At 62.1% G+C, this 109,131-nt stretch carries 117 protein-coding genes and 1 tRNA gene (1 of these 118 only partly in view); 56 read left to right on the forward strand and 62 right to left on the reverse strand.

From position 1 onward, the window contains the following. The first annotated feature begins 549 nt into the window (after positions 1-549). Genes leuD through ACXYMS_RS13395 form a run of 4 tightly spaced genes read left to right on the forward strand, consistent with a single transcriptional unit; the run spans position 550 to position 2,638 of the window. A complete protein-coding gene (gene leuD, locus ACXYMS_RS13380) occupies positions 550-1,155 on the forward strand; it encodes a 3-isopropylmalate dehydratase small subunit (RefSeq protein WP_458907031.1) in 606 nt (201 codons plus the stop codon). 14 nt (positions 1,156-1,169) lie between these two features. Beyond that, positions 1,170-1,559, forward strand: a complete 390-nt coding sequence (locus ACXYMS_RS13385) for a RidA family protein (protein ID WP_458907033.1) — start codon at positions 1,170-1,172, stop codon at positions 1,557-1,559. Further along, positions 1,556-1,984: a GNAT family N-acetyltransferase gene (locus ACXYMS_RS13390; protein ID WP_458907035.1), complete on the forward strand. Its 429-nt coding sequence runs from the start codon at positions 1,556-1,558 to the stop codon at positions 1,982-1,984. Before ACXYMS_RS13385 ends, ACXYMS_RS13390 begins: the two co-directional genes overlap by 4 nt. A gap of 9 nt (positions 1,985-1,993) precedes the next feature. Beyond that, positions 1,994-2,638 (forward strand): CPBP family glutamic-type intramembrane protease, encoded by a 645-nt coding sequence (locus ACXYMS_RS13395; protein WP_458907037.1) that lies wholly within the window; start codon positions 1,994-1,996, stop codon positions 2,636-2,638. An 80-nt stretch (positions 2,639-2,718) separates the two neighbouring features. Here the strand turns inward: ACXYMS_RS13395 and ACXYMS_RS13400 are convergent, their stop codons facing one another. After that, complete coding sequence (locus ACXYMS_RS13400; protein WP_458907038.1) at positions 2,719-3,177, reverse strand: homocysteine S-methyltransferase family protein; 459 nt, start codon at positions 3,175-3,177, stop codon at positions 2,719-2,721. A 59-nt stretch (positions 3,178-3,236) separates the two neighbouring features. Here ACXYMS_RS13400 and leuB point away from each other — a divergent pair, with 59 nt between their 5' ends. Then, positions 3,237-4,337, forward strand: coding sequence for a 3-isopropylmalate dehydrogenase (gene leuB / locus ACXYMS_RS13405; protein WP_458907040.1), 1,101 nt, complete (start codon positions 3,237-3,239; stop codon positions 4,335-4,337). A 68-nt stretch (positions 4,338-4,405) separates the two neighbouring features. Here the strand turns inward: leuB and rpsP are convergent, their stop codons facing one another. The 6 genes from rpsP to ACXYMS_RS13435 form a co-directional block, all read right to left on the reverse strand. Beyond that, a complete protein-coding gene (gene rpsP / locus ACXYMS_RS13410) occupies positions 4,406-4,837 on the reverse strand; it encodes a 30S ribosomal protein S16 (protein WP_458907041.1) in 432 nt (143 codons plus the stop codon). Between the two features lie 39 nt (positions 4,838-4,876). Then, on the reverse strand, positions 4,877-6,460 hold the full coding sequence (gene ffh / locus ACXYMS_RS13415; RefSeq protein WP_458907043.1) for a signal recognition particle protein: 1,584 nt from the start codon (positions 6,458-6,460) through the stop codon (positions 4,877-4,879). Positions 6,461-6,657: 197 nt separating this feature from the next. Then, complete coding sequence (locus ACXYMS_RS13420) at positions 6,658-7,095, reverse strand: class I SAM-dependent methyltransferase (protein ID WP_458907044.1); 438 nt, start codon at positions 7,093-7,095, stop codon at positions 6,658-6,660. A 42-nt stretch (positions 7,096-7,137) separates the two neighbouring features. After that, positions 7,138-8,571 (reverse strand): methyl-accepting chemotaxis protein, encoded by a 1,434-nt coding sequence (locus ACXYMS_RS13425; protein WP_458907046.1) that lies wholly within the window; start codon positions 8,569-8,571, stop codon positions 7,138-7,140. A gap of 56 nt (positions 8,572-8,627) precedes the next feature. Next, the gene (locus tag ACXYMS_RS13430) at positions 8,628-9,857 is read right to left on the reverse strand and encodes a GNAT family N-acetyltransferase (RefSeq protein WP_458907048.1); all 1,230 of its coding nucleotides are present in this window, start codon (positions 9,855-9,857) and stop codon (positions 8,628-8,630) included. After that, the gene (locus tag ACXYMS_RS13435) at positions 9,854-10,813 is read right to left on the reverse strand and encodes a hypothetical protein (protein WP_458907049.1); all 960 of its coding nucleotides are present in this window, start codon (positions 10,811-10,813) and stop codon (positions 9,854-9,856) included. The genes ACXYMS_RS13430 and ACXYMS_RS13435 overlap by 4 nt, the downstream gene beginning before the upstream one ends. 294 nt (positions 10,814-11,107) lie before the next feature. Between ACXYMS_RS13435 and dapF the strand changes: the two genes are divergently transcribed. The 3 genes from dapF to ftsY are packed head-to-tail and all read left to right on the forward strand — an operon-like array spanning position 11,108 to position 14,471. Beyond that, positions 11,108-11,956: a diaminopimelate epimerase gene (gene dapF, locus ACXYMS_RS13440; RefSeq protein WP_458907800.1), complete on the forward strand. Its 849-nt coding sequence runs from the start codon at positions 11,108-11,110 to the stop codon at positions 11,954-11,956. Further along, the gene (gene mtaB / locus ACXYMS_RS13445; protein WP_458907051.1) at positions 11,956-13,218 is read left to right on the forward strand and encodes a tRNA (N(6)-L-threonylcarbamoyladenosine(37)-C(2))-methylthiotransferase MtaB; all 1,263 of its coding nucleotides are present in this window, start codon (positions 11,956-11,958) and stop codon (positions 13,216-13,218) included. Before dapF ends, mtaB begins: the two co-directional genes overlap by 1 nt. A 38-nt stretch (positions 13,219-13,256) precedes the next feature. Then, on the forward strand, positions 13,257-14,471 hold the full coding sequence (ftsY, locus tag ACXYMS_RS13450) for a signal recognition particle-docking protein FtsY (RefSeq protein ID WP_458907052.1): 1,215 nt from the start codon (positions 13,257-13,259) through the stop codon (positions 14,469-14,471). A gap of 142 nt (positions 14,472-14,613) precedes the next feature. Here ftsY and ACXYMS_RS13455 read toward each other — a convergent pair whose 3' ends face one another. Next, a complete protein-coding gene (locus ACXYMS_RS13455; protein ID WP_458907053.1) occupies positions 14,614-15,618 on the reverse strand; it encodes an alpha/beta hydrolase in 1,005 nt (334 codons plus the stop codon). Positions 15,619-15,676: 58 nt separating this feature from the next. Next, the gene (locus ACXYMS_RS13460; protein ID WP_458907054.1) at positions 15,677-16,195 is read right to left on the reverse strand and encodes a DUF805 domain-containing protein; all 519 of its coding nucleotides are present in this window, start codon (positions 16,193-16,195) and stop codon (positions 15,677-15,679) included. Positions 16,196-16,494: 299 nt separating this feature from the next. Here ACXYMS_RS13460 and ACXYMS_RS13465 point away from each other — a divergent pair, with 299 nt between their 5' ends. Further along, a complete protein-coding gene (locus ACXYMS_RS13465) occupies positions 16,495-17,112 on the forward strand; it encodes a septation protein A (protein ID WP_458907056.1) in 618 nt (205 codons plus the stop codon). Here the strand turns inward: ACXYMS_RS13465 and ACXYMS_RS13470 are convergent. The 5 genes from ACXYMS_RS13470 to tsaD all read right to left on the reverse strand — a co-directional run bounded on the left by ACXYMS_RS13470 (position 17,109) and on the right by tsaD (position 20,797). Then, positions 17,109-17,510, reverse strand: coding sequence for a DUF1761 domain-containing protein (locus tag ACXYMS_RS13470; RefSeq protein WP_458907057.1), 402 nt, complete (start codon positions 17,508-17,510; stop codon positions 17,109-17,111). The two genes, ACXYMS_RS13465 and ACXYMS_RS13470, sit on opposite strands and share 4 nt — an antisense overlap. Positions 17,511-18,007: 497 nt before the next feature. After that, positions 18,008-18,442, reverse strand: coding sequence for an EVE domain-containing protein (locus ACXYMS_RS13475; RefSeq protein ID WP_458907059.1), 435 nt, complete (start codon positions 18,440-18,442; stop codon positions 18,008-18,010). 3 nt (positions 18,443-18,445) lie between these two features. Beyond that, complete coding sequence (locus ACXYMS_RS13480) at positions 18,446-18,739, reverse strand: YciI family protein (protein ID WP_458907061.1); 294 nt, start codon at positions 18,737-18,739, stop codon at positions 18,446-18,448. A gap of 2 nt (positions 18,740-18,741) precedes the next feature. Then, the gene (locus ACXYMS_RS13485; RefSeq protein WP_458907063.1) at positions 18,742-19,728 is read right to left on the reverse strand and encodes an NAD(P)H-dependent glycerol-3-phosphate dehydrogenase; all 987 of its coding nucleotides are present in this window, start codon (positions 19,726-19,728) and stop codon (positions 18,742-18,744) included. After that, the gene (tsaD, locus tag ACXYMS_RS13490; protein WP_458907064.1) at positions 19,718-20,797 is read right to left on the reverse strand and encodes a tRNA (adenosine(37)-N6)-threonylcarbamoyltransferase complex transferase subunit TsaD; all 1,080 of its coding nucleotides are present in this window, start codon (positions 20,795-20,797) and stop codon (positions 19,718-19,720) included. Before tsaD ends, ACXYMS_RS13485 begins: the two co-directional genes overlap by 11 nt. 55 nt (positions 20,798-20,852) lie before the next feature. On the opposite strand from tsaD, the gene hemC reads away from it, so the two are divergent. From hemC to ACXYMS_RS13515, 5 genes are all read left to right on the forward strand, one after another. Beyond that, positions 20,853-21,791: a hydroxymethylbilane synthase gene (gene hemC, locus ACXYMS_RS13495; protein WP_458907066.1), complete on the forward strand. Its 939-nt coding sequence runs from the start codon at positions 20,853-20,855 to the stop codon at positions 21,789-21,791. Next, the gene (locus ACXYMS_RS13500) at positions 21,791-22,522 is read left to right on the forward strand and encodes a uroporphyrinogen-III synthase (protein ID WP_458907068.1); all 732 of its coding nucleotides are present in this window, start codon (positions 21,791-21,793) and stop codon (positions 22,520-22,522) included. The genes hemC and ACXYMS_RS13500 overlap by 1 nt, the downstream gene beginning before the upstream one ends. 24 nt (positions 22,523-22,546) lie before the next feature. Then, positions 22,547-23,782, forward strand: a complete 1,236-nt coding sequence (locus ACXYMS_RS13505) for a COG4223 family protein (RefSeq protein WP_458907070.1) — start codon at positions 22,547-22,549, stop codon at positions 23,780-23,782. Further along, entirely contained in the window at positions 23,779-25,164 is a 1,386-nt protein-coding gene (locus ACXYMS_RS13510; protein WP_458907072.1) for a heme biosynthesis HemY N-terminal domain-containing protein, read from the forward strand. The genes ACXYMS_RS13505 and ACXYMS_RS13510 overlap by 4 nt, the downstream gene beginning before the upstream one ends. Before the next feature lie 38 nt (positions 25,165-25,202). Continuing rightward, positions 25,203-25,278 (forward strand) — tRNA-Thr (locus ACXYMS_RS13515). Positions 25,279-25,301: 23 nt separating this feature from the next. Here the strand turns inward: ACXYMS_RS13515 and ACXYMS_RS13520 are convergent. Continuing rightward, positions 25,302-26,051 (reverse strand): N-acyl amino acid synthase FeeM domain-containing protein, encoded by a 750-nt coding sequence (locus tag ACXYMS_RS13520; RefSeq protein WP_458907073.1) that lies wholly within the window; start codon positions 26,049-26,051, stop codon positions 25,302-25,304. Between the two features lie 134 nt (positions 26,052-26,185). Continuing rightward, entirely contained in the window at positions 26,186-28,465 is a 2,280-nt protein-coding gene (locus ACXYMS_RS13525) for a putative bifunctional diguanylate cyclase/phosphodiesterase (protein WP_458907075.1), read from the reverse strand. 223 nt (positions 28,466-28,688) lie between these two features. Between ACXYMS_RS13525 and ACXYMS_RS13530 the strand changes: the two genes are divergently transcribed. Beyond that, positions 28,689-28,979, forward strand: coding sequence for a 4a-hydroxytetrahydrobiopterin dehydratase (locus ACXYMS_RS13530; protein ID WP_458907076.1), 291 nt, complete (start codon positions 28,689-28,691; stop codon positions 28,977-28,979). Positions 28,980-28,982: 3 nt separating this feature from the next. Here ACXYMS_RS13530 and ACXYMS_RS13535 read toward each other — a convergent pair whose 3' ends face one another. From ACXYMS_RS13535 to ACXYMS_RS13545, 3 genes are read right to left on the reverse strand one after another with little or no spacing between them, the layout of a single operon-like run. Beyond that, entirely contained in the window at positions 28,983-32,432 is a 3,450-nt protein-coding gene (locus tag ACXYMS_RS13535; RefSeq protein ID WP_458907078.1) for an error-prone DNA polymerase, read from the reverse strand. Beyond that, complete coding sequence (locus ACXYMS_RS13540) at positions 32,429-34,105, reverse strand: Y-family DNA polymerase (RefSeq protein WP_458907080.1); 1,677 nt, start codon at positions 34,103-34,105, stop codon at positions 32,429-32,431. Before ACXYMS_RS13540 ends, ACXYMS_RS13535 begins: the two co-directional genes overlap by 4 nt. Beyond that, positions 33,990-34,799 carry an ImuA family protein gene (locus tag ACXYMS_RS13545; protein ID WP_458907082.1) on the reverse strand — a complete coding sequence of 270 codons (810 nt, stop codon included), beginning with the start codon at positions 34,797-34,799 and terminating at the stop codon, positions 33,990-33,992. Before ACXYMS_RS13545 ends, ACXYMS_RS13540 begins: the two co-directional genes overlap by 116 nt. A 227-nt stretch (positions 34,800-35,026) precedes the next feature. Here ACXYMS_RS13545 and ACXYMS_RS13550 point away from each other — a divergent pair, with 227 nt between their 5' ends. Beyond that, complete coding sequence (locus tag ACXYMS_RS13550) at positions 35,027-35,497, forward strand: tellurite resistance TerB family protein (protein ID WP_458907084.1); 471 nt, start codon at positions 35,027-35,029, stop codon at positions 35,495-35,497. Here the strand turns inward: ACXYMS_RS13550 and ACXYMS_RS13555 are convergent. Further along, positions 35,491-36,063 (reverse strand): hypothetical protein, encoded by a 573-nt coding sequence (locus ACXYMS_RS13555; RefSeq protein ID WP_458907086.1) that lies wholly within the window; start codon positions 36,061-36,063, stop codon positions 35,491-35,493. The genes ACXYMS_RS13550 and ACXYMS_RS13555 overlap by 7 nt on opposite strands. Positions 36,064-36,158: 95 nt before the next feature. On the opposite strand from ACXYMS_RS13555, the gene ACXYMS_RS13560 reads away from it, so the two are divergent. The 3 genes from ACXYMS_RS13560 (at position 36,159) to ACXYMS_RS13570 (ending at position 38,673) form a co-directional block, all read left to right on the forward strand. Then, complete coding sequence (locus ACXYMS_RS13560; protein WP_458907087.1) at positions 36,159-36,608, forward strand: universal stress protein; 450 nt, start codon at positions 36,159-36,161, stop codon at positions 36,606-36,608. A 99-nt stretch (positions 36,609-36,707) separates the two neighbouring features. Continuing rightward, positions 36,708-37,238: an inorganic diphosphatase gene (gene ppa, locus ACXYMS_RS13565; protein ID WP_458907089.1), complete on the forward strand. Its 531-nt coding sequence runs from the start codon at positions 36,708-36,710 to the stop codon at positions 37,236-37,238. Positions 37,239-37,290: 52 nt separating this feature from the next. Then, entirely contained in the window at positions 37,291-38,673 is a 1,383-nt protein-coding gene (locus ACXYMS_RS13570; protein WP_458907091.1) for a serine hydrolase, read from the forward strand. A 1-nt stretch (position 38,674) separates the two neighbouring features. Here the strand turns inward: ACXYMS_RS13570 and ACXYMS_RS13575 are convergent, their stop codons facing one another. Further along, on the reverse strand, positions 38,675-39,193 hold the full coding sequence (locus ACXYMS_RS13575; protein ID WP_458907092.1) for a cytochrome b: 519 nt from the start codon (positions 39,191-39,193) through the stop codon (positions 38,675-38,677). Between the two features lie 76 nt (positions 39,194-39,269). Between ACXYMS_RS13575 and ACXYMS_RS13580 the strand changes: the two genes are divergently transcribed. Further along, positions 39,270-39,713: a MarR family winged helix-turn-helix transcriptional regulator gene (locus tag ACXYMS_RS13580; protein ID WP_458907094.1), complete on the forward strand. Its 444-nt coding sequence runs from the start codon at positions 39,270-39,272 to the stop codon at positions 39,711-39,713. Here ACXYMS_RS13580 and ACXYMS_RS13585 read toward each other — a convergent pair whose 3' ends face one another. The 14 genes from ACXYMS_RS13585 to ACXYMS_RS13650 all read right to left on the reverse strand — a co-directional run bounded on the left by ACXYMS_RS13585 (position 39,714) and on the right by ACXYMS_RS13650 (position 54,709). After that, on the reverse strand, positions 39,714-40,508 hold the full coding sequence (locus ACXYMS_RS13585) for an ion transporter (RefSeq protein WP_458907096.1): 795 nt from the start codon (positions 40,506-40,508) through the stop codon (positions 39,714-39,716). It abuts the gene before it with no gap. A 423-nt stretch (positions 40,509-40,931) separates the two neighbouring features. Further along, positions 40,932-41,489: a dihydrofolate reductase family protein gene (locus ACXYMS_RS13590; protein WP_458907098.1), complete on the reverse strand. Its 558-nt coding sequence runs from the start codon at positions 41,487-41,489 to the stop codon at positions 40,932-40,934. A gap of 97 nt (positions 41,490-41,586) precedes the next feature. Next, positions 41,587-42,306, reverse strand: a complete 720-nt coding sequence (locus tag ACXYMS_RS13595) for a hypothetical protein (RefSeq protein WP_458907099.1) — start codon at positions 42,304-42,306, stop codon at positions 41,587-41,589. An 81-nt stretch (positions 42,307-42,387) separates the two neighbouring features. Next, the gene (locus ACXYMS_RS13600; RefSeq protein WP_458907101.1) at positions 42,388-44,529 is read right to left on the reverse strand and encodes a sodium-translocating pyrophosphatase; all 2,142 of its coding nucleotides are present in this window, start codon (positions 44,527-44,529) and stop codon (positions 42,388-42,390) included. Positions 44,530-44,700: 171 nt separating this feature from the next. After that, the gene (locus tag ACXYMS_RS13605; RefSeq protein ID WP_458907103.1) at positions 44,701-45,132 is read right to left on the reverse strand and encodes a GNAT family N-acetyltransferase; all 432 of its coding nucleotides are present in this window, start codon (positions 45,130-45,132) and stop codon (positions 44,701-44,703) included. A gap of 9 nt (positions 45,133-45,141) precedes the next feature. Then, positions 45,142-45,444 carry a YggT family protein gene (locus ACXYMS_RS13610; protein ID WP_458907105.1) on the reverse strand — a complete coding sequence of 101 codons (303 nt, stop codon included), beginning with the start codon at positions 45,442-45,444 and terminating at the stop codon, positions 45,142-45,144. A 297-nt stretch (positions 45,445-45,741) separates the two neighbouring features. After that, on the reverse strand, positions 45,742-46,350 hold the full coding sequence (locus ACXYMS_RS13615) for a DedA family protein (RefSeq protein WP_458907107.1): 609 nt from the start codon (positions 46,348-46,350) through the stop codon (positions 45,742-45,744). A 143-nt stretch (positions 46,351-46,493) separates the two neighbouring features. After that, positions 46,494-48,308: a translational GTPase TypA gene (gene typA, locus ACXYMS_RS13620; RefSeq protein WP_458907108.1), complete on the reverse strand. Its 1,815-nt coding sequence runs from the start codon at positions 48,306-48,308 to the stop codon at positions 46,494-46,496. A gap of 249 nt (positions 48,309-48,557) precedes the next feature. After that, the gene (locus tag ACXYMS_RS13625) at positions 48,558-49,223 is read right to left on the reverse strand and encodes a ferritin-like domain-containing protein (protein WP_458907110.1); all 666 of its coding nucleotides are present in this window, start codon (positions 49,221-49,223) and stop codon (positions 48,558-48,560) included. Positions 49,224-49,234: 11 nt separating this feature from the next. Then, positions 49,235-49,891, reverse strand: coding sequence for a ferritin-like domain-containing protein (locus tag ACXYMS_RS13630; protein WP_458907111.1), 657 nt, complete (start codon positions 49,889-49,891; stop codon positions 49,235-49,237). A 269-nt stretch (positions 49,892-50,160) separates the two neighbouring features. Next, positions 50,161-50,544 (reverse strand): VOC family protein, encoded by a 384-nt coding sequence (locus ACXYMS_RS13635; protein WP_458907113.1) that lies wholly within the window; start codon positions 50,542-50,544, stop codon positions 50,161-50,163. 28 nt (positions 50,545-50,572) lie between these two features. Next, entirely contained in the window at positions 50,573-51,175 is a 603-nt protein-coding gene (locus ACXYMS_RS13640; protein WP_458907115.1) for an RNA polymerase sigma factor, read from the reverse strand. Between the two features lie 43 nt (positions 51,176-51,218). Continuing rightward, a complete protein-coding gene (locus ACXYMS_RS13645; RefSeq protein WP_458907116.1) occupies positions 51,219-53,345 on the reverse strand; it encodes a putative bifunctional diguanylate cyclase/phosphodiesterase in 2,127 nt (708 codons plus the stop codon). A 140-nt stretch (positions 53,346-53,485) separates the two neighbouring features. Then, positions 53,486-54,709, reverse strand: a complete 1,224-nt coding sequence (locus ACXYMS_RS13650) for an argininosuccinate synthase (protein WP_458907117.1) — start codon at positions 54,707-54,709, stop codon at positions 53,486-53,488. A 126-nt stretch (positions 54,710-54,835) separates the two neighbouring features. On the opposite strand from ACXYMS_RS13650, the gene ACXYMS_RS13655 reads away from it, so the two are divergent. The 4 genes from ACXYMS_RS13655 to ACXYMS_RS13670 all read left to right on the forward strand — a co-directional run bounded on the left by ACXYMS_RS13655 (position 54,836) and on the right by ACXYMS_RS13670 (position 57,809). After that, positions 54,836-55,300, forward strand: coding sequence for an Lrp/AsnC family transcriptional regulator (locus ACXYMS_RS13655; protein WP_458907119.1), 465 nt, complete (start codon positions 54,836-54,838; stop codon positions 55,298-55,300). A 91-nt stretch (positions 55,301-55,391) separates the two neighbouring features. Beyond that, complete coding sequence (locus tag ACXYMS_RS13660; RefSeq protein WP_458907120.1) at positions 55,392-56,039, forward strand: LysE family translocator; 648 nt, start codon at positions 55,392-55,394, stop codon at positions 56,037-56,039. A 17-nt stretch (positions 56,040-56,056) separates the two neighbouring features. Beyond that, on the forward strand, positions 56,057-56,905 hold the full coding sequence (locus ACXYMS_RS13665) for a 23S rRNA (adenine(2030)-N(6))-methyltransferase RlmJ (RefSeq protein WP_458907122.1): 849 nt from the start codon (positions 56,057-56,059) through the stop codon (positions 56,903-56,905). A 4-nt stretch (positions 56,906-56,909) separates the two neighbouring features. Then, positions 56,910-57,809 carry a hypothetical protein gene (locus ACXYMS_RS13670; RefSeq protein ID WP_458907123.1) on the forward strand — a complete coding sequence of 300 codons (900 nt, stop codon included), beginning with the start codon at positions 56,910-56,912 and terminating at the stop codon, positions 57,807-57,809. Positions 57,810-57,842: 33 nt separating this feature from the next. On the opposite strand, the gene rlmN is transcribed toward ACXYMS_RS13670, so the two are convergent. From rlmN to thpR, 4 genes are all read right to left on the reverse strand, one after another. Beyond that, positions 57,843-59,051, reverse strand: a complete 1,209-nt coding sequence (rlmN, locus tag ACXYMS_RS13675) for a 23S rRNA (adenine(2503)-C(2))-methyltransferase RlmN (protein ID WP_458907125.1) — start codon at positions 59,049-59,051, stop codon at positions 57,843-57,845. A gap of 125 nt (positions 59,052-59,176) precedes the next feature. Further along, positions 59,177-59,683: an invasion associated locus B family protein gene (locus ACXYMS_RS13680; protein WP_458907127.1), complete on the reverse strand. Its 507-nt coding sequence runs from the start codon at positions 59,681-59,683 to the stop codon at positions 59,177-59,179. Positions 59,684-59,766: 83 nt separating this feature from the next. Beyond that, a complete protein-coding gene (locus ACXYMS_RS13685; protein WP_458907128.1) occupies positions 59,767-60,288 on the reverse strand; it encodes an invasion associated locus B family protein in 522 nt (173 codons plus the stop codon). 234 nt (positions 60,289-60,522) lie between these two features. Further along, on the reverse strand, positions 60,523-61,062 hold the full coding sequence (thpR, locus tag ACXYMS_RS13690; protein ID WP_458907130.1) for an RNA 2',3'-cyclic phosphodiesterase: 540 nt from the start codon (positions 61,060-61,062) through the stop codon (positions 60,523-60,525). Between the two features lie 214 nt (positions 61,063-61,276). Here thpR and ACXYMS_RS13695 point away from each other — a divergent pair, with 214 nt between their 5' ends. Both ACXYMS_RS13695 and ACXYMS_RS13700 read left to right on the forward strand, forming a co-directional pair. Then, positions 61,277-62,002: a Bax inhibitor-1/YccA family protein gene (locus ACXYMS_RS13695; RefSeq protein ID WP_458907131.1), complete on the forward strand. Its 726-nt coding sequence runs from the start codon at positions 61,277-61,279 to the stop codon at positions 62,000-62,002. A gap of 101 nt (positions 62,003-62,103) precedes the next feature. Next, entirely contained in the window at positions 62,104-62,601 is a 498-nt protein-coding gene (locus ACXYMS_RS13700) for a GNAT family N-acetyltransferase (protein ID WP_458907132.1), read from the forward strand. Between the two features lie 21 nt (positions 62,602-62,622). Here the strand turns inward: ACXYMS_RS13700 and ACXYMS_RS13705 are convergent, their stop codons facing one another. The 4 genes from ACXYMS_RS13705 to acnA all read right to left on the reverse strand — a co-directional run bounded on the left by ACXYMS_RS13705 (position 62,623) and on the right by acnA (position 67,473). Then, positions 62,623-63,048 carry a GNAT family N-acetyltransferase gene (locus ACXYMS_RS13705; protein ID WP_458907134.1) on the reverse strand — a complete coding sequence of 142 codons (426 nt, stop codon included), beginning with the start codon at positions 63,046-63,048 and terminating at the stop codon, positions 62,623-62,625. Between the two features lie 41 nt (positions 63,049-63,089). Further along, on the reverse strand, positions 63,090-63,473 hold the full coding sequence (locus ACXYMS_RS13710; RefSeq protein WP_458907135.1) for a DUF2794 domain-containing protein: 384 nt from the start codon (positions 63,471-63,473) through the stop codon (positions 63,090-63,092). 331 nt (positions 63,474-63,804) lie between these two features. After that, positions 63,805-64,542 (reverse strand): DUF1223 domain-containing protein, encoded by a 738-nt coding sequence (locus ACXYMS_RS13715; RefSeq protein WP_458907137.1) that lies wholly within the window; start codon positions 64,540-64,542, stop codon positions 63,805-63,807. Positions 64,543-64,719: 177 nt separating this feature from the next. Continuing rightward, complete coding sequence (gene acnA / locus ACXYMS_RS13720) at positions 64,720-67,473, reverse strand: aconitate hydratase AcnA (protein WP_458907139.1); 2,754 nt, start codon at positions 67,471-67,473, stop codon at positions 64,720-64,722. 156 nt (positions 67,474-67,629) lie between these two features. Between acnA and ccmA the strand changes: the two genes are divergently transcribed. The 6 genes from ccmA to ACXYMS_RS13750 all read left to right on the forward strand — a co-directional run bounded on the left by ccmA (position 67,630) and on the right by ACXYMS_RS13750 (position 70,593). Further along, the gene (gene ccmA, locus ACXYMS_RS13725; protein ID WP_458907140.1) at positions 67,630-68,256 is read left to right on the forward strand and encodes a heme ABC exporter ATP-binding protein CcmA; all 627 of its coding nucleotides are present in this window, start codon (positions 67,630-67,632) and stop codon (positions 68,254-68,256) included. Then, on the forward strand, positions 68,253-68,918 hold the full coding sequence (gene ccmB, locus ACXYMS_RS13730) for a heme exporter protein CcmB (RefSeq protein WP_458907142.1): 666 nt from the start codon (positions 68,253-68,255) through the stop codon (positions 68,916-68,918). Before ccmA ends, ccmB begins: the two co-directional genes overlap by 4 nt. A gap of 9 nt (positions 68,919-68,927) precedes the next feature. After that, positions 68,928-69,698, forward strand: coding sequence for a heme ABC transporter permease (locus tag ACXYMS_RS13735; RefSeq protein WP_458907144.1), 771 nt, complete (start codon positions 68,928-68,930; stop codon positions 69,696-69,698). Continuing rightward, positions 69,695-69,841, forward strand: coding sequence for a heme exporter protein CcmD (ccmD, locus tag ACXYMS_RS13740; RefSeq protein WP_458907146.1), 147 nt, complete (start codon positions 69,695-69,697; stop codon positions 69,839-69,841). The genes ACXYMS_RS13735 and ccmD overlap by 4 nt, the downstream gene beginning before the upstream one ends. Then, positions 69,841-70,374 carry a DsbE family thiol:disulfide interchange protein gene (locus ACXYMS_RS13745; protein WP_458907148.1) on the forward strand — a complete coding sequence of 178 codons (534 nt, stop codon included), beginning with the start codon at positions 69,841-69,843 and terminating at the stop codon, positions 70,372-70,374. Before ccmD ends, ACXYMS_RS13745 begins: the two co-directional genes overlap by 1 nt. Positions 70,375-70,446: 72 nt before the next feature. Next, positions 70,447-70,593 carry a Flp family type IVb pilin gene (locus ACXYMS_RS13750; RefSeq protein ID WP_458907150.1) on the forward strand — a complete coding sequence of 49 codons (147 nt, stop codon included), beginning with the start codon at positions 70,447-70,449 and terminating at the stop codon, positions 70,591-70,593. Positions 70,594-70,652: 59 nt separating this feature from the next. Here the strand turns inward: ACXYMS_RS13750 and ACXYMS_RS13755 are convergent, their stop codons facing one another. Continuing rightward, positions 70,653-70,880 (reverse strand): DUF1674 domain-containing protein, encoded by a 228-nt coding sequence (locus ACXYMS_RS13755; protein WP_458907152.1) that lies wholly within the window; start codon positions 70,878-70,880, stop codon positions 70,653-70,655. An 80-nt stretch (positions 70,881-70,960) separates the two neighbouring features. Here ACXYMS_RS13755 and htpX point away from each other — a divergent pair, with 80 nt between their 5' ends. The 6 genes from htpX to ACXYMS_RS13785 all read left to right on the forward strand — a co-directional run bounded on the left by htpX (position 70,961) and on the right by ACXYMS_RS13785 (position 78,704). Beyond that, positions 70,961-71,944 carry a zinc metalloprotease HtpX gene (htpX, locus tag ACXYMS_RS13760; protein ID WP_458907154.1) on the forward strand — a complete coding sequence of 328 codons (984 nt, stop codon included), beginning with the start codon at positions 70,961-70,963 and terminating at the stop codon, positions 71,942-71,944. Between the two features lie 71 nt (positions 71,945-72,015). Then, positions 72,016-73,290 (forward strand): RsmB/NOP family class I SAM-dependent RNA methyltransferase, encoded by a 1,275-nt coding sequence (locus ACXYMS_RS13765; RefSeq protein ID WP_458907156.1) that lies wholly within the window; start codon positions 72,016-72,018, stop codon positions 73,288-73,290. A 109-nt stretch (positions 73,291-73,399) separates the two neighbouring features. Then, positions 73,400-75,013 carry a heparinase II/III family protein gene (locus ACXYMS_RS13770; RefSeq protein ID WP_458907158.1) on the forward strand — a complete coding sequence of 538 codons (1,614 nt, stop codon included), beginning with the start codon at positions 73,400-73,402 and terminating at the stop codon, positions 75,011-75,013. 104 nt (positions 75,014-75,117) lie between these two features. Next, positions 75,118-76,701 carry a bifunctional phosphoribosylaminoimidazolecarboxamide formyltransferase/IMP cyclohydrolase gene (gene purH, locus ACXYMS_RS13775; protein ID WP_458907159.1) on the forward strand — a complete coding sequence of 528 codons (1,584 nt, stop codon included), beginning with the start codon at positions 75,118-75,120 and terminating at the stop codon, positions 76,699-76,701. 177 nt (positions 76,702-76,878) lie between these two features. Further along, on the forward strand, positions 76,879-78,285 hold the full coding sequence (leuC, locus tag ACXYMS_RS13780; protein ID WP_458907161.1) for a 3-isopropylmalate dehydratase large subunit: 1,407 nt from the start codon (positions 76,879-76,881) through the stop codon (positions 78,283-78,285). Continuing rightward, a complete protein-coding gene (locus ACXYMS_RS13785) occupies positions 78,276-78,704 on the forward strand; it encodes a metallopeptidase family protein (protein WP_458907163.1) in 429 nt (142 codons plus the stop codon). The genes leuC and ACXYMS_RS13785 overlap by 10 nt, the downstream gene beginning before the upstream one ends. Here ACXYMS_RS13785 and ACXYMS_RS13790 read toward each other — a convergent pair. Next, on the reverse strand, positions 78,701-79,081 hold the full coding sequence (locus ACXYMS_RS13790) for a hypothetical protein (protein WP_458907164.1): 381 nt from the start codon (positions 79,079-79,081) through the stop codon (positions 78,701-78,703). The two genes, ACXYMS_RS13785 and ACXYMS_RS13790, sit on opposite strands and share 4 nt — an antisense overlap. An 81-nt stretch (positions 79,082-79,162) precedes the next feature. On the opposite strand from ACXYMS_RS13790, the gene ACXYMS_RS13795 reads away from it, so the two are divergent. The 5 genes from ACXYMS_RS13795 to ACXYMS_RS13815 all read left to right on the forward strand — a co-directional run bounded on the left by ACXYMS_RS13795 (position 79,163) and on the right by ACXYMS_RS13815 (position 83,041). Continuing rightward, positions 79,163-79,762: a DUF4893 domain-containing protein gene (locus ACXYMS_RS13795; RefSeq protein WP_458907166.1), complete on the forward strand. Its 600-nt coding sequence runs from the start codon at positions 79,163-79,165 to the stop codon at positions 79,760-79,762. Between the two features lie 39 nt (positions 79,763-79,801). Next, complete coding sequence (gene rimM / locus ACXYMS_RS13800) at positions 79,802-80,338, forward strand: ribosome maturation factor RimM (RefSeq protein WP_458907168.1); 537 nt, start codon at positions 79,802-79,804, stop codon at positions 80,336-80,338. Beyond that, positions 80,338-81,027, forward strand: a complete 690-nt coding sequence (gene trmD, locus ACXYMS_RS13805; protein ID WP_458907170.1) for a tRNA (guanosine(37)-N1)-methyltransferase TrmD — start codon at positions 80,338-80,340, stop codon at positions 81,025-81,027. Before rimM ends, trmD begins: the two co-directional genes overlap by 1 nt. A gap of 305 nt (positions 81,028-81,332) precedes the next feature. Next, a complete protein-coding gene (gene rplS, locus ACXYMS_RS13810) occupies positions 81,333-81,893 on the forward strand; it encodes a 50S ribosomal protein L19 (protein ID WP_458907172.1) in 561 nt (186 codons plus the stop codon). Between the two features lie 335 nt (positions 81,894-82,228). After that, on the forward strand, positions 82,229-83,041 hold the full coding sequence (locus tag ACXYMS_RS13815) for an exodeoxyribonuclease III (RefSeq protein WP_458907173.1): 813 nt from the start codon (positions 82,229-82,231) through the stop codon (positions 83,039-83,041). Here ACXYMS_RS13815 and ACXYMS_RS13820 read toward each other — a convergent pair. The 3 genes from ACXYMS_RS13820 to ACXYMS_RS13830 all read right to left on the reverse strand — a co-directional run bounded on the left by ACXYMS_RS13820 (position 83,038) and on the right by ACXYMS_RS13830 (position 85,108). Further along, positions 83,038-83,490 carry a Crp/Fnr family transcriptional regulator gene (locus tag ACXYMS_RS13820; protein WP_458907175.1) on the reverse strand — a complete coding sequence of 151 codons (453 nt, stop codon included), beginning with the start codon at positions 83,488-83,490 and terminating at the stop codon, positions 83,038-83,040. The two genes, ACXYMS_RS13815 and ACXYMS_RS13820, sit on opposite strands and share 4 nt — an antisense overlap. 110 nt (positions 83,491-83,600) lie before the next feature. Then, the gene (locus ACXYMS_RS13825) at positions 83,601-84,284 is read right to left on the reverse strand and encodes a response regulator transcription factor (RefSeq protein WP_458907177.1); all 684 of its coding nucleotides are present in this window, start codon (positions 84,282-84,284) and stop codon (positions 83,601-83,603) included. A gap of 149 nt (positions 84,285-84,433) precedes the next feature. Then, positions 84,434-85,108, reverse strand: a complete 675-nt coding sequence (locus ACXYMS_RS13830) for a YggS family pyridoxal phosphate-dependent enzyme (protein WP_458907178.1) — start codon at positions 85,106-85,108, stop codon at positions 84,434-84,436. Positions 85,109-85,243: 135 nt separating this feature from the next. On the opposite strand from ACXYMS_RS13830, the gene leuS reads away from it, so the two are divergent. Continuing rightward, a complete protein-coding gene (gene leuS, locus ACXYMS_RS13835) occupies positions 85,244-87,853 on the forward strand; it encodes a leucine--tRNA ligase (protein WP_458907180.1) in 2,610 nt (869 codons plus the stop codon). A 3-nt stretch (positions 87,854-87,856) separates the two neighbouring features. Continuing rightward, positions 87,857-88,879 (forward strand): DNA polymerase III subunit delta, encoded by a 1,023-nt coding sequence (gene holA, locus ACXYMS_RS13840; protein ID WP_458907182.1) that lies wholly within the window; start codon positions 87,857-87,859, stop codon positions 88,877-88,879. A gap of 91 nt (positions 88,880-88,970) precedes the next feature. On the opposite strand, the gene ACXYMS_RS13845 is transcribed toward holA, so the two are convergent. The 8 genes from ACXYMS_RS13845 to hemE all read right to left on the reverse strand — a co-directional run bounded on the left by ACXYMS_RS13845 (position 88,971) and on the right by hemE (position 97,625). Further along, entirely contained in the window at positions 88,971-89,846 is an 876-nt protein-coding gene (locus ACXYMS_RS13845) for a ParB/RepB/Spo0J family partition protein (RefSeq protein ID WP_458907184.1), read from the reverse strand. Positions 89,847-89,855: 9 nt separating this feature from the next. Further along, positions 89,856-90,656: a ParA family protein gene (locus tag ACXYMS_RS13850; RefSeq protein ID WP_458907186.1), complete on the reverse strand. Its 801-nt coding sequence runs from the start codon at positions 90,654-90,656 to the stop codon at positions 89,856-89,858. 18 nt (positions 90,657-90,674) lie between these two features. Next, positions 90,675-91,322, reverse strand: a complete 648-nt coding sequence (gene rsmG, locus ACXYMS_RS13855; protein WP_458907188.1) for a 16S rRNA (guanine(527)-N(7))-methyltransferase RsmG — start codon at positions 91,320-91,322, stop codon at positions 90,675-90,677. After that, positions 91,322-93,184 carry a tRNA uridine-5-carboxymethylaminomethyl(34) synthesis enzyme MnmG gene (gene mnmG, locus ACXYMS_RS13860; RefSeq protein WP_458907190.1) on the reverse strand — a complete coding sequence of 621 codons (1,863 nt, stop codon included), beginning with the start codon at positions 93,182-93,184 and terminating at the stop codon, positions 91,322-91,324. The genes rsmG and mnmG overlap by 1 nt, the downstream gene beginning before the upstream one ends. A 117-nt stretch (positions 93,185-93,301) precedes the next feature. Continuing rightward, the gene (mnmE, locus tag ACXYMS_RS13865; protein ID WP_458907192.1) at positions 93,302-94,594 is read right to left on the reverse strand and encodes a tRNA uridine-5-carboxymethylaminomethyl(34) synthesis GTPase MnmE; all 1,293 of its coding nucleotides are present in this window, start codon (positions 94,592-94,594) and stop codon (positions 93,302-93,304) included. Between the two features lie 22 nt (positions 94,595-94,616). After that, entirely contained in the window at positions 94,617-95,882 is a 1,266-nt protein-coding gene (gene rho / locus ACXYMS_RS13870) for a transcription termination factor Rho (protein ID WP_458907194.1), read from the reverse strand. A 250-nt stretch (positions 95,883-96,132) separates the two neighbouring features. Continuing rightward, positions 96,133-96,561: a protoporphyrinogen oxidase HemJ gene (hemJ, locus tag ACXYMS_RS13875; protein WP_458907195.1), complete on the reverse strand. Its 429-nt coding sequence runs from the start codon at positions 96,559-96,561 to the stop codon at positions 96,133-96,135. 29 nt (positions 96,562-96,590) lie between these two features. Further along, on the reverse strand, positions 96,591-97,625 hold the full coding sequence (gene hemE / locus ACXYMS_RS13880) for a uroporphyrinogen decarboxylase (RefSeq protein ID WP_458907197.1): 1,035 nt from the start codon (positions 97,623-97,625) through the stop codon (positions 96,591-96,593). A 441-nt stretch (positions 97,626-98,066) separates the two neighbouring features. Here hemE and ACXYMS_RS13885 point away from each other — a divergent pair, with 441 nt between their 5' ends. From ACXYMS_RS13885 to dnaQ, 4 genes are read left to right on the forward strand one after another with little or no spacing between them, the layout of a single operon-like run. Next, the gene (locus ACXYMS_RS13885) at positions 98,067-98,669 is read left to right on the forward strand and encodes a Maf family protein (RefSeq protein ID WP_458907199.1); all 603 of its coding nucleotides are present in this window, start codon (positions 98,067-98,069) and stop codon (positions 98,667-98,669) included. 3 nt (positions 98,670-98,672) lie between these two features. Beyond that, positions 98,673-99,503 (forward strand): shikimate dehydrogenase, encoded by an 831-nt coding sequence (locus tag ACXYMS_RS13890; protein ID WP_458907200.1) that lies wholly within the window; start codon positions 98,673-98,675, stop codon positions 99,501-99,503. Between the two features lie 2 nt (positions 99,504-99,505). Continuing rightward, positions 99,506-100,099 carry a dephospho-CoA kinase gene (gene coaE / locus ACXYMS_RS13895; RefSeq protein ID WP_458907201.1) on the forward strand — a complete coding sequence of 198 codons (594 nt, stop codon included), beginning with the start codon at positions 99,506-99,508 and terminating at the stop codon, positions 100,097-100,099. Then, entirely contained in the window at positions 100,099-100,809 is a 711-nt protein-coding gene (gene dnaQ, locus ACXYMS_RS13900) for a DNA polymerase III subunit epsilon (protein WP_458907202.1), read from the forward strand. Before coaE ends, dnaQ begins: the two co-directional genes overlap by 1 nt. Positions 100,810-100,875: 66 nt before the next feature. Here the strand turns inward: dnaQ and secB are convergent, their stop codons facing one another. Next, a complete protein-coding gene (gene secB, locus ACXYMS_RS13905; protein ID WP_458907204.1) occupies positions 100,876-101,394 on the reverse strand; it encodes a protein-export chaperone SecB in 519 nt (172 codons plus the stop codon). 84 nt (positions 101,395-101,478) lie between these two features. Then, positions 101,479-101,943, reverse strand: a complete 465-nt coding sequence (locus ACXYMS_RS13910) for an FxsA family protein (RefSeq protein ID WP_458907205.1) — start codon at positions 101,941-101,943, stop codon at positions 101,479-101,481. 167 nt (positions 101,944-102,110) lie between these two features. Between ACXYMS_RS13910 and ACXYMS_RS13915 the strand changes: the two genes are divergently transcribed. The 3 genes from ACXYMS_RS13915 to ACXYMS_RS13925 are packed head-to-tail and all read left to right on the forward strand — an operon-like array spanning position 102,111 to position 103,804. Continuing rightward, complete coding sequence (locus tag ACXYMS_RS13915; protein ID WP_458907207.1) at positions 102,111-102,833, forward strand: Tim44/TimA family putative adaptor protein; 723 nt, start codon at positions 102,111-102,113, stop codon at positions 102,831-102,833. 21 nt (positions 102,834-102,854) lie between these two features. Then, positions 102,855-103,439, forward strand: a complete 585-nt coding sequence (locus ACXYMS_RS13920) for a Smr/MutS family protein (protein WP_458907208.1) — start codon at positions 102,855-102,857, stop codon at positions 103,437-103,439. Next, positions 103,436-103,804: a helix-turn-helix domain-containing protein gene (locus ACXYMS_RS13925; RefSeq protein WP_458907210.1), complete on the forward strand. Its 369-nt coding sequence runs from the start codon at positions 103,436-103,438 to the stop codon at positions 103,802-103,804. Before ACXYMS_RS13920 ends, ACXYMS_RS13925 begins: the two co-directional genes overlap by 4 nt. Positions 103,805-103,871: 67 nt before the next feature. On the opposite strand, the gene hslU is transcribed toward ACXYMS_RS13925, so the two are convergent. The 4 genes from hslU to ACXYMS_RS13945 form a co-directional block, all read right to left on the reverse strand. Then, positions 103,872-105,182 (reverse strand): ATP-dependent protease ATPase subunit HslU, encoded by a 1,311-nt coding sequence (gene hslU, locus ACXYMS_RS13930; RefSeq protein WP_458907212.1) that lies wholly within the window; start codon positions 105,180-105,182, stop codon positions 103,872-103,874. A 6-nt stretch (positions 105,183-105,188) separates the two neighbouring features. Beyond that, positions 105,189-105,722, reverse strand: a complete 534-nt coding sequence (locus ACXYMS_RS13935) for a GNAT family N-acetyltransferase (RefSeq protein WP_458907214.1) — start codon at positions 105,720-105,722, stop codon at positions 105,189-105,191. Continuing rightward, positions 105,719-106,279 (reverse strand): ATP-dependent protease subunit HslV, encoded by a 561-nt coding sequence (hslV, locus tag ACXYMS_RS13940; protein ID WP_458907215.1) that lies wholly within the window; start codon positions 106,277-106,279, stop codon positions 105,719-105,721. Before hslV ends, ACXYMS_RS13935 begins: the two co-directional genes overlap by 4 nt. Before the next feature lie 75 nt (positions 106,280-106,354). Continuing rightward, on the reverse strand, positions 106,355-106,708 hold the full coding sequence (locus tag ACXYMS_RS13945) for a cupin domain-containing protein (protein WP_458907217.1): 354 nt from the start codon (positions 106,706-106,708) through the stop codon (positions 106,355-106,357). 137 nt (positions 106,709-106,845) lie between these two features. Between ACXYMS_RS13945 and hisB the strand changes: the two genes are divergently transcribed. The 4 genes from hisB to hisA all read left to right on the forward strand — a co-directional run. Further along, positions 106,846-107,433 carry an imidazoleglycerol-phosphate dehydratase HisB gene (gene hisB / locus ACXYMS_RS13950; RefSeq protein WP_458907218.1) on the forward strand — a complete coding sequence of 196 codons (588 nt, stop codon included), beginning with the start codon at positions 106,846-106,848 and terminating at the stop codon, positions 107,431-107,433. Positions 107,434-107,569: 136 nt separating this feature from the next. Further along, positions 107,570-107,926, forward strand: coding sequence for a DUF2628 domain-containing protein (locus ACXYMS_RS13955; RefSeq protein ID WP_458907220.1), 357 nt, complete (start codon positions 107,570-107,572; stop codon positions 107,924-107,926). Beyond that, positions 107,923-108,576: an imidazole glycerol phosphate synthase subunit HisH gene (gene hisH / locus ACXYMS_RS13960; protein WP_458907222.1), complete on the forward strand. Its 654-nt coding sequence runs from the start codon at positions 107,923-107,925 to the stop codon at positions 108,574-108,576. The genes ACXYMS_RS13955 and hisH overlap by 4 nt, the downstream gene beginning before the upstream one ends. Beyond that, positions 108,573-109,131: the 5' portion of a 1-(5-phosphoribosyl)-5-[(5-phosphoribosylamino)methylideneamino]imidazole-4-carboxamide isomerase gene (hisA, locus tag ACXYMS_RS13965; RefSeq protein ID WP_458907224.1), read on the forward strand. It continues 170 nt past the right edge of the window; only the first 559 of its 729 coding nucleotides appear in the window; its start codon is at positions 108,573-108,575; its stop codon lies beyond the right edge, outside the window. The genes hisH and hisA overlap by 4 nt, the downstream gene beginning before the upstream one ends.

Below are 109,131 nucleotides of genomic sequence, written 5' to 3' on the forward strand. Positions count from 1 at the left end.
CGAGTGCCCTGCCGTCATTCCCAACCATCTCCCCGTGTTCCGACCAGCACGGGATGTTTGCTCGGTACCGGCAGCTATCGGGAACGAACTTCGCGCTTGGCAACGGCCGCAATGGGGTCGAAACCGGCCGTCATCGAAAAATAATCCCCACCCCCAAAATCTCCAGCATACTCCCTCCCATCACTCCCGCGCGGACGGACTGCAGCGAACTTTGCGGGGGGAGCCGGGCGGAACTGGGTCGCTCCAGTTGCGCGATTAGGAAGCGGTCACCCTGCGACGAGCGTTCAATGGGGTCCAAGACCTATGCGAAAAACCGGTGTCCCGAGGCGGCGACGTCTCTATATTCATTAGATTTACTGAGACGCACGCGCCTCGGGACACGTCCATTTTAACCGGAGGCGGCAGGGCTGGCCGGCGCGCCTTCATGCGCAAATTCTGGACAAAGGCAGGGCGCCTCGGCGCCAACCGTACGCTTCGGTACGGTTTGGCCTTGACCGAAACCCCGCTTTCGCGCGATGACCGTGCCCAATAGCGAGGTTCCTAAGCCCCATGGACAAGTTCACCACCCTGACCGGTGTCGCAGCGCCCCTGCCGATCATCAATATCGACACCGACATGATCATCCCCAAGCAATACCTCAAGACCATCAAGCGCACGGGCCTGGGCACCGCCCTGTTCTCGGAAATGCGGTATAATGAGGATGGCTCGGAAAACCCCGATTTCGTGCTCAACAAGCCCGCCTATCGCGGGGCGCAGATCATCATTGCCGGGGACAATTTCGGCTGCGGCTCGTCGCGCGAGCATGCCCCCTGGGCCCTGCTCGATTTCGGCATCCGCTGCGTGATCTCCACCAGCTTCGCCGACATTTTTTACAATAACTGCTTCAAGAACGGCATCCTGCCGCTTGTCGTGTCGCCCGAACAGCTCAAACTCCTGCTTGATGATGCCGAGCGCGGCGCCAACGCCACCCTCACAGTCGACCTCGAAACCCAGACCGTCAAGGGACCGGATGGCGGCACGCTGCATTTCGACATCGACCCGTCCCGCAAGCAGATCCTGCTCGAAGGGCTCGACGATATCGCCGGTACGCTCAAATCCGATCCCTCCATCTCGGCCTTTGAAGGCAAGATGGCGGCTGATCGCCCCTGGCTCTAAAGCACGAGAAAAAATTGGTCCAACGCGTTTCCACCGGCTCCCCCTTCGAAGCCACCTTCGGATATTCCCGCGCCGTGCGCCACGAGGACACCATCTATGTGTCCGGCACCACCGGCTATGACTATGCCACCATGAAAATGCCCGAGAGCGTTGGCGCGCAGGCGAAAAACGCCCTGGCCACCATCGACAAGGCATTGCAGGAAGCCGGTTCGTCAATCGCCGACACCGTCCGCGTGGTCTATTATGTCGGCGACCGGTCGATGGTCGACGCGGTGGTCGCCGCCGTCGGCCCGGTATTCAAAGACATCCGCCCGGCTGCCTCCATGCTCATCGTCCAGATGATCGAAGAGGGCATGAAGATCGAGATCGAAGTCACCGCCCGCATCGGCGCGTCGCGGTCATGACCACAGGTCCCAACATCGAATTTGTCGAGGAGCCGAGCGGCGAGCAGGTCGAGGCGGTGCTGGCTATCCTGTCGGAAGCAGCCGAGGGGCAGCGGCCCGGCGGCGATTATCGCGATTATGGGTTCATGCTCCGCGATGACAGCGGAGCCATTGTCGGCGGCATGACCGGCTATGTTCTCTACGATTGGATGTTCGTGCAATTCTTGTCTGTCGCAGAGCAATTGCGCGGACAGGGACTCGGCGAAAAGCTCATCGACGCGGGCACGCAATGGGGGCGCAAGCAGGGCCTTCGCGGGATGTGGCTCGATACTTTTGCATTTCAATCTCCAGACTTTTACCGAAAGCTGGGCTTCAGCCAATTTGGCGCAATCGAAGATCACCCCACCGGATCCCGGCGAATTTTTTTTCAGAAACGCTTCGACTGAGGCCGGGCAATGACGCGGCCACAACTTGCTCTGACGATCCATGCAGCGCTCCTGATCGGGGCGCTGTTTTTCATCGTGCCCTGGCTGACCACCTGGGACAGTCGCGCCGGTTACCTGTTTTCGCTGGCCTTCTACTGGCTGTTCTTCTGCCTGCCGGTCATTGGCTGGCATGCCCTGGCCGGCAATGACGGGCGCCTGTTTTCCGAAAAACTGCCCTGGCGGGACTGGTGGATCATTCCGCTGCTGCTGGTTCAGGCCGGTCTGGTCGCGCTGGTCAATTTCGTGCCCAACACCTCAATTCTCACCAGCGGCGGCATGTATCTGGCCCTGCTCCTGGCCACCATCAACGGCCCCCTGGAAGAAATCGCCTGGCGCGGCGGTTTCCTCGCCACCTTCCGCGACAAGCCGCGCCTGGGCTTCTGGCTGGGTTGGGCCCTGTTCTCTGCCTGGCATGTGCCGTTGGCCCTTAGTGCCGGCATCATCTTTGATGGCGGCGCGCTCACGCTCATCGGTGGGGCCGCAGCGTTGGGCCTGTTGTGGAACTGGGTCGCGTGGCGCACCGGCTCGGTCTTTTATGTGAGCCTGGCCCATGGGCTGACCAACCTCTTCGCCTTCTGGGTGTTGTTCGACCGAAACGGCTTTGCGGGCGCCTGAGGGCGCCCGCATGGTCGTTCAACCCCTGCGCATCGGGTCGATCGCCGGCGGGATCACACGCCCCCGGCGCACCGCCTCGATCAGGGCAGCAGCGGCAGGATGCGCTGGTAGCGTTGCGCCAGGTCCAGCCAGTCCCCGATATCGAGGGACTCACTCTCGTCAAGTTCGGCATGGCATTTCATCGAGGCATTGACCTGTAGCCCGTCGATCCGGTCCACCCACGGCCCGGCATGCCTTATGGTGCTGGCAAAATGGATCGGATGCACGCAATTGATCATGTAATAGGCCGGTGACCCGCCGGTTGCCGCCTCGACTTCGCCAATGGCGTGGCCCAGCGCCTTGCCGCCGGGCAGGCGCCCATCGGTTTCGAGCGTCAATGACAGCACGCAGCGCAAGTCTGCTGCCTCGGCCAGCTTTGCAATGCCGATGGCTTCGGGTGTGTTGGTCAAAGTATAGGCCGTCACCAGATCCGCCTCGGCTTCGGCAAAGGCGGCCGCCTGGCACTGGACGGGTTCCACCATTGTCGTCCTTGCGCTCACCGGCATTTTCCCGCTATGTGCCAGCCAGGGCGTAACCACCAGTACGGCAAGGATCCATCATGGCCACCCATTCCCTTTTCCTTCTGCCCGGCGACGGCATTGGCACCGAGATCATGGTCGAGGTGGAAAAGCTCATCGCCTGGACCAATGCCGAGGGTCTGACCGATTTCTCGACCGACACAGGTCTTGCCGGCGGCGCCGCCTATGACGCGCATGGCGTCGCCATTACCGACGAGGACGTCGCCAAGGCCAAGGCCGCCGACGCCGTCATCTTCGCCGCCGTGGGTGGCCCCAAATGGGACGATGTCCCCTATGAGCACCGCCCGGAAGCCGCCCTGCTGCGCCTCAGGAAAGAACTGGCTGTCTTCGCCAATCTGCGCCCCGCCATCTGCTACCCGGCGCTGGCCGAAGCGTCATCGCTCAAGCGAGAACTGGTGGAAGGCCTCGATATCCTCATCGTGCGCGAACTGACCGGCGGGGTCTATTTCGGCGAGCCGAAGACCATCACCGATCTCGGCGACGGCCAGAAGCGCGCGATCGACACCCAGGTCTATGAAACCTACGAGATCGACCGCATCGCCCGCGTCGCCTTCGACCTCGCCCGTACCCGCGGCGGCAAGGTGCACTCCGCCGACAAGAAGAATGTCATGAAATCCGGCGTGCTCTGGGACGAAGTGGTCAAGGGCGTCGCCAGAGACTATCCCGATGTGGAACTGCACCACATCCTGGCCGATAACGCCGCCATGCAGCTTGTGCGCACACCCAAGCAGTTCGACGTCATGGTCACCGACAATCTCTTCGGCGATATCCTCTCCGACGTCGCCGCCATGCTGACCGGCTCGCTGGGCATGCTGCCCTCGGCCTCGCTCGGCGCGCCCGACCCGGTCACCGGCAAGCGCAAGGCCTTCTACGAACCCGTGCATGGCTCGGCTCCCGACATTGCCGGCAAGGGCATTGCCAACCCCATCGCCATGATCGCTTCGTTCGCCATGGCCCTGCGCTACAGCTTCGGCATGATCGAGCTTGCCACCCGCATCGAAGACGCCATCTCCGCCGTCCTCAGCGATGGCCTGCGCACCGGCGACATCGCTCAGGACAACCGCAAGACGGTCGGCACCGAAGACATGGGCGCTGCGATCCTGGCCAAGCTCAAGGCCTAAGAACCCCAGCCCAATAAAAAGCCCCGGTGTCACCACCGGGGCTTTTTTCATTCCAGCAAGCGCCGGACTTATTCGGTAGCGGCTTCCTCAGCAGCAGGAGCTTCTTCGGCAGGCGCTTCTTCGACAGGAGCGGCCTTCGGCGCGTTCTTGGCTTCTTCGATGGCAGCGGCCTTGGCGGCCTTTTCCTCGGCGCGTGCCTTTGCCTTCTCGCCCGGAACGCCGGCCTCGGGATTGTTGCGCGCATCGCGCTTGGCAAGGCCGGCAGCGTCGAGGAAGCGCAGCACGCGGTCGGTCGGCTGGGCCCCATGCGACAGCCAGTGCTTGGCGCGCTCGGTGTCGAGCACGACGCGAGCTTCATTGTCCTTGGCCAGCAGCGGGTTGAAGGTGCCCAGCTTTTCGATGAAGCGGCCATCGCGCGGCGAACGGGCGTCGGCAATGACGATGTGGTAGAAGGGGCGCTTCTTGGTGCCAGCGCGGGCAAGGCGGATCTTGAGAGCCATTTTGCAGTCCTGTTGAGTAAGTTCGGTTGAGTTTTCGGATTATTTCTTCTTGCCCAGGCCGGGAAGGCCGGGGAAACGCGGCGCTCCGCCAAGACCGGGCAATGCCGGTCCTCCGGAGGATTTCAGAAGCGCATTGACGTCGCTGGGCAGCGCCTTTTGCGCAGGAAGGTCGGCCGAAGGCAGGCCCTTCAATTGCTCGGGACTGATGCCGGCCTGGCGGGCCATCTGCTCGAGCTGCTTGGGATCCATCTTGGAGAGGTCCGGCATGCCGCCCATCATCGAGCCCATCTTGCCGCCGAACATCCCGCCCAGCGCGCCCATGCCGCCCTTGCTAACCTTCTTCATCATGTCCGCCATCTGGCGGTGCTGCTTGCTCAGCTTGTTGATTTCGCTGACTTCGACACCGGCGCCGGCAGCGATGCGCTTGCGGCGGCTGGCATTGAGCAGGTCCGGGTTCTCCCGTTCCTTCCTGGTCATCGAATTGATGATGGCGATCTGCCGGTCGAACACCCTTTCGTCGACATTGGCGCCGGCCATGGCTTTCTTGATCTGGCCCGCGCCGGGCAGCATGCCCATCAGCCCGCCCATGCCGCCCATCTTCTTCATCTGGACCAGCTGGGATTTCAGGTCCTCGAGGTCGAAAGATCCCTTCTTGAGCTTTTTCGCCATCTTCTGGGCGTCTTCGGCGGAGACGTGTTCGGCGGCCTTTTCGACCAGCGACACGATGTCGCCCATGCCCAGGATGCGGTCGGCGATGCGCGAGGGATGGAAATCCTCGAGCGCATCCATTTTTTCGCCCACCCCGATCAGCTTGATCGGCTTGCCGGTGGCCGCGCGCATCGACAGCGCCGCGCCGCCACGCCCGTCACCATCGACGCGGGTGAGGACAATTCCGGTGACGTCGAGACGCCCATCGAACGAGCGCGCCACATTGATGGCGTCCTGCCCGGTCAGTGCATCGACCACGAGCAGGATTTCATGCGGCTTGGCGATGTCCTTGATGGCAACCGTCTCGGCCATCAACTCGTCGTCGATATGGGTGCGGCCCGCCGTATCGAGAATGAGCACGTCATAGCCGCCGAGACGGCCTTCGCGCTCGGCGCGGCGGGCGATCTCGACCGGGGTTTCGCTCGAAACGATGGGCAGCGTCTCGACGCCCACCTGTTCGCCCAGCACCCGAAGCTGCTCCATCGCGGCCGGACGGCGCGTATCGAGCGAGGCAAGGAGGACCTTCTTCCTTTGCCGGTCCTTGAGGCGCTTGGCGATCTTGGCCGTGGTCGTGGTCTTGCCCGAGCCCTGCAGGCCGACCATCAGCAACGTGACAGGTGACGGGGCGTTGAGGTCGATGGTGACGGCATCGGAACCCAGCACCTGGACCAGCTCGTCATTGACGATCTTGACCACCTGCTGGCCCGGCGTTACCGAGCGGGTGACCTCGGCGCCGACAGCGCGTTCGCGCACCTGCTCGACAAAGGCGCGCACCACTTCGAGCGAAACGTCGGCCTCGATCAGCGCCCGGCGGATTTCGCGCATGGCCGCATCGACATCGGCAGCGTTGAGCGCGCCGCGTCCGCGAAGTCCATCGAAAATCTTGCCAAGCCGGTCGCTTAAGCTCTCAAACATTGTCTGTCCTTTTCGCTCACGGGCCAATCCCGCAAGAGATAGGGTTCAAAAGGCCAAATGCAAAACCCACCCGCGGGCGCAACGCGCTGGCGGATGTTGGCCTCCGGGATCGGTTTATACCTCGAGGGGTCCCGGTCGGCTGGTCAGGAGCAAATGCCTGATGAACGCGCTGGCTTTAGGGGAAAGCGGTGGTGGAGTCAAGGAAAGAGGGCAAAATCTGGCGCTAGAACAGGTGCTCGATCGTCGATGCAAAGCAGGCCATCGGGCCTGAGCGCCGCCTTGAGACGCGCCATGGCCTCTTTCTGCAGTTTTGGATGCCGCCCGTCCAGCGCCCCGACCCGCATGGCAAAGGCAAGGTCGAATAAGGGTTCGTCTGCCTCCAGCACAAAGTCCTCGATGGCGCAGTGCCGATACTCCAGCTGTCCAGCCGCCAGTTCCTCTGCTGACCCTGCCTGCGCCAGCGCAATCGCTTTGGCCGAGCGATCGATCGCCACGATCTTGCCGGTGGTCAGCATGCGGCTGATGGCCCGTGCCGCCACGCCCGGCCCGCAGCCGATTTCAATGATGCGCATGTCGGATCGAATCGGCAATGCGGCGATGGCCTGGACTATTCGCGGTGAAATGGTCTTGCTCATGACCTGATGGTCCGCCCGGTCCGTGCCAATTCCTGTCAGCAGCTAGACCTTGAACGCCACGCGCACGCCGCCCCAGTGTCGGCCATTGACCATGATCGGCGCCGAACAGTCCTTCATCAGCGCAAACTGCCCGCCGCCCATGTCGCGCCGATAGGTCTGCAAGAGGAACGGCTTGGTCGAGCGCCCGGCCGACAGGCCCGTGCGATCATTGAAAATGCGCCGGTTCCGGCAATTGGCGGCGTTCCACACCGGATCGTCGCCCTGCGGCTGGGAATAGACCTTGTTGTGGGTCGGCAGATAGCCATTGCGGTCCACTGCGGCGCAAAAGGCGATGCGCTTGTCGAAAGCCAGCACTGGCTCCTGCACGGCCGGCAGCACCTTGTCAGTAAAGGCGGTAAAGCGCGTCGTGACTTGGCCGGGATTGCTGTGCGGCACGGCACGATAATTCTCGTCGAACAGGTCGCTCATGCCGATTTCGCCGCGCTTGACCGCCCCCTCGAACAGCGCGGAAATCTCCTCGGCCTTCGCCCGCGCCAGTTCGATAAAGCGCGCATCGGCGGTTTCCACCCCGGCCTCGACCAGGAACAGCATGAAATCCTCGGATATGCCCAATATCGTCTGGGTCCGCGCCTCTGCTTTTTCGAGATAGGTCCGGCATTCGGCGACGCCATCTGCCAGCGCCGAGAGTTCGCTCTGCATGGTCTCGAAGCCAGCAATCGATTGCTCTACCGGCTGGGCCATGGTGTCGATATCGGTCACCAGCCGCCCCACCGAATCGACCAGTTCCTCCAGCGTCGCCGTAGCCTCGCCGGCCGCACGGGAATCGGTCATGGCCTGTTGCGCCGCCTCCGCATTGCCCTCGGCCTGGCTCCGCAGGCCCCGGAGGGCCTCGGTCAACTCGCCCAGATGAGAGACAGTCTGGCCGGAAAATTGCTGGATCTGGTCGGCCAGCCCCTTGACCGCATTGGCAATGATGGCAAAGCCGCGCCCGGCATCGCCGGCCCGCGCTGCCTCGACCGACGCGTTGAGCGCCAGCAGCTTGGTCTCACGCGCAATCTGGGCAATGGCCATGCTGGCCTTTTCCACGCCCTTGACTGTGTCCGAAACCGTGTCGAGCCGCGAGCGGAAGCCCAGCGCACTTTCCGAGAGCACTGTCATAGTCTGGGTGGTGCGAGTTACCACGTCCGAGATTTGTCCCGCGCTCTGGTCGAGCACCCGCCGCGCATCGGCGGCGGCCTCGCGCGTGACGCCCATGGACTGGCCCAGTCGCGTCGTCGCCGACCCCATTTCCTGGGCTGAACTGCGCGCCGCTTCCGCCTGCAAGGCCTGGCTCTGGCTGATGGAAGACAGGTCGCCGATCAATCCGGCGACGTCGGCAATCTCCACCCCAAGCCGTCCGGCCCGATCGCCTATATCGCCCAGGCGCGTACCGTATCCCAACGGCGCACTGGCCCGAGCAGGTGCACTGGCTGGCATGGTCCCCTCCAACTGTCAGCTAAGGGGACACTACGGATCAATGTGGTAAGAAAGGCTTAACCTTGTGACCCGAGGGCCTCATCGTGATGACCGAGGCCAACGCCGCGCATCAATCTTGCCCGAAGCCCTGCCGGCATGGCCAGAACCAACCGTTTCAGGCCTGGACGCAGCCACCTGTCCCAGAGCCGGATCATTACCCAGCCGCGTGGTGTTATGGGCAACGCATAGTCATGCAGCGCCACCGTCTCGGTGGCAAAGGTAAGCTTGTAGGGCATCACCGGCACGCCCAGATCGCAGCCCTTGAGCCCGCGCTCAGCGCAGGCCTGGATGATTTCGCCGAGGTGCAGCTTGCCCGGGCTTTCGTCGGAATGGGAAAAATCGCGGCTTGCCACAAAGGCATAATAGCGCTCGCCATGCACGAAGCCCCATTGCTCGGCCAGCGGCTTCTCATTGTGGGTGAGCGAAAAGGCCAGCACATTGAGATCGCTGCGCCCCACCAGGCTCTTGCAGAAGGCGGTGAAATCGCCATCGCGGAAGGCGCGCGAGGTCAGCCCCTGTTCCTTGAGGCGATCAGCGCGGCCGCCCAGCGTCCGCTCGATCAGCGCGACCTGCTCGGATGGCCGCACCACGACCTGATGGTGTACCGGGCCGTCGCGCTCCAGCCGATTGCGGGCATTGCGCATGTTCTTGCGCGTCTTGGGGCGCACGGTGGAAAAGTAGCTGGCAAAATCGGGAAAGGCGTCGAGCGCCACATAGGGCGCGCCAAGCGCTTCGCCGGTCCGCACGCGGGTCTTCGGTAGGCCCAGTGCCAGCGCCGAGCCGTCACGAACCTTGAGCAGGCTCACCCCGTCGCTGGGCGCCTTGGCAATGGCAATGCGCAGGAGCCGCGTCACCGCTGCCGCCGGATCGGTATCGGGGTCGAGCAGGACATCGGCTATCTGGGCATAGGCATGGCCCAGCGGCACCAGTAGCGTCCGCGCGCCGGTATTGACCCGCTCGAGCGGCAGGATGCCGACCAGCCGCTGCCCGTCCTCGATCATGGCGATGACCGGGTCGAAATCCTCGTTCTCGCGGGCGGCCTCGAAATCGAAAATGGCCTGCGCCCAACCCAGGCTCTGGAACAGGTTAGAGCCATTGCCGTAGCGCTCCAGCCCCTGCCAGCGATGCGCAATTGCCGCCAGTTCGTCACGCCTCCGCACAACCGAGCCCCGGAGGCCATAGCTGACCGCATCCGCGCTGCGGGCGCGGCGGTCCTCGGGTCCGGCAAGGGTGTCGATAGCATTCATTTTTCGAAGGTTTTCGCTTCTACGTCCCGCACCCCTTCGGGCGCAGCGGGATCGACCTGGAAATCGACGGTATAGACTTTCTTTTTCTGCGGGTTGAGCGGGGAGAATTTCACCGCCCCGGCAATGCCCAGCTTGGTGAGATAGGAGAGACCCGTCACCTGCTGGCTGAGCTTTTTCATCCCCAGCTTGTTGCGCAGCACACCATTGGCATAGTTGACCGCGTAATGCTTGCGCAGGTCGTCGGTCCAGTGCTCGGTGGTGAAGCTGACATTGAGCATGCCGTGATTGACCACGCGATGCGGCCCGTTGAGAGGCCAGTGCAGCATCTGCCCTTCCTCCAGGTCATAGACCTGCGCGAAATCGTCGAACCAGGGTTCGAACGGCATGTCTGTCTCGCGCAATTGCCCCAGGATCAGCTTTTCCAGTGCCGGCTGCGAAATGAACGGCGCCTGGGCTGGATAGACATAGACCTTCTTGGTGCCGCGCACCTGCCACAGGCTCTGCCCCGGCACGTCCGAATGGTATTTCACCGAAACATTGGGCGAGGAGATGAGGATGGTGAGGTTCCGCTTGTAACTCGCAAAGCCCGGCACCCTTTCCTCGAACTCGTCATAGAGGCTGTCGAGCAGTTCGCCATAAGCCGGATTGACCTTGGCAGGCGCGGTCAGGTTCACCCAGATATTGCCGTTCTTGACCGTCTCGATCACCTCAGCGCCCGAGAGGTCCTTGATCTCGCCTTCGCGGCGCTTGGGCGGATTGCCCGGTGTCTTCTGCGAATAATTGACGTGATAGGCCTCGCGCGGGCTTTGCTCGATCAGCGCCGCCAATGCCGCATCGGTAAAGAGCGGTGAATTTGCAAGGCCATGCTGCAGCCGCAGCGCCTGGTTGCCCCAGAGTTTAGGATAGTGAGGCTGCCAGTCGGTGATGATCTGGTCGGAGATGAGTGGCATGTTCATGGACGGACTCCCGCAAAGTCGCACGGACAAGATTTCTTCGCGTCCTAGACTAGCCAATCGCGGGCTGAATGCACATTAAAGCTGCCGCTCTGGTTAAGAGCAAGCCTAGCGCAAGTGGTTAAGATTAAAAGAAAATTGGATGCGTGCCGCCGCCCCTGCGTACAAGCGGATCGCCCCCATGCGTGCGCCCGGACTGGCATTTGCGCACCAATTCCGCCATATAGGTCGCCAATAGGGCCCTTGGCGGCATAGTCAGCTTGGAAAACCGGCGTGAGCGACGTCCCCTTTTTGAAGATGAACGGGCTGGGCAACCAGATTATCGTGGCCGATCTGCGCGGCACCAGCGCACGCGTCACGCCCGACGCCGCCATCGCCATCAATGCGCGTCCAGAAACCCGCTTTGACCAGGTCATGTCGATCCATGATCCCCGCACCCCCGGCACCGTAAATTACATCGAGATCATCAATTCTGATGGCTCCCGCGCCCAGGCCTGCGGCAATGGCATGCGCTGCGTAGTGCAAATGCTCTCGATCGAGCAGGGTCGGCAGCGCTTCACCTTCGAGACATTGGCCGGCATCCTGTTTGGCGAAGAGGCCGGGGACGGCTTGATCACCGTTGACATGGGCACGCCCAAATTCGCCTGGTATGAAATTCCCCTCAACGAGGAATTTGCCGATACCCGCGCCGTCGAACTGCAGATCGGCCCCATCGACGCGCCGGTGCTCCATTCGCCCTCCGTCGCCTCCATGGGCAATCCGCACGCCACCTTCTGGGTCAAGAACGATGTGTGGGATTACGCACTGGACCGCTTCGGGCCGCTCCTGGAAAATCATCCGCTCTTTCCCGAACGGGCCAATATCTCCGTCGCCCAAGTGCTGACGCCCGACCGCGTCATCCTCAGGACCTGGGAGCGCGGTGCGGGCCTGACCGAAGCCTGCGGCACCGCTGCCTGCGCGGCGCTGGTCAATGGCGCCCGCACCCGCCGCACCAATCGCAAGGCGACGATCACCGTTCCCGGCGGTGACCTGGTCGTGGAATGGCTGCCCGATGACCACGTGACCCTGACCGGCCCCGCCGAGTTTGAATGGCGCGGCATGCTCGACCCGTTGACCGGCGCCTGGACGCGCAGCGAGGCCGCCTGATGGGCGTCCAAACGCTGACCTTCGGCTGCCGCCTTAACGCCTATGAGGGCGAGATCATGAAGGCCGAGGCCGCAAAGGCGGGCCTCGACAATGCCGTGATCATCAATACCTGCGCCGTCACCGCCGAGGCGGTCAAGCAGGCCCGGCAGGCCGTGCGCAGGGCGCGCCGCGACAATCCGACGGCGCGCATCATTGTCACCGGCTGCGCCGCCCAGACCGAGGGGCGCTCCTTTGGCGACATGACCGAAGTCGATCTCGTCCTCGGCAATGATGACAAGCTCAAGGCTGAAAGCTACGCGTCCATGACCTTCGGCACGCCCCTCAATGACAAGGTGCAAGTCAATGACATCATGGCCGTGCGCGAAACCGCCTTGCACCTCATCGAGGGCATGGACGGGCGCACCCGTGCCTTCGTTCAGGTGCAGAACGGCTGCGACCATCGCTGCACCTTCTGCATCATTCCCTTTGGCCGCGGCCCTTCGCGCTCCGTACCCATGGGCCTCGTTGTTGAGCAGGTGAAAAAGCTTGTCGCCAATGGCGTTTCCGAAGTGGTGCTCACTGGCGTCGACATCACCTCCTACGGTCCCGACCTGCCCGGCGAGCCCACTTTGGGCACGCTTACTCAGTCCATCCTGCGCCACGTCCCTGACCTGCCGCGCCTCCGCATCTCCTCCATCGACAGCATCGAGGCCGACCCGGCCCTCTATGAGGCCGTCACCGATCCCCGCCTGATGCCGCATCTGCATCTGTCCCTGCAATCGGGCGACGACCTGATCCTCAAACGCATGAAGCGCCGGCATCTGCGCGACGACGCGCTGGCGGTGATCGAAAAGTTGCGTACCTTCCGCCCCGACATGGTCTTTGGCGCCGATGTCATCGCCGGCTTCCCCACCGAAACCGACGCCATGTTTGGCAATTCCCTGCGCTTCATCACCGAGGCCGGCCTCACTTTTATCCATGCCTTCCCCTATTCGCCGCGCCCCGGCACCCCCGCCGCCCGCATGCCGCGGGTGGACAAAGCCATTGCCCGCCAGCGCGCTGCGCTGCTGCGTGCCGAGGGCGAGCGCCAGGTTGCGGCGCTCTGCGCTACGCGGATCGGCCGAATAGAAAACGTGCTGGTCGAGCGCGGCGGAATGGGGCGGACTGAACATTTCATTCCCGTCCGCGTTGACGCGCGTGAAGCAGGCAGGTTGCTGAGCATGCGCATTACGGGCATGGATGGCGACAGCCTTATGGGCGAAGTCCTGCGCGCGGCGGCGTGATCGCTTAGCGCCTCCTGGCACCGATGTGAAGGCAGACTATGACCGATAAAAAGCCCGGCTTTTTCCAGCGCCTCTTCGGCACCCAGCCCGAGCCGGCCGCGCCGCCCGAGACCCTGCCCGAAACCCCGATCACGCCCGACGCCGTGCCGCCCGTGCCGGAACCCGAGCCAGAGCCGGAGCAAGATCCAGAGCCCACGCCGGCCCCAATCGAACCCGATCATCCGCCCCCGCCCGGCCCGCCCGAAACCACGCCCGACTATATCGAGGACGTCGAGGAGCAGGCCGCCTTGACGCCTGTTTCGACGCCGATCATTCCCGCCCCGGCAACGGCAGAACCAAAGGGCTGGTTTTCGCGCCTCGCCTCCGGCCTCCGGCGCTCCTCCGACAATCTCACCACCTCGATCACCTCGGTCTTCACCAAGCGCAAGCTCGATGCTTCCATGCTCGACGAACTCGAAGACGTGCTGATTCAGGCCGATCTCGGTATCGATACCGCCATGGCCATCACCGAGACGCTGCGCCGCGACCGTTTCGACAGGGACATTTCGGGCGAGGATGTGCGCGCCGTGCTCGGCGCCGAGGTCGAGAAAGTCCTTGCCCCGGTTGCCCTGCCGCTCCGCGTTGATGCGAGCAAAAAACCCTTCATCATCCTGATGATCGGGGTCAACGGCTCAGGCAAAACCACCACGATCGGCAAGCTGGCACAGAAATTTGCCGCTGAGGGCAAGTCCGTCATGCTGGCAGCCGGCGACACCTTCCGCGCCGCCGCCATCGAGCAATTGCAGGTCTGGGGCCAGCGCACCGGCGCCCCGGTCATCGCCCGCCCCGCCGGCTCTGATGCCTCGGGCCTCGCGTTTGATGCGGTCACGGAAGCAAAAGCCGAAGCCCGCGACGTCCTCATCATCGATACTGCCGGGCGCCTGCAGAACCGCGAGGAACTGATGGGGGAACTGGAAAAGGTCATCCGCGTCATTAAGAAGGTCGACCCCTCTGCGCCCCACGCGACCCTTCTCACCCTCGACGCCACCACCGGCCAGAATGCCCTCAAGCAGGTGGAAATCTTCGGCGCCCGGGCCGGCGTCACCGGCCTCGTCATGACCAAGCTCGACGGCACCGCCCGCGGCGGCATCCTCGTCGCCATCGCCAAAAAATTCGGCCTTCCAGTGCATTTCATCGGGGTGGGTGAAGGGGTGGCCGACCTCGAACCGTTCGAGGCACGGGATTTTGCGCGGGCAATCGCCGGACGGGAATAGACTGAAAACGCGCTAGCTTGGGTCAACGACCGCAACCGACCCCATTGCGGTCGCTGGTGACCGTTTCAAGAGGTCCCGAAAGCAGCCTTTAGCTGCTCTCCAAAACAACTATGTCCATTGCCTCGCCAGCTACGGCAGCAAATTACCTGCTGGTGGGGACTACAGCTTCGAGAAATGCCAAGATGCGATCAAGGGCTACGATCCCGGCCGGATCATCAAGATTGAATTGATATTCGTGCTGCAGGGGCGGGTGGTTCTCAGGGAAAAACAGGCCCTCAACATGAACGCCCAGGTTGTCGAGCCGCTGCGCCAAAGCAACTGCTTGAGGCTCAAGTGGATCGGCGTTGCCGCTGGTGATGAAGGCCGGCGGGAAATCCGGAGTAACGTATCTGGTTACCGAAGCGAGAGCGAACTGCTCGTCATCGATAAAATTGCGTACGCCAGAGTAAGACCAAAGGACTGTTCGGATGAACCAGCCATAGGGGCCATCCATGCTTACTGAACTCATGTCGAAGGCCCCCGAGACCAGAACCACGCCACGCAGTTGCTCAGAACTTAGAGCCGGAGATATGCCGACGGCTTTTGCATAGGCAGGATCAGAAACGATGTTGGCGAGTTGAGCGGCGATTTGCGCCCCAGCCGAGTCCCCCGCCAGCACGATGCCGCCTGCGTCGATCCCCAAATCGATCGCGTTGTGCAAGAGGTAGTTGATCGCATCATTGGCTTGCCTGACTGGCGTTGGGTAATGCGCGCCAGGTGCCGTGGAATAGTCAATAGCGACGGTGACGTAGCCGTGGTCAGCAAGGATCTTCAGGTAGTTGGCGACCCCATCCTTACTGCCGCCAATCCAACCGCCGCCATGCACCCAGAGCACCAAAGGTAAGGCACCAGTCCTGTTGAAAGGGTGATTGATATCAAACCGTTCCTCAACACCAGTACCATAAGCCATGTTGCGAACGGTGACGACATTCGGCGGCACAAATTTTTCCAGAGCCGCTTCTGAAGCTGCATCATTGCCCGCGAAAGCGAGGGAAAGAATAAGTACGGACGGCCACGGGCTCACCACGAAGGCTACGGTTATAAGGCACAAGGACAAAACAACGATGGCGAACGTCCATGTCAGCATTCGACGCAGATTGCGCATCATCTGACATGTCCTTCGCGCCTACCTACAGTATCAAATGTGGCGACACCCGCGAGCGAGATCATTTGACAGATGCGGGCCCATACTGGTTAGAGCCGGACTGAGATGGCCGGGTCAACCACCACAACATGAGTATGGCTAGAGCAAGTTGTACGACGGCCGCAAGCGCCACCCCTAAGCCCCCCAGCCACGCTGCCGGGGCTATCAAGACGCCTGGGTCATCCAACTGTGTCTCAACCGCCGCGAAAGTCACCACGCCGGCCAGCGCAGCGAATAGGAAGGTGAATGATAGCAACATGGGCAGCAGAACGTACCAGCCGGGGCGTCCTGTATCATGCATCCGACGCCACGCGACAGCGAGCATCGGGAGCAGTATCGCTAGTTGAAACAGTCCACCGAGAACGCGGGGGGTCTGACCAGTTTCCGCATCAACACCGAAGATGGCCGCATCTACAACCGCGAAAAGTGCGGACAAGACCACTGCGAACAAAAAGAACCACCAATACTCCGGTCTGCTGGCCCGACCGGAAAAAACAGCGTACTTCCGGAAGCACGTTTTAACCGCGTTCAAAAACCCCATTCTGTCCCCTAGGCACTTATCCTTTGGTAACCTACCACGTTGGCACCAATGGGCAAAACTACCCGTCTGCCAAGCTTACCTACGGAATTGATCGGCCCTCCCAGTGCCTCGTATCTCACGGAATCGGGTGGATAAAGTTGGCAGCTTCAGGTCTATTTAATCCAGAAGCAGCCAGTCCGCTCACCACCCCTTAGCGGCCCCCGAGCTAAACCTGACAAATTCTGACCACTCTTGTCCGCTAAGCGCTTGCATCAGGCCACAGCTGCCATCACATTGGCTGCAACGCTACGGAACCACGCATGACTGAAAAAGCCGAACCCGAACTCAATTGGGATGAAACCCGGCCCCAGCTGATCAAGCTGGCGCTGGAACTGGGCCCGCTGGTGGTCTTTTTCATCATGAATGGCCGCGCCGACATCTTCGTCGCTACGGCTTGGTTCATGGCGGCCATGGTCATCTCGCTGGCGCTGAGCTGGCTGATCCTGAAAAGGGTTGCCGTCATGCCGCTGGTCACTGGCGTCGTGGTGCTGGTCTTTGGCGGCCTGACGCTATGGCTCCAGGACGATACCTTCATCAAGATCAAGCCCACCATCACCAATACGCTCTTCGCCGCGGTGCTGCTCGGCGGCCTGCTGTTCGGCCAGTCACTGCTCAAATATGTTTTTGGCGATGTCTATAAGCTCAGGCCCGAGGGCTGGTGGAAGCTCACCCTCAACTGGGGCCTGTTCTTCGTCGTGTTGGCGGTGCTCAATGAGGTCGTCTGGCGCTCCACCACCACTGATTTCTGGGTGGCCTTCAAGGTCTGGGGCATCATGCCACTCACCGTCATCTTTTCGATGACCCAGCTGCCGCTGCTCAACAAATATGCCCCACCGGCGGAGCCCGCCAAGGCCCCGCCGATCGTGGTCGAAAGCTAACCGAACAGACCAATTACTACGCCCTGGATCACCAGCACGCCCAGGATGTGCAGGCCATCAATAATGGTCAGCGACCACTTCATGCCTTCATAGCGGTGGTTCATGATCAGCGTGGTGATCACAAAGCCCAGCCAGAGATGCACGGCCACCAGCACGGCATTGGCGATCGTGACCTCGCTCATCAGCCCGATGGTGAACAAGGCCAGGAAAAAGGCCATGACCAGCTCGACCAGTGCTGACCAGATAAAGGGCGTATTGCCGACCTGGAGCTGGTCCTTGGTCTTGCCCAAAGCGTTCAACCACTGCTTGGACAAGCCCATGTACCAGACCGCCCCAAACGCGAAGCTGGCGACGGTGGCCAGCACGATGGCCAGCCAGTTGATACCCATATAATTCATCAGAAGTCCCCCTCGCAAAGGATTGCGCAACAGAATCTAAGCCGATTTTGAGGGAGACAACAGGGGCCTGAGGCCAATTTATCCCCGCCACCAATTCGTCCCGCGTACTCCCGCCCATTCCTCTCGCGAAAGGGCGGACTGCAGCGAACGGTTGCGGGAGGGAATGCCGGGCATTGGGCAGTCGCTTGCGGCCATGGTCTGGTGGGCGGTGGATGAGAGTTCGGCCTCTGTCGATGCAAATCGACAGCGACAGCGCGTGCCTTGGGTGGGCGTGTCGGACAGCTAACCAAGGTCCTGCCTAACGAGAAACTTCGATCCGTCCCGTAGGGCAAATCTCTCCGGTGGAGAGATTTGAGGGGAGAAGGCCATAAGCGCTACGCGCGAATGGCTAGCTCGTTTCGTTTACTTTACCTTGGGACGCGAGCCGTGTCGGGACTCTGCTCTACTCAGTCTCCGCGACGCACTCGGGCCGGGCGGCGCTTACCCATGTGGCAAAGCTAGAGGCCGGCCATCTTGCACAGCAGCGCCCATTCACTATCGCTGACCTTGGATACCGAGAGCCGTGAGAGCTTGACCAACTCAAGCTCTGCCAGTTCTGGCGTCGCCTTGATCTCGGCCAGCGTGACGGGGCGCTTGACTGGCTTGACCGATTGCACATCGACGCAGTCCCACACCACCTCACCCTTCGCATTGAGCTCGCCTGTGCTGTCGGGATGGGCCGGGGTCACCACTTTCATGATGCCCACGATCTCCTTGCCGATATTGGAATGGTAGAAGAAGGCTTCGTCGCCCACCTTCATCTCGCGCATATTGTTGCGCGCCGCATAATTGCGCACCCCATGCCATTCCTCAGCCTCGCCCTTGGCGGTCTTGGCAATGAGATCATCGAAGGAGAACACGTCGGGCTCCGACTTCATCAGCCAATAGGCCATGGTTCAGATCTCCGCGCCCGAATTGTTGATGGCAATCCGCCAGCGCTTGACCTCGTAGCTGGCAAAGACCCCGGCGGGGACGAAGGGATCGGCCGCCGCCATGGCTTCGGCCTCGGCCAGCGTTTCGGCCTCGAACACCACGATCGAGCCTTCCGGCTGTTCCTCGGCATTGAGCAGCGCCCCGGCAAAGACCAGCTTCTTGCCCAGCGAATTGAGATGGTCCAGATGCGCGGGGCGGGTATCGAGCCGCTTCTGCAGCGCACCGGGCGCGTCCTTGGCAATCATGGCATAGAGCATTTTCAGGCTTCCCTTTTGAGCGGACGGGACATCAGCCCCGCGACGATACTGGCAATATCGGCCTCGCCGGCAACGACGGCGTCAACCGCATCGATCAGCGGCGCATCGACATCGAGGCTTTTGGCCAGCGCCGCCGCGACCGGCGCGGTAGCGACGCCTTCAGCGAGCTTGGCCCCCGTTGCCAGGATATCGACCGTCGTGCGGCCAGCGCCCAGCGCCATGCCGAACTGATAGTTGCGCGACTGCACCGAGGTGCAGGTCAGCGTCAGGTCGCCCAGCCCCGCAAGGCCGGTCAGCGTATGGGCCGACCCACCCATGGCGGTCACCATGCGGGCCATCTCGGCAAAGCCCCGCGCGATCAGCGCGGCCCGCGCCGAAGCGCCGAGATTGGCCCCCTCCACCGCGCCGCAGGCCAACGCATAAACATTTTTCAGCGCCCCGGCGATCTCGACCCCGATGCGGTCATCAGCGGCATAGGGTCGGAAACTCGGGCCCGCCAACGCCAGCGCCAGGTCCGAAGTTTCACTGGCATCATCCCCCGCCAGCGTCACCGCCGTCGGCCGTCCTGCCGCCACATCGGCGGCAAAGCTCGGGCCCGACAAAACGAAAGGAATGGAATTGGGCGCCATGTCGAGGAGGATTTCGCTCTGCCGCGCCAATGTCCCGGTTTCCAGCCCCTTGGCCGACAGCACCACTGGCTTTCCCGCCAGCAGCTCCGGATCAAGGCTGGTCAGCAGCGTCCGGGTCGACTGCGCCGGCACGGCAAGGATGACAATATCAGCCTCGACAAGCGCGGCCACAGCCCCGATCCCCGGCAACAGGGCCTGCCCCGGCAGCGCCGCGTCATTCTTGCGCGTCCGGGTGATCGCCTCGGCCTGGTCCTTGTTCCGCACCACCAGCGACACCTGCCGCCCCGCCATGGCGGAGGCCTGCGCCAGGGCCGTGCCCCAGGCGCCCCCGCCGATCACCGCTACGCTTTCATGCCTCATCGCCAGCGACCCTCATATCCGGAGTGTCGAGTGGCCAGCGCGGTCGCGCCACCACGTCCAGCTGGTCATTGGCGCCCAGGGCCAGCCGCTCGGCCCCGGCCCAGGCCACCATAGCCCCGTTGTCAGTGCAAAGAGCAATCGGCGGCACCACGAGGAGCGCACCAGCCGCCTCGCTCACCGCCTGCAAGGACGTCGCAATTGCCCGATTGGCGGCCACGCCGCCGGCCACCACCAATTGCGGCTGCGCATCCGGCAATTCCGCCCGGAACCGCTCCAGCGCCTGCCGCGAGCGGGTCGCCACGATTTCGGTCACCGCCGCCTGGAAGCCCGCTGCAATGTCGGCCACGTCCTGATTGGTGAGGGGTGCCAGGGCCTCGGCCTGCAACCGCACCGCCGTCTTGAGCCCGGAAAAGGAAAAGTCCAGCCGCGCTTCGCGCAGCAGCGGCCGGGGAAACTTGAAGCGCTTGGGGTCGCCCGCCTTGGCGATTCTCTCCACCGCCGGTCCGCCGGGATGGCCGAGCGAGAGAAGCTTGGCCACCTTGTCGAAGGCCTCGCCCAGCGCATCGTCGATGGTGCCGCCCCAGCGCTCGTAATGGCCCACGCCGCGCACCAGCACGAACTGGCTGTGCCCGCCCGACACCAGCAGCATCAGATAGGGAAATTGCACATTGTCGGTCAGCCGCGCCGTCAGCGCATGGCCCTCAAGATGATTGACCGCAATCAGCGTCTTGCCCAGCGAAGCGGCCAGCGCCTTGGCCGTGGTGAGGCCCACCAGCACCCCGCCGATCAGCCCCGGTCCCGCTGTCGCGGCAATGGCGTCGACATCGGAAAGGGAAATGCCCGCCTCGTCCACGGCCTGGGCAATGATATGGTCGAGCCATTCCACATGGGCGCGCGCCGCCAGTTCCGGCACCACGCCGCCAAAGGCGGCATGCTCATCAAGCTGGGAGCGGACCACATTGGAACTTATCGTCCCCCGGCCCGATTGATCCCGCACCACCACGGCCGCGGCGGTTTCGTCGCAGCTGGTTTCAATACCCAGAATGATGGCTTGCGCTTGCCCGGTCACGACGAACTGGTCTACTCCCAACTGAGCCTATCGCCTACTATAGGACCCCTAGCCAATGCAATCGCCCACCCCCTTCGCCCGGATCGGAACACGCGGCAGCCCGCTGGCGCTGGCCCAGGCCAGACTGGTGCGCGAATTGCTGGCAAAGGCCCATGGCGTGGTTGAGGACCGGATCGAGATCGAGGTCTTCTCGACCGGCGGCGACCGCAGCCAGGCCGAGAACACCACCCTTTCCGATATTGGCGGCAAAGGCGTCTTCACCAAGGAAATCGACGAGGCGCTGCTGTCCGGCCGCATCGATATCGGCGTGCATTCTAGCAAGGATGTCGCCACGGGCCTGCCGCCCGGCATTACTCTTGCGGCCTTTCTCGAACGCGAGGACGTGCGCGACGCCTTCATCTCGGTCGCGGTCAAGGGCATCGACAACCTGCCCGAGGGGGCCCGCTTCGGCACTTCCTCCATCCGCCGCGCCGCCCAGGCCCTGCGTTTGCGGCCCGATCTGCGCATCGTGCCCTTCCGCGGCAATGTCCATACGCGCCTGCAAAAGCTGCTCGATGGCGTTGCCGACGCGACCCTTCTGGCCATGGCCGGCCTCAACCGGCTCGACGAGGGCCACCGCGCCACCGCCATTCTCGATCCCGTCCAGTTTATGCCCGCCCCGGCCCAGGGCGCTATTGGCCTGGCCATCCGCACGGATGATAACCGGTTGGCCGACATCGTCGCCCCGCTCGACCATGCTCCGACCCACGCCGCCATCAGCGCCGAACGGACCATGCTGGCCGTGCTCGATGGCTCCTGCCGCACTCCCGTCGGCGCCCTCAGCGGCATTGAAGGCGGCCTGTTGACGCTCAAGGGCGAGATTCTGAGCCTTGACGGCCAGACCAGCTTTGAGGCTCATGCCAGCGGCAGTGACGCCATGGCGCTGGGCGAAACCGTCGGCAAAGCCTTGCTGGCTCAGGCAGGCCCCGATTTCCTCGGAAAGTGGAGCCGCTGATGCGCATGCTGATCACCCGCCCCGAGCCGGACGCACAGGCCACTCAGGAGCGGCTTGCGGCCCTCGATATCGTTGCTGACATCGCCCCGCTGATGACCCGGCAGAACCTTCATGCCCACCTGCCGCCACCCCAGGGCTTTGCCGCATTGGCCGTGACCAGCACCAATGCCCTGCGCGCCCTGGCCGAAACCGCCTCCCTCGCCCCGCTGCTGGACAAGCCCACCATTGCGGTCGGCGACCGAACCGCCCATGAAGCGCGCCAGCTTGGCTTCCGCCATGTTTCAGCAGCCGAAGGAACGCTGGAATCGCTGGCCACCGCCATTGCACTGGCGCGGCTGGACGGGCCAGTCTTCTATCCCGCGGGCAAGCATCTGAGCGGCGATCTGGCCCATGCCCTGGCTCCGCACGGTCTCATGGTGGTGACCGTCCCGGTCTATGAAATGGTGGCCGAAACAACCCTCGCCACCGAAACTTCTGCGGGCCTCGCCTCCGGGCAGTTCGGCGCCGTCCTCTTCTATTCGCGGCGGACCGCCGAGATCTTCTGCGACCTTGTCGCCAATGTGCTGGCGCCGGACATCCGCCGTAACCTGCCGGTCATCTGCCTGTCGGAAAACGTGGCGGCGCCCCTGCTCGATCACCATTTCAGCCGGGTGCTGCTTGCCGACCATCCGAGCGAAGAGGCGATGCTGGCCCTGACCCTGGCTTTTGCCCGCGAGCAAACTGGGTCATGATCGGAATATTGAAAAGGAATGGCCATGGCTGAACAGACCGGCAAGGATATACCAGCAACCGATCCAAAATCGCCCGACGCGCCGTCCGGCAAGACCGGCCCGGTGCGGCCCCCCGTGCTCGAAGGCGCGGCGCGGCCTGCGGCCTCTTCTGCAAAGCCGGCCGAACAGGCTGGTACGGACAAGCCAGCCGCGACCAGACCTGACAAGCCTGCGACGACACCATCACCCCCCAGACCCCATGCCGATGACCCGGAGGGCGGTGGCGGGAGAGCATGGCTCGCCGGCATACTGGGCGGGGCGATCGGCCTTGGCACTGCCTATGGACTGGCCTGGTTCGGCCTCTGGCCCACGCCGGCCCAGGCCCCGGCCCCGGCCGATCCGCGCCTATCGCAATTTGCCACCGCCATCCCCGAACTGGAGACCGTGACCGGAACCGTCCAGGACGAGCTTTCGACCCTGACCAGCCGTGTGGGCGAATTGGAAAACGCTTTGGCCGCCGCCGCACCGGCGGGGGCCGACCCGGCCCTGGCCGAAAGTCTGGCAGCCCTCTCGGCACGCGTCGATGAACTCTCCGCCACTTCGAGCGACGGCTCGGATACCGAGGCGACTGCCGGAGTCTTGGCGGCCATCCAGGTCACGCTGGACAATTTGGAGGCCGAAACGACCGACACGAGCGCCCGGCTCGCTCAGGTTCAGCAGCAGATCGTCGCCCTGTCCGCCAGCGCCGATCAAGACGCCGGCAGTGAGGCGGCCATTATCCGCCTGCCGCTAATATTGTCAGGGCTCGAAAGCGCCATTGCCACTGGCCGGCCCTTCGAGACTGAACTGGCCGCCTTGCGCCGGGCCTTGCCCGAAACGCTGGTGCCCGAAACCCTGGCTGGGCGCGCGGCCACCGGCCTGCCGCAGCCAGAAGCCGTTCAGCGCCGCCTCGACACCGCCCTACCCGACATGCTCGCCGGACGCCCGGCCAACGCCGATGCCAGCTGGCAGGATACCGCCGCCGACTGGTTCCGCGGTCTGATTGCCATGCGCCCAGCCGGCAATATCGAGGGCGATGGCCCCGATGCGGGCATTGCCCGGCTCGAGGCGGCAGTGGCGCGGAGAGACTTCCTCGCCGCCGAGACCGAGCTTTCCGCCCTGCCCGAACCCATGCGCTCTGCCGCCGGCACCGTGGCCGATGACATAGCGAGCCTTGCTGCCGCGGAGGCGTTCCTGACGCAACTGCGGACTGAGGTGCTTGCCGGGGAGAATGGCGCATGATCCGCCTCGCCTCCTGGATCATCGGCAGCTTAGTCGTCGCCGGCATTACCGCCTGGGTCATGGCCCTGCCCGGTACGCTAACACTGGACGTGGCCGGCTACCGCATGCAGCCGCGCCTGGGCACGGCCGTCGTCATCCTCCTGGTCGCCGCCGCCCTGATCATTCTCGGCTGGGCCGTCATCCGCCGAATAGTCGGCGCCCCCCGGTCCATGGCCCGTCGTCGCGCCGCCCGCAGGCGGGAACAGGGTGTCGAGGCACTCTCCGATGCGGTTATTGCGCTGCAATCAGGCGATCCGGCCCGGGCCCGCATCATGGCCCGTGAAGCCCAGGCGCGCCTGCCCGACAATGGCGCCGCCAAGCTCCTCGAAGCCCGCGCCGATCTGGCACTGGGCGACATGCCGGCGGCGCGGGAGCATTATCGCGCCCTGATCGCCAGCGAAAGGACTGCAGTGGCCGCTCTGACTGGGCTTTATGATCAGGCTCGCGCCCAAAACCGTCCCGATGCGGCGCTGACCTTTGCCCGCAAGACCCTGACGCTCTCGCCCGACACCACCTGGGCCGGCCAGGCCGTTTTCGATGATCTGGCGCGGCGTGGCCAATGGGCCGAGGCCGTGGCCATGGTCAATGCCGAGCCCGCTTCATCCCGCGAGGAAAAGGCCAGGAAACGCCGCCGGCAGGCCATCATTGAAACCGCGCGCGCCCGGGAGAGCGAGACCCGCCAGCCCAATGGCGCGCTTGAGCACGCCCTGACGGCGCTCAAGCTCCTGCCCGATTTCGTCCCGGCCGCACTCATCGCCGCCCGCATCTATTCCAACCGGGGCGAAGTCCGCCGGGCTCAGAGCCTGCTCCGGCGCATCTGGCGCGCCACCGGCCATCCAGACGTCGCCGCGCTCTACGCCCATTCCCAGCCCGGCGCCTCGGCGGTGGACCGCCTGAAACGTCTTGGCGAAATCATTGAAATGCCCCCGCCCCATCGAGCCGCCGGCATGGCCATGGCCCGCGCCGCCATCGATGCCTATGACTGGCCCCGGGCCCGCGAAGCGCTGCTGCCCTTTGCCGACGCCGATGCGACCCAGGGCGTCGCCAGCCTCATGGCCGAGATCGAGGAAGGCCAGACCGGCGACCAGGGCAAGGCCCGCGAATGGCTTTCCCGCGCCGTGCGGGCGCCGCGCGATCCGGCCTGGACTGCAGATGGCATTGTCAGCGATGAGTGGGAACCGGTCTCGCCGGTCACCGGGCGTCTTGATGCCTTCGAATGGAAAGTGCCAGTCGCCAGCAATGCCCGACCCGCGCCCCTGGCATCGGGCAACATGCAGCCGCCCCCGTCGCTACCGCAGGCCGAACCGCCTTTGCCCCTTGCATCGGCCGAAAACGCCCAGTAAAAGACCCGCCATCCGTTTGGGACGCAGCCCCATTCGGCGCCGCTTTAGCTCAGTTGGTAGAGCACATCATTCGTAATGATGGGGTCAGGTGTTCGAGTCACCTAAGCGGCACCATTCTCCCACTCAACTTTCGCCTGTCAGCCGGCCTTGGTCAGCAATTCGAGCCGCTGCGCCTGGCGCGCTGAGGGCGCGATGGCCACAGTTGCAGTCGCATCGCCTCCAAACAGCGCCTGCCGCTCCCCCGGCGTCGACATGAAGAACGGGTAGCGATCAGCCACGCGGTCACGGATCGCGGGGACTTCAGCCGCATAGAGCTGCATCGGAAAGGCCAGATTGGCATAAGTGCGCTCGTCACCCAGCGGGCTGGCGCCGAAAATACGCTTGTAGAAGGCGGTATGCTCGGGCCGCACTGCCGACATGCAGAAGCGCACCGGGAAATATTCGCACGCCATGGCCGCGATGCGCAGGGTCAGATAGGGCAGCGCTGGATAGGCCAGCGAGGCCTCGAAATCGGCAGTGAATCGGCCCGGATCGATGAAGCTCTTGCCGCCATCGAGCAGCGGCTGCAGCACATCGGGCCAGACCGACATGCAGGGCGACCAGGGCTGGGCCTGGGTGACCACATGGAAGCGCAGCGAACTGACCAATTGCCCGTCGATATAGACCCCGAAGCAATGGCAATTGGGCAGGTCGTCGAACTCGTCCCGCGTCACCTGCTGGGAGTTGATGGGAATGAAATCCTCGCGCCGATAGGCCTCGTAGCGTAGGCGATAGACCGGATCGAACTGGTCGCCATCGGGTACGCGCCGGTATCGCACATGATCGAGCAGATCGATCAACGTGGTGGCAAATCGCGAACTATTGGCCGTAGGGGTGGCCGCACTCATGAACACTGTCCCCATGTGTAAGGACAGTTCTTAATCCTTTATTAGCCATAGGCGCATTGTGAAAAATGCCATGTCTCCCTACGGAAATTTGCATAGCTTACAAATTTTCGTTCACGGACAAAGCCTTACCGGCGTTAACCAATTATGCGTTTTGCTGGGAGCTGAGCGGAGAGAGGCTGGTTGTTCAGCCGGAAGATCAGCTCGGCAATGTCGCGCGCCGGCAGCGGGCGACTGAAGAAATAGCCCTGCACCTGCTGCACCTTGGTCTGCTCCAGCATGACAGTGAGCTGGTCTTCGGTCTCGACACCCTCGGCCACCACCACCAGGTCCAGGTCGCGGCCCAGTCGCGCTACATTGTTCAAAAGCCGCAGTGCCCGCGGGTTCTGGGCAATGTCGGCCACGAAGGACCGGTCGATTTTCAGCTTGGTGAACGGCAGGGCGCTGAGATAGCTCAGCGACGAATAGCCGGTGCCGAAATCGTCGAGCGCAATGGCGATGCCGCGATCGGCCAGGCCCTTGAGCACGCTATTGGCGAGGTCCCGCTCCTCGATCACCGCCGTTTCGGTTACCTCGATCTCGAGCCGCTCGGGCAGCAAACCGCTCTGTTCCAGCGCCCGATCGACCACAGCGCGCAGGTCAAGGCCCCGGAAGTCGCGCGCCGAGACATTGACGCCCACCCCAACAGATCCGGCCCAGTGACTGCATTCGCGCGTCGCATTGTCGAGCACCCAGGCCGTGATGTTTGAAATCAGCCCCATTTCCTCGGCCAGCGGAATAAAGGTCGCCGGCGGGATAGGGCCAAGTTCGGGATGCGTCCAGCGGGCCAGGGCCTCGCAGCTGACGATGCGGCGGGTTCGGATGTCGAGCAGTGGCTGGAACGCTAGGGTCAGGGCGCCATCGGCCACCGCGTCGCGCAGATCGGATTTGAGGCGCTGGCGGTAGTGATAGTCGATGTCCATCTGGGAGTGGAACACTTGGCTGCGCCCCTTGCCGTCCGACTTGGCCGAATAGAGCGCCAGGTCCGCCTTGGTCATCAGCTCTTCCAGGTCGTCGTTGCTGGTGGGGCTCAGCGCCAGGCCGATGCTGACCCGCACCGGCAGGGTGACGCCCTTGAGCATGAAGGGGGTATCGAAGGCCTCGAGCGCCCGTTCGGCGTCCGCCTGGTGATTTGCGGCACCCTTCCTGAAGGCGGAGAGCGCCACGAATTCATCGCCACCAAGCCGGGCCAGGATCGCATGCTCGGGCAAAGCTTCGCGTAGCCGATAGGCCACCTGGCGCAGCATTTCGTCGCCGATCACATGGCCGAAGCTGTCATTGACATGCTTGAACTCGTCGATGTCGATGATCATCAGGGCGCAAGGCTCGCCCGCAGCGCTGCGCGCTTCGAGCTCGGCCATGGCCAATGCACTGAAATGGCTGCGGTTGGGCAGGCCGGTCAGCGTGTCGTGGCGGGCCATGAAGCTGATGCGCTCCTCGGCATTGACGCGCTCGGTAATGTCCTCGAACAGCAGGACGCTGCGCAATTGCCGCGAGCTAACGGTCACCTCGAAATAGCGGCCGGTATCCAGGGAGATCAGCACCTTGCCCGAGGCGCGGCGCATGATGATTTCGTCCAGTCGCGCCACCGCCGCACGCGGCACGCGGCCGGTATCGCCCAACGCATCGAGTACCGTTTTGAAGGTCTGGCCGGTCAGGCGGTCGATGTCGAGCAGCGCAAAGATGCGCACCGCGCGCTCATTGGCGAGCGAGATCGTGCCATTCTCGTCAAGCATGCACAGGCCATGCTCTAGCGTGGTGATGGCGATGTCGAGCTCGGCGGCCAGACGCGTGACTTCGGCTCGGCCATGCACGGCCGACAGCAGCAGCGCGCGGACATCGCCGGCCAGCTTGCGGAAGCTGATCAGCAAAACGATCAACATGGCTGCCAGGATCTGGTGGTAGAAATCGCCGCGGAAGAACATGGCGACCCAGAGCGGTACCGAAAGCGAGAGAGTCTGGATCGTCAACATCCGGTCGAGGCCGAAATTGCGCGCCACCATGCCCACGGTTGAGGCGATGGTCAGCGTGCAGCTGGCCAGCTCGGCAAATGGATCGCGCACCACCAGAATGGCGACGAGGCACCAGACACCATGAGTGAAGGCCACGAGGGCTCCGCCCAACAGGGCGCGGTTCTCCCAGCGCTCGGCGCCCTCGACGTCGTCGTCGTCTATGCCGGCCTTCCAGAAGGCCTTCATGTTGACAAAGCGTATGGAGCCGACCAGCAGGATGGCGATGGCGACGACCAGGAGGATCGGCGCCTGCGCCTTGAAGGCCGAGATGGCAGCCACGCCGGCGCTGGCCAGGCACCCAAACAGCAATGCCCGCCGGTCGCCATAGACCGAGCGGATAATGGACACATAGTCCAGGGCTGGCATTGTCTTTCTGGCCGAGGTCAGCACGGAACATCCCTTATTGTGCTGCCATTGGGCGCTTTTAGGCCTTAACAACCCCTTGCCCGGGCGCTGCCGGAGCGCTCCGATTTGCCGCAAAGGCTGAATGGCTGGTTAATCCCGTGCCGGTTTGCCTGGATTTGCCGGGGCGCAGCCTTTGGTCTTTGGGAACGTTGATCTTTTCGATTTTTGTGAAATGGAGGACGTCATGGTTGAAAAACTGTCGGCCGCGGGCCGCGAAACAGCTTTGGCTTCGTTGGGGGACTGGACCTATGATCCTGGGGGCGATGCCATTGGCCTGGAGATCCGTTTCAAGGATTTTTCCGAGGCCTTCGGCTTTATGGCGCGGGTGGCGCTTTTGGCCGAAAAGGCCGGGCACCATCCCAATTGGTCCAATGTCTACAACAAGGTATCGATCAGCCTGTCCACCCATGATGCAGGCGGGTTGAGCCAGAAGGATGTCGACCTGGCCGGGAAGATCGACGCGCTGCTGGCCTGAGGCTCAGTGGAAATTGCGGCCCCCGGGCAAGGCGGCATAGGCGCGGCGGCGCGCCATCTCGATCTCGCGAATGGCATTGCGGTCCCGGCTTTGGCTGCCGGGCGGCCCCGATTTCGCTTCGTCGGCCCGCGCCATCATCTTCTCGCCGATATCCTTGCCATGGGCCAGGTCGAGCAAATGCGGGGTCAGGTCCTCCATGTCCTGGGCAATGACATGGATTACGCCCTGTTCGGCCTGTACCTTGCCGCGCACTGCCAGCATGCGGCTGGAGAGCAGGATCTTGCGCAGCCGCTCATCCTCGAAAAGCTTCGGCCACACCACGATATTGGCCACCCCGGTCTCGTCCTCGAGCGTAGCGAAGATGACCCCGCTGGCCGTTCCGGGCCGCTGGCGCACCAGCACCAACCCGGCCACCTCGACCACCACGTCATTGGCGACATGCACGAGGCTTTCTGCCCGCGTCGTCCCCCGCGCCATCAGCATGGGCCGCAGGAACTCGACCGGATGACCCTTGAGCGACAGCGAGAGCGTTGAATAATCGTGGATCACTTCCTCGCCCGGCGCCATCAGCGGCAGGCCCGCAGGCTCCTCGGGCGCGGCATCGGCCAGTTGCTCGGAAGCGGCGAAAAGCGGCAGCGTCTCGGCGCCATGCGTGCCCACCAATCCCTTGACCGCCCAGAGTGCCTCACGGCGATTGAGCCCAAGCGAGGCAAAGGCATCCGCGCGCGCCAGTTTTTCGAGGCTCGCGATAGGCACGCCGGTCCGGAGCCACAGGTCGCGGATGGACATGTATCCCTCACCCCGCAGGGCCACGATGCGCTCGCCATCCTTTCTGGCCAGCCCCCCGACCTGCCGCAATCCCAGCCGCAATGCTCGTTGTGTCCAGATGTCTTTTCCCATGGCGGCATGGCGAGGCCATACATGCTCTCTTGGGTTCCAGCCACCGGACTCGAGCGTGCTGTCATAGTCTGAGCAATTGATATCGGACGGTCGAATTTCGACGCCATGCTCGGTCGCGTCCCGCACCAGCTGGCTCGGGGCATAAAAGCCCATGGGCTGGGAATTGAGCAGCGCGCAGGCAAAGACATCAGGATAATGACATTTGAGCCAGCACGAGGCATAGACCAACAGGGCAAAGCTGGCGGCATGGCTTTCCGGAAAGCCATATTCGGCAAAGCCCTGGATCTGGGCAAAGCTCTGCTGCGCGAATTCCGGCTTATAACCATTGCTGATCATGCCGCCGATGAAATCGTCGGCGAACTGCGCCAGCTTGCCGGTGCGCTGCCAGGCGGCCATAGCGCGGCGCAACTGGTCGGCCTTGCCGGGCGAGAAGCCGGCGCCAACAATGGCGATCTGCATCGCCTGCTCCTGGAACAGAGGAATGCCCAGCGTACGGTGCAAAACGGCTTTTAAAGCCTCGCTCGGGTAATCAACCGGCTCCAGTTCCTGCCGCCGGCGCAGATAGGGATGGACCATATTGCCCTGGATCGGTCCCGGTCTCACGATGGCGACCTCAATCACCAGGTCATAGAAGACCTTGGGCTTGAGGCGGGGCAGCATGGTCATTTGGGCCCGGCTCTCGATCTGGAAAACCCCGATCGTATCGGCCCGATGGGTCATCTCATAAACGGGTCTGGCGGCTTCGGGGTCCCTGAACTCCTCGTTCTGCAACTCGCTGAGGGTGACCTTGTGATCGTAATGCTGCTCCATCAGTTCGAAGGCCCGGTGCAGGCAGGTGAGCATGCCCAGGGCCAGGATATCGACCTTGAGGATTTTCAGGGCGTCGATGTCATCCTTGTTCCATTCGATGATGGTCCGGCTGTCCATGGCCGACTTGCTGATCGGCACGAGGCTCTCGAGGCTATCGCGCGTGATGACAAAGCCGCCCACATGCTGGCTGAGATGGCGCGGAAACCCGCGCAGGACCTTGATGACCTCGAACATCTGCGCCAGCACCGGGTCATCCGGGTTGAGCCCGATATTGCCGACGCTTCTGAGATCCACGCCTGACCCCCAACCCCAATGCAACTGGTTGAAGGCGTTGATGATATCGTCGGACACGCCAAAAACCTTGGCAGTTTCGCGAATGGCGCTCTTGGAGCGATAGGAAATGACATTAGCGGTCAGGCCGGTGCGCTTGCCGCCATACTTCTGATAGATATATTGCATCACCTCCTCACGCCGCTCATGCTCGAAATCCACGTCGATATCGGGCGGCTCGTCGCGCTCGGTGGAGATGAAGCGGCCAAAGACCAGATTGGCTTTCCGAGGATCGACCTCTGTAATTTCAAGACAATAGCAGACAGTGGAATTGGCAGCCGAGCCCCGTCCCTGGCAGAGAATGCCTTTCTCGTAACGGGCAAACTGCACGATGTCGTGCACGGTGAGAAAATAGGCGGCATAACCCTTCTCATCGATGAGCCTGAGTTCACCCCTGATGATGTCTTCGATCCCGTCGGGAAGCCCCCCGGGAAACCGTTTGCCTGCACCGGCCCAGGTCAGCCGCTCCAGCGTCTGCTGAGCCGTTTCCCCATTGCCGATGGTTTCCTCGGGGTAATTATATTCAAGCTGACTGAGTGAAAATTCGATCCGATCGATGAAATGCTGTGTTTCGGCAATAGCCTGCGGATGCTCGAAAAACAGCCGGGCCATTTCCGCGGGCGGCTTGAGATGGCGCTCACCATTGGCTGAAAGCAGGAAGCCGGCATTTTCTAGCGTCAGATGCTCGCGGATGCAGGTCACCACATCGAGCACCATGTGCCGATCCGGCTCATGATAAGCCACGTCATTGCTGGCAATCATCCTTGCGCCATGGCGCCGCGCCACCGCATCGACGCGATTGAGCCGCGCCCGGTCCTTGCCGTCGAGCCGCGCCACGCCTGCAACCCAGAGACGTCCGGGCGCTTCACCGGCCAGGCGCTCCAGGGTCTTTTCCGTCAGTCCCCAGTCACGCTCCTCGGGGATCAGGATGAACAATTGCCCCTGGGCAAAATTTTCGCGTGGACCCTGCTCGTCTAGAGAGGCCCTGTCGCTGAAACCGAAGAGATCGTCGAACCGCAGGTCCGGCTTGCCCTTTTCGCCCCGCTTGTTGCTGATAGTGAGCAATTTGCACAGCCGCCCATAGGCCACCCGGTTGCTGGGATAGGCGACGATGTCGGGTGTGCCATCGCTGAAGCACAGCCGCACGCCGACAAGGTAACGGAAATCGGGATTGATCTCTGGATTGTCGCGCGCGGTGACATAGCCGCGCACCACGCCAGCAAAGCTGTTGCGGTCGCAAAGCCCCAGCGCGCTCATCCCCAGATGCATGGCTCCGGCCACCAGCTCTTCCGGATGCGAGCCGCTGCGCAGGAAGGAAAAATTGCTGGTGGTGACCAGCTCGGCAAAGGCGGGCCTCTCGACTTCAGGCCGGGATTTTGAGGCGTTCCTGGGCTGGAGTGTGACGACGCTCATGAGAAAAACCCATGCAGGTACCAGATGGGGTGGATCTTGCCGCCATAAAGCCCCAGGCGAAAAACCCAGAAACGGTGTCCTGCCTGGTCCTCGACGACGTAATAATCCCGTGTAGCCGTGACCGGGTCAAAGAGCGGCAGGTCCGGGATATAGGGCGGCAGCCTGGGCTTTTCTCCCGGCTCGGGTTTTTTGGGTTTTGGCAGGGGCACAAGTTTGAGCCGTTCGCCCGAGCGCCACCATTCGGCGCTCAGCCGCTCGGGTCCGGCAGCCTTGACTAGCCGATATTGCTGCCGCCGCCACATCATCGAGGCCGGCAGCCCGTCGGGCACTTCAGCATTGATGGCGACGAGTTCGGGCTGGGGCAGGAGGCGCAGGGGCCGGTCTCGGTCAGGCCCGACAGGCCTCTGCATGGTCACCCCTGCCACGGCAGGCACGAGCCGGGCTGCCTTTTCCGGGATATGGCTCTCGACCAGTTCGGTCTTGAGCACGCTAAGCGCACCCAGCCGGCTCGTCAGCCGGTCAGTTAGCTGGTCGAGATCGCTGGCACCGGTCTCAATTGTGAAACTACTCAATTGGGAGGCTTCGAGCCTGTCGAGCGAACTTGCCGCCAGCCGTACCATGTCTATGCCGAAGCCCGGATCGTAGTTTTCTTCTTCCAGCCTCTGGGCGCGGTGGCGGAAAAGATCGGCAATGTGTCTAGGGTCGCGCGTCAGCCGTGCAGCATTGAGCGAGAGCGTCATAACCTTGTGGTCGACGCGGTAGAGGAAAAGGTGAAAAGTCTGGGCGCCCAGGCCTTCGCTTTCGAGCAGTTGCGAGAGGTTTTCCGCTAGTCCCTCCGCCGTCAACAGCACGTCATCGAGCGTTGAAATCGGCTCGAAGAACTTGCGCTCGACGAAGTGATCGACGGGCGGCACGCGCGGCGTCATCCGCTCCTCAATATGGCCATAGGCCTGGTCGAGCCGCAGGATGAGCGAGGCACCAAACCGGGCCAGCAAGGGCTTTCGGGGTCGCATCCGCAATTCACCGAGGGTTTTAAGACCCATCTGTGCCAATAGGTCCATCTGCGTCTGGTCAAGCCGGAGCGCGGCAACCGGGAGGGCATCGAGCACATCGACAAGCTGATCGGAGGCGACGATCCGGCTGCGGGCAAAGTGACTAATGGCCCAGGCCGCGCCGATGGTCGAGGCGATGGCGCCTGAAACTGTATAGCCTAGGCCGCGCAACCGATTGAGGACCATGCGCAGCATCTCGGCCTCCCCACCGAAGAGATGGGCAACCCCCCTGATGTCGAGAACGAGGTCGCCGAACGGCGCCATGTCCTGCATCACCGCCACCAGCGGACTGACATTGGAATGCCAGTCGGCAAAATCGGCAAAGGCCGACACCAGCATCCCTATATCCTGCTCGATAATGGTGAGGCCGGGCAGCATGGCCCGCGCATCGGCAAGCGCCTGACCGATGCGCAATCCCTCTCTGCTGGCCTCGCGGTCGAGCGCCGCCAGCCGCAACCCGCCCTTGATCTTTTCATAAAGAACCAGCGGCGGTTTGAGGTCGGGATCACGCCGTTTGAGATATTCGGTCGGCCAATAGGGCAGGAACAGGCATAGGAACCGACGTTCCGGGATGAGGCTGGCGCGTGTGGCCAGACCCGTTGGGGAGTGCCTTGAAACCATTTTCTGTCCATTCCAGGATCCATTCGACATTGCGCTGGCCGGCATTGCCCTTTTCGAGTTTGACCCCCCAGCGGGCCATTCCAGGAGCACGCTCGTCAAACAGTCTTCGCCCGGACCGTTGCGGCAGGAGGTGCCAGCGCAAATGGGCCGCGCTTGCTTCCCTTTTCTGGCCATAGCGCAGCAGAAACAGGGACGTACCGCTTTCGACCGCGCGCATGCTGAGCCGCCGGCTGACGGTAAAATCAAGCGGTTCGGGATCACCACCGATATCGGCAATGATGCCGGCAACGGCCTGGCAAGCCAGGGATTCCTCGGCCACCCAGAGCAGATCGCGCATATCTGCGGCGCGGACGATGACAAGGCGTGCCGGGTCCAGTCCGAAGGATGAAAGCCCCGGCCCATAGGGTAGGCCAAAGAACTGCGCATCGGTGGCAAGCTGCAGATAGAGCACGGCCATGCGCCTGTGGCTCAGGAGGGTTTTTGCCTGTGCCAGTGCAAAGCCCAGGCTGGCGCCGCCATTGCGGACCGCATCTGTAAACACCTCCTGCAGGAGCCCGCCAGGCAGGCGCGGAAACGCCCCTTCCTCAACGTTGAAGGAGCGGGCCTGCATCTCCGCCAGCGCCGGCTTGCGCTCGATTTCGGCAATGACATCCCGCAGCGCGGCAAGGCGCTGTTGATGATTTTGGGTCTGCATGGGGCGACCGTGTAAGTGAACAAAGAGGGAACATTTAGACTCCGAATCTCTCGTGAGTCGAGTCCCTTCTGCATTGCCCGGTGTGACCGGGCTGCATCACGCCGCTCAAGACCGCGTGAGCCCGGCAAAAGTCGATTGAGCCAAACGCGCTTATGGCTAGTCTCGACCTGCCTGCCTCCCGGCACGCATCCAACCACGTCCATCGACCCCGAGAGAGGCTGACCGCCATGTTCGAGGCCCTGACCCGCTTGTTCTCAAAACCCGAGGCGCCGGCGGACCTGCATGACCCCAAGCTGGCTGTGGCCGCCCTTCTGGTCCATCTGGCCGCCGTCGATGGCTCCATGGACAAAGCCGAGCGCAAGGCCATTCGCGGCGCGCTGATGGATCACTATGATCTCGATGAACAAAGCGTCGACCGACTCATCCGCGAGGCGGCGCGGCACGATGCCGAGGCGGTGGATTTCTACAAGTTCACCTCTGGCCTGACCCAGCTCGACATGGGCGACCGCATCGAAATCATCCGCATGATGTGGACCGTGGTCTTTGCCGACCGGCAGAATCACGAGCTGGAAGACAACATGGTCTGGCGCATTGCCGAGTTGATCGGCGTCTCGAGTCGCGACCGCACCATCCTGCGTAACCAGATCCGCGGCCGCGCCGAAGAAACCGAGGCCGACGCTGAAGCCGAGGATCAGTAGGCTTCAAAAGCCCCGATGATCTCGACCTCGTCAGTCATGCAGTCGAAATCCCCCGCCCGGTCGGCCGCCTCCCGCGCCAGTTCATTGGCATCGGCATTGGCGCGCGCATCGACATAGGCGATGTGGCAGCTATTGCCCTCGGCAATCTGGGTCACCACCAGCACCTGCCCGAAATTCTCGCCCGTTTCCGGATGCGCGGTGTGATAGCGCACGATGGTGGCAATGGGGAACCAGCGCCCAAGCGCATTGGACAGCCGCCATTCGAGCGTGTCGCCCAACTCATTGAACGGCGGCAGGGTCTGGAAGCCGGCGCTGCTCTCGTCGGCGTCAAAGCCATAACTCAACGAAAACCGCAAATCCCCCTCTTGCACCATCAGCGGATAGCCCTTGTACCCCGGGCAGGACCAGGAGGCGCCGAAATCATCGGCCTCGAGCACCAGGCAATCACTGCCAAGATCAAGATCGGTATAGGCGCTGGTAAAGCCGGACTGGGCCATGGCCGGCGCCAAAAGCAGTGCGGTCACGCCCAACAGGCCGGCCGTTTTGATCAAGACATTCGCGCGCATTGGACTAATCTCCCCGCCATCATGACCCGGCATGATCCAGATCAATATGCCGCCATGATGACCGCACCATACTGCCCCCGCAAGGAGAGCAAGCAATGTACAAGAACCTGCTGATTGCCATCGATGGCTCGGACCTGGGCAACAAGGCGTTAGAAGCCGGACTGGCGTTGACCAGGCTCAACGGCGCCAATGTCACCATCCTGACCGCCACCGACCCTGTCAGCACCGGCATCGGCTCGGGCGGCTTCGGCACGATTGATGCCGGTCCCATCGTCGCGCGGCTTGAAGAAGCCTATGCCGCCGAAGCCGCCGATCTGCTCGCTGCCGCCCGCCATCAGGCTCAGGAGGCCGGGATAACCGCCGAAATCCTGCACCTGCCGCGCCAACGTCCCGCCGATGGCATCCTTGAAACGGCCGCCGGGAAATCCTCGGACCTCATCGTCATGGGGTCCCATGGCCGGCGCGGCCTTGGCCGGCTTCTGCTCGGCAGCCAGGCCGCCGAAGTGCTGGCCCGCGCCAGTATTCCCGTGCTGATCGTTAAATAAGCAGGGCTGCTGCGGCAGTTTTGGACCTTGCCTTTGAGAGCCATTGAAGGCAGAACCGCCGCACTCCTGGACCTCCTCCATGAACGGCGAATAACGAACATGAACATCGACGCGATCCCCACCGGCAAGAACCCGCCCGACGAACTCAACGTCATCATCGAAGTGCCGCTGGGTGGCGAGCCGATCAAATACGAGATCGACAAGGATTCAGGTGCGCTGTTCGTTGATCGATTCCTCTATACGCCGATGCGCTATCCCGGAAACTACGGCTTCGTGCCCCATACACTGTGTGGCGATGGCGACCCGCTCGACGTCATCGTCATGAACTCGCGGCCGCTGGTGCCCGGCGCCGTGGTGCGCAGCCGGCCGGTCGGCGTTCTGTTCATGGAAGATGATGGCGGCCAGGACGAAAAGATCATCGCCGTGCCGATTTCCAAGCTCACCCGCATGTATGACAATATCCAGGATATTGGCGACATGCCCGAAATCCAGCTTGAGCGGGTCAAGCATTTCTTCACCCACTACAAGGACCTCGAGCCTGGCAAATGGGCCCGCATCGACCGCATCGGCGGGCTTGATGAGGCCCGCAGGGTGATCCTGGACTCTATGGAATTGGCCAAAAAGAGCTGAGCCATTCGCGGGCTGCTGCGTTGTGCCCGGACGCACAATGCCGGAGGTCTCCATGAAACTCGCTCTTGCCACAGCAGTCGGTGCCGCCCTGATGCTGGCCGCACCCGCCCTGGCGCAGGAGGCGGCAATGCCCGGCAATGCCGCCATAGCCAAGATCCTGGCCGACCGCATCGACCGCGATCAGGCCAATATCGGCATGGCCGTGGCGGTGATCGAAGGGGGCGAAGTGCGCTTCGTCTCCCACGGCACGTTCGGGCGTGACGATGACAGGCCGGTCGACGAACACACCGTGTTCGAGGCCGGCTCGATCTCGAAGGTCTTCACCAGCCTGCTTCTGGCCAGACTGGTCAATGACGGGCAGCTAGACCTCGATGCGCCGCTGACCGATTACCTTGCCCCTGGCGCCGTCCTGCCCGAATTTGATGGCCGGCCCATCACTGCCTTTGACCTCGCCACCCATAGCTCCGCCCTGCCGGCCCTGCCCGAGGACATGCTGGCGCGTGGGCTCGACAACCCCTATTCGGGCTATGGCAGTGACGAACTGTTTGATTGGCTGGCTGACTACGAACTGACCCGACCCATTGGCGAACAGTTCGAATATTCCAATGCCGGTATCGCACTCCTGGCCCAGGCCATTGAACAGGTCAGCGGCCGGTCCTATGCGGAACTGCTTGAAGCCGAAATCCTGGCGCCGCTGCGGATGACCGAGACCTCGCTGGCCATGACCGGAACGCAAACCCCGGACATGGCCATCGGCCACGACGCCTCAGGCTCGCCGGTCGGCCACTGGGATTTCGAAACTTTCGCGCCGGTGGGCGGATTGCTGACCACCACATCCGACCTCGCCAAATTCATTGCCGCCGCCAGCGGCGCGGTGGAGACACCCCTGGCCCCAGCCTTTGACACTATGCTGGCGCGCACACGGCCAATCGGTGGTAGCGAATCCATCGGCCTGGGCTGGTTCATCACCAATACCGGCGCCGGTGAAATCATCTGGCACAATGGCATCACCGCCGGTTTCCGCAGCTTTGCGGGTTATGAGCGCAATAGCGGCAATGGCGTCGTGGTCCTGTCCAACATGGTGACCGAAGCCGGTATCGAGGATATCGGCATGCACCTGCTGGACCCCGCCCTGCCGCTGCGCACCCAGCCGGTGCCGCGCGAAGTGGTCGACATCGATCCGGCCATCCTTAAGACCTATGCGGGCACCTATGAACTGGCGCCGGGCATCGCCATCACCGTAACGACTGAGGATGGAAAGCTGTTCGCGCAACTGACCGGACAGCAACAGTTCGAGATCTTCCCAGAGAGCGAGACCGAATTCTTCTTCCGCGTCGTCGATGCGCAGATCAGTTTCACGGTGGAAGACGGCACCGCAATGGGCCTCATTCTGCACCAGAACGGTCAGGACATGCCGGCGCCGCGGGTGAATTAGTTTAACCGCTCATCCGGCCTATGAGCCCATCCCGTCGCACGAAATGGTGCCAGAGCGCGGCGCCGATATGGCCCAGGACCAGTACGAGCAGCAGCTTGCTGACGAGACTATGCGCCATAAAGGGCGCGACAACGTCGAATTCGGGCAGCGTGCCGCCACCGAAAATCTGTGGCAAGGCTCCGGTCAACGCCAGCATGGCAATGCCTGAGGCAACCATGATTGCTATGGCGCCATAGAGCCCCAGATGCACGGCCCTCGCCAGCAATTCCTGCCCCCTGCCGATCCCGGAGACGGGCTGCGGCTGGCGATCGAAGACCAGCCACCACAGGATTCGGAATAGGGTGAGGACGCCGACCAGCATGCCCAGGGAGACATGGACCGGCAGCACGGCACCGGCCAGATCACCATTCCAGTCCATCGCCTGCCCGCTGGCCAGCATCAGGATGACGGCCAGCGCCGAAACCCAGTGAGTCGAGACTGCTATGGCGCCATAACGATCCGAGGAGCTTTTGAGGGACATCGAATGCCTCGCTTGGACTGAATGGAACAGGATGATATCATTAGCACACTATATAATTACTGAGTCTACTATGTAAATGCCGCTGCTCCGCGAAACCTCTGCCGGCTACATGACCAATCTGGCGGGACGACTGCTGGTGCGGGAACTGGAGCTGCACCTGACGCCGCTCGGTCTCTCGCCGGCCCATATGCCGGTTCTGCTTGCCCTCGAAATGACGGACGCCCTGCCGCAAAAGACGCTGGCGGAGCGGGCGGGGGTCGAACAGCCGACCATGACCGCCACGCTCAATCGCATGGAGCGCGACGGACTTGTTGTGCGCATGCCCAATCCCGAGGATGGCCGCAGCATGCTGGTAGCACTGACCCCGCTGGCCCGAACCCGGCTTCCGGAGATCGAAAAGGCGGTGGCCGCGATCAATGCCAAAGCGCTCGCACCATTTTCCGCGGCCGAGCGGGCGCAATTCTTTTCGCTGCTTGCCCGGCTGATCGCCGCGCTCGATCCGGGTCGCACCGATCGTTGATCATCGGTCGATCCGATCCCCCCGCAGCGCCGCCACTTCGGCCCGCAGCGCCTTGAGTTCGACGAGGATGCTGGCCGTATCATCATGCAGCGACTGCCGCTCCGCATGTGCCTCGGCATCGGCCTCGCCCTGCATGGCCGAGACGATGACACCGATAAACAGGTTCAGCACCGCATAGGTCGAGAGCAGGATGAAGGGAACGAAGAAAACCCAGGCATAAGGATAGGCCGCCATCACCGGACGCACGATACCCATGGACCAACTTTCCAGCGTCATCACCTGAAACAGGGTATAGAGCGAGGCACCCAGCGATCCGAACCAATCGGGAAAACTGTCGCCGAACAGATTGGTCGCCATGACGGCGGCCACATAGAACAGCATGCCCATCAGCACCAGGATCGAACTCATGCCCGGCAGGGCTGCGATCAGTCCGCCCACCACGCGTCGCAGCGCCGGCATGACCGAAATCAGCCGCAAGACGCGCAGGATGCGCAGTGCCCGCAACACCTGGAACGGCCCGGCAGCGGGCACCAGCGCAATTGCCACCACGGCAAAATCAAAGAGGCTCCATGGATCGCGGAAGAAGCGCGGCCCATGGGCAAAGATGCGCAATGCAATCTCGACCACGAAAATCCCCAGGATCACCGCATCGATCACGTGCAGCACCGGGCCATAGGCCGCGACAATGCCTTCATCAGTCTCTAGGCCCAGGATGATGGAATTGACGATGATGATGCCGATGATCGTCGCTTCCCAGCGACGCGACGACAAGAGCGCGACAAGAGCCTGGCGCATGGCGGCGAATTCTCCCGTAAAGACCTGCTGGCAGTATCCCAGCCGCTGGATTCGTCAAGAGGCCGCGCGCCGAGCCGCGCAGGCGCTCCTCCTGCCGGCACCTCATGCCCAGCACCAAGGCCCCGGCCGACAAGCGACTGTCCATTGCCCTTCTGTCTCACCCCGCAACTGTTCGCTGCAGTCCGCCCATAAACGGGGGAGATGGGTGGCAGTATGGGTGAGGTTTTGGGGTCAGGGATAAGTCTTTGGCGTTTTGCCGGCACCTGCCAACGGCGATGGGGCTATACCCGAATGGCTTTTGTTAGGGGGCTCGCGAGCGGGGCGCTCACAATTGGCCACCAGTGCGTTGCGCGCCCCACCCATCCTCCCCCGTCAAGGGGGAGGTGCCGCACCGTGTTGACCGGTTGGAAGATGAAGGGACCGCTACTCAGCTTTCTTCGCGTAAACCTGCACCACATTGCCCTTGGGCGTCACATCGCAGCGCACCAGCGCCAGCCGCGTGGTCGGATCGCCGGGCGCGAACAGGTGCCGGCCCTCGCCCGCCACCACGGGATGGGTGATGAGGCTCAATTCGTCCATCAGCCCGGCAAAGAGCAGCTGGCGCACCAGCGAAATGCCGCCCATGACGGCGATCTCGCCACCCTGCTGCGCTTTCAGCGTGCGCACGAAACCCACGAGATCACCCTCGATCAGGCTCGAATTCTGCCAGGCAGCCATATCGCTGGCTTTCAGCGTATTGGACGCCACATGCTTGGGCACGGCATTGATGAAGGTGGCAAAGTCATTGTCCTGCGTAGCATTGGGCCAATAGCCTGCCCATTCCGACCAGCCGATCCGGCCCAGCAGCACGGTGCCGACCCGCTCCTGAACCCCGGTCAGCATCTCTCCAAGTTGGTCGTCAAAGCTGTCGAACTGAAACTTGTGCGGGTCCTGCACCACGCCATCGACGGAATGAAAAAGGCCGGCTGTCACTTTACGCATTGGATTGTCCCTCAGGTTCCGGGCGGCACCCTGCGGCCCGTTTCGTGAGGGCGACGAGGGAGAGCGCGGGGGTTCGACATTTTTTCTTTGGCTGCGCTTACCAGTCTTTGATGACCGCTGCAGCGAGCACGTTTTCCATCACCTCGTCAGTCTTGCGGATTGCTTCTCCGTGGTTAGCGACCCTGAAATCGAACCAAGCAGAGCCCAGGTCATCCACGAACTGCTGAAGATGGTCGCCAGCTATCGGGACCCATAACTCGTACGGAACATTGTCGCCCATATCATGATATACATTGGGTGTTAGATAGACCGCTGCATCCAATTTCTTGTCGGCTTTTAACTCGTAGCCACGAAGCACTGAGTCCATGATCTGATGTGCGGTAAGACCCAGGTTCGCGCTATTCGCCACCATCACTAGACCCTGAGCGTCGTTCATTCCCAAAATACGGCGCGTGGCCGCAATCTGCTTGCAGGCCTTCTTCACGCACTCAATGATCGGCCGGGTGGAGGATGCGTATACGCGTCGACTTACATTATTTGCCATTGGCACTTGACCAAATGCCCACCTGACAAAATCGGGCAACTCGTAACCAAGAGCCTTGTAGGCGGACATGACGCGCCGACTAAATGTTTCGGCATCCATCGCGTCTTTGTCTAGCGACTTCAGCTCGACGACAACTCTGTCGTTTGGGAAGAAAAAGTCCGCATTCAGAACGCCGGTTGGAATCTCCACGAATTCTGAAAGCGGTAGTCCATCTCTAAAAGTTCGTACGAAATCAGCGATCGTAGATTCTATCTCAATAACAGGCGGGCGCATCCCATATTCACTCCGTCACTAAACCGAAGGCCCAGAGCTTTCGCCCCGGGCCTTCTACAACTCAGTCCAGACGAGGTCTGGTCACCCCAGATGCGCCAGCACCGCCAGCAGCAGCAGCGCCACGATATTGGTGATCTTGATCATCGGGTTGACGGCCGGGCCGGCCGTATCCTTGTAGGGGTCGCCGACGGTGTCGCCGGTGACCGAGGCCTTGTGGGCGTCGCCGCCCTTGTGGTGGGTCACGCCATGGCTGTCGGTGAACCCGTCCTCGAACGACTTCTTGGCATTGTCCCAGGCGCCGCCGCCCGCCGTCATCGAGATGGCGACGAAGAGGCCGGTGACGATGACGCCCATGAGCATGGCGCCCAAGGCCGAGAACCCGGCGGCAGGGCCGGCGATCCAGTTGATGAGGAAGAAGACGACGATGGGCGAAAGAACCGGCAGCAGCGAGGGGACGATCATTTCCTTGATCGCCGCCTGGGTCAGCATGTCGACGGCCCGCGCGTAATCAGGCTTGGACGTGCCGGCCATGATGCCCGGATCGGCCTTGAACTGGCGCCTGACTTCCACCACCACCGATTGGGCGGCGCGGCCGACAGCCGTCATGCTCATGCCGCCAAAGAGGAACGGCAGGAGACCACCGAACAAGAGGCCCACCACGACATAGGGATCGGCCAGCGAGAAGGTGAGCGTGCCCATGCCGGCAAAGATCGCCGGGGCGTCGGGCAGGTTGGCGAAGTAGATCAGATCCTGCGTATAGGCCGCGAACAGCACCAAAGCACCGAGACCCGCCGAACCAATGGCATAGCCCTTGGTGACCGCCTTGGTGGTATTGCCCACCGCGTCGAGCGCGTCGGTATTGTGCCGCACCGAGGCGTCGAGACCGGCCATCTCTGCAATGCCACCGGCATTGTCGGTAACCGGCCCGAAGGCGTCGAGCGCGACGATCATGCCGGCAATCGCCAGCATGGTGGCCACGGCAAAGGCAATGCCGAACAGGCCTGCCAGTGAATAGGTGACGATGATGCCGGCAATGATGACCAGAGCCGGAAGCGCCGTCGATTCGAGCGACACCGCGAGACCCTGGATGACATTGGTACCATGGCCGGTGACCGAAGCCTCGGCGATGGAATTGACCGGGCGGCGATTGGTACCGGTGTAATATTCGGTGATGACGATGATCAGCCCGGTGATGATCAGGCCCACCGCGCCGCACCAGAACAGGTGCCAGGGGGTGAAGGTCTTGTCATTGGCCTCGATGGCGACATTGAGATCGCCGAACAGCAGCCAGAGCACCGGCAGCAGCGCCACCAGCGAGAGCACACCCGAGGCGATGACGCCCTTGTAGAGCGCGCCCATGATGTTGTTGTCGGCGCCGAGCTTGACGAAATAGGTGCCGATGATCGAGGTGACCACGCAGGCGCCGCCAATGGCCAGCGGCAGCACCATGCCGATAAGCTTGAACTGCTCGGGCAGGATGATGGCGGCCAGCACCATGGTGGCAACGATGGTCACCACATAGGTCTCGAACAGGTCAGCGGCCATGCCGGCGCAGTCACCGACATTGTCGCCCACATTGTCGGCAATGGTGGCCGGATTGCGCGGGTCGTCCTCGGGAATGCCGGCCTCGACCTTGCCCACCATGTCGCCGCCGACATCCGCACCCTTGGTGAAGATGCCGCCGCCGAGGCGCGCGAAGATGGAAATCAGCGAAGCGCCGAACGAGAGAGCCACCAGCGCATCGATGACGGTGCGGCTGGTGGGTTCAAAACCCATGCCGGTGAGCACCATGAAATAGAGCGTGACACCCAGCAGCCCGAGACCTGCCACCAGCATGCCGGTGACCGCACCGGACTTGAAGGCCAGGTCCAGCCCTTTGGCCAGCGAACCGACGGCGGCCTGGGCAACGCGCACATTGGCCCGCACCGACACATGCATGCCGATAAAGCCGGCGGCGCCCGAAAGCACGGCGCCGATCAGGAAGCCGATTGCGGCATAGATGCCCAAGAGGAAAAAGGCGGCCACCAGGATGACCACGCCGACAATGGCGATGGTGGTATATTGCCGCTTGAGATAGGCCGATGCCCCCTCGCGCACGGCCGCCGATATTTCCTGCATACGGGCCGAGCCCGCATCGGCCTTGAGCAGGCCCTGGGTGGTGACCACCCCGTAAACGATAGACAGACCGCCGCACAGAACGATCAGCCAGAGTGCCAGATCCATAAGAAGTCCCTCGAAAAGCTTTCCTCCGAGGGCCCGCGCTGGTCCCGGCCGGGTCTTTGTGCCCGGTCCAATCCCCACCCTCCATCGGGCCCTCTCCGGGACAGGAGATTACCGGGAATAATCTGTTAAGCAATGGATATTGCGATGTTTTGTCGCGGCAGCCTACGACTGCTAGTAAAGGTCGCTCTGCACAATCGCCATCAGGCGCTCCGGATTGGGAGGAGAACCAAAGCCATATTGGGCATAGAGACTGTGCGCATCGAGGGTCACCAGCATGAAGCGGCGCAGCGCCTGCAGTTCGGGATAGGCGAGGATAACGTCCATGAACCCCTTGCCCAGCCCCTTGCCCTGCAAGTCCGGCTCGATGAAGACATCCGCAAGCCAGGCGAAGGTCGCCCGATCCGTGATGACCCGAGCAAAACCCACCTGCGCCGCGGCGTCATTGTAGAGACCAAAGGTCAGGCTGTTATTAATCGAACGCTCAACCACATCGCGCGGGATCCCCATAGCCCAATAGCTCAGAGTGCTGAGATAGTGATGCACATAGTCCAGATCGATCCTCTTGGGATCGGTCGAAACTTCAAATCCCTCGGGCAAAGGCATAGTCTGACCTTAGATGCCGGCGCGAATAACCGCCGGATAGACGTAATAACCAATGATCGACTGGATGAAGAAGATCAAAAGGAAAGCGATCAGCGGCGACAGGTCGAGCCCGGAGAAATTGGGCATGAAGCGCCTTATGGGTCGCAGCACCGGCTCGGTCAGCTGGTTGATCACTTGCCAGACCATGGCCACGAACTGATTGCGCGTATTGATGACGTTGAACGAGATCAGCCAGCTCATGATGATCATGATGAGCAACACCCACCAATAGAGCTGGAGCAGGATCAGGATGATGTCGAGCACGGCGCGCATGGGCGTCTCCGGTGAAGCGTTGGCAATTATCTAGTCGCTGGCAGCTCTCGGGGCAAGGGCGGCGCCCCTGGCCGGTAAAAGCATTGGGGCCCCACATCAGATACACGATGCAGGACCCCGAATGACTTTGGACCCGGTACGCGAAACTCTTCATCCGGGCATGACGGAGAATGCATAAAGCGTGCCAGTTGGCAGGGCCTGAAAATCCGGGGGCAAAGATTAAGGCTTTGAGAAAATTCGCATTTTGCGGCGCGTGGCGAGATGCAGAATGCAATGATGCTTGCACAATGCGAGAGCTCACTCTCCCGCGCGGGTGGGCTTCCAGGTGACGACGCGGAACAGATAGATCGCCACCACCAGAGCCAGCACCAGATAGCTCAGCGGATCGAGCACCACTTCGATCATCTCGTAATGCTCGTGCAGGATATAGCCGGCCAGGGTCAGGAAGGTGTTCCAGATCAGCGCGCCGCTGGTGGAGGCGAGCAGGAACAGGCCCAGATTCATTTGTGCCAGGCCTGCCGGAATGGAGATCAGCGTGCGGATGATCGGCATCAGGCGCCCGAACAGCACGATGACCGGGCCGAAGCGACGGAAGAAGCCCACGGCGACATCGATCTCATCGGCATTCATGGTAAGCAGCCGCCCATAGCGGTCGGCCAGCCAGCGCACACGCCCGAGGCCGAAGATGCGGCCAGCGAAATACCAGGGCAGCATGCCCACCACGGCGCCCAGCGTTGCCGTTGCCAAGACACCGAACAGGTTCAGGTCGCCATTGGCGGCGGCATAGCCGGCAAAGGGGATAATCAGCTCTGAGGGGATGGGCGGAAAGATCGACTCGGCCAGCATGACCAGGAAAATGCCGAGATATCCGAGTTCGGAAATGGTCTGGATGATCCAGTCGGTCATGGATTTCGGGCCCCTCCAAACTCTCGATGTCACCCCGGCGAAGGCCGGGGTCCATCTTGAGGTCTACAAGCGCTCAGTGAACGCTAAATTATCTCAGGATTGGATCCCGGCCTTCGCCGGGATGACACCGTGTTTGGGATCAATCAAGCCGACTTGGCGGCGCGGCTCATGCGCTTGCGGTCATTGGGGTCGAGCCAGATCTTGCGCAGGCGGATCGACTTGGGGGTCACTTCTACATACTCGTCCTCGGCAATGTAGCCCAGCGACTGTTCAAGGGTGAGCTTCTTAGGTGTGGTCAGACGGACCGCTTCATCCTTGGACGTGGTGCGGATATTGGTCAACTGCTTACCCTTGAGCGCGTTGACCTCAAGGTCATTTTCGCGGGAGTGCTCGCCGATGATCATGCCTTCATAGATATCGACGCCGGCGTCGATCATGATCTGGCCGCGATCTTCGAGGTTCCACAGGGCAAAGGCCACCGACTGGCCGGTGCCATTCGAGATCAGCACGCCGGTGCGACGACCCGGAAGGTCGCCCTTGAACGGCACGAAGGAATGGAACAACCGGTTGAAGATGGCCGTACCCCGGGTATCGCTCAGCAGTTCAGGCTGGTAGCCGATCAGCGAGCGGGTGGGCACCAAGAGCTGGATGCGGGTGCGCCCGACGCCCGAGGGGCGCATGTCGGTGAGTTCACCCTTGCGCTCGGTGAGCTTCTGCACGACCGTGCCAGTATGCTCGTCATCGACGTCGATGATGACTTCCTCGATCGGCTCATGGCGCACGCCGTCGATATCCTGCATCAGCACTTTCGGACGACCAATGGTCAGCTCGAAGCCTTCGCGGCGCATGTTTTCGATCAGCACGGCCAGCTGCAATTCGCCGCGGCCGGCCACGTCATAGCTGTCATTGTCTTCGCCGGGCGTAACCTTGATCGCCACATTGCCTTCGGCTTCGCGCATCAGGCGCTCACGAATGACGCGCGACTGCACCTTGTCGCCTTCGCGGCCGGCCAGCGGACCATCATTGATACGGAAGGTCACCGACAGGGTCGGAGGATCGATGGGCTTGGAGGCGATGGGCTGTGTCACCGACGTGGCGCAGAGCGTGTCCGCCACGGTGGAAGTCACGAGACCCGCAATGGCGACGATGTCGCCGGCTTCGCCGATATCGACCGGCGTGCGCTCAAGGCCGCGGAAGGCCAGTACTTTGGAGACGCGGCCCTTTTCGACTTCCTTGCCTTCACGATTGAGCGTGTGGATCGGATCGTTGGATTTGACGGAACCCGAGGTGATGCGACCGGTCAGGATGCGACCGAGGAACGGATTGCGCTCGATGGTGGTGACGAGCATGCGGAACGCACCCTCTTCGACCTGCGGCTCAGGCACGTGTTCGACGACCTTGTCGAGCAGCGGCGCCAGGGTTTCCTTGGGACCTTCTGGCTCCAAGGCCATCCAGCCCTGCTTGGCCGAACCATAGAGCACTGGGAAGTCGAGCTGTTCGGGCGAGGCGTCGAGCGCGATGAACAGGTCAAAAATTTCCTCGAGCACTTCGAGGTGCCGTTCGTCGGACTTGTCGATCTTGTTGATGGCCACGATCGGACGCAGGCCCTGGGCCAGCGCCTTGCCCAGCACGAACTTGGTCTGGGGCATCGGGCCTTCGGCCGCGTCCACCAAGATCACCACGCCATCGACCATGGACAGAATGCGCTCGACTTCGCCGCCGAAATCGGCGTGGCCGGGGGTATCCACGATATTGATGCGGGTGTCCTTCCACAGAAGAGAGGTCACCTTGGCCAGGATGGTAATGCCGCGCTCGCGCTCGATATCATTGCTGTCCATGGCGCGCTCTTCGACGCGTTCATTTTCGCGGAAGGAACCGGACTGCTTGAGCAGCACGTCGATCAGCGTGGTCTTGCCGTGGTCAACGTGGGCGATGATAGCGATATTGCGCAGCGACATAAGTGGGTCAGGCCTCTTTGGCATGATCCCAGAGCCTTGGGCCGCGAAGGGCGGCAACAAACGGCTGAACCATGCAGGAATGAACAGCGCGCCCGACCCGGAGGACGTCCGATAGGGCACATTTGGCGCTGCCTTACAGGAGAACGGGGTTTTCCACAAGCGCAGGGGACGCAGGGCGGGCCTGCATTGGCCGGACAAGGCGGCGCCGCGCCCTGGAAGGGCGCGACTCCAATAGCAAGCTGAGACGGTTTAGGCGAGGAACGGTTGCGCCGCTGCCAGCACTTCTTCCTTGGTCATGGGCTCGTCATAAGCGCCATCCCACGGCTTCTTGCCGCCAATCTTGCGCACGATGGCCGCATGGCGTGCTTCCACCGAGTGAATCTGCAGGGCGGTCTGCAACAGGTCGTCATTGCCGATCAGGTTGCCGGCCTGACCCTTATAAGCTGCCACGCCCAGATCCTCGAAGGTCTGGCTCAGAGTGAGATAGGTGTCGAAATTGGTCAGCACGTCGGCATATTGGCCGCCGGCCGTCGCGTCGATATTGGGACGGGCAACGGCGTCGGCGCCGAGCACGCTTTCCAGCAAGGCCACATGCTGAGCTTCATGCAGGCCGATATGCCGGAAGATATCGAGATATTCGTGGGGGATCAGGCCATCGGCCTCAAGCCCCGAACGATAGAAAAAGTCTTCGATATGCTCGAGCGTCAGGGCGTAGTTGAGCACGTCCTTGATCTCTGCGGGCAGCGACTGGCCAAAGGCCTGCTGCGCGGTGGTGGCAAGCACCATGGGAGCACTCGCCAGGGCGCCAAGGGTCATGACGCTGCGCTTGAAAAAGGCGCGGCGGTCGACGGACAGGCGATCAACGATTTCCGGATCAATGCCGGACAGGAGGTTGGTCTGGTTGGGATTGGTCATTTCTGTTCTCCTTAGACCAGCGAATTGGCGGTGACTTCGGAGGCGATGAACGGATCGGCTGCCGTCAGGACCTCTGCGGGGTCCATGGCGACATCGAGACCATTCTCATCGACGACGTCCGGTCCGGCAAAGGCGACCGAATTCATCTGCAACAGATCGCGAATGACAGCGGCGTGACGGGCTTCCACCGAGACAATGCGGCCGGCTTCGGCCAGATAATCGACGTTTTCGATAAGTTTCCCGGCGCCGTTATAGGCGGCGACGCCCAAATCCTCGAAGGTCTTGGCAGTGTTCAGCACGCTGTGGCGACTGGAAAAATCCACAGCCGAGAAATCGACCTCGAGTGCGGGAATCGCACCTTCGCCCAAGGCTTGCTTGAGGAAATCGCGGTGTTCGACCTCGTGGTCACGAATGTCGGTGAGCAATTCGGTCTCATCATCGCTCATGTCCTCATAGGGCGTGTCGATGACCTGGGTGTAGAAGGCGGCTTCGAGCTGCTCAAGCGCATAGGCGTAATTGAGCACGCCGATATCACCTTCGCCCAGATCGGCAGCGAGCGCGGCGGTGATACCGAAATTGGGCAAGAGAACGCCGGAAACGGCGATCGTTGCCCCGGCCCCGCCCCATTTTAGAATGCGGCGGCGGGATGGATCATGCTGGATGGTCATGAAAATTCTCCGTGTTGCAGGATACTGCGGCTTCGCGAGCGACGCTAAGTACAGATACGGAACAGCACGGTCGAAGTTTCAGCCTGATCCGCGAATTCTTTATTAATGCCAGAGGGAACTAATATTCACCAAAGACGTTCACGGCGTCTTCGAGTATTTCTGGCACAATAGATGCACCCGCGCGCAAACGCGGATGACGCAATTTTGTTCCATGACGAGAATGTGTTGTTTTACTGTGATGACCGCGGACGAAATGGCGGACGCGGTTCCTACCTCAGCGACTTCGGCAGTTCCTCCGATTGCCAGAGACCCAGGCCAAAGCCATCGGGGTCCAGAAAGTCCGCACTCCAGCCGCCGGGCGCCTCGGAAACCGGGGTGACGATGGTGACGCCCTGTTGTGCGAGGTCCGCGACGATATCGTCTATGCCACCCTCCTCGATGGTGAACACGATGGCCGGCGTATTCCCGCGCTGGCCATCCATCTGGAAGAACACCAGTTCCAGCCCACTCTCCAGCCGCCCCTGGAGCCAGAACGGCTCGGCGCCTTCCATGCGTTCCAGGTTCAATTGGAACGTGCTGTTATAGAAGGTTTCGGTGCGGACGATGTCCGAGACATAATAGACGATGCTGGCGCTTTTCGGCTTGAAGCTCATTGGAGCCCTCCATTGCTGTGACAATCTCCTATTGCCGGACATCGCCGGTTTGTGAGCGCCGCACCAGAAAAAGATGCCCGTCCGGATCATGGCTGGCAAAAGCCCCGCCATGCCGGACCAGCGCCGGCAACAGAGCGTCGCGAATACGGCCATAGGCGAGGTCGAGATAAAGCCCGCTCAATTCTTCAGGCGCCACCAGTCCCCTCTCCCTCAGATGCCGCTTGAGGGCACTGATACGCTGCCGCAGCGCCGTATCCGGCAGGCGCAAAAGATAGGCGATCTCGCGGCGATTATGGCCGGTGAGCACCAGCGCCGCCAGTGTCCGCAGAGCCGGGGACAATCCGGTCAGCAGGTTAATCGGCGTGGCAGGTTCGACAGACGACGACGGTGGCGTCTGGCTGGCCAGCCAGGAATCCTCGCGGCGGCGCCCGCGCCACGCTGTCCGGACGCTCATCCGCGCCCGGTTGCGAACCACACCGCAAAGCCAGCGGCCGGTATCCGCATCCCCAAGGTCCAGACGGCCCGCTTCCACCGCAGCAAGCAGGGCATCCTGCACCACATCCTCGGCCAGCATGGCCCCAGCCTCACGCCGGGCAATAGCGATCAATCTGTCATAGAGGCGCGTGCGCATGGCGCCAAAGTGTCAGCCCACGGTCACACCGGCAAGTGCCCTATCAGGACGCTATCCGGCGCGCCTGGCCCATGGCCGCTTCCGAATGGAGCAGATTGGCCAGGGCCTTGGGTTTGAGGGGCGGCGAGAACAGGAAGCCCTGCACCTCGGACACGCCATGCGCCCGCACCATGGCCAGCTGTTCCTCGGTCTCGATGCCCTCGGCCGTGGTCGACATGCCCAGTGACTGTCCCAGCCCGATCACCGCCTTGATGATCGCCTGGCTGTCGGTCCGGGTGGTCAGGTCGCGCATGAAGGAGCGGTCGATCTTGATCTTGTCGAAAGGGAAGCTTCTGAGATAGCTGAGCGAGGAATAGCCGGTGCCGAAATCGTCCATCGAAATGCGCACACCCATGGCGCGCAATTCGTGCAGCGCCGCAATGGTGCTCTCGCTGTCGGTCAGCAGCAGGCTTTCCGTGATTTCCAGTTCCAGCCGCGTCGGCGCCAGCCCGGCATCGCTGAGCGCCGCCCTGACCTGGCCCACCAAATCCTTGTTGCGGAACTGCACCGGCGAGAGATTGACCGCCAGGCGCACATCTCCCGGCCAGGTCGCGGCGGTTCTGCAGGCCTCCTGCAGCACCCATATGCCAATCGGCACGATCAAGCCGGTTTCCTCGGCCACGGGAATGAACTCGACCGGCGAGATGGCGCGATCGTCGTGGTCCCAGCGCAAGAGGGCCTCGACACAGGTGACGCGATTTTCCTCCAGCCCCAGCAGCGGCTGGAACATCAGCCGCAATTCGTCCCGCTGCATGGCCAGTCGCAGGCCGGCCTCGATGGAGCGGCGCTGCTGCAATTCGGCATCCATGCCGGTCTCAAAGAAATGATAGGTCGAGCGTCCCTCGGACTTGGCCTTGTAGAGCGCCAGGTCAGCATTCTTGACCAGCTGATCCGTGGTGGTGCCATCGCCCGGCCCCACGGCAATGCCGACCGAGGCGCCAATCTCGATCTGCTGGCCGCCGATATTCATGGGCGTGCGCATCGCCTTGACGATGCGGTCGGCGACGCGCGCCGCCATGTCGACCCCGTCTATGGGCCGCAGCAGCAGCGCGAATTCGTCGCCGCCCAACCGCGCCAGCAGATCGGTTTCGCGCGTCGTGCCCCATAGACGCACCGCCGCCTGCTTGATGACTTCGTCACCCACTGCATGGCCCAGCGTATCATTGACAGCCTTGAAGTGATCAAGGTCGATATAGAGCACGGCGGCGCGTTCGCCACGCTCCAATCCCGCCTCGGCCCGGGCCATCTGTTCAAGGAACTCGATGCGATTGGGCAAGTCGGTCAGCGCGTCATGGCGCGCCAGATGCTGGATGCGGGCTTCGGCCTGGCGCTGTTCGGTGATGTCTTCATGGGTCGAGACCCAGCCGCCATCCTTCATTGGATGATGCTGCATCAGGATCGTGCGGTTGTTCAGTTCGTGGATGTTCTTGCCATATTCGCGGCGCGCGATCACATCGCGGCGCCAGGCGATATAGTCGTCCTTGGTGCCGCCAGTGGACATGCCTTCATCGAACAGATGGGCCAGGATATCTTCGAGCTGGCTGCCGGGCTTTAAGAGCTGGATGGGCAGATTGTAGATGCGGGCATAGGGCTCGTTGCAGATCACCAGCCGTCCGCGCGCATCCATCATGCACAAGCCAATGGAGATATTGTTGACCGCTGCGTCGAGGCGGATGTTCTGCCGCTCCAGTTCCAGCTTGCGCTTCTGCTGGCTTTCCGAGCGCGCGATCTCGTCGGTGATGTCCTCATGGGTCACCACCCAGCCCAGCTTCTCGGAATAGACATGGGCCGTCTCGATGATGCGGCCGCCATGCACCATTTCCTGCGCCTTCTGGCGCGCACCGCTGCGATTGGCCAGAAGCTCGCTGGTATAGTGCTCGTAGAAATGTTCGGCGCTCTGGCCGGGGTGGTTGCCCAGCCGCGCCGACAGATGCACCACATCCTCGAGCGTCATGCCGCGATGGATGGCATCTTCGGAGAACCCGTAGAAGTCGCGATAGTGCTTGTTCCACATCAACAGGCGGAACTGCGGCGACCAGACGCAAAAGCCATAGGGGATGCTTTCCAGCGCTGCATCCAGGAGCAGAGCCTCGGCGACTTCCCCTTCTTTGCCGACGTCATCCGACCGCATCGACCCCCCCAAGTCCAAAAGCCACTTCGCGACGCTGGCTGAAAGCTACTGAGCGCGGCTTAACGGGGGATTAAATGTGACAGTTTGAATCGTTTGCAGACGCATGGCGGGCGCGTGGTCCGCCATGCGTTCGTCTGGCCTCAGCCCCGCGCCTTGGTGTTACGCGCCGCCCAGGTCTTGAGACGCAGGCCATTGAGGCGGATGAAACCCTCGGCATCCTTATGGTCATAGGCCACCGCGCCCTCTTCGAAAGTCACCAGGTCTTCCGAATAGAGGGAATAGGGCGAAGTGCGCGCCACCACATTGGCGCTGCCCTTGTAGAGCTTGATCGTGACCTCACCGGCCGCGAATTCCTGGCTCTTGTCGATCAGCGCCTGCAGCATTTCGCGCTCCGGAGAGAACCAGAAGCCATTATAGATCAGCTCGGCATATTTGGGCATGATCTCGTCCTTGAGATGGGCCGCGCCGCGATCAAGCGTGATCGATTCAATGCCGCGATGGGCATGCCAGAGAATGGTGCCGCCGGGGGTCTCATAGACGCCGCGCGACTTCATGCCCACGAAGCGGTTTTCGACGAGGTCCAGGCGGCCTACGCCATGCTTGCCACCCAGTTCGTTGAGCTTTTCGAGGAGGCTCGCCGGCGAAAGCTTCCGCCCGTTGACCGTGACTGCATCACCCTTCTCAAAGCCGATCTTCACATATTCGGGGGTATCGGGCGCCTGTTCGGGCGCGACGGTGCGCTGGAACACATAATCGGGCGCCTCGACACCGGGATCTTCGAGCACCATCCCTTCGGACGACGTGTGCAAGAGGTTCGCATCGACCGAGAACGGGGCTTCGCCGCGCTTGTCCTTGGCAATCGGAATCTGGTTGGCTTCGGCATATTCGAGCAGCTTGGTACGGCTCCGGAGGTCCCATTCCCGCCAGGGCGCGATCACCTTGATCGAGGGATCGAGCGCATTGGCGGTCAACTCGAACCGCACCTGGTCATTGCCCTTGCCAGTGGCGCCATGCGAAATGGCGTCGGCCCCGGTTTCCTGGGCGATTTCGACGAGGCGCTTGGCGATCAGCGGCCGGGCGATGGAGGTGCCGAGGAGGTAAAGCCCCTCATACATGGCATTCGCGCGGAACATCGGGAACACGAAATCGCGTACAAATTCCTCGCGCAGGTCTTCGATGCGAATATCCTTGATGCCGAACATCTCGGCTTTCTTGCGCGCCGGTTCCAGCTCCTCGCCCTGCCCCAGATCGGCGGTAAAGGTCACCACCTCACAATTATAGGTTTCCTGCAGCCATTTGAGGATAATGGAAGTGTCGAGTCCGCCCGAATAGGCCAGCACGACTTTTTTGATTTCGTTTGCCATGATGTAGGTCCCAGGGATTTGTGGCGACAGGATAAGCTCGAATTCGCGCAATATACTTGCGATTATCGCTTGTTTGGCGCAGTTTGTGGCAAATCATGCCAACCGAATAAATTTGTGAAGCGGAAAATGCCAGAAGCGCTGGACGCCATTGATCGCCGGATTTTGCGAGCATTGCAGCGCAATGGCCGGATGTCCAATGTCGAACTTGCCAATGCGGTGGGCCTATCGCCCTCGCCCTGCCTGAGACGAGTCAAGCTGCTGGAAGAAAAAGGCGTTATCGACCAGTATGTTGCCGTTCTCAATGGTCCCAAGCTGGGGCTCGGCCTGACGGTCTTCGCGCGTATCTGGTTCAAGACCCAGGACGCCGAAACTACCAACCAGTTTGCTGAAATAGTCCGAAAATATCCCGAGGTGGCGGAGTGTTATCTCACCACCGGGGAATGCGACGCCATCATGCGCATCGTCACGACCGACCTGCATGCCTATTGGCGCTTCCAGTCCGACCATTTGATGCGCATCCCGAGCGTCCAGAGCGTCAAGACCGACGTGCCCATGGAAACGATCAAGGCGGGGCGGGAACTGCCGGTGTGAGGCCAGGACCCGCTTGATGAACGAATCCTGAGCGCCCTACCCCGATACGGCGAATAATGCCAATGTCCACCCGAACTGCATCGAGACTGCCATGCCCGCCTTCGTTCCAGATCTGCCCGTGCTCCTTGCTTTTGCGCTTGCCACCATTGTGCTGGCGATCACGCCGGGACCCGACATGGCGCTGCAGATGAGCCGGGCCATCAATTACGGGCGCGCCCACGGCCTGGCCGCCATGTTCGGAGCCATGGCTGGCATTCTCGTCCATACCATGTTGGTGGCTTTCGGCATCTCCATCCTGATCATCGCCGCCCCGCCACTGTTCCTGGCGCTCAAGATCGCCGGCGCGGTCTATCTTTTGTGGCTGGCCTATCAGGCGGTGATGCATGGCGGCGGGCTGCGTCTTTCCGAAGCCGCCAAGAAGGCCCCGACCGCGCGCCAGAGCTTCATGACCGGGATCGGCATCAACCTGCTCAATCCCAAAGTCGTGCTGTTCTTCGTAACCTTCCTGCCGCAATTCGTTGACGCTCACGATCCTGGAGCCACGGGCAAGCTGATCTTCCTTGGTCTCGAATTCGTCGCGCTTTCCATTCCGCTCGGTATTGTTACCGTCTTGCTTGCCGAGAGACTTGCGGCGCTGTTCCGCTCCAGCATTTGGGTGGAACGGGCGCTCAACTGGAGCTTCGCCGCCATTTTCACGGCTTTTGCCGCCACTATTCTCACCGCTCAGGCGCGGCACTAGAGACCGGACCAACGCGCATGAATTACCGCCACGCCTTTCATGCCGGCAATTTTGCCGATGTGGTCAAGCACACCATCCTCACCCGCATTCTCGCTTATCTGATGAAGAAGGACGCCGCCTATCGGGTGATCGACACCCATGCCGGGGTCGGCCTCTACGACCTTTTGGGCAATGAGGCCGGGCGCACCGGCGAATGGCAGGATGGCATTGGCCGGCTGATGGGCGTGACACTTCCCGAGGACGTGGTGGCGCTGCTGGCCCCTTATCTCGGCGCCGTAAGAGCACAGAACCGCGATGGGCGACTGCGCTTTTATCCCGGCTCGCCCTTCATCACCCGCCACATGATGCGCGCCCAGGACAGGCTAATGGCGCTCGAACTTCATGCCGGCGATGCCGGGGCACTACGGCGGAATTTCGCTGGCGATTTCCAGACGCGGGTGACCACGCTCGACGGCTGGGCCGCCATGGGCACGCATCTGCCGCCCAAGGAAAAGCGCGGCCTGATGCTGGTCGATCCGCCCTTTGAAGAAAAGGGCGAATTCATCCGCATGGTCGAAAGCCTCGAAAAAGCGCACAAGCGCTGGCCCGGCGGCATTTTTGCCTATTGGTATCCGATCAAGGAGCCGGGCGAAGTCGAGACCTATGTCAAAGCGCTCAAAGCCACGGGCATTCCCAAGATCTTGCGGATTGAACTGACCATCGACACGCCTACGACGCCGCCAAAGCTACATGGCACCGGCATGATCGTGGTCAACCCGCCCTATGTGCTGGAGGAGGAAATGCGGGAGGTTTTGCCGGTGCTGGCAAAGCTGCTGAGTGACGAGGGCCGCGGGCGTGGGAGCGTGGCTTGGGTGGCAGGGGAGTAGACCGATGACAAAAAATTACTTCTTAGTAGACCCTTGGAATCGCACCGATTCTGAGAAAATCGACACCGAAGAAGCAGAGAAACTTCTAAGTGCCCGCGATTTCATCAGCGACTATATAAGCTTCGAGGAAAATTTAGTTGCCGTAAAAAACTCGTTTTACGAGTACGAGCTATTCCTGCTTAGCATTGGACTCGACTATGAGTTTGATCACTCAGCGGATAGTGATTTTTTTCAAGACAAGCGTGTTCTCGCAAATGCGAAGGTATTGTCAGTCCTAAACTCGATAACAAGTTTTAGAGATCGATTTCCAAACATAAAATATCGACATAATGATACTTCTACTAAGGAATATTTTAAAGAAAACTGGGATACACAAAAAAGTGGAAGTATTGAATTTCATTTTTGTGAGGTATTGCGAAATTACGCTCAGCACAACACTCAGCCGATTTCAGGCGTGACAGTGGGAGGTGGCTGGGACGACAAGAGAGAGTGGCGAGAATCTCGCGCTTCGATTTTCGTCACCGTTTCCGAAGTCACAGCAGATCGCAAAGTGCCCAATCACCTAAAAGAAAAGTTTGTAAATCACTTCGGCACTAAGGCCGATGTAACTATGCTTTTGCGAGAAGCCGTAGATGGTCTTGGTTTGGTGGCCAAAGAGATGCGCAGTTGGCTTGGCCCAGAGCTTGAAAGGGTAATTTCGCACTATCAAGGTTACCTCGACAGAGCCGAAAGGGATGGGTTTCTTTATTTGGTCCTCACATCTGACTCAGACTATCCCACTGGACAGCCTCAGTTCTTTTCGGACTTTTTAACTCGCGCGAGGAAGTTAAGAGCGCGAACTATCCTCACGCATACCTCTAACCATTATATCTCTAGTCGCCCGCGCGGACATTCTGCGCCATAGAAATCCCCTCGCCAAACCTCGGCAAACATGGCCTCAAAGCGTCAGCAGGGCGTTCCGGTCTTTCCTGGACAGCCGTTCGCTCTCGCTCTTCAACTGCCCGCAGGCGGCGAAGATGTCGCGGCCACGCGGGGTACGGACGGGCGAGGCATAGCCCGCCTTATTGACGATATCGGCGAAGCGCTCGATGCGCGAAGAGGGCGAAGTCCCATAATTGGCGCCGGGCCAGGGATTGAACGGGATGAGATTGATCTTGGCCGGAATGCCGGCGAGCAACCGCACCAGTTCGCGGGCCTCGGCGTCGCTGTCATTGATGCCGTCGAGCATCACATATTCAAAGGTGATGCGGCGCGCGTTCGAGAGGCCCGGATAATTCCTGCATGCCTCGAGCAAGTCCTTGAGCGGCCATTTCTTGTTGATCGGCACCAGCACGTCGCGCAGGTCGTCGCGCACGGCATGCAGGGAAATCGCCAGCATGACATCGATCTCGCGCCCGGTCGGCTCGATATAGGGCACGACGCCCGAGGTCGAAAGGGTGATGCGGCGCTTGGAAAGGCTCATGCCGTCGCCGGCCGAGGCGATGAGCAGGGCCTGCTTGACGTTCTCGTAATTGTAGAGCGGCTCGCCCATGCCCATCATCACGATATTGGTGATGGCGCGGCTTTCGCCACCCGGCACGAGGCCGCCGTCATCGGGGCGCGACCCGCCGGGAAAATCCCCCAGTCGCTCGCGCGCCATCAGCACCTGCCCCAGGATTTCCCCGGCGGTCAGGTTGCGCACCAGCTTCTGCGTGCCGGTATGGCAGAACGAACAGGTCAGGGTACATCCCACCTGGGAAGAGACACACAATGTCCCGCGATCACTTTCCGGAATATAGACCGTTTCCACCTCGACCGGCGGCATATTGGGATTGGCCGGATCGCGGAAGCGGAACAGCCATTTGCGCGTGCCATCTACCGAGACCTGCTCGGTGACGATCTCGGGGCGGTCGAGATTGAACGTGTCCGAGAGCTTCTGGCGCACCGGCTTGGCCACATTGGTCATGCGGTCGAAATCGGTGACGCCGTTGACATAGAGCCAGTTCCAGAGCTGGCTGGCGCGCATGCGCCCTTCCTTTTCGCCCACCACTTCATGGGTGACCAGCGCCTCTGCCAGCCCCGCCTTGGACAGGCCGATCAGCGACGGCCGGCTGGCCGCAGCCGGGCGGATGGCAGACGAATGGTCAAGGTTCAGCGCAATGCTCATGGCAGGCACATGGGTTCCGGAAATGCGGGAAGTGCGCGCCAATAGCATAGTGGCGGGGATTTCGCAAAGTCACGCTGATGGGAAGCGGGAATGCGATAGGTGCAAACACAGGCTCGGATCGAACACTAGCACTCGGCGCCGATGGCCTGCTGGGCCGCGGTGGCGCCGGAGAGCGAAAAGGACTGCACAATCTCGGTGCCTGCGGCCGAGGTACCGGTGATGGTCACCGTGGTGCCGGCGCGGAGTGCCGCTGCCAGATTGGCGGCCTGGGCGCTGTCATCGAGCCAGGCCGCATCATTCTGGGTAAAGAGCGGGAAATCCTCCCCGCCGACGCTGGCCACGGCCATTGAGCCGGTCTGGAAAGTATAGCCGGCCACCACGTTGAACTCGTTGACCACATCCTCGCCAGGGCGGCTGCTGATGTAGAGATAGGCGTCGCCATAGCCATCCGGCGTCGGCTCGGTGGATTTCGGCCTGGTCATGGCAAAGCACACCGTGCCACCACCGTCATCGGCGGCAAAGCTCGACCAGTCACGAAAGTCGCCCAGCACCCGTGCCGACTGAGCCTGCACCGGTGCGAGCGCAGCCATGACCAGGAGAAGGGCGGACGGCAGGGCGGAAATGCGGATCATGAAGTCTCGGCTCTTGGCGGAACTGGGCAGCGGGTTTGGCCCGGATGCCCAGTTACAAATGTTCAGCGTAAAGGAGCAAGCCCCTACTGGCAGGCAGCGTCGATGGCGTTCATGGCGGCCGTTGCGCCAGAAAGAGAATAGGTATCGACCGTATCGGTTCCACGCTGGCTGGTGCCCCGCACCACCATCTGGCTGCCGGCCTTGAATGCGGTGACGAAACCGGGTTCGTCGCTGCTCGACGCCAGCCAGGCGGTCGAGCCGCGAGCGGCCATGACATAGCTCTTGCCGTCAATGGCCGCCGAGGCCTTGGCGTCGGTGGAATTGTAGGGATAGCCGATCTGGGTCTGGACCTCATTCTTGGAGCCCATGCCCTTGCGATGCACAATCAGGAACTTGATCGGGTCGCGGTTGGCGCCGGCAGGCGTGCTGCTCTGCGGCTCGCCGATGATGAAGCAGAGCTGGCCGCTCTGGTCGCTGGCCGTATAGGCGGACCAGGCGTTGAAGGTGCCCAGTTCCGTGGCCTGCTGCGCCTGTGCGGCTGGCGCCAGTGCCATGAGCGCCGCGACCGCAAGCCCGAGTGCGAGGCTACCGGTTTTTGTCGTCATCGCCAAATTTTCCTCTTGTCTTGCTGCCGTTGGGGCTGACTGCCCGCGCAGTTTGCCCCCAACATGGTTACCAAGGTGTCAAAACCCGTCGGCCCCCGCCGCGCCTGAAAGGCTTTTGTTTCAAATGAAAGCCAAAGGCGGCGGGATTGGGGCGTCTCCTGCCCAAGACGCTTCGTGTGCCCGCAAAGGGTTAAGCGTGCGCTAACAAGGGTGTGATTGCCCCTGCGTGACCCCCTAGGCAGCAAGCGGATAGCTCTGCTCTACCAGATAGGGTCCACCGCCCACCGAATCGCGGCTGGAAAACAGCACGAAGCGGGCGGGCACGAAACTGATCGCCTCGAACCGTGCGGCTTCGGCCATGAAGCGGGCAACCTCCTCGGCCGAGGTGCCGCGCAATCGCGCCAGGCTCACATGCGGCACGAATTTGCGCCCCTCGGGCGGCAGGCCGACGCGTTGCAACATCCGCTCCTGTGCCGCCTGCAAGCGGTTGAGCGCCTCGGAGGGCTCGACACCGGCATAGAGCGCCCGCGGCTTGTCACCACCGAACGTGCCCAGATGGGTCAGCCGAATAGGGAATTGCAGCGAGTTGGAAAGCCGGTCGAGGCTGTCCACCACATCATCGGCGGTATTGCCATCGACATCGCCGATGAAGCGCAGGGTAATGTGATAGTTTTCCGGGTCGGACCAGCGGGCTCCGGTGAGGCCGCCTCGCTTGAGCGACAGGGCAAAGCCCACATCGGCGGGAATTTCGAGGCCGGTAAAGAGCCGGGGCATGATGAGCCTCCCTGGCATTTGCTGCCGCATCGCGTCGCGATTCGCTTCCTGAGCCTAGCACAATCGGTTCATCGGTCGAGGCCCCGGTGTCGCAGCGTTCCGATTGTCCTTGTCAATCAAGGGATCACTCCCCATATTCCTTGCCAAGTGGCAAAGCCAATTGCCCCCGGCGGTGACAAGACCGCGTGTTTTCTTTCGGGAAAGGAACCTGAGAATGGCTGAATATGACCGTCAGACCCTCGGTGCGCGGGCCGGCTCGGCCGTGGCCATCGATGAGGGCCTGCGCAGCTACATGCTGCGCGTCTATAATTACATGGGCCTCGGCCTCGTGGTGACCGGCCTCGTGGCCTTCTTCACCAGCCAGTGGGCCATGTCGAGCCAGGCCAATGCCGAGCTGCTCTATGGCAGCCCGCTGGCATGGGTTATCATGCTGTCGCCGCTGGCTTTCGTGCTGGTGCTGAGCTTCGGCATCAACAAGCTGTCCGTACCGGCGGCACAGGGCGTCTTCTGGGCCTTCGCGGCCGTGATGGGCCTGTCGCTGTCCTCGATCTTCCTGGTCTATACCGGCGCTTCGATCGCCAAGGTGTTCTTCATCACCGCCGCCACCTTCGGCGCGATGAGCCTTTACGGCTACACCACCAAGCGCGACCTGACCGGCATGGGCAACTTCCTGATGATGGGCCTGATCGGCATCATCATCGCCTCGATCGTCAATATCTTCATGGCCTCGTCCATGCTCGATTTCGCGATCTCGGTCCTGGGCGTGCTGATCTTCACCGGTCTCACCGCCTATGACACCCAGAAGATCAAGGAAAGCTATTCGGAAAGCTATGGCGCCGACGTGCTGGCCAAGAATGCCATCATGGGCGCGCTCTCGCTCTACCTCGACTTCATCAACCTGTTCATGATGCTGCTCCGCCTGTTCGGCAATCGCGAGTAGCACCACGAACTTCCTTGATATCGTAATCAAGGAATTTGGTTGGACGACAAAGGGGACCGCAGCCTAAAAGGGCTGCGGTCCCTTCTTTTTGAGCCTCTCCCGTGTCCGACTATTCCCTGCGCGCCTTTTCCTGGTCCGATGTTCCCGCCATCACGACGATCTATCGCCACTATGTCGAAAACACCGCCATCACCTTCGACACCGAGGCGCCCGGTGAAGAAGCGATTGCGGAGAAATATGCCGGCCTCAAAAAGCTCGGCCACCCGCTGATCATCGCGGAGCGCGCTGGCAAATTGGTAGGCTACGCCTATGCCAGCTTCTATCGGCCCCGCGCCGCCTATCGCTTCACCTGCGAGGATTCGATCTATCTCGACCCCAACGAAACCGGCCGTGGCCTGGGCAAGGCCATGCTCACCGAATTGCTGATCCAGTCGAAAGCCTTTGGCTTCAGGCAGATGCTGGCGGTGATCACCGCCGACACGGCCAATTCGATTCGCATTCATGAAAAGTTCGGCTTCGAGCGGGTCGGCTATTACACCGGCGTCGGCTACAAGTTCGACCGCTGGCACGACATCGTGCATCTGCAAAAGGCGCTTTAGTCGTGGAAGGCGGCAGCAGTCCTAGGCCAGCGTTTTGCGCATAACAAAGCAGTCGATGAAGCGGCCACTCTGCGCGACCTCCCCGCTGGTCCAGCCGCGGGCGCGATAGAATGGCAGGGCCGTCCGGGTAGCCTTGAGCCTGCCTTCGCCAAAGCCGCGGCCCGCCAGGTCGGCTTCCATGTGTTCGAGAAGTCGCGTGCTGATCCCGCGGAACCGCATGTCCGGCGCTACATAGTTAAGTGCAATCTCGCCGTCAGCCGTGGTGGCCCCGACAGCGACAACCTGCCCTTCCACTTCGGCTACCACCATAAAGAAACCGTCCCGCGCCAGCATGGCAAGAATGCCATCAGGGGTTTTATTGCTGGTCCATTCTGCGATCCGGTTCGGATCATCCGCATGATCGGCATGGCAAAGTTCGGTGATCGAGGCGATCAACACCCGACTCATGGCCGGTGCATCTTCGGCAGTCGCCGGGCGGACGACCAGCGTCACCCCACCACCAGCAGGTCTGGGTCGAGCACGCGCAGCACCTGGGCCAGGTCGTGGCCGCGCTTCAAGATGCGGCCCTGCTGGTTGGTGACCATGTACTGGCCCTGCTTGTTGCGCAGTTTGGGGTTTTTCTCGACTACAAAGAGCGGGCGTTCCGACACCCGGGCATAGATCGAGAACAGCGCCCGGTCCTTGAGGAAATCCATGGCATAATCACGCCACTCGCCGGTCCCAACCTTGCGGCCATAAACGGACAGGATCTGCATCAGTTCCTTGCGCTCAAACGCCACCACGGGCTGTACGGGCCGGTTGGCCTGTGCGGCGGGCTCGCCCACATGCACCAGCGCCAGATTGCTTCGATTATCGTCCGGAGGACCCTGCACGCCGCCTCAACGCCCTGTAATCAACAAAACGCTTCCGGCAAAGCTGTCGATGAGCGGTTCGGAAGCGCCATACAAGCGTCATGATCGACGCATTCGTCGCCCTTGGCAAGTCCGGCCAAAATTCCCCAATTCGGCCACGATTTGTCCCTTTCGGCGCCCCATTGGGCAGGCATCGTTCAACCATTGCCTCCAGTGGCTGGCAGCCGGGCCGACGAGCCCCCAAACCAGTAGGCCCGATTGCCAGCCGCCCCCTATTTGAGTTGACCCAAAGTCAGTGACGCCCGCTTCCGCCCCCGGAGCGGGCGTTTTTCATGGGCCCTCGGACGCTATGTCAGAAATTGTAAGCGGCGGCCCCAAGAATGGGTCCGGGCGTGCCATTGCGTTCCTGCTGCACCAACACGGCAACACCCCCCGCTGCATTTTCTGCAAACTGGTCGAGAGGCAGTTTCACCTCGGCGCCGGTATCGGCTTCCCACATGCCCAATATCTGCCGGTCGACCACGACCTGCGTATAGACCATGGATTTCCCGGCATTCTCGCCCTGCTCGATGACCACTTCGGCGCGATCGAGATAGCGCACCAGCCAGATGGTGGCATCTTCCAGCGTGGCATCGGCCGGGACCTGCAATTTGAGCATGTCGCCGTGAACGTCCAGCGAAAGCGTCAGCGGCAGCTGGGCCGAGGTCAAGGCGTCCTGCACCTCGTCGCGCCGGGAGCCAACGACGCCCTCTGCGCCATTGACGACCATTTGCGGGGTGAAGATGCGCGACGACCCCCAGCTCTTGGCGTAGCCGCGCTGCCGGTCCGAAAAGCCCTTGTCGCCAAAGGTATCTTCCCAGCCGATATAGTCCCAATAGTCGACATGATAGGCCAGCGCCACGACGTCCTCGCGCTCGGCGAGGCTGGTCAGCAGCGCATCGGCCGGCGGACAGGACGAACAACCCTGGCTGGTGAACAATTCCACCACGGCCCGCGGTGAATGCCGCACTGAATCGGCTTGAATCGCGGTCAGGGGCGTGAGCGCGAAGAAGACACCAGCAATAAGGCCGGGAGCGAGGCGGGCAGACATGGGCGCTGTTGTAAGCCGCGCTGGTATCTATTGCCTAGTCAAAAGCGGGTGAAAGACAGGTTCGGCCAGGCCATCCGGCGCCAGTGTGGCAATGCCGCCACCGGCAAAACCGGACTGCGCTAACAAGATGGCGGCCCCGAAGGGCCGCCATCATCCATTTCTCAATGTGAACGCCGCTTACGCCGCGACCAGGCTGCGCAGCACATAGTGCAGGATGCCGCCATTCTTGTAGTAGTCGAGCTCATTGGCCGTATCGATGCGGCAGCGAGTCTCGATGGTGAAGCTCTCGCCGCTGGCCCGTGTGACCTTCACATTGACCACAGCGCGCGGCACGATCTGGTCGACCCCGGCGATGTCCACCGTCTCGGTGCCATCAAGACCCAGGCTCTGCCAGCTCTCACCGTCCTTGAACTGCAGCGGGATGACACCCATGCCGACCAGGTTGGAGCGGTGGATACGCTCGAAGCTTTGCGCAATGACCGCCTTGACGCCGAGCAGGTTCGTGCCCTTGGCCGCCCAGTCGCGCGAGGAACCGGTGCCATATTCCTTGCCGGCAAAGACTACCAGCGGCGTGCCCTGCTGCTGATAGGCCATGGCCGCGTCATAGATCGGCATCTGCGAGCCATCCGGCCCCTTGGTAAAACCGCCCTCGACGCCATCGAGCATCATGTTCTTGATACGGATATTGGCGAATGTGCCCCGCATCATCACTTCATGATTGCCGCGGCGGGCGCCATAGGAGTTGAAATCCTTGGGGGCCACCTGGCGCTCGGTGAGGTACTGGCCGGCCGGTGTGCCGGACTTGAACGAACCCGCCGGCGAAATGTGGTCGGTGGTGATCGAATCGAGGAACAGCGCCAGCACCCGGGCCGAGACCACATCGGTCACCGGCTTGGGTTCCATCGTAAGATCTTCGAAATAGGGCGGGTTCTGCACATAGGTGGACGAGGAATTCCAGCCATAGGTCTCCCCGCCTTCCACAGCAATGCCCTGCCAAAGCGCATCGCCCTTGAACACGTCCGAATAACGCGAGCGGAACATTTCGGCGGTGACATGCTTGCGCACGATCTCGGCAACCTCGTGATTGGTGGGCCAGACATCCTTGAGATAGACCGGCTTGCCATCCTTGCCTACGCCCAGCGGCTCGGTGGTGATGTCGACATTGAGCGTGCCAAGCAGCGCATAGGCCACCACCAGCGGCGGGGAAGCGAGATAGTTTGCCCGTACGTCGGGGTTCACGCGGCCCTCAAAGTTACGATTGCCCGAGAGCACCGAGGCGGCAACCAGCTTGTTCTCGTTGATCGTATCGGAAATGGCCGGCGGCAGCGGGCCGGAATTGCCGATACAGGTGGTGCAGCCATAACCGACGAGGTTAAAACCGATGGCGTCCAGATCATCCTGCAGGCCTGCCGCAGTGAGATAGTCGGTGACCACCTGCGAGCCGGGCGCCAAAGAGGTCTTGACCCAGGGCCGTGAATTGAGGCCCAGCGCCCGCGCCTTGCGGGCGACAAGGCCCGCAGCGACCAGCACCGAGGGATTGGATGTATTGGTGCACGAGGTGATGGCGGCGATCACCACCGAGCCGTCAGTGATGGAATAGTCGCAACCCTTGACCGTATAGGCGGCCTCTTCGGGAATGTCATGGACGCCACTGGCGCCTTCATCGACATAGCGGCTTTCCTGGCGGTCGTCGGGCAGGCGCGTGCGCTCGATGCGCCCGCCGCTGAGTTCCGGCAGTGCCGCGTCAAAGGCGCGAGTGACGTCCTTGAGCGCCACACGGTCCTGCGGGCGCTTGGGGCCGGACAATGAGGGCACCACGGTGGTGAGGTCGAGTTCGAGCGTCGAGGTAAAGACCGGATCGGCAGTTTCGGAAGTACGGAACATGCCCTGGGCCTTTGAATAGGCCTCGACCAGCGCCACGCGATCGGCTTCGCGGCCGGTGGTGGACAGGAATTTGAGCGTATCGGCATCGACCGGGAAATAGCCGCAGGTGGCGCCATATTCCGGAGCCATATTGGCGATGGTCGCCTGGTCTTCGAGGCTGAGATAGTCGAGGCCCGGGCCATAGAACTCCACGAACTTGCCGACCACGCCCTTCTTGCGCAGCATTTCGGTGACGGTAAGCACGAGATCGGTTGCGGTGATGCCTTCATTGATCCGGCCGGTCAGCTTGAAGCCGACGACTTCGGGGATCAGCATGGTGATCGGCTGGCCCAGCATGGCGGCCTCGGCCTCGATGCCGCCCACGCCCCAGCCCAGCACGGCCAGGCCATTGACCATGGTGGTGTGCGAGTCCGTGCCCACCAGCGTATCGGGATAGGCGATGGTTTCGCCATTCTCGTCCTTGGTCCAGACGGTCTGGGCCAGATATTCCAGGTTCACCTGGTGGCAGATGCCGGTGCCCGGCGGCACCACGCGGAAATTGTCAAAGGCCGACTGGCCCCAGCGCAGGAATTCATAGCGCTCGCCATTGCGCTCATATTCGAGCTCGACATTCTGCTCGAATGCCAGTGGCGTGCCGAAATTGTCCACCATCACCGAGTGGTCGATGACCAGGTCCACCGGGACCAGCGGGTTGATCTTCTGCGGATCGGCGCCGAGCTTGGCGGTGGCGTCGCGCATGGCGGCGAGGTCCACCACCGCGGGCACGCCGGTGAAGTCCTGCATCAGGACGCGCGCCGGGCGGTAGGAAATTTCGTGGTCGGAGGTGCGGGTCACCAGCCAGGTGGCCACGGCCTCGATATCGGCCTTGGTCACCGTGCGGTTGTCTTCGAAGCGCAGCAGGTTTTCCAGCACCACCTTCATCGAGCCGGGGAGCCTGGACACACCGGCCAGGCCGTTCTTCTCGGCCTCGAGAATGGAGTAATAGGTGTAGGTCTTGCCGCCGACCGTCAGCGTCGACTTGGATTTGAAGCTGTCTATCGAGGTCATTGTGCTCCGCCCTTCTTGCTGCTTGTGGTGCATCCTCGGGGCTTGGGGCCTCAGGAAAATGCCGCGCATTTCTGGAATGACTCCAGTCTCAGGGGCTTATAGTCAATCACCAAAGCCCTTGCCAGTGCGAGCATGGGTTCAATACGAGATGGGGCCATGACGCAAAGGCAAGTCTTTCCGCAAGTATCTCTTAAGGCAGAAGGCCTTGCGGTCGGTCACGGCGAGGCCGCGCTGGCCGACAATTTGTCAATTACCCTCGCGGGCGGCCAGGGTCTGCTGCTGCGCGGACCCAATGGCGCGGGCAAATCCACCCTGCTGCTAACCCTGGCAGGGCTTCTGCCCGCCCTTTCAGGCCGCATCACCATCGCCGGACATGACCCGGAGGACGGGCCGGCCCTGCATCACTGCGGTCACAAGAATGCCGTTCGGGCGCGTCTCAGCGTCATCGAGACGCTGGATTTCTGGGCCGCCATCAATGGCCGAACCGGAATGATGCCGGTCGCGGCGCTCGAGCGCGTCGGCCTGGGCCGCGCCGCCCGGCTCGATGCCGGTTATCTCTCGGCAGGCCAGCAGAGACGGCTGGCCCTGTCGCGCCTGCTGGTCTCGCGCCGCCCGCTCTGGCTGCTGGATGAACCGAGCGCGGCGCTCGACGCCGAGGGCCATGTCCTCCTGGCCGGCCTCCTGGCCGAGCACCTGGCTTCAGGCGGCCTTGCCGTCATTGCCACCCATGACGAACCGGGCGTTGGCGATCTGGCCACGCTCAATCTGGGTGCGGCGGCATGAGCGGTTTCTGGAGCGTCTTGCGGCGGGATCTGCGCCTCGCCCTTTCCGGCGGTGGGGAAATCCTGACCCTGGTCCTGTTCTTCATCATCGTCGGCGCGATCACGCCTTTTGCCCTGGGACCGGATCGCGACCTTCTGGCCCGCATTGCCCCGGGCCTGATCTGGATTGCGGCATTCCTCGCCATGCTACTGGGCCTCGACCGGCTGTTTCGGCCTGACCGCGACGATGGCACGCTGGCGCTCTATCGCCGCGCCGATACCCCGCTTGCCGCCATCATTGCCGCAAAAGTGATCGGTCACTGGCTGACTGCCGCCATGCCCCTGATCTTGGCATCGCCCTTCCTGGCGCTGATCCTGGCCATGGACATGGACACCTTCTGGCGCACTCTGCTGTCGCTGCTGCTCGGCACGCCGGCCCTGGCCGCCTTCGGCACCTTCGGGGCCGCCGTGACGGTGGCGATCCACCGGGGCAGCCTCTTGGCGCCCATCCTCATCGCCCCCCTCTGCGTGCCCGTTCTGATCTTCGGGGTCGGGACCATCGCGCCGCTGGGCGGACCGGACCAGGCCGGCGCCGCCATGCTGCTGCTTGCGGCACTCAGTCTCATGGCCTTTACGCTGGCTCCCTTTGCCGCCGCGCTTGCGATAGACTGGGGAGAAGAGTAGAGCGCGCCCATGAACCCAGACGCCATCGACGACACACCCAAAATGCGCTGGTGGAACCGGCTGGCCCATCCCGGCCAGTTCGTGAGCTTGACGCGTCCGCTGGTCTGGCCGCTGGTGGCGCTTACCGCCGGGCTCTTCGCCACCGGGCTCTGGTTCGCCTTCTTCAATTCGCCGGCCGACTACCAGATGGGTGACACGGTGCGCATCATGTATGTGCATGTGCCCACCGCCTGGCTCAGCCAGTTCGTCTATGGCGCCATGGCCGTTTCGGCCCTTGGCACGCTTGTCTGGCGCCATCCGCTGGCCGATGTCTCGATGAAGGCCGCCGCCCCGCTGGGCGCCGCCTTTACCGCCATGGCGCTGTTCACCGGCTCGATGTGGGGCCGCCCCACCTGGGGCACGTTCTGGGAATGGGACGGGCGCATGACCTCGACTCTCATTCTCCTTTTCATCTATCTAGGCATTGTCGCTCTCTGGCGCGCTTTTGACGACCAGCTGCGCGCCGCCCGGGTCGTCGCCATTTTCACTCTGGTGGGGGCTCTCAATGTGCCCATCATCAAGTTTTCGGTGGATTGGTGGTCGACCCTGCACCAGCCCGCCAGCGTCTTCCGGGCCGATGGGCCCACCATGCCCGGCTCCATCCTGACGCCGCTTTTGGTCATGTTCTTTGCCTTCACACTCCTGTTCGTCACCATGCAGCTCGTGGCCATGCACACCGAAATACGCCGCCGCCGGGTGATGACGCTGGAGCGCAAGGCGGCGCGGGGAGGCATGGCATGATCGAGCTTGGACAGCACGCCCAGTTCATTATCGGAGCCTATGCCGGGGTCTTTCTGGGCCTTGTGGCGCTGATCGGCTGGATCGTGTTCGACAGCCTTCGCACCAGATCGCGCCTCGCCCAGCTTCAGGACAAGCGCGGCTGATGCGCTACGTCCTGTTCGCCCTGCCGTTGCTCCTGCTCGTGGCGCTGGTCTCGGTCTTTGCCTTTTCCATCGACCGCGACGCCAACCTGGTGCGCTCGGTGCTGATTGACAAACCGATACCCCAGTTTGCGCTGGCGCCGGTGGAGGGGTTGGATGTTCCGGGCTTCGACACCGCGGCGCTGAGCGGCGAACCCACGCTGGTCAATGTCTTTGCCAGCTGGTGCATTCCCTGCCGCGACGAACACTCGCTACTGGAAATTCTCAAGGCAGACACCGGCATTCGCCTGTTCGGGATCAACCATTCGGACGCACCCGAAAATGCTCGGGCTTTTCTTTCTGAGCTAGGCAATCCCTATGACGCGGTGGGCGCTGACCGAGACCGGCGGGTCTCGCTCGACTGGGGCGTCTATGGCGTGCCCGAGACCTTCCTCGTCGATGCCGCGGGGGTGATTGTCTACAAGCATGTCGGCCCATTGACCCCGGAGGCCATTGCATCTGGCCTGCTGCCGGCCATAGAACGGGCCAGAAGCTGAGCCATTCAGCTTGTGTTCATCTTGTCTGCGGCATGTTGCAGGCGTCTTCAGTGTCCTGGAAGAGACTTGTCCATGTTGCGTCGCGTTCTGGCCCATTTGCGCCACCAGCCCCTGATCACCCGGATCGAATATGGGCTGATCGCCGCGATCATCACCGTCGCAACGACTTTTGCGGTCTCGGCCGCCGGCTACAATATCACCGATTTCTTTCCCGGCTGACGCTGATTTTTGTCGCGTTTCCGAACCGCAAAACCGTGACCACTTTTGCTGGAAACGCTTCAGAAATCGCTGGTCAGTCCCTTGATCTCCCAATCGCCATAGCGCACCGGCTCCAGCCCGCCCCGTCCGCCCTTTTCCCTGGGGGCCATGGCTGACGCCGCATCGATCGCCTGCCGCCGTGCCTCTGCCTCGGCAAGGGCGCGCTCCGCCGCCGGACTGAGCACTTTGTGAGCGCTGACCTCGGCTTCCGGGTCTGGTATTGGCGCGTCTTCCATTTCGGCTTCCATTACGTTTCCGTCACCGCTTGCGCGGAACCTCGTCGCACACAACATAATTGCTCGAGACATCCAACCCAAGGGGTTCGACAATGTTCAATGCCTTCCGCACCTTCGTCCTGCTCGCCGGGATGACCGCGCTATTCATGGTGGTGGGCTATTTCATCGGCGGAACCGGCGGCATGATGATCGCCCTGCTGTTCGCTGCCGGCACAAACCTGTTTGCCTATTGGAACTCGGACAAGCTGGTATTGCGCATGCAGAACGCCGTCCCGGTGGAACGCAGCCGCGCCCCTGAACTCTATGACATGGTCGATGTGCTTTCCAAGCGCGCAGGGCTGCCCACTCCGGCAGTCTATGTGATCGAGACCGACCAGCCCAATGCCTTCGCCACCGGCCGCGACCCGAACAATGCCGCCGTGGCTGTGTCGTCCGGCCTTCTGCGCCAGCTCGATACCCGCGAGGTGGCGGGCGTCGTGGCGCACGAACTGGCCCATATCAGGAACCGCGACACCCTGACCATGACCATCACCGCCACCCTGGCCGGCGCGATCTCGGCCCTGGCCCAGTTCGGCCTGTTCTTCGGCGGGGGCAATAACCGCGACAACCCGCTGGGTGGTGTCGGCGCGCTGCTCATGGTGTTCCTGGCCCCGGTCGCAGCCATGCTGGTGCAGATGGCGGTGAGCCGCACCCGCGAATACGAGGCCGACAAGGACGGCGCCGAAATTTCGGGCGACCCGCTGGCCCTCGCCTCGGCGCTCAACAAGATCGCAACACTGGCCGGACGGCAGGTCAATGTGGCGGCCGAGCGCAACCCGGCCATGGCCCACATGTACATCGTCAATCCGCTCAATGGTTCGCGCATGGACAATCTGTTTGCCACCCATCCCGATACCGGCAATCGCATTGCCGCGTTGCAAAGGCTTGCCGCAGAGATGAGCGTGGACGATAAGGGGCGCAGGCCCCAGCCCCGCCCGCGCCCCGCTTCGAGCGGACGCGACACTGGCGGTGGCTGGCGAGTGCCGACCGCAGGACGTACCGAAGATGATGGTAACGTCCGCGGACCCTGGGGATAGATGCACGCGCCAATATCCACGCGTGCCGAAACTGAGTTGACGAATTGGCGCAACGGACCGAACCGGCGGGCTTGAAGCTTCGCCTTGCCGCCGCACAGCGGCTCAAAGCCGTGCTGGCCGGGGAGCATTTTGCTCCGCTCGGCGCAGGCGAGCTGGCGGATGGGCGCGATCGCGGCCTGGCCAACCGGCTGATCACCACCGCACTGCGCCGCCACGGGCAGATCAATGTCATGCTCTCTGAGCTCCTCGACAAGCGCATGCCGGCCAAGTCCGGCAGCTTCGAGGCGGTGCTGCGCCTGTCGCTGGCGCAACTGGTCTTCCTGCCTGATCTGGGTGCGCATAGTGCCCTGTTCCTGGCTGTCGAGGCCATCAAGCGCGACGGCAAGGCCCGGCATCTCTCGGGGCTGATGAACGCCGTGCTGCGCCGGGCGCAGTCCAATTCGGCCCGCTACGGGCTGATGGACGACGAATTGCTGCTGCCTTCAGCGCTGGCGGAAAACTGGACAAAGGCCTATGGCGCCGAGGCGGTTTCCCGCTTTGCCCATGCCTTGATCGACGGAGCCCCGCTCGATCTAACCCTGCGCGACGATGAGCCCGACCTGGTCGAAGCCCTTGGCGCCGATCGCCTGATGGCCGACAGCGTGCGCCTCGAAAGCCGCGACCGGCCGGTTGAAGCCCTGCCGGGCTATGACGAGGGACGCTGGTGGGTGCAGGACGCCGCCGCCGCCATTCCGGCCCGCCTGCTGGGCCTGCCGGCGAACAGTGCCGTGCTCGATCTTTGTGCCGCCCCCGGTGGCAAGACGGCGCAATTGACCAAGGCCGGATACCGCGTTACCGCGCTCGACAGTGACCATACCCGCCTGGAGCGCCTAGAGGCCAATATGAACCGCCTGGGCTATGCCCCAAAAATGGTCGAGGCCGACGCCGCAAATCATGATCCCGCGTCCCCCTTTGATGGCGTGCTGCTCGATGCGCCCTGTTCGGCCACCGGCACATTCCGGCGACATCCCGAAGTGCTCTGGAGCCGCACTGCCGGCGACATTGCCGGACGGGTGCGCCTGCAACGCGCGCTTTTGACCAATGCCTTCCGATGCCTAGCGCCGGGCGGCACCCTGATCTATTGCGTTTGTTCTCTGGAGCCGCCCGAAGGCGAGGATCAGGTCGACTGGGCGCTCGACACCCTGCCCGGTCTGGAGCTTTTGCCGGTGGCCCCGGCCGAGCTGCCGGGCCTCACCGAGGCGGTGACGGCGCGCGGCCTTGTCCGCACCCACCCGGCCATGACACCCGGCGATGGAAATGCCGGCATGGACGGGTTCTTCGTGGCGCGCTTCCGCCGAACACGCTAAAGGGCGGAGACGCGGTAGCCGCAATGGTGGCGCCTGCAAGGAATAAACCGGTGCAATCAAGGCACGACAACAGGTCTGCCTCCACCCCCATGCGGGCGGAGAGCAATAGTTGAGCGGGCGGCTGGTAACAGTCGGGCGCCAGTTTGCGCTTGGTCTCGCCGATGCGGTGGTGACAATGCCGCTGCTGCGCTGGACCTGGCGCGGCCAGACCGACTACGCCTTTGCCGGAGACCTGCCCGACTTCCGCCCCGCCGATCGCGAGGCCGTGCGCGAAATGATGTCGGGGCGCTACCTGCTGGCGTCCAAGCTTTTCGAGACCGGCGGCGCCTCACCCTTCTCTCTCGATGTCGAACATCCCGACTGGTGGAACAATCTCCACAGCTTTTCCTGGCTGCGGCATTTCCGCGATGTCCGCGATCCAGGCGAAAAGCAGTTCGCCAGGACCCTAGTGCTGGACTGGATCGGCCGCGAGGGCCAGTTCGAGGCCGATAGCTGGACCCTGACCCTGACCGCCCAGCGCGTGCTCAACTGGCTGCGCCACCTGACCCCGCTGCTTGACGGCGCCAATGCCGACCAGACCCGCACCATTCAGCGCAGCCTGGGCACGCAGGTGCAGAGCCTGCGCGTGCGCGGTCCGCTCGCGGCCGATTCCGTCGAGGCGCTGTTTGCCGCCATTGGCCTGCTGGGTGCCGAATTGTGCAATGTGGGCGACGTGCCCGACATCGACACCAATGTCGCCCGGCTCGACGCTCTGCTGGGCCAGCAGCTCGACAGGGATGGCCTGCATCTGACACGCAATCCGCGGCTGCAACTGGCGCTTCTGGTCGAGCTGACGAGCCTCCGGCGTGCCGTCGGACGGCATGGCAGCCCGGCCATGTCGGAACTGGCCAACCGCATTGACCGCATGCACGAGGCGCTTGATACGCTGACCCTTTCGAGCGGCGAACCGGTCTATTTCAATGGTTGCGGCCAGGTGCCGCATGACGTGCTGGTGGCCGTGCAGGCCAATGGCCCTTCCGCCTCGCGGCGTTCGCGCCTCTTGGGCGGCTATGGCATCGTGCGGGCCGGTGACACTGTGGTCATTGCCGATTCCGGCCTGCGCCCCCCGCCGGGATTTGACGCCGAGGCTCATGATGGCGCGCTAGCCTTCGAATTCGCCCACGGCAGCGAATTGGTGGTCGGGTCGTGCGGGCCGGCGCCGTCCGACCTGCCCGAGAGCCAGACCCTGTTCCGGCAAGGCGTAGCCCATTCGGCGCCCACCATAGACGCGGAGGGGGCCGGGCAGGGCTCTGGGCGCGATGTCCAGAACCAGCCCATAGTGCTCGACACCGGCGAACATATGCTGAGCCTGACCAGTGCCGGCTACGCCAGGCGGTTCGGCGCCGAGATCGAACGGCGGCTGACCCTGCTTTCGGACGGGACCACGCTGGTTGGACAGGACAGAATCGTTCCCGCTGGCGAACCGCATGGCCTGCTCACCCTGCGCTTCCACCTGGCGCCGGGCGTCAAGGTGCGCCAGACGACCGGCGAAGGCATCGCCCGGCTGGTCTTGCCCAATGGCGTGATCTGGAGCTTCCTGTGGGAAGGCGCCCAGTTCCGCGAAGAGGACAGCGTGCGCCAATCGGCCTATCTGGGCTTTCACCGCACCAGTCAATTGGTTCTCGAGACCAATATCGGGCCGAGCACCGAAGTCGCCTGGATCTTCACGCTGGAGCAGCAATAGCGGGGCCAAACCCGCCGCAAGTCAGCAAACTGATTGGCCTTTGCCGCGTCCCGTGCTAGCGGACGCGCGAAAATCCTCCTTTGACGAATGCGAGACACAAACCCATGGGCAAGACGGTGACGGTCGGGCGGGCGCTGCTTTCGGTCTTCGACAAATCGGGCATGGCAGATTTTGCCAGGGGACTGGCTGAAGCCGGTGTGGAACTGGTCTCCACCGGCGGTACTCACCGCCTGATCAGCGAAGCCGGCCTCAAGGTCCGCGATATTTCCGATCTCACCGGATTCCCCGAAATGATGGATGGGCGGGTCAAGACGCTGCATCCGAAGGTCCATGGTGGCCTCCTCGCGGTGCGCGACAATGCCGAGCATCAGGCGAGCATGGACGTCCATGAAATCGGCCCGATCGACCTGGTTGCGGTCAATCTCTACCCGTTCGAGAAAACAGTGGCCTCCGGCGCCTCCTATGACGAAATCATCGAGAATATCGATATCGGTGGTCCGGCCATGGTGCGCTCGGCCGCCAAGAACCACGCCTTTGTCACCGTCGTCATCGACCCCGCCGACTACCCCGCCATTCTCGAAGCCATAAAGGCCGGCGGCATTCCCTTCGAGATGCGCCAGAAGCTGGCCGCCAAGGCCTATGCCCGCACCGCCGCCTACGACAGCGCCATTTCGAGCTGGTTCGCCCGTGAAATAGACTTTGCCGATGTCGGCTATCGCAGCTTTGCCGGCCACTTGAGCGAGGTGATGCGGTATGGCGAAAACCCGCATCAATGGGCTGCCTTTTACAAGACCGGCGAAAACCGCCCTGGCGTCGCCACCGCCACCCAGGTGCAGGGCAAGACGCTGAGCTACAACAATATCAACGATACAGATGCCGCCTTCGAGCTGGTCAGCGAATTCGACCCGGCCGAAACCGCGGCCGTGGCCATCATCAAGCACGCCAATCCCTGCGGCGTCGCCGTGGCCGGTGACCTCAGGACTGCCTATTTGAAGGCGCTGCGCACCGACCCGGTCTCGGCCTTTGGCGGCATCGTCGCCACCAATCGCGAGATCGACGCCGAGACCGCCACCGAAATCGTGAAGGTCTTTACCGAGGTGATCGTCGCGCCATCGGCCACGCAGGAGGCGCAGGACATCATCGCCGCCAAGAAAAACCTGCGGCTGCTGCTGACGGGCGGCGTCGCCGATCCCAAGGCCGAGGGGCTGATGGTGAAATCGGTGGCGGGTGGCCTGCTGGTGCAGGGCCGCGACAATGCCAATGTCGACGATTGTGAATTGAAGGTCGTCACCAAACGCCAGCCCACGAGCCAGGAGCTGATCGACCTCAAGCTGGCTGCCAAGGTGGCCAAGCACGTCAAGTCCAACGCCATCATCTATGTCAAGGATGGCGCCACTGCCGGCATTGGCGCGGGGCAGATGTCCAGGGTGGATTCGGCCCGCGTTGCCCATCGCAAGTCCATCGACGCGGCGCAGGCGGCCGGCGTCGAGGGCGCGCTGACCCAAGGGTCGGTCGTGGCGTCCGACGCCTTCTTTCCCTTTGCCGACGGCCTCGAGGCGCTGGTCGCGGCTGGCGCCACGGCGGTGATCCAGCCGGGCGGCTCGATGCGTGACGAGGAAGTGATCGCCGCCGCCGATGCCGCCGGCATCGCCATGGTGATGACCGGCATGCGCCACTTCCGGCACTAACCATCGGCAGCAGGTCCCGACGCAGCGGGGGCCAGGTCGGCCCGCTGGCGCGATGCGCCCGCATCCTGAGGGGAACGGCGCCATGCCGTACCCGCGAGTACGGTAGTGCTTGACCCTCGGCCCGGCTTGGGCTTAGAACCACTCCAATCTCTTCATTCCTGCCCCGGAACTATGGATATGACCAAGGCTCGCACGCTCTACGACAAGATCTGGGACGATCATCTGGTCCAGAACAATGAGGACGGCACGAGCCTTCTCTATATCGACCGCCATCTGGTGCACGAAGTGACCTCTCCCCAGGCCTTCGAGGGCCTGCGCATGAACAATCGCAAGGTCCGCCATCCCGAGCGAACCCTGGCCGTGGTTGACCACAATGTCCCTACCACCGACCGTTCCCTGCCCAATCCGGACCCGGAAAGCGCCATCCAGATCGCGGCGCTGGCTGAGAACACGAAGCATTTCGGCATCGAATATTACGACCCCTTCGATCACCGTCAGGGCATCGTGCATATCGTGGGCCCCGAACAGGGCTTCACCCTGCCCGGGATGACCATTGTCTGCGGCGATAGCCACACCTCGACCCATGGCGCCTTTGGCGCGCTGGCGCATGGTATCGGCACCTCGGAAGTGGAACACGTCCTGGCCACACAGACGCTGATCCAGCAAAAGGCCAAGAACATGCTGGTGCGCGTCGACGGGCAACTGCCGCCCGGCGTCACCGCCAAGGACATCATCCTCGCCATCATCGGCGAGATCGGTACCGCCGGCGGCAATGGCCATGTGATCGAGTTTGCCGGCGAGGCCATCCGCTCGCTTTCCATGGAAGGCCGCATGACGGTCTGCAATATGACCATTGAAGGTGGCGCCCGCGCCGGCCTCATCGCGCCCGACGAAAAAACCTTCGCCTATGTCAAGGATCGCCCCCGCGCACCCAAGGGCCAGGCCTGGGACATGGCACTCGACTACTGGAAGAGCCTCAATACCGACGAAGGCGCCCATTACGACAAGGTGGTGATCCTCGACGCCGCCAGGCTGCCACCCATTGTTTCATGGGGCTCTTCGCCGGAAGATGTCATCTCGGTGCAGGGTATCGTGCCCAATCCCGACGACATTGCCGACGAGAACAAGCGCGCTTCCAAGTGGCGGGCGCTGGATTATATGGGTTTGAAGCCCGGCACCAAGATCACCGACATCAAGCTCGACCGCGTCTTTGTCGGCTCCTGCACCAATGGCCGGATCGAGGATCTGCGCGCCGCGGCGGCGGTGATCAAGGACCGCAAGGTCGCCAGCCATGTCTCGGCCATGGTCGTGCCCGGCTCGGGCCTGGTCAAGGCACAGGCCGAGGAAGAAGGCCTCGATGTGATCTTCAAGAATGCTGGTTTTGAATGGCGCGAGCCGGGCTGTTCGATGTGCCTGGCCATGAATCCGGACAAGTTGGCGCCGGGCGAGCGCTGCGCCTCGACCTCCAACCGCAATTTCGAAGGCCGCCAGGGCTTCAAGGGCCGCACCCATCTGGTGTCGCCTGCCATGGCCACCGCCGCCGCCATTGCCGGCCACTTCGTCGACATTCGCGAGTGGCACTGAAGGGTACTGACTGGTCGGGACACTATGCCCCGACCCTGGATGACTTCGAGGCTCTGGCAAGTGCCGCACTGGCCAGCTTGTCGGAGCCTTTTGCGTCCCTGGCGGCCGATGTCACCTGTTCGGTGGCCGAATTTGCCGAGGATGACGTGCTCGAAGGCTTCGGCATGGAAAGCCCATTTGAGCTGATGGGACTGTTCTCGGGCATTGGCATGACCGAGGATGGCGCCGTGCCCCAGACCGGGCAATTGCCCAACACCGTCTATCTTTACCGCCGCGCCATTCTCGACTATTGGGCCGAGAACGATGACAACACGCTGGGCGAGATCATCACCCATGTGCTGATCCACGAACTCGGCCACCATTTCGGTTTTTCCGACGACGAGATGGAGGCGATCGAGGTGGCGGCCGAGGAAGGCTAGGCGCCGCGATTGGACGGATCAGGGCCTTCGGTGACAATGGATGCCGGCTTCTGAGCCGCATCAGTCGTGGGGCCCTCGCCGTTCCGCGATACGAACTCGAATTCGGCCTCGTTGCCGCCGGCCGGGTCATCGGAGACCTTGAGAGCCAGCCCACCTTCATCAAGTGCGGTGAACCACTCCTCCCAGCTAACCAGCCGGAAGCCGCCCACCCGGTCGGGACCCTCATTACCGTCCGAATTGAGGGCGTGCTGGCCAAAGGTCAGCTGCAGGATGGTGCGATTATGCGTGCCCTCCGGCACATCCATCATGATGGGATTGCCGCCGCGTGCGGCCGCCCATTCTCGGATGGCCTGGCGGTCGGTGAGAATCTGGGACATGGGGCGCTCCATTCTTGGTGTTGCTTGAGAAAGCGCCGGCGGCGTGCAAGGTTCCTTGCTCTGGAGCAAAGGAGGTGTTCGGTGCTCTTGATTTCGCAGTTTCGCCGCCTGACCGTCCTGACCGCCGCTTTGGCCATGCTGCCCATGGTAATGCCACTGGCCTGCGAAGTGCCCAGCGACGCCTCTATCACTCAGTTCGACGGCGACCGCATGACCGGGTTCGATGCGGCCCGGACCCGGGGCATCGGAGAGGCCCTGCTGGCCGACAATGCGGAGGAGCGGGCCATTGTCGCAGGGCTCTTTGCCCCCGGAAACATGCCGATTTCCGCCATCCCGGATGGCCCTTACCGCTGCCGCACCATCAAATTGGGCGGGCTGCTGCCGCTGGTCAGCTATCCCTTCTTCGACTGCGCCATTTCGCACAATGGGAAAGTGATCGAGAAATTGTCCGGCTCGCAGCGCTTCAAGGGCCAGTTGCTGCCGACCAATGACGCGATTTTCTATTGGGGTGCCCTGCATTATGGCGACGAGCGACCCTTCGCCTATGAGGCCGACGCGGAGCGCAGCCAGGTCGGTTGCCTCTACAAGGTTGATGGCAAGCCGGTGCGCTACCGGCTGGAACTGCCCTTTCCGCGCTTTGAATCCACCCATGACGTCATCGAACTGGTTCCGGCGCGCTGACACTGGTAATGGACCCAGGACCAACTTGATGAACAGGCGATGACAGACACTTCCTCTCGCATTTTGATGGGCACGATTGGCGCAGCGCACGGCATCAAGGGCGAAGTGCGTATCGCCTCCCATACCCAGGATCCCGAGGCTATTGCCGATTACGGTCCGCTTGAGACCGACCGGCCCGGCCTCATCATCACCATCGAGGCCGCGCGCCTGCAAAAGACCGTGCTGATCGCCCGCATCAAGGGCGTGCGTGACCGCAATGCCGCCGAACAGCTCAATGGCGTGTCGCTGTTTATTGACCGCAGCCAATTGCCGGAAATCGAGGACGAGGACGATTTCTACCACGCCGACCTGATAGGGCTCGATGCACGGCTGGAAAGCGGCGTCTCGATCGGCGCGGTCAGCGCCCTTTTCGATCATGGCGCCGGTGACATAATGGAAGTGCGCGACCCGCGCTCTGGCGATACCTATCTCTACCCCTTCACCAAGGCCGTGGTCCCAAGCGTTCGCATTGCCGAGGGCTATCTCGTCATCGCCCCGCCGCTGGACGCCGATCCGGGCGAAGAAGAGCCCGACTGATGTTTTCCGCCGACATCATCACGCTGTTTCCCGAGCTGTTTCCGGGTCCTCTGGGTGCCTCGGTGCTGGGGCGTGGCCTCAATGACGGCCTCTGGTCCCTGAGGGCCACGCAATTGCGCGACTTTGCCACCGACAGACACCGCACCGTCGATGACACGCCCTCGGGCGGGGGCGCGGGCATGGTGCTGAAGCCCGATATTCTGGCCAGCGCCATCGACGCAATCGCGCCGGAAACCGACCCGCGTCCGCGCATCCTCATGTCGCCACGCGGCACGCCACTGAGCCAGGCCCGCGCCCATCAATTGGCGCAGGGCCCCGGCGCCATTATCGTCTGCGGGCGTTTCGAGGGTATCGACCAGCGCGTCATAGACGCCCGCCAGCTCGAGGAAATCTCCATAGGCGATTATGTGCTGGCCGGCGGCGAAGTGGCCGCCATGGTGCTGCTGGAGGCCGTGGTGCGGCTGATCCCCGGGGTTCTGGGGGCGCTGGACAGCCGGGACGAGGAAAGCTTCGAAAATGGCCTGCTCGAATATCCGCACTATACCCGGCCGCAGACCTTCGAAAAGCGCGAGATTCCTGCGGTACTGACCTCGGGCGATCACGGCAGGATCGCCAGATGGCGGCATGAACAGTCGCTGGAACTGACAAAGGCGCGGCGACCTGATTTGCTCAAGTCGAAGCGGGACTGAGATTTCACCACACCCTCTACGCCGTCCTCGGGCCCGACACCCGAGGACCAGTTCGAATGTGGGAGATGTGGCGAGCCCTCGGATCAAGTCCGAGGACGGCGCGGTGGTTGGGCGGAAACAGCCCAAAAACACTGGACTCTCCGGCAAAATTCCCCTATGAGCCGCCCATTCGCATGCAAGGCGTATCGGACCTGCCTGCGACAAGACCAAGAAGACTGCCCTTCCGTTACCAACCAAGACCGGATGACGGGGTCGAAAAGGCCCGCAAAGAGTCATCCCTATGAAAAGATCAGAACGGATCGAACATGAATATCATTGAACAGCTCAATGCCGAGCATGCCGCGGCGCTTGCCGCGACCCGCGAACTCCCCGAATTCACCCATGGCGATACCGTCAAGGTTTGGGTGAAGATCCGCGAAGGCGAAAAGGAACGCCTCCAGGCCTATGAAGGCGTCGTAATCGCGCTCAATGGCGGCGGCATCACCGCCAGCTTCACCGTGCGCAAGATTTCCTATGGTGAAGGCGTGGAACGCGTGTTCCCGCTGCACTCGCCCAATATCGCGTCGGTCGAAGTGATCAAGCGCGGCAAGGTCCGTCGCGCCAAGCTCTATTATCTGCGCGATCGTCGCGGCAAGTCGGCCCGTATTTTCGAATCGACCAATTCGCGCACCAAGAAGATCGAGGCGAGCGAACGCTCCGCAGCCATCGCTGCCAAGGAAGCCCGCGAAGCCGAAAAGATTGCTGCAGCCGAGGCCTTTGCCGCCGAACAGGCCGCCAAGGACGCTGAAGCCGCAGCCGCCGCTGCCGCCGCCGAGAAGGAAGCTGCCGCTGCCGCAGCAGCCGAAGGCGAAGCCAAGAGCGAATAAGCCGCTCGGCGCTATCGAATTGAAGAGCCCGGCCATCGTGCCGGGCTTTTTGTTTGATAGATTCACGTGGAACATTTGGCCGGTGAAACGCCGGTCCGCTCCCTTCGCCTTGCGGTGAGGGGCCGAGGTAGGGGACCGACCGCCCGGTACGCCCGCCCTGGCCACGAGCGTGTTTAGAACGCCCTCTCCGACCTCCCCCCGTCAAGGGGGAGTGGAGCCGGGTGATCGTTGAACTACTAAGACACCTGCTGACAGGTTTAGGCCATTTCCGGCTTTACCCTGCCCTGCCCTTGGCGATAAGTGACCCAGACCCCCCAGACTTACCCGGACGCCCCATGACCCATTCCGTCGTCACCTGGAACATCAATTCGGTTCGGCTGCGCCTGCCCATGGTGCTCGATTTCCTGGCGCAATATCAGCCCGATGTGCTGATGCTGCAGGAGATCAAGTGCACCAATGACCAGTTTCCGCGTAATGCCTTTATCGAGGCCGGCTATCCGCATATGGCCGTGCACGGGCAGAAGGGCTATCACGGCGTCGCTATTGTCTCGAAACTTCCGCTGACCGATGTGTCGAGCCGCGTTTTCTGCGAAATCCCCGAATCGCGCCATGTCTCGGCCCTGGTCGACCTGGGCCACGGGCCGTTCACCCTGCACAATTTCTACATACCCGCCGGCGGCGACGAGCCGGACCCCGAGATCAACCCCAAGTTCAAGCACAAGCTGGGATTTTTGGACGAACTCAAGACATGGTTTGGCGAGCCCGTGTTTCAGCGCGGCCATCTGATTGCCGGCGACTTCAACATCGCGCCGCATGAAAACGATGTGTGGAGTCACAAGCAACTCCTGAAGGTGGTAAGCCACACCCCGATCGAGACTGAAGCGCTCAACGCCCTGCTCTCGGGCGGCCATGGATGGGTAGATCTGGTGCGCAAGCACGTACCGCATGACACCAAGCTCTATTCCTGGTGGAGCTATCGCAGCGCTGACTGGAACAATGCCGACAAGGGCCGGCGGCTGGACCATATCTGGTCCACGCCCGATGTGGCCGAACGCTCGGTCGGCGCCGAAATCATCCGCCCGGCCCGCGGCTGGACCGACAAGCCATCCGACCATGTGCCGGTGATTGCGCGGTTCGTACGGCCTTAAGCGCCCTTCATGCGGCTCTTGAGCGGCTCCAAGGCGTGCATGTAGCGTCCGAGGTCTGCCTGGATGCGCTCGGCGGCGCGCTGCGCCAGTTCGGGATTTTGCCGCGCCAGTTTCATGAAGGCGGTGCGCGGCACGAACAGCAATTGGCAATCGGTGACGGCCGTGAAGGTCACCGGACGCGGCTTGTCGAGAATGAGCGCGGTGGGGGAGATGACGCTGCCGGGCTCGGAGAGCGCATAGGGCTTGCCCGCCTCGGCGCCCTCATGCCGGGCCTTGACCGTCCCCTCGATGAGCACGAAAGCGCCCTGTGGCACCTCGCCAGCCTTGTAGATGACGGCGTCGGCGTCAAAATGCTTGCGATCGCCGGCAAAGCCGAGCATGCGCAATTGTTCGTCGTCGCAGATGTCGAAGAAATCGGCCCGGGCCAGTACCCCGGCCGCATCGTCCATTCTCATGAGCCCCAGACCCGATGCGCCAACAATCGCCCGCAGGGCGCGGACGACACCTGCACTCAGCTATAAGTCAGTTCGGGGCGGAAATGAACGGGTTTGTCCCGATATCAGGGGACAAGCCGATAGCCGCCATCCTCGGTCACCAGCAGCCGCGCATTGGAGGGATCGCGTTCGATCTTCTGGCGCAACCGATAGATATGGGTTTCCAGCGTGTGGGTGGTGACGCGGTTATTATAGCCCCAGACTTCCTTCAGGAGAACATCGCGGGTGATGGTCTTGGGGCCTTGGCGATAGAGATACTTAAGGATGGACGTTTCCTTGTCCGTCAGGCGGACCTTGGTTCCGTCATTGGTCTCGAGGACCTTGGCCGCCGGCTGGAAGCTGTAATGGCCGATGGTGAAGACGGCGTCCTCGCTCTGGTCGCGCTGCCGAAGGGCCGCATTGATGCGGGCCAGCAGCACCGGATAACGAAAGGGCTTGGTGAGGTAGTCATTGGCCCCGGCTTCAAGGCCCTTGATCTCGTCAGCATCCGTGTCGTGGCCGGTCAGCATCAGCACCGGGCTCATAAAACCCTCCTGGCGCATCAACTTGACGGCCTCGCGACCATCCATGTCCGGCAGGCCGACATCGAGAATGGTGAGCTCGACATTATTCTCCCGCACCGCCTTGAGCGCGTCCTTGGCCGAGCCGGCCTGGAGAATGTCGAAATCAGGCTCTCCCTGGAGCTGTTCCACCAGGGTCTGGCGCAAGTCTGCGTCGTCGTCCACGACCAGGATGCGTCGCTTGTTCATTGTATTCTCCGGTCTTTTCCCCGCTGGATCGACCAAGGTCACACTATTGCGACCCGTTTTTGCCCAGCCAATCACAACGGCGTTATTCAAGCGCAAACAACGCGCAATCGGCGCAAAAAGTTGCATGGATGGACGGGCGAACGACCCGTCTAGCGGCGGCCGAACAGGGCCGAGCCCACCCGCACATGGGTAGCGCCCATGGCGATGGCGGTTTCAAAATCGCCGCTCATGCCCATGGAGAGCTTTTCCACCCCTGCCGCCCGGCCCAGCTCGGCCAGCATCGCAAAATAGGGGCCCGCCGGCTGGCCTTCAGGCGGAATGCACATCAGGCCCACGATATCGAGCCCGTGCTCTTCCCGGCAACGGCGCACGAAATCGGCGGCCTCGGCCACCGGAACCCCCGCCTTCTGCGCCTCGCCGCCGATATTGACCTGCACGAAGCAGGGCAGCCGCCTGTCCACCCGCGCCATTTCGGCGGCCAGTATGCCGGCCAGCTTGTCGCGATCCACCGTTTCGATGACATCGAACAGCGCCACGGCCTCGCGCGCCTTGTTGGTCTGGAGGGGTCCGATCAGGTGCAGGACGAGATCTGGATAACGCTCGCGCAGCGCCGGCCATTTTTCCTTGGCCTCCTGCACCCGGTTTTCCCCGAACACGCGCTGGCCGGCCTCGATAAACGGCTCGACAGCCTCGGCCGCGAAGGTTTTCGACACCGCCACCAACTCGACCTGTTGAGGCGGCGGCCCGAAGCGCCGCCGGGCCTTTTCCATGCGGGTGCTTATGTAGTCGAGGGCAGTTTGCGCGCCCGCATGTGTCTCAGCCATGTCCTGGCCCCGTTTCTGTTGACCTGACAGGGTATTTCTGGTGATGGTCCGGGTAGCCAAAATCCCTCGAAAACGCAAGCTGCGCCGCCCTTTGCGGCAGGCCATCTGCGTCAATCTTGCAAGGACGAGTATCCAGTGAGCGGCGAACGCTACAATCCGCGCGAAAGCGAACCGAAATGGCAGAAGGTCTGGGACGAAGCCGATAGCTTCGTCACCGCCAATGACGATCCGCGTGAACCCTATTACGTCCTTGAGATGTTCCCCTACCCCTCCGGCCGCATCCATATGGGCCATGTGCGCAATTATGCCATGGGCGACGTGGTGGCGCGCTATCACCGCGCCCGCGGCAAGAATGTGCTGCACCCCATGGGCTGGGACGCCTTTGGGCTTCCGGCCGAAAATGCCGCCATCGAGCGCAAGTCCCATCCGGGCAGCTGGACCCGCCAGAACATCGAGGCGATGAAGGCGCAATTGAAATCGATGGGCCTCTCCATCGATTGGAGCCGCGAAATCGCGACCTGCGAGCCCAGTTATTACCAGCATCAGCAATCCATGTTCATCGATATGCTCGAAGCCGGGCTCGTCACCCGCAAGAGTTCCAAGGTCAATTGGGACCCAGTCGACATGACGGTCCTGGCCAATGAGCAGGTGATCGACGGCAAGGGCTGGCGCTCGGGCGCCGTGGTCGAGCAGCGCGAACTGACCCAATGGTTCTTCAAGATCTCGGATTTTGCCGAAGACCTGCTGACCGCGCTCGACGGCCTGACCGATTGGCCGGAGAAAGTGCGCACCATGCAGCGCAACTGGATCGGCAAATCCGAAGGACTGCGGCTGCTGTTTGCCCTGGAGCCGAGCGAAAAGACCGATGTTACCAGCGTCGAGGTCTTTACCACCCGGCCCGACACCATTTTTGGCGCGTCCTTTATCGCGCTCTCCCCCGATCACCCCCTGACTGGCGAACTGGCGGCCGACAATCCGGCCTTGGCCGAGTTTGTTGCCGAGTTCCACCGCCAGGGCACTGCAACCGAAACGTTGGAAAAGGCCGAGAAAAAAGGCCTCGTCACCGGCCTGCGCGTCAAACACCCGGTCCTCGAGGGCCAGACCTTGCCCGTATATGTCGCCAATTTCGTGCTGATGGACTATGGCACCGGCGCCATTTTCGGTTGCCCGGCCCATGACCAGCGCGATTTGGATTTCGCGCGCAAATATGACCTGCCGGTCAAGCCCGTGGTCCTGCCGCCGGGCGCCGATCCGGCAAGCTTCACGGTGGATAATGATGCCTATGTTGACGCTGGCAACATCTTCAATTCGGGCTTCCTCGATGGGTTGTCTATTGATGACGCCAAGGCAAAGATTACCGCGCATTTCGGGGCCCTAAGCGTCGATGGGAAGCCTCAGGGCGTTGTAGAAGTGAATTATCGCCTGCGCGACTGGGGCATTTCACGCCAGCGCTATTGGGGTTGCCCCATTCCAGTGATCCATTGCGAGGTCTGCGGCACCATTCCCGTGCCCAAGAAAGACCTGCCGGTAGTGCTGCCGGACGATGTCAGCTTCGACAAGCCGGGCAATGCGCTCGATCACCATCCCACTTGGAAGCACGTCCACTGCCCGCAATGCGGCGCTTCAGCGCGGCGCGAAACCGACACCATGGATACCTTTGTCGATAGTTCCTGGTACTTCGCCCGCTTCACGGCGCCCCATGCCGACACGCCCACCATTCCGGAAGTCGCAAATCGCTGGCTGCCAGTGAACCAGTATATCGGCGGCGTCGAGCATGCGATCCTGCACCTGCTCTATTCGCGCTTTTTTACCCGCGCCATGAAGGCCACCGGCCATGTCGGGCTGGACGAGCCGTTCCAGGGCCTGTTCACCCAGGGCATGGTAACCCACGAGACCTATAAATCGGAAAAGGGCGAATGGGTGCCCCCGACCGATGTTGTGCTGGAAGCCAATGGCGATCTGCGTAGTGCCCGCCATGCCGTAAGCGGCGCCCCGATTGCCATCGGCTCGGTCGAAAAGATGAGCAAATCCAAGAAGAACGTGGTCGATCCCGATGAGATCGTCTCGGGTTATGGTGCCGACACCGCCCGCTGGTTCATGCTCTCCGATTCCCCCCCCGAGCGTGACGTGCAATGGACAGAATCAGGCGTCGAGGGCGCCAGCCGCTTTCAGCAGCGCGTCTGGCGTCTGGTCAATGAGACGGTCGAGATATCGAAACAATCTTCAGAGATTGTTGCAGAAAGCAGTGCTGATGCGACGGCACTGCGCAAGACTATCCACCGCGCCGTTCACGGTGTGGCGCAGGACATTGAGGGTCTGGGCTTCAACCGGGCCGTTGCGCGCATCTATGAGCTGACAAATGCCTTGGTAAAGGCCAAGGAGGGCCAGCCTGACGCCGCGCTTGCTGCAGCCCTCTCCGAAGGCGTCGAGAAGCTGGTGCAGTTGATCAGCCCGATGATGCCACATCTGGCTGAATCGTGCTGGGAAGTCCTTGGAAAACAAGGACTTGTTGTCGATGCCTTATGGCCGGAGGTTGATCCGGCGCTGTTGGTCGATGACGAAGTAACCCTGCCGATCCAGATCAATGGCAAACGCCGCGCTGAAATCACCGTGCCCAAGGGCAGGCCTGCGGCTGACGTCGAGGCGCTCGTCCTGGCGCTGGAGACCGTGCAGAAGGCCCTGGAGGGTAAGACACCCAAGAAGGTGGTTGTGGTGCAGGACCGCATCGTCAACCTGGTCGTCTAGGACATGACGGCGCTCAAGGCCCATGAGGTGGCGCGTTTTCTGGCGCGTCCCGATATCAGCGAGGGCATATTCCTCGCCTATGGGCCCGATGGCGGCCTGGTGCGCGAAACCGCGCAGCGGCTGATCCGTCATTTGAGCGGCGACGACCCGGCCTCGGCCAATATTACCGTGTTTGACGGGCCGGAACTCACGGCCGACCCGACACTTCTGCTGATTGAGGCCCGCTCCGGCTCGCTGTTTGGCGGCAAGCGCATCCTGCGGGTGCGCAATGCCACCAAGGCGCTGGTCATGCCGCTGACCGAGTTGCGCGACGATCCCGGCGGCACCGCCATCGTGCTGGAAGCTGACAATCTGCCGCCGCGCGACGCGCTTCGGGCGCTGGTGGAAGCCGCGAAACTGGGACGGTCCCTGCCCTGCTATGCCGACAGCGACGAAACCTTGATGGCGCTGATGCGCGAGAGCTTCAACCAGGCCGGCATCCGCACCGACAGCGATGTGGTGCCGACGCTCCGCGACATTCTGGGCAATGATCGCGAGGTCACCCGTCGAGAGATCGAGAAGCTCACGCTCTACGCTGCTTCCAGCAAGGTGCTTACGCGCGAGGACGTGCTGCTGCTCTGTGCCGACAATGGCGCCTTAGCCATTGATTCCATTCTTGATTCCACCGGCGGCGGGCATGCCGAAAAGCTCGAACTGGAGCTCAACCGGGCGCTGGCGGCCAATGTCAATCCGCAGCAATTGCTGGCCATGGTGACAAATCATTTCGCCAATCTGCGGCGCTGGCGCACCGAGGTGGATGGCGGAAAATCGCCGCGCGCGGTGCTGGACGGGCTCAAGCCCAAGGCGCATTTCTCGCGGATCGCCGCGCTGGAGCAGCAATTGCGCCTGTGGAGCGACATGGCCCTGGCCAGCGCGAATGAACGAATCCTGCAGGCTGTGTCGGACTCGCGGCGTCGACCGGCTCTGGCCGAGGCCGTTCTGCGCCGCACCACCCTGGCACTCTGCATGATGGCGGCCACACACTAAAGCCTGTTTCACTGGAAACACGACGTCCAGCAAATGGAAACCGCCCCGAAAACAAGAGGGTTTCACGTGGAACAAGTTTTATAACAAGGGCTTAGTTCGCACGCCCGGTGAGGCGAAGACAGATATCGTCCAGCTGTTCGAGCGTCTTGTAGCGGATTTCGATCTTGCCGCCGCGCTCGGAATGGTTGAGCGCCACGCTCAGTCCCAGCGCATCGGCAAGCCGCCGTTCCAGCGCCAGCGTGTCGGCATCGCGCTGCTCAACATCAACCACGGGCTTGCGCCGCGGCATGTCACGCTGCTGGCTGAGCGCCTCCGCCTCGCGCACGGACAGGCCCTTGTCGACGATCTGGCGGGCCAGGGCGGCGGGATCTTCCACCGTGATCAAAGTCCTCGCGTGACCGGCCGTCAGCGTGCCGCTGGCTACCATGCCGCGGACGTCTTCGGGCAGGCGCAACAGGCGCAGCGTATTGGCGACATGCGAGCGGGACTTGCCGATCACTTGGGCCAGATCCTGCTGGGTATAGTCAAACTGCTCGATCAGCTGGCCATAGCCCATGGCTTCTTCCAGCGGGTTGAGATCGGCGCGCTGCACGTTTTCGATAATGGCGAGCTCAAGCGCTTCCTTGTCATCGACCTCGCGGACAATGACCGGCACGTCATGCAACCCGGCCTTCTGTGCGGCTCGCCAGCGCCGTTCACCGGCAATTAGCTCGAAAATATTGGGATCATCGGTCGGTCGCACCAGGAGTGGCGACATCACGCCCTTCTCGCGGATCGAATTGGTCAGCTCTTCAAGCTGATCTGGGTCAAAGCTGCGGCGCGGATTGGCACGGTTGGCGATAATGAAATCGACAGGCAATTTTTTGCTGCCTGAGCCGGATTCGGTAACGCGCGCGCCTTCCATGGCCGCCATGTCGCCAATCAATGCCGCAAGGCCCCGCCCCAGTCGTGTCGGTTTGTCGGTCATTTTCGGCTCCTAGGCAGCGTTCAAACGCCGCTCGCGGCGGATGACTTCGGTGGCAAGACGCAGATAGGCCTGGCTTCCCGCACATTTGAGATCATAGAGCAAAGCCGGCTTGCCATAGGACGGCGCCTCGGACAGGCGGACATTGCGTGGAATAACGGTGTCGTAGACGAGATCGCCCATTTCGCTGCGCACATCATGCAAAACCTGCTCGCTCAGATTGTTGCGCTTGTCGAACATTGTCATCACCACGCCCTGGATAGAAAGGCGAGGGTTGAGAGTAGAGCGGATCTGCTCAATGGTCTGCAGCAACTGGCTGAGACCCTCAAGGGCGAAGAACTCGCATTGCAGCGGCACCAGCACGGCATCGGCGGCGACCAGCGAATTGACGGTGAGCAGGTTTAGGGAGGGAGGGCAATCGATCAGGATATAGCTGACCGGCTGATCGTTGATGCGCAATTCATCCATATGCTTGAACGCATTGCGCAATTTGAATGCACGATCAGCCTGGCCGGCAATGGTCAACTCGACGCCGAGGAGGTCCATGGTCGAGGGAACGATGGCCACATTCGGCACGCTGGTCATGATAGCAGCCTGTGGCACGCTGGCTTCGCCCACCAGAACGTCATAGGCGGAGACTTCGCGATCAGTGCGCGAAATCCCCAGGCCCGTAGACGCATTGCCCTGCGGGTCGAGATCGACGATCAATACGCGCTCGCCAATGGCCGCAAGCGCCGTCGCCAGGTTGATGGCCGTCGTGGTCTTGCCCACGCCGCCCTTCTGATTGGCCAAAGTCAATATCCGGGGTGCCAAATTGGCCTCCGTTTGCCGCTAACTCACAGATATTCCACGCAAATTCGCAATCTCAAGGATTACGCCGCCCGGATCGGTGTCACTGCTCGTTATTAACACGTCGTGATGCCATCGCACACTCGATTCCGACAGCTCTTCAACATGTTCCCGCCCTTTATGCAGCAGGGCGCGGGTATGAGGGCCGAAAAACGGCGCCATCCAGATGCAAAGCAGCGGCAAGGCGGCCAAGGCACGTGAGGTTATGACATGCGGGACGCCTGTTTCACGTGAATCAATTTCATCGCTACGACGGCCAATGACCACGACATTGAGCTTGAGTTCCCGTGCCACCGTGCGCAGAAAGCTGACTTTGCGTGCATTGGGCTCGATCAAAACGAAGCTCCGGTCACCGCCCTTGCTGCCGATCGCCATGGGCAAGGCCGGAAACCCACCGCCGCTGCCAAAGTCCAGGAACAGACGCTCCTGAGGGCGGGTCAGGGCAAGAATTTGCAGGCTATCGGCAAAATGGCGGGTCCAGACCTGCCCCAGTGTTTCACGTGAAACAAGATTCTGTACCGCCTGCCATTTCGCCAGCAGCTTGGCATAAGATTCCAAGTCAGCACCTACGGCATCCAACGGACGTGTAAAGTGCGCCGAATAGGGAGCGATGGCGGAAAAATCAGCCATTACCCGGCCTTGCGCTGGTCGCCGCGACGAATGACAGCGAGAAGCAAGGTGATGGCCGCTGGGGTCATGCTATCCATCGCCTGGGCCTGGGCAATGGTCTGCGGACGGTGGGCGGCCAGCTTCTGGCGCAGCTCCGTCGACAGGCCGGGGATGGCGGCATAGTCGAGATCGTCGGGAATACGGCGCTGCTCGTCACGCCGGACGCCCTCGATATCGGCCTTCTGGCGATCAAGATAGACCGCATACTGGGCGTCAATCTCTACCTGTTCCATGACAACGGGAGCTATGGAACCGAGTTCGGGCCACATTTTCACCAAGTCGGCCACGGCGATATCGGGATAGGAGAGCAATTCGAACGCTGAGCGGCGTTTGCCGTCCGCGTTGACGGCTATGCCAGCCTTGCGGGCCTCGGTGGGAGAAACCGAGAGGGTATCGAGCAGATTGCGGCTGTCGCGCAAGGCGTTGCCCTTATCGCGAAAGATCTCTGCGCGCGCCTCGCCCACCAGGCCCTTGTCTATAGCCATGGGCGTCAACCGTTGATCGGCATTATCGGCGCGCAGATGCAGGCGGAATTCAGCGCGCGAGGTAAACATGCGATAGGGTTCGCTGACCCCCCGCGTGACTAGGTCATCCACCATGACACCGAGATAGCTTTCGGTGCGCGAAAGGATCATCGGATCCGCGCCCTGGGCAGCAAGTGCCGCATTGGCGCCGGCCAGGAGACCTTGCGCACCGGCCTCTTCATAGCCGGTGGTGCCATTGATCTGTCCGGCCAGGTAAAGTCCTGGCTGCTTCTTCACTTCCAGCGTCGGCCGCAGCTCGCGCGGATCGACATAATCATATTCGATCGCATAGCCAGGCCGGATGATCTCGACATGTTCAAGACCCGGCATGGAGCGCAGGAAGGTTCCCTGCACTTCGGCCGGCAGAGAAGTGGACAAGCCGTTGGGATAGACGGTGCTATCATCCAGCCCTTCGGGTTCAAGGAAGATCTGGTGACTGTCCCGATCGGCAAAGCGCACCACCTTGTCCTCGATAGAAGGGCAGTAACGCGGGCCCCGCGAATGGATGCGGCCCGAATACATGGCGGAACGATGAAGGTTCTCGCTGATGATACGATGCGTCTCCGCCGTGGTGCGGGTGATATGGCAGGAAATCTGCGGCGTGGTGATGGAAGCCGTCAGGGCCGAGAACGGCTCCGGTGGCGTGTCGCCGGGCTGCTCCTCCAGCACCGAATAGTCGATGCTCTTGCCTTCGAGGCGGGCTGGTGTGCCGGTCTTGAGGCGGCCCAGCGCCAGACCCAGGCCTTCAAGGCGCGTGGAGAGGCCAAGCACCGGCTTCTCACCCAGGCGGCCGGCCGGGACGGTTTCTTCGCCACGATGAATGAGGCCGCGGAGGAAGGTGCCGGTCGTCAGAACCACGGCCCTTGTGCCGAACTGGCGACCATCGAGCAGGCGCACGCCGGAAATGACCCCATCTGTCACCTCAAGGTCGTCGACCTCACCCTCGATTACCTCGAGATTGGGCTGGGCTGCGATCGCCTCCTGCATGGCCTCGCGATAGAGCTTGCGGTCGGCCTGAACACGCGGTCCGCGCACGGCCGGCCCCTTGCGGCGATTGAGGACTCGGAACTGGATACCCGCAGCATCGGCCACGCGTCCCATCAGCCCATCCATAGCGTCGATCTCACGCACGAGGTGACCCTTGCCCAGCCCACCAATGGCCGGGTTGCAACTCATCTCGCCAATGGTGGCGAAGCGATGGGTGATCAGGGCTGTGGGGACACCAAGCCGGGCAGAGGCTGCGGCGGCTTCCGTCCCCGCGTGGCCGCCGCCGACGATGATGACGGCATAGTCAGTCATGGCTTTTCTCCAAGGCGCCTGACATAGGCCAATGTTTCACGTGAATCAATCGGCGAGTGAGCGCCAGCCGCCACAGGATGTTTCACGTGAATCAATCCATATTCTACACGGGGATGGTCACTTTCCGATGCAGAAGCTGGCAAAGAGCCTGTCCAGCACCCGCTCTGCGTCGAGCCGTCCGATCAGCCGCTCAAGCGAGGCCGAGGCGCGCCGCAACGATTCCGCTGCCAGTTCCCAATTGCCTAATGAATCACGGGTCTCTGCAAGTGCTGCAAGCGTGTTTTCCAGCGCGTGCCGGTCGCGCTCATGACTGACAAGGGTCGGCTCACCGCCAGCCAGCTCCTGTCCAAGCTCGCCCAGCTTTGTCACAAGGGCCTGAAGTCCATCCCCGTCGATGGTCGAGACCGAAAGATCCTGGCCATCCACCTGACCCAGATCGGACTTAGTACCGATGACCACCAGGCGGCCACTGGTGAGGGGCCGTTCGACATCCTCGATGTCCGGTGCCTTTAGCCACAGCACGATCTCGGCATTCCCAATGGCCTGTTCCGCACGACGAATGCCCTCGGCTTCCGCCCGGCTCTCCGTATCGCGCAGTCCCGCCAGATCCAGCAGAACAAAGAGTTGGCCCCCGATATCGAGCGGCACCTCCCGGACATCGCGGGTTGTGCCGGCTTCATCCGAAACAATGGCGATATCGGATCTGGCCAAAGCGTTAATCAGGCTGGACTTTCCTGCATTGGGCGCTCCGGCCAAAGCCACGCGAATGCCCTCGCGCACGATGCGGCCGCTATCCACCGAGGCCAGCGCCGCAGCGATGCAACTCTCCAGGTTTGAAAGCTGGTTTTGCCAATTCTCTGGCAAGTCCTCGGCCACATCCCCTTCATCGGAAAAGTCGAGACGGGCTTCAATCTCGGCCCTGAGGTCGAGCAGCTTGTCACGCCAGATATCGATCTCCGCCGTCAGCCGTCCGTCATAGCGGGCCAAGGCCTGTTGGCGCTGCTTTTCGGTGTCGGCACTGAGAAGGTCGCCCAGGCCCTCGATCTCCACCAGGTCGAGCTGGCCATTCTCGAAGGCGCGCCGGGTAAATTCGCCCGCCTCGGCCAGGCGCAGCCCGTGGCGCCGAAGGTCGGCCAAGATGGCTTTGACGCCGGCAGGGGAGCCATGCACCTGCAGTTCGGCGCAGTCCTCGCCAGTGAAACTGTTGGGACCAGGAAAATAGACGACGAGGCCCTGGTCGAGCCGCCGCTGCGCCCCGATATGGCGCAGCACCATGCGGCGTGGCTCTGGAACGCCCCCCGCCATCGTCTCCAGCGCGGCGCGCACCCCTGGACCAGACAGCCGGATGACAGCGACTCCGGCCGGCAGGGAGCCGGAGGAGAGCGCCATGATGGTGTCGCCCGCCCGCATTGCCCGGGTCCGCCTCGTCGGCTTAAGTATTCATCGAATCGAAGAAATCCGAATTGGTCTTGGTCTGCCGCACCTTGTCGGTCAGGAATTCCATCGCGTCGATCGTCCCCATCGGGTTGAGGATGCGGCGCAGGACGTACATCTTGCGCAGGATATCGGGCTCGACCAGCAGCTCTTCCTTGCGGGTGCCGGACTTGTTGATATCGATGGCCGGGAAGACGCGCTTGTCGGCGACCTTGCGATCGAGGACGATTTCCGAATTGCCGGTACCCTTGAACTCTTCGAAAATCACTTCGTCCATGCGTGAGCCGGTATCGATCAGCGCGGTCGAGATGATGGTCAGCGAGCCGCCATCCTCGATATTGCGCGCGGCGCCGAAGAAGCGCTTGGGACGCTGCAGGGCATTGGCATCCACGCCACCGGTCAGCACCTTGCCCGAGCTCGGTACCACGGTGTTGTAAGCGCGGCCGAGACGGGTGATGGAATCAAGCAGGATCACCACGTCGCGCTTGTGTTCGACCAGGCGCTTGGCCTTCTCGATCACCATCTCCGCAACCTGGACGTGGCGCGAGGCTGGTTCGTCAAAGGTGGAGGAAATGACCTCGCCGCGCACCGAGCGCTGCATGTCGGTCACTTCTTCCGGCCGCTCGTCAATAAGGAGGACGATCAGATAGCATTCGGGGTGATTGGTAGCGATTGATTGTGCAATATTCTGCAACAATACGGTTTTACCAGTGCGCGGCGGCGCAACAATCAACGCGCGCTGGCCTTTGCCGAGTGGCGCCACGAGATCGAGCAGGCGGGCCGAGCGATCCTTGACGGTCGGATCGGGCAACTCCAGGCGCAGCCGCTCTTCGGGATAGAGCGGGGTAAGATTGTCGAAATTGACCTTGTGGCGCACCGCCTCCGGATCTTCGAAATTGATGGTCGAAACCTTGAGCAGGGCGAAATAGCGCTCGCCTTCCTTGGGAGAGCGAATTTCGCCCTCGACCGTGTCGCCAGTACGAAGGCCGAAGCGGCGAATCTGGCTGGGACTGACATAGATGTCGTCCGGGCCCGGCAGGTAATTCGCATCGGGGGAGCGCAGGAAGCCGAACCCGTCGGGAAGCACTTCGACCACGCCTTCGCCGACAATATTGATGTCCTGAGCCGCCAGTTCCTTGAGTATGGCGAACATCAACTCTTGCTTGCGCATGGTCGATGCGTTCTCGACCTCGAGTTCCTCGGCGAAAGCCAAGAGTTCAGCCGGGGATTTGGCCTTGAGCTCACTGAGCTTGATATTCTGCATGTAGCGAAACGACCCTTGAGGGATATCGGTAAGACTGGGCAGTCAAATAAATCGGGGGAAGATCGGCATCGCGCAGCAACCGGGCGGTCGCGCAATCAGGGGATGCCTTGCCTTCATGTAACGTGATCCGGCTTCCGTTTCAAGGTTGATTCAAAATCCTCGTCTCCGATTCACGTGAAACCTTGGACCGATAGAGGCCGGATGCAGGATGTTGCGCCCACACCGGCAGCGAGGCCCGGCTGTCACCGGATCAGAACGGCTTCACGATCACAGCGATGACAATGACAATGGCGATCACAAAGGGAATTTCGTTGATGGCCCGATAGAACTTATGGCTCCTGGCATTCCGGTCCTCGGCAAAGGCCCGCAGCATCGAACCGTACCAGCCATGCACGCCGCTCAGCGCCAGCACCATCACGGCCTTGAGCCACATCCACCCCTGGGAAAAATCCACAATGCCGAAGCCGAAGGCGAGCCAGAGACCGAAAATCCAGGTGGCGACCATCGCCGGGGTGACAATGCCGCGATAGAGCCGCCGTTCCATGATCTTGAAGGTCTCGGCCTTTTCCGAACCCGGCGCAGACTCGGCGTGATAGACAAAAAGGCGCGGCAGATACATCATCCCCGCCATCCAGGCGATCACCGAGATGACATGCAGCGCCTTGACCCATTCATACATAACCTTGTCCTCGATATGCCGGCACGGCCTTAACCGTTCCTGACCAGTTCGATCAGCCGCTCGACATGAGCAATCGGGGTTTCGGGCACGATGCCATGTCCCAGATTGAAGATGTGCGGGCGATCCCGGAAGGCGGCAAGGACGGCTCTGACCTGATCTTCCATGGGTTTGCCGCCCACCACCAGCCGCAACGGGTCTAGATTGCCCTGCACGGGCAGGTCTGCCGGCAGATGATTGTGAACGAAATCGAGCGGCGTGGCGAAATCGATCCCCAGCGCATTGACGCCCGTCGCCTCCGCATAGCGCCGGAGATTACCGGCTGCGCCGCGCGGAAAACCGATTATGGGGGCATTGGGAATACGCTGGCGCAGACCTTCAACGATCCGGCGATTGGGCTCCATGACCTGGCGGGCAAAGGCGGAATCATCAAGATTCAGCGCCCAGCTTTCAAAGATCTGCACCACATCGGCACCCGCTTCGAGCTGCGCCGCGAGATAGTCGATCGAGGTATCCACCAGAATATCGATCAGCCTCTCGAAAGCCTCGGGATGTTCGAGCGCGAACTTGCGGGCCGTCCATTGATCCGGCGACCCTCGACCGTTCAGCATATAGGTGGCCACGGTCCAGGGCGCGCCACAGAAGCCGATCAGGGTTTTTTCCTGTGGCAGCATCGCCCGCAAGCGGCGCACGGTCTCCAGTACCGGTTGGAGGTGATCCATGGCCCGATCCCGATCCAGTGCTTCGATAGTCTTTTCGTCCAAAGCTTCGAGCAATGGACCTTCGCCGGTCGCAAAGCGAACGCTCTGTCCCAGGGCATCGGGAATGACCAGAATGTCGGAGAACAGGATCGCTGCGTCGAGATCAAAGCGCCGCAGCGGTTGCAGAGTCACCTCAACGGCCAGCTCAGGGGTATAGCAAAGCTCGAGAAAGTCCCGGGCCTTCGTGCGGAGCTCACGATATTCCGGAAGGTATCGACCGGCCTGCCGCATGATCCATACCGGCGGCCGTTCCTGACGCTTCCCGAGTACGGTCGCCAGCAGCGGTTTGTGCGTCACCGGGCTCATCGATTCATCCCTTCCAAAACCCTATAAAGAGTCTTTCTAGCTTCGCTTCTTTATCATTATGGCGGTGTTTAGCTGCAATTCAGCGTCCTCCACAATCAAGCCGGCGAGTGACACTTGCGCGCAGGGCATGGTTAAGGAACTGTGAATCAAGCGCGGGACAACAGCAGTTGCGCGCTCTGCCCAATAGATTAACGATAGGTTAATCCGGCTCGTCCCGAGTCAATGATTCGATTTAGGCTGTGGATGTTCCCGAGGATATCTCTCGGTCCCCCGCAAAGGCTTTTCCCCAGACCTTTCCATCCCCTTCCTGAAGCCCGCCATAAGTCAGCCTGTTAACGATTTGTTAGCCAGGTCGAACAAGTCTGGCTCTGGCCCAAACTTGCACGACCAAAACACAGCCCGGTCTTGAGCTGTGGATGACAGTGTGGAAAAACGTGTCTCATGCTCATCCTTGCTTCTACCAGTCCGACGCGCAAAGCCCTGCTGGACAAGGCCGGATTGCGTTTTTCAACCATGCCGGCGCAGATTGACGAGCGTGCCGCAGAATCCGAGGCGCTTGCCGCCGGTGGCGATGGACGCGACATTGCCCTGCTGCTGGCTCAACGCAAGGCGGAGACGGTGTCAGCCGGCCACAATGGTGATCTTGTGATCGGCGCCGACCAGACCCTGGCCCTGGGCCCCGAACTTTTGCACAAGCCCGCCTCGCGCCCGGAAGCGGCCGCACAACTCGATCATCTGCGCGGCAAGACCCATCGCCTGCATGCCGCCGTGACGCTGGTGCGCGACGGGGTTCTGCTCTGGTCCGATATCCAGACCGCGGAATTGACGATGCGCGATTTCACGGCCCAAGAGCGCGACCAAGTCCTCGACCTGGAAGGCACTGATATTCTAGGTTCGGTAGGCTCCTATCGCCTCGAAGGTCCGTCCATTCGCCTGTTTGAGAGAGTGACGGGTGATTACTTCACTATTCTGGGGCTGCCGCTCCTTCCCCTGCTCGCTGCTTTGCGCGATATCGCCCCCGAGCTTCTCCAGCCTCAGGACTGAGCATTGACCACCAAGGCCTTTGTCATCGGGCATCCCATTGCCCATTCGCGCTCGCCGCTTATCCACGGCAGCTGGCTGACCGAATACGGTCTGGATGGCAGCTACGAAGCCATCGATGTCGCGCCGGAGGATCTGCCAAGCTTTTTCACGCGGCTGCGCAGCGGAGAATTTGCCGGCGGCAATGTCACTATTCCCCACAAGGAAGCGGTGTTTGCGCTCTGCGACAGCGTCGACGATCTGGCGCGCATGATCGGGGCGGTCAATACGCTGGTCGTACGGGACGGCAAGGTGCATGGCACCAACACCGATTATCTCGGCTTTCTGGGCAATCTCGACGCCAATGCGTCCACTTGGTCCGATGGGCCCAATGACGCGCTGATCATTGGCGCAGGCGGCGCCGCAAGAGCAGTGCTGGTGGCGCTGCGCCGCCGCAATGGCGGCACGGTCCATGTGCTCAATCGTACTCTGGAAAATGCCCGGTCTCTGGTGGCCGAAATCGATGGCCCGTTCGAGGCCCATGGCTTCGAGGCCTTTGCCAAACTGGCGCCGAGCATCGGGCTGGTGGTCAATACCAGTTCCATCGGCATGCACGGCACCAGGTTCGACTGGCTCGACCTGAGCCTGCTGGCGCCCGCGACCCTGGTCACCGATATCGTCTATACGCCGCTCGAAACCCCGCTCCTCGCCGAGGCGCGGGCGCATGGCCTGCGCACCGTGGATGGACTGGGCATGCTCCTGCACCAGGCCGTGCCCGGCTTTGCCGCCTGGTTCGGCGTGACGCCGCAGGTGACGCCGCAACTGCGGGCACGCGTCGAAGCGACATTGGAGCACTGAGAATGCTCCGGATCGGCGTGACCGGCTCCATTGCCACGGGAAAGTCCACCCTGCTCAAGGCATTCGAGGCGGTCGGTGTGCCGGTCTTTTCGGCCGATGAGGCAGTCGCAAAACTCTATGAGGGCGTTGCCATTGCTCCTGTCGAAAAGCTGTTTCCCGGCGTGACGGTGAAGGGCGTGATCGACCGCTCCGAACTGTCGCGGCGCCTTGGTGCCGATCCCTCAGGGTTCAAGCGCCTTGAGGCAGTGGTGCACCCGCTGGTGCGCAGCGCTATTGCCGATTTTCTCGAAATGGCCGAGCGCGCAGGCAATGCGCTGGCCGCGGTCGAAGTGCCGCTGCTGTTCGAGAGCGGCTACGATTACGGGTTCGATGCCATCGCCGTCACCTTTTGTGAGGATGCCATCCAGCGGGAGCGCATTCTCGCCCGCCCCGGCATGAATGTGGAAAAGATGGAGAGCCTGCTTGCTCGCCAGATGCCACAGGCGGAAAAGAAGAAGCGGGCCACATGGCTCTTCGATACCGCGCAACCGCGCGACGTGATCGAAGCCCAAATTGCCGATCTGGTGGGCAGGATCAGGGCGAAACGGCAGGGTTGATGCTCAGGGAAATCGTGCTTGATACCGAAACCACGGGCCTGTCGCCGCAAGGCGGCGACCGGCTGGTGGAAATCGGCTGTGTGGAGCTGATCAACCACATTCCCACGGGCAAGAATTTCCACGTCTATATCAATCCCCAGCGCCCCATGCCTGAAGAGGCCTTTCGTGTTCACGGACTGAGCGAGGAATTCCTCTCTGACAAGCCTTTGTTCAGGGATGTGGTCGGCGACTTTCTCGAATTCATCGGGGACGCGACCCTGGTCATTCACAATGCCCCCTTCGACATGGGCTTTCTCAATCACCAGCTGGAAATTTCCGGCCGCAAGGCCTTGTCCAATCCGGTGATCGACACCGTCATGGTGGCCCGGCAGAAGCATCCCGGCGCAAGGGTGAGCCTGGATGCGCTCTGCAAGCATTACGGCATCGACAATTCCCGCCGGACGCTGCACGGCGCGCTGCTCGACAGCGAGATCCTGGCCGAAGTCTATCTCGAGCTGATCGGCGGCAAGCAGGTGAGCCTGGCGCTGGTGGCCGAGGTGGGGACGAACACCTCCGGCATGCATCATGTGCGCATCGCGGTGGCGCAGCGCCCTACCCCACTGCCGGTCCGCATCAGCCCCAGCGAGGCAGCGGCTCATGCCGCCTTTGTCGAGAAGATGGGCGATAGCGCCATCTGGACCAAATATGAAACGGTTGACGCAGCCCGATAGGTCCGGTGCAAAAATAAACAAAAACCCCGGCGCAAACCGGGGTTTTCATTAAGACGACGCGGCTGATCAGTTGGGCTTTGGCGTTTCGACGGCGTCGGCCGCGGCAGGCGCACCCTGCTGGGCGGCCAGCTTGGCGAGATTCTGCCGGTAAATGGCAGAAAAATCGACCGGTTCCATCATCAGCGGCGGGAAGCCGCCCTGCTGGGTGACGCTGGCCAGGACCTGGCGCGCAAACGGGAAGATCAGGCGGGGGCACTCGATCATCAGCAGGGGCGACAGCTGGGCCTCGGGCACGTTCTTCAAACGGAAAATGCCGCCATAGACCAATTCGACATTGAACAGCACGGTCTCTTCGCGATTGGCCTTGGCATTGAGCGTCAGCTCGATCGCGTAGATTTCCTCGCTCTGCTTTTTCACGCCCACCGAGATGGAGACGTTGAAGGCGGGGTTGGCGCCACCGCCGAGCAGGGTTCCCGGCGCACCGGGATTTTCAAAGGAGAGGTCACGGATATACTGACCCACAAGGTTCATGCTGGGCGCGGTGCCGGGCTGCGGCGCTGCCGCGCCCTGGGTATCGTCGGCCATTATCTGGTCCTTCTAGATTTCAAAAAACAAGCAATTCCGGCGGTGTGGCTAACACTTTTGGATGGCACGAACAAGCCAATGCGCCTATTCGCGGCCGTCCCGCCAATCATCGTCTTTAAGATCGATGGCCCGGATTTCGGCGTCATGGGGACTGGCGGGTTCACCGTGGCGGCGATAGCTGGTGGTGGTTTCAACCACGCGTACCCGGCCCGCCAGTGCCGAGAACAGCCGGGCACGCAAGGGTGGGATGAGGAGGGCCAGCGCCAGGATGTCGCTGAGAAAACCGGGCAGCACCAGTAGCACCGCAGCCACGCCGATCAGCATGGCATCGAACATTGTCCGGCCCGGAATAGTCCCGGCGCTGACATTGTTGCGCAGCCGAGAAATCACCCCCATGCCCTGCTGGCGCAGCAAGAGGCCGCCAGCAATGGCCGCCAGGATGATCAAGCCCAGGGTCGGGAAGAGGCCAATGGCGCGCCCTACCACGATGAACAGGGCGATCTCGACCAGGGGCAGAAGCAGAAAACTCAGGGCAATAAGGCGGGCCAATCTCTGTTCCTCGTCTTTTGGTGGCGGTGCGGCGCGGCAAAAACGCAACTCCCCCCATCGTGAACTGGTTTCGGGCTAAAGCTTTGCCTATATATAGGCGAGCCGTGGCGCAGAACGAGCGCCCTCCGTCAGTTTTTGTCGACGCCGACCGCGCAAGGTGCCTTTTTATGGACGACTTCCTCGATCTTCCGACGCTTATCGCCATCGCCGTTGCCGTCTTCGTACTGTTCCGGCTGCGCTCCGTTCTGGGCACGCGCACCGGCAATGAGCGGCCGCCCATCGACCGCTCCCGCTCGACCCCCACCGAAAAGAACACCGCGGCCAATGAGGAAACCGTGGTGCCGCTGCGCCCCAGGGCGGCCCAGCCGGACCTGGACGATGAGCGCCGGGCGCGCAAGCTCGAGGCCGAGATCGAACAGTTTGCCGCCGGCAATGCCGATCTCGCGGCAGGCCTCAAGACCGTTGCCGAGGTCGATCCGGGCTTTGCGCCAAAGGGGTTCCTCGAAGGCGCCAAGCAGGCCTATGAGATGATCGTCACCGCCTTTGCGCAGGGCGACCGCCAGACACTCAAGAACCTGCTCGACAAGCCCATCTATGAAAGTTTCCAGCGCGCCATCACGGAACGCGAAGCCGATGGCAGGACGGTCGACTTCACCTTTGTCGGCCTGCCGAAGGTGTCCATCGTCGACGCCGAATATGACAAGAAGGACGTCAACGTCACGGTCGACTTCCATGCCGAAGTGGTTTCGGCCACCCGCGACAAGGATGGCAATCTGGTTGAAGGCAATGCCGATCAGGTGCAGACCATTGCCGATGAATGGACCTTCTCGCGCAATCCCAAGTCGCGCGATCCCAACTGGAAGGTCGTGGCCACAAGCCAGCTTGATTGATCCTCTGCGGCGGGCCGGTATATGTCCAAGCGTGGCTCCAAACGCCTGCCGCACGACTTCCACCTGTGGACCAGCGTCGCGGCCACCGTCGAGCCCCTGCGGCGCAAGGGGTTGATGCGGCTGGGCTCAGGCACGCTGCCACAGCCCGAAGGTGATCCGGAGCCTGTGGTCAAGGCGCCACCCAAGCCGCTCAAGCCAGGCCGCCCGTTCCTGCCGCCCTATCAGGCGCCCACCAGCGCGCGCGCCGGGGTCGCAGACAGGTCGGTCGATCCGGCGATCCACAAGAAGGTGCGGCGCGGCCATATCGACATCGACGGCAAGATCGACCTGCACGGCATGACCCAGACAGAGGCGCGCGAAACCCTGAGGCGCTATATCGGCGCCCGTGCAGCGCGCGGGGATCGCACCATCCTGGTCATTACCGGCAAGGGTGTCCGCACCGACAATGATTATATCGCGGCCATGACCGAGCGGGGCATATTGCGCACCATGCTGCCGATCTGGCTCTCCGAACCGGGGCTGTCCCATCTCGTGTCCGGCTGGAGCCTGGCTGCGCGCAGCCATGGTGGCGAGGGGGCGTGGTATGTGCGCCTGAGGCGCCAATGACCCCCCTCGGCGCCAGATTGCGAGCCATGCGCGATGCCCGCGGCATTTCATTGAAGGAAATGGCGGCGGCCCTCAATGTGTCGAGCGCCTATCTCTCGGCGCTCGAGCATGGAAGGCGCGGCCAGCCGACCAGTTTCCTGCTCCACCGCATCATCTCTTATTTCAATGTCATCTGGGACGAGGCTGAGGAACTCCAGCGCCTGGCCGAGATTTCGGACCCCAAGGCGACCATCGAAACCGGGGGCCTGGTGCCTGAAGCCACAGAATTGGCCAATAGGCTGCGCGATGACATCGCCCGGCTGGAGCCCGAGGACCTGAAGTTTTTGCGCGATGAACTGGTCAAGCGAGCGGGAAAGCGGCGGTAGCCTCGATCGTGCTCGCTCCCCCTCGCGGGGGAGGAGTCGCATCACGTTCGCCGCGTTGTTCTTGAGGCTACAGCACGAACTTGCTGAGGTCCGTATCTCCTGCGAGCAGGCCCACCTTGTCCCGCACGAAGGCAGCGTCGATATTGATGGTCTGGCCATTACGGTCAGGGGCGTCGAAGGAAATTTCCTCGACCAGCCGCTCCATCACCGTCTGCAAGCGCCGCGCGCCGATATTCTCGACCGAGGAATTGACCAGAACCGCCGCGTCGGCAATCGCCTCTATGGCGTCCGGGGTGATGGTCAGGGTCAGTCCTTCCGTACCCATCAGCGCCACATATTGCTTGATCAGGCTCGCCTCGGTGTCGCTCAGGATGCCGATGAAGTCCTCGCGGGTGAGGGCTTTCAATTCCACCCGAATTGGCAGGCGGCCCTGCAATTCGGGGAGCAGGTCGCTGGGCTTGGACACATGGAAGGCGCCCGAGGCGATGAAGAGGATATGGTCGGTCTGCACCGGTCCATATTTGGTGGCCACAGTGGTGCCTTCGATCAGCGGCAGCAAATCCCGCTGCACGCCTTCGCGTGACGGGCCGCCCTGCGCGCCGCCTTCACGATGGGCCACCTTGTCGATCTCGTCGATAAAGACGATGCCGTGGTTCTCCACCAGCTCGATGGCTTCTGCCTTCAACTGGTCCTGGTCGAGCAGCTTGTCGGCTTCCTCGGCAATCAGCGGTTCATAGGCATCCTTGACCTTGGTCTTGCGCTTGACGCCGCGCCCCCCCATGGCCTGCTTGAACATGTCGGAAAGGTTGATCATGCCGATGCCGCCATTGGGCATGCCAGGAATTTCGAACCCGCCAGCGCCGGGCGAGGGCTGCATCTCGATCTCGATTTCCTTGTCGTCGAGCTCGTTCTTGCGCAGCTTGGCCCGGAAGCTTTCGCGGGTCGAGGGCGTGGCCGAGGTGCCCACAAGGGCGTCGAGCACCCTTTCCTCGGCATTATGATGAGCCTGGGCCTCGACATCGCGGCGGCGCTTGTCGCGGAGGACCGTGATGCCGGCCTCTACCAGGTCACGTACGATCTGCTCGACATCGCGGCCGACATAGCCGACCTCGGTGAACTTGGTGGCTTCCACCTTGACGAAGGGCGCCTGCGCCAGCCGGGCCAGCCGCCGGGAAATTTCGGTCTTGCCGACGCCGGTGGGCCCGATCATCAGGATGTTTTTTGGGGTCACCTCGCGCCGCAGTTCGGGCGGCAATTGCTGCCGGCGCCAGCGATTGCGCAGCGCCACGGCGACGGCGCGCTTGGCATCGGCCTGGCCCACGATATGGCGGTCGAGTTCGGAAACGATCTCGCGCGGGGAAAAATTGGTTTCACTCATTTTTGGTCACTTTCGATCGGTGCCTTGCTGTTGGACCGGATCACGATCCAGGAAACGCACCATCAGGTGTTCGTCGATATATCGACCATTCACGAAGAGATAGCGTGGCTCGGTGCCGTAGGTTTCGAACCCGAGCCGTTGATAGAGCCTTATCGCCGGCAGGTTTTCCGTCCAGACGCCCAGATGCACCTGCACCACATGGTGCCTGGCATGATCGAGCAGATGCTCGACCAGTGCCGCTCCCATGCCCGTGCCGCGATGCTCGTGCCGCACATAGACCTGGATCATCCAGCCCCGGTGCCGCTCCTTGGCGCCATCATTGCGCAAAAACGCGTTGATGCCCCCCAGCGAGCCGTCCGGCAGGACCGCCCCGAAGATGCTGAGCACCTCGAGTGTCCGGACGATGTCGGCATCGGACTTCTGCGCAAAGCTTTCGGCGGTCGAGACAAAGGCCTCGGGATGGTTGGCCAACGCCTCGTGGCGGATGGCCCGATAGGCCGCAGCATCGTCGGGCGTCAGCCGCCGGATCGCGTGGCTCACTGGCCAAGCTCGATGGATTCGAGCGTCACATTGCCATTGGTATAGACGCAGATTTCCTCGGCAATCTTCATGGCGCGGCGGGCAATATCCTCGGCATCAAGCTCAGTGGCCTGATGCAGCGCCAGCGCTGCCGAATGGGCATAATTGCCGCCAGAGCCAATGGCGATGACGCCGTGGTCGGGCGTCAGCACGTCGCCGGTGCCGGTGAGCACCAGCGTATCGGTCTTGTCAGCCACGATCATCATGGCCTCAAGCTTGCGCAAGTAGCGGTCGGTGCGCCAGTCCTTGGCCAGTTCCACGGCGGCGCGCATCAGCTGGTCAGGATATTGCTCGAGCTTGGCCTCGAGCCGCTCGAACAGGGTGAAGGCATCGGCGGTCGACCCGGCAAAGCCGCCGATGACCTTGCCATTGGCGAGGCGCCTGACTTTCTTGGCGCCATGCTTCATCACCGTCTGGCCCATGGAAACCTGGCCATCGCCGGCAACCACCACCTTGTTGCCCTTGCGGACCGAAACGATGGTCGTCCCGTGCCAGCCGGGATTTGTGTGTTCACTCATTGGGGGAGGTACTCCGAACTGTTGAGTACTATTTAGGACGCAGAAGGACGATTGCAACACGCCATAGTCGCTGGCCTATTCGAGCCAGTCGATCACACTCGTGCCATTGGCGTGGATATTGACCGCTTCGAGCAGCCCCGGGCCCAGATTGGTATATTTGTGGGGCACCGCAGCTGGACAGATGAGAATTTGCCCGGCGCTGGCCTCCACCTCCTCGTCACCAATGAAAAACAGGGCGCGGCCCGTCTGGATGATGAAGGTCTCCGAATAGGGGTGGGTATGCAGCTTCGGTCCATGCCCATACCCTTCGCTCGTGTGGAAGATCACGGTGATCGGTGCGCCATGCGGTCCGCCCTCCCAGATACCGTTCCATAGGCCCGGTGCGCTGCTCCACTCGTCCTGCTCGATGACCTTCATTTCTGCCCCCATGAAATTCTCAAGGGCCATAGTGCGGCAAAATGCTCACGCAGACGACATCGAAATGTACAGAATGCGCGGCGGTGCAACGCTCTCTTTATAGGTCTGTGCGTAAGTGCTAATCACCCGACGAACGCCGGAGACAGCCCATGCGCACCGCCAAAATTGCCCGCAAGACTAACGAGACCGAGATTTCGCTCTCCATCAATCTCGACGGCACCGGCACGCATGCCATGAAGACTGGCATCGGCTTTTTCGACCATATGCTGGACCAGCTTTCGCGACACTCGCTGATCGACATGGATGTGACCTGCAAGGGGGACCTGCACATCGACTTCCACCACAGCGTGGAAGACGTGGGCATTGCGCTTGGCCAGGCGATCCGGGAGGCCCTGGGCGACAAGAAGGGCATCCGCCGCTATGCCAGCTGCGACCTGCCCATGGACGGCACGCTGACCCGGGCGGCGCTGGATCTGTCCGGCCGCGCCTTCCTCGTATTCAAGGCGGAATTTTCGCAGAACAAGATCGGCGAGATCGACACCGAGCTGTTCCGCGAGTTCTTCCAGGCCTTCGCCCTCAATGCCGGAATCACCCTCCATATCGAGAACTTCTATTTCGACAATAACCACCATCTGGCCGAGTCGATGTTCAAGGCGGTGGCGCGGGCCCTGCGCGAAGCGGTGGAGATCGACCCACGTGCCGGTGATCGGGTACCGAGCACCAAGGGCACGCTGTAGCCCTTTCCCGAAGCGCGGTTTTGCACTAAGTCACCGCCAACACGGGTGTCACCCCGGCGAAAGCCGGGGCCCATCCTGAGATCTCAAGATGGATCCCTGCTTTCGCCGGGATGACATCGGGGTTTTGGAGAAAACGATGACCCTCTACGCCATCCTGATGCCCAAGCCCGGACGCGCCCCCCTGCCCGAGGCTGTAGCGGAAAAATTCTCCTGGTTTGCCGCGCTGCTGCCGCCTGTGCATGGCCTGATCCATCGCCTCTGGGATCAGCTGGTGCTGTTCATTGTCGCTCTGGCCGCGATCATTGTTGCGCAGCCCTATCTCGGTGCCGATGCTGCCATCTGGCTTTATATCCTGCTCGCCATCGCCTGCGGCCTTGCCGCGCCGGGCGCGCACCGCCGGGCACTGCGGCGCCGTGGCTATCGGCCGGCCGGCCATCGCTATGCCGCCGATGCCGACCTTGCTCGCATTGCCGTATTGGAGTCCAAAGCGTGAGTTCTGTTGCCATCATCGACTATGGCGCGGGCAATCTGCGCTCGGCCGCCAAGGCCTTTGAACGCGTCGCCGCGAGCCTGGACCATGGCCCCGAAATCATCGTCACCCACGATCCCGAAATCCTGCGCCGGTCCGACCGCATCATGCTGCCCGGCGTCGGCGCCTTTGCCGATTGCATGGCAGGGCTGGATTCTGTGCCCGGCATGATCGAGGCACTGGATGAGCGGGTCATCAAAGGCGGCGTGCCGTTCCTCGGCGTATGCGTCGGCATGCAATTGCTGGCCAGCGAAGGCCGCGAGAAAGTGGTTACCCAGGGGCTCGGCTGGATTCCAGGCGCAGTCGAAAAGATCACGCCGTCCGATCCGGCCCTGAAGATCCCGCATATGGGCTGGAACACCATTTCGGTTCTCAAGCCCCATGCGCTATTGGCCGGCATCGCAGATGGACAGGATGGATTGCACGCCTATTTCGTCCACTCCTACCACTTGAACACCGACGATCCGGCGCATCTGGTTGCCACAACCGATTATGACGGGGCGCTGACCGCCTGTGTCGGCCGCGACAATATTTTCGGCACTCAGTTTCACCCGGAGAAAAGCCAGGTACTGGGCCTGAAGCTGATCGAGAATTTCCTCGGATGGACGCCATGATCCTCTTCCCCGCCATCGACCTCAAGGATGGTCAGTGCGTGCGCCTGAAGCTGGGCGACATGAACCAGGCGACCGTGTTTAATGACGATCCGGCCGCACAGGCGAGAAGCTTCGAGGACCAGGGTTTTGAATATCTCCATGTCGTCGACCTCAACGGCGCCTTTGCCGGCGAGAGCGTCAACGGGGCAGCAGTGGAAGCCATCCTCAAGACGGTCACGTTTCCTGTGCAATTGGGCGGCGGCATCCGCACCCTCGCCCATATCGAGAGCTGGCTCGACAAGGGCTTGGCCCGGGTCATTCTCGGCACGGTCGCGGTGCGTGATCCGGCACTGGTCAGGGAAGCTGCTAGAAAGTGGCCGGGCCAGGTCGCCGTCGGCACCGATGCCAAAGGCGGCATGGTTGCGGTGGAAGGCTGGGCCGAAACCTCCGAACTCTCGATCATCGAACTGGCCAAGCGCTTCGAGGGCGCAGGTGTCGCGGCGATCATCTATACCGATATCGACCGCGATGGCGTGCTGGCGGGGATCAACTGGGATTCCACCCTGGAGCTGGCCC

This window comes from Devosia sp. CAU 1758, assembly GCF_054482695.1.

Excerpts from the sequence above, each read along its gene's own strand:
- leuD (WP_458907031.1), top strand. The coding sequence starts at position 550 with ATGGACAAGTTCACCACCCTGACCGGTGTCGCAGCGCCCCTGCCGATC.
- ACXYMS_RS13390 (WP_458907035.1), top strand. The coding sequence starts at position 1,556 with ATGACCACAGGTCCCAACATCGAATTTGTCGAGGAGCCGAGCGGCGAG.
- ACXYMS_RS13395 (WP_458907037.1), top strand. The coding sequence starts at position 1,994 with ATGACGCGGCCACAACTTGCTCTGACGATCCATGCAGCGCTCCTGATC.
- leuB (WP_458907040.1), top strand. The coding sequence starts at position 3,237 with ATGGCCACCCATTCCCTTTTCCTTCTGCCCGGCGACGGCATTGGCACC.
- rpsP (WP_458907041.1), bottom strand. The coding sequence starts at position 4,837 with ATGGCTCTCAAGATCCGCCTTGCCCGCGCTGGCACCAAGAAGCGCCCC.
- ffh (WP_458907043.1), bottom strand. The coding sequence starts at position 6,460 with ATGTTTGAGAGCTTAAGCGACCGGCTTGGCAAGATTTTCGATGGACTT.
- ACXYMS_RS13420 (WP_458907044.1), bottom strand. The coding sequence starts at position 7,095 with ATGAGCAAGACCATTTCACCGCGAATAGTCCAGGCCATCGCCGCATTG.
- ACXYMS_RS13425 (WP_458907046.1), bottom strand. The coding sequence starts at position 8,571 with ATGCCAGCCAGTGCACCTGCTCGGGCCAGTGCGCCGTTGGGATACGGT.
- ACXYMS_RS13430 (WP_458907048.1), bottom strand. The coding sequence starts at position 9,857 with ATGAATGCTATCGACACCCTTGCCGGACCCGAGGACCGCCGCGCCCGC.
- ACXYMS_RS13435 (WP_458907049.1), bottom strand. The coding sequence starts at position 10,813 with ATGAACATGCCACTCATCTCCGACCAGATCATCACCGACTGGCAGCCT.
- dapF (WP_458907800.1), top strand. The coding sequence starts at position 11,108 with ATGAACGGGCTGGGCAACCAGATTATCGTGGCCGATCTGCGCGGCACC.
- mtaB (WP_458907051.1), top strand. The coding sequence starts at position 11,956 with ATGGGCGTCCAAACGCTGACCTTCGGCTGCCGCCTTAACGCCTATGAG.
- ftsY (WP_458907052.1), top strand. The coding sequence starts at position 13,257 with ATGACCGATAAAAAGCCCGGCTTTTTCCAGCGCCTCTTCGGCACCCAG.
- ACXYMS_RS13455 (WP_458907053.1), bottom strand. The coding sequence starts at position 15,618 with ATGATGCGCAATCTGCGTCGAATGCTGACATGGACGTTCGCCATCGTT.
- ACXYMS_RS13460 (WP_458907054.1), bottom strand. The coding sequence starts at position 16,195 with ATGGGGTTTTTGAACGCGGTTAAAACGTGCTTCCGGAAGTACGCTGTT.
- ACXYMS_RS13465 (WP_458907056.1), top strand. The coding sequence starts at position 16,495 with ATGACTGAAAAAGCCGAACCCGAACTCAATTGGGATGAAACCCGGCCC.
- ACXYMS_RS13470 (WP_458907057.1), bottom strand. The coding sequence starts at position 17,510 with ATGAATTATATGGGTATCAACTGGCTGGCCATCGTGCTGGCCACCGTC.
- ACXYMS_RS13475 (WP_458907059.1), bottom strand. The coding sequence starts at position 18,442 with ATGGCCTATTGGCTGATGAAGTCGGAGCCCGACGTGTTCTCCTTCGAT.
- ACXYMS_RS13480 (WP_458907061.1), bottom strand. The coding sequence starts at position 18,739 with ATGCTCTATGCCATGATTGCCAAGGACGCGCCCGGTGCGCTGCAGAAG.
- ACXYMS_RS13485 (WP_458907063.1), bottom strand. The coding sequence starts at position 19,728 with ATGAGGCATGAAAGCGTAGCGGTGATCGGCGGGGGCGCCTGGGGCACG.
- hemC (WP_458907066.1), top strand. The coding sequence starts at position 20,853 with ATGCAATCGCCCACCCCCTTCGCCCGGATCGGAACACGCGGCAGCCCG.
- ACXYMS_RS13500 (WP_458907068.1), top strand. The coding sequence starts at position 21,791 with ATGCGCATGCTGATCACCCGCCCCGAGCCGGACGCACAGGCCACTCAG.
- ACXYMS_RS13505 (WP_458907070.1), top strand. The coding sequence starts at position 22,547 with ATGGCTGAACAGACCGGCAAGGATATACCAGCAACCGATCCAAAATCG.
- ACXYMS_RS13510 (WP_458907072.1), top strand. The coding sequence starts at position 23,779 with ATGATCCGCCTCGCCTCCTGGATCATCGGCAGCTTAGTCGTCGCCGGC.
- ACXYMS_RS13520 (WP_458907073.1), bottom strand. The coding sequence starts at position 26,051 with ATGAGTGCGGCCACCCCTACGGCCAATAGTTCGCGATTTGCCACCACG.
- ACXYMS_RS13525 (WP_458907075.1), bottom strand. The coding sequence starts at position 28,465 with ATGCCAGCCCTGGACTATGTGTCCATTATCCGCTCGGTCTATGGCGAC.
- ACXYMS_RS13530 (WP_458907076.1), top strand. The coding sequence starts at position 28,689 with ATGGTTGAAAAACTGTCGGCCGCGGGCCGCGAAACAGCTTTGGCTTCG.
- ACXYMS_RS13535 (WP_458907078.1), bottom strand. The coding sequence starts at position 32,432 with ATGAGCGTCGTCACACTCCAGCCCAGGAACGCCTCAAAATCCCGGCCT.
- ACXYMS_RS13540 (WP_458907080.1), bottom strand. The coding sequence starts at position 34,105 with ATGGTTTCAAGGCACTCCCCAACGGGTCTGGCCACACGCGCCAGCCTC.
- ACXYMS_RS13545 (WP_458907082.1), bottom strand. The coding sequence starts at position 34,799 with ATGCAGACCCAAAATCATCAACAGCGCCTTGCCGCGCTGCGGGATGTC.
- ACXYMS_RS13550 (WP_458907084.1), top strand. The coding sequence starts at position 35,027 with ATGTTCGAGGCCCTGACCCGCTTGTTCTCAAAACCCGAGGCGCCGGCG.
- ACXYMS_RS13555 (WP_458907086.1), bottom strand. The coding sequence starts at position 36,063 with ATGCGCGCGAATGTCTTGATCAAAACGGCCGGCCTGTTGGGCGTGACC.
- ACXYMS_RS13560 (WP_458907087.1), top strand. The coding sequence starts at position 36,159 with ATGTACAAGAACCTGCTGATTGCCATCGATGGCTCGGACCTGGGCAAC.
- ppa (WP_458907089.1), top strand. The coding sequence starts at position 36,708 with ATGAACATCGACGCGATCCCCACCGGCAAGAACCCGCCCGACGAACTC.
- ACXYMS_RS13570 (WP_458907091.1), top strand. The coding sequence starts at position 37,291 with ATGAAACTCGCTCTTGCCACAGCAGTCGGTGCCGCCCTGATGCTGGCC.
- ACXYMS_RS13575 (WP_458907092.1), bottom strand. The coding sequence starts at position 39,193 with ATGTCCCTCAAAAGCTCCTCGGATCGTTATGGCGCCATAGCAGTCTCG.
- ACXYMS_RS13580 (WP_458907094.1), top strand. The coding sequence starts at position 39,270 with ATGCCGCTGCTCCGCGAAACCTCTGCCGGCTACATGACCAATCTGGCG.
- ACXYMS_RS13585 (WP_458907096.1), bottom strand. The coding sequence starts at position 40,508 with ATGCGCCAGGCTCTTGTCGCGCTCTTGTCGTCGCGTCGCTGGGAAGCG.
- ACXYMS_RS13590 (WP_458907098.1), bottom strand. The coding sequence starts at position 41,489 with ATGCGTAAAGTGACAGCCGGCCTTTTTCATTCCGTCGATGGCGTGGTG.
- ACXYMS_RS13595 (WP_458907099.1), bottom strand. The coding sequence starts at position 42,306 with ATGCGCCCGCCTGTTATTGAGATAGAATCTACGATCGCTGATTTCGTA.
- ACXYMS_RS13600 (WP_458907101.1), bottom strand. The coding sequence starts at position 44,529 with ATGGATCTGGCACTCTGGCTGATCGTTCTGTGCGGCGGTCTGTCTATC.
- ACXYMS_RS13605 (WP_458907103.1), bottom strand. The coding sequence starts at position 45,132 with ATGCCTTTGCCCGAGGGATTTGAAGTTTCGACCGATCCCAAGAGGATC.
- ACXYMS_RS13610 (WP_458907105.1), bottom strand. The coding sequence starts at position 45,444 with ATGCGCGCCGTGCTCGACATCATCCTGATCCTGCTCCAGCTCTATTGG.
- ACXYMS_RS13615 (WP_458907107.1), bottom strand. The coding sequence starts at position 46,350 with ATGACCGACTGGATCATCCAGACCATTTCCGAACTCGGATATCTCGGC.
- typA (WP_458907108.1), bottom strand. The coding sequence starts at position 48,308 with ATGTCGCTGCGCAATATCGCTATCATCGCCCACGTTGACCACGGCAAG.
- ACXYMS_RS13625 (WP_458907110.1), bottom strand. The coding sequence starts at position 49,223 with ATGACCAATCCCAACCAGACCAACCTCCTGTCCGGCATTGATCCGGAA.
- ACXYMS_RS13630 (WP_458907111.1), bottom strand. The coding sequence starts at position 49,891 with ATGACCATCCAGCATGATCCATCCCGCCGCCGCATTCTAAAATGGGGC.
- ACXYMS_RS13635 (WP_458907113.1), bottom strand. The coding sequence starts at position 50,544 with ATGAGCTTCAAGCCGAAAAGCGCCAGCATCGTCTATTATGTCTCGGAC.
- ACXYMS_RS13640 (WP_458907115.1), bottom strand. The coding sequence starts at position 51,175 with ATGCGCACGCGCCTCTATGACAGATTGATCGCTATTGCCCGGCGTGAG.
- ACXYMS_RS13645 (WP_458907116.1), bottom strand. The coding sequence starts at position 53,345 with ATGCGGTCGGATGACGTCGGCAAAGAAGGGGAAGTCGCCGAGGCTCTG.
- ACXYMS_RS13650 (WP_458907117.1), bottom strand. The coding sequence starts at position 54,709 with ATGGCAAACGAAATCAAAAAAGTCGTGCTGGCCTATTCGGGCGGACTC.
- ACXYMS_RS13655 (WP_458907119.1), top strand. The coding sequence starts at position 54,836 with ATGCCAGAAGCGCTGGACGCCATTGATCGCCGGATTTTGCGAGCATTG.
- ACXYMS_RS13660 (WP_458907120.1), top strand. The coding sequence starts at position 55,392 with ATGCCCGCCTTCGTTCCAGATCTGCCCGTGCTCCTTGCTTTTGCGCTT.
- ACXYMS_RS13665 (WP_458907122.1), top strand. The coding sequence starts at position 56,057 with ATGAATTACCGCCACGCCTTTCATGCCGGCAATTTTGCCGATGTGGTC.
- ACXYMS_RS13670 (WP_458907123.1), top strand. The coding sequence starts at position 56,910 with ATGACAAAAAATTACTTCTTAGTAGACCCTTGGAATCGCACCGATTCT.
- rlmN (WP_458907125.1), bottom strand. The coding sequence starts at position 59,051 with ATGAGCATTGCGCTGAACCTTGACCATTCGTCTGCCATCCGCCCGGCT.
- ACXYMS_RS13680 (WP_458907127.1), bottom strand. The coding sequence starts at position 59,683 with ATGATCCGCATTTCCGCCCTGCCGTCCGCCCTTCTCCTGGTCATGGCT.
- ACXYMS_RS13685 (WP_458907128.1), bottom strand. The coding sequence starts at position 60,288 with ATGACGACAAAAACCGGTAGCCTCGCACTCGGGCTTGCGGTCGCGGCG.
- thpR (WP_458907130.1), bottom strand. The coding sequence starts at position 61,062 with ATGCCCCGGCTCTTTACCGGCCTCGAAATTCCCGCCGATGTGGGCTTT.
- ACXYMS_RS13695 (WP_458907131.1), top strand. The coding sequence starts at position 61,277 with ATGGCTGAATATGACCGTCAGACCCTCGGTGCGCGGGCCGGCTCGGCC.
- ACXYMS_RS13705 (WP_458907134.1), bottom strand. The coding sequence starts at position 63,048 with ATGAGTCGGGTGTTGATCGCCTCGATCACCGAACTTTGCCATGCCGAT.
- ACXYMS_RS13715 (WP_458907137.1), bottom strand. The coding sequence starts at position 64,542 with ATGTCTGCCCGCCTCGCTCCCGGCCTTATTGCTGGTGTCTTCTTCGCG.
- acnA (WP_458907139.1), bottom strand. The coding sequence starts at position 67,473 with ATGACCTCGATAGACAGCTTCAAATCCAAGTCGACGCTGACGGTCGGC.
- ccmA (WP_458907140.1), top strand. The coding sequence starts at position 67,630 with ATGACGCAAAGGCAAGTCTTTCCGCAAGTATCTCTTAAGGCAGAAGGC.
- ccmB (WP_458907142.1), top strand. The coding sequence starts at position 68,253 with ATGAGCGGTTTCTGGAGCGTCTTGCGGCGGGATCTGCGCCTCGCCCTT.
- ACXYMS_RS13735 (WP_458907144.1), top strand. The coding sequence starts at position 68,928 with ATGAACCCAGACGCCATCGACGACACACCCAAAATGCGCTGGTGGAAC.
- ccmD (WP_458907146.1), top strand. The coding sequence starts at position 69,695 with ATGATCGAGCTTGGACAGCACGCCCAGTTCATTATCGGAGCCTATGCC.
- ACXYMS_RS13745 (WP_458907148.1), top strand. The coding sequence starts at position 69,841 with ATGCGCTACGTCCTGTTCGCCCTGCCGTTGCTCCTGCTCGTGGCGCTG.
- ACXYMS_RS13750 (WP_458907150.1), top strand. The coding sequence starts at position 70,447 with ATGTTGCGTCGCGTTCTGGCCCATTTGCGCCACCAGCCCCTGATCACC.
- ACXYMS_RS13755 (WP_458907152.1), bottom strand. The coding sequence starts at position 70,880 with ATGGAAGCCGAAATGGAAGACGCGCCAATACCAGACCCGGAAGCCGAG.
- htpX (WP_458907154.1), top strand. The coding sequence starts at position 70,961 with ATGTTCAATGCCTTCCGCACCTTCGTCCTGCTCGCCGGGATGACCGCG.
- purH (WP_458907159.1), top strand. The coding sequence starts at position 75,118 with ATGGGCAAGACGGTGACGGTCGGGCGGGCGCTGCTTTCGGTCTTCGAC.
- leuC (WP_458907161.1), top strand. The coding sequence starts at position 76,879 with ATGACCAAGGCTCGCACGCTCTACGACAAGATCTGGGACGATCATCTG.
- ACXYMS_RS13790 (WP_458907164.1), bottom strand. The coding sequence starts at position 79,081 with ATGTCCCAGATTCTCACCGACCGCCAGGCCATCCGAGAATGGGCGGCC.
- rimM (WP_458907168.1), top strand. The coding sequence starts at position 79,802 with ATGACAGACACTTCCTCTCGCATTTTGATGGGCACGATTGGCGCAGCG.
- trmD (WP_458907170.1), top strand. The coding sequence starts at position 80,338 with ATGTTTTCCGCCGACATCATCACGCTGTTTCCCGAGCTGTTTCCGGGT.
- rplS (WP_458907172.1), top strand. The coding sequence starts at position 81,333 with ATGAATATCATTGAACAGCTCAATGCCGAGCATGCCGCGGCGCTTGCC.
- ACXYMS_RS13815 (WP_458907173.1), top strand. The coding sequence starts at position 82,229 with ATGACCCATTCCGTCGTCACCTGGAACATCAATTCGGTTCGGCTGCGC.
- ACXYMS_RS13820 (WP_458907175.1), bottom strand. The coding sequence starts at position 83,490 with ATGGACGATGCGGCCGGGGTACTGGCCCGGGCCGATTTCTTCGACATC.
- ACXYMS_RS13825 (WP_458907177.1), bottom strand. The coding sequence starts at position 84,284 with ATGAACAAGCGACGCATCCTGGTCGTGGACGACGACGCAGACTTGCGC.
- ACXYMS_RS13830 (WP_458907178.1), bottom strand. The coding sequence starts at position 85,108 with ATGGCTGAGACACATGCGGGCGCGCAAACTGCCCTCGACTACATAAGC.
- holA (WP_458907182.1), top strand. The coding sequence starts at position 87,857 with ATGACGGCGCTCAAGGCCCATGAGGTGGCGCGTTTTCTGGCGCGTCCC.
- ACXYMS_RS13845 (WP_458907184.1), bottom strand. The coding sequence starts at position 89,846 with ATGACCGACAAACCGACACGACTGGGGCGGGGCCTTGCGGCATTGATT.
- rsmG (WP_458907188.1), bottom strand. The coding sequence starts at position 91,322 with ATGGCTGATTTTTCCGCCATCGCTCCCTATTCGGCGCACTTTACACGT.
- mnmG (WP_458907190.1), bottom strand. The coding sequence starts at position 93,184 with ATGACTGACTATGCCGTCATCATCGTCGGCGGCGGCCACGCGGGGACG.
- mnmE (WP_458907192.1), bottom strand. The coding sequence starts at position 94,594 with ATGCGGGCGGGCGACACCATCATGGCGCTCTCCTCCGGCTCCCTGCCG.
- rho (WP_458907194.1), bottom strand. The coding sequence starts at position 95,882 with ATGCAGAATATCAAGCTCAGTGAGCTCAAGGCCAAATCCCCGGCTGAA.
- hemJ (WP_458907195.1), bottom strand. The coding sequence starts at position 96,561 with ATGTATGAATGGGTCAAGGCGCTGCATGTCATCTCGGTGATCGCCTGG.
- hemE (WP_458907197.1), bottom strand. The coding sequence starts at position 97,625 with ATGAGCCCGGTGACGCACAAACCGCTGCTGGCGACCGTACTCGGGAAG.
- ACXYMS_RS13885 (WP_458907199.1), top strand. The coding sequence starts at position 98,067 with ATGCTCATCCTTGCTTCTACCAGTCCGACGCGCAAAGCCCTGCTGGAC.
- coaE (WP_458907201.1), top strand. The coding sequence starts at position 99,506 with ATGCTCCGGATCGGCGTGACCGGCTCCATTGCCACGGGAAAGTCCACC.
- dnaQ (WP_458907202.1), top strand. The coding sequence starts at position 100,099 with ATGCTCAGGGAAATCGTGCTTGATACCGAAACCACGGGCCTGTCGCCG.
- secB (WP_458907204.1), bottom strand. The coding sequence starts at position 101,394 with ATGGCCGACGATACCCAGGGCGCGGCAGCGCCGCAGCCCGGCACCGCG.
- ACXYMS_RS13915 (WP_458907207.1), top strand. The coding sequence starts at position 102,111 with ATGGACGACTTCCTCGATCTTCCGACGCTTATCGCCATCGCCGTTGCC.
- ACXYMS_RS13920 (WP_458907208.1), top strand. The coding sequence starts at position 102,855 with ATGTCCAAGCGTGGCTCCAAACGCCTGCCGCACGACTTCCACCTGTGG.
- ACXYMS_RS13925 (WP_458907210.1), top strand. The coding sequence starts at position 103,436 with ATGACCCCCCTCGGCGCCAGATTGCGAGCCATGCGCGATGCCCGCGGC.
- hslU (WP_458907212.1), bottom strand. The coding sequence starts at position 105,182 with ATGAGTGAAACCAATTTTTCCCCGCGCGAGATCGTTTCCGAACTCGAC.
- hslV (WP_458907215.1), bottom strand. The coding sequence starts at position 106,279 with ATGAGTGAACACACAAATCCCGGCTGGCACGGGACGACCATCGTTTCG.
- ACXYMS_RS13945 (WP_458907217.1), bottom strand. The coding sequence starts at position 106,708 with ATGGGGGCAGAAATGAAGGTCATCGAGCAGGACGAGTGGAGCAGCGCA.
- hisB (WP_458907218.1), top strand. The coding sequence starts at position 106,846 with ATGCGCACCGCCAAAATTGCCCGCAAGACTAACGAGACCGAGATTTCG.
- ACXYMS_RS13955 (WP_458907220.1), top strand. The coding sequence starts at position 107,570 with ATGACCCTCTACGCCATCCTGATGCCCAAGCCCGGACGCGCCCCCCTG.